88 protein-coding genes and 1 pseudogene are annotated in these 83,604 nt (G+C 74.0%); 49 read left to right on the top strand and 40 right to left on the bottom strand.

Going from position 1 to position 83,604, the window contains the following annotated elements; genetic code table 11:
• Positions 1–345: 345 nt before the first annotated feature.
• The 3 genes from ACIGZJ_RS31720 to ACIGZJ_RS31710 all read right to left on the bottom strand — a co-directional run bounded on the left by ACIGZJ_RS31720 (position 346) and on the right by ACIGZJ_RS31710 (position 3,748).
• The gene (locus ACIGZJ_RS31720; protein ID WP_396460522.1) at positions 346–1,158 is read right to left on the bottom strand and encodes a maleylpyruvate isomerase N-terminal domain-containing protein; all 813 of its coding nucleotides are present in this window, start codon (positions 1,156–1,158) and stop codon (positions 346–348) included.
• Between the two features lie 373 nt (positions 1,159–1,531).
• Complete coding sequence (gene gap / locus ACIGZJ_RS31715; protein WP_396460521.1) at positions 1,532–2,530, bottom strand: type I glyceraldehyde-3-phosphate dehydrogenase; 999 nt, start codon at positions 2,528–2,530, stop codon at positions 1,532–1,534.
• A gap of 270 nt (positions 2,531–2,800) precedes the next feature.
• Positions 2,801–3,748, bottom strand: a complete 948-nt coding sequence (locus ACIGZJ_RS31710) for a GlxA family transcriptional regulator (RefSeq protein WP_396460527.1) — start codon at positions 3,746–3,748, stop codon at positions 2,801–2,803.
• A gap of 1,306 nt (positions 3,749–5,054) precedes the next feature.
• On the opposite strand from ACIGZJ_RS31710, the gene ACIGZJ_RS31705 reads away from it, so the two are divergent.
• Complete coding sequence (locus ACIGZJ_RS31705; protein ID WP_396460520.1) at positions 5,055–5,405, top strand: hypothetical protein; 351 nt, start codon at positions 5,055–5,057, stop codon at positions 5,403–5,405.
• Between the two features lie 144 nt (positions 5,406–5,549).
• Here ACIGZJ_RS31705 and ACIGZJ_RS31700 read toward each other — a convergent pair whose 3' ends face one another.
• Positions 5,550–6,044: a DUF1772 domain-containing protein gene (locus ACIGZJ_RS31700; RefSeq protein WP_396460519.1), complete on the bottom strand. Its 495-nt coding sequence runs from the start codon at positions 6,042–6,044 to the stop codon at positions 5,550–5,552.
• Between the two features lie 139 nt (positions 6,045–6,183).
• Between ACIGZJ_RS31700 and ACIGZJ_RS31695 the strand changes: the two genes are divergently transcribed.
• A complete protein-coding gene (locus ACIGZJ_RS31695; RefSeq protein ID WP_396460518.1) occupies positions 6,184–7,191 on the top strand; it encodes an AraC family transcriptional regulator in 1,008 nt (335 codons plus the stop codon).
• A gap of 168 nt (positions 7,192–7,359) precedes the next feature.
• Here the strand turns inward: ACIGZJ_RS31695 and ACIGZJ_RS31690 are convergent, their stop codons facing one another.
• The 6 genes from ACIGZJ_RS31690 to ACIGZJ_RS31665 form a co-directional block, all read right to left on the bottom strand.
• Positions 7,360–8,139 carry a 4'-phosphopantetheinyl transferase gene (locus ACIGZJ_RS31690; protein WP_396460517.1) on the bottom strand — a complete coding sequence of 260 codons (780 nt, stop codon included), beginning with the start codon at positions 8,137–8,139 and terminating at the stop codon, positions 7,360–7,362.
• A complete protein-coding gene (locus ACIGZJ_RS31685) occupies positions 8,139–9,134 on the bottom strand; it encodes an alpha/beta fold hydrolase (protein ID WP_396460516.1) in 996 nt (331 codons plus the stop codon). Before ACIGZJ_RS31685 ends, ACIGZJ_RS31690 begins: the two co-directional genes overlap by 1 nt.
• Positions 9,131–9,613: an SRPBCC family protein gene (locus ACIGZJ_RS31680; RefSeq protein WP_392934883.1), complete on the bottom strand. Its 483-nt coding sequence runs from the start codon at positions 9,611–9,613 to the stop codon at positions 9,131–9,133. The genes ACIGZJ_RS31685 and ACIGZJ_RS31680 overlap by 4 nt, the downstream gene beginning before the upstream one ends.
• Positions 9,614–9,763: 150 nt before the next feature.
• Complete coding sequence (locus tag ACIGZJ_RS31675) at positions 9,764–11,254, bottom strand: FAD-binding protein (RefSeq protein WP_396460515.1); 1,491 nt, start codon at positions 11,252–11,254, stop codon at positions 9,764–9,766.
• A gap of 148 nt (positions 11,255–11,402) precedes the next feature.
• Positions 11,403–12,953 (bottom strand): flavin-containing monooxygenase, encoded by a 1,551-nt coding sequence (locus ACIGZJ_RS31670; RefSeq protein WP_396460514.1) that lies wholly within the window; start codon positions 12,951–12,953, stop codon positions 11,403–11,405.
• Between the two features lie 14 nt (positions 12,954–12,967).
• Positions 12,968–13,855 carry a class I SAM-dependent methyltransferase gene (locus ACIGZJ_RS31665; protein WP_392934891.1) on the bottom strand — a complete coding sequence of 296 codons (888 nt, stop codon included), beginning with the start codon at positions 13,853–13,855 and terminating at the stop codon, positions 12,968–12,970.
• A gap of 236 nt (positions 13,856–14,091) precedes the next feature.
• Between ACIGZJ_RS31665 and ACIGZJ_RS31660 the strand changes: the two genes are divergently transcribed.
• From ACIGZJ_RS31660 to ACIGZJ_RS31650, 3 genes are read left to right on the top strand one after another with little or no spacing between them, the layout of a single operon-like run.
• Positions 14,092–14,352, top strand: coding sequence for a hypothetical protein (locus tag ACIGZJ_RS31660; RefSeq protein ID WP_387944172.1), 261 nt, complete (start codon positions 14,092–14,094; stop codon positions 14,350–14,352).
• Between the two features lie 12 nt (positions 14,353–14,364).
• Positions 14,365–15,348, top strand: coding sequence for a 3-oxoacyl-ACP synthase III family protein (locus tag ACIGZJ_RS31655; protein ID WP_396460513.1), 984 nt, complete (start codon positions 14,365–14,367; stop codon positions 15,346–15,348).
• Complete coding sequence (locus tag ACIGZJ_RS31650; protein ID WP_396460512.1) at positions 15,345–16,097, top strand: SDR family oxidoreductase; 753 nt, start codon at positions 15,345–15,347, stop codon at positions 16,095–16,097. The genes ACIGZJ_RS31655 and ACIGZJ_RS31650 overlap by 4 nt, the downstream gene beginning before the upstream one ends.
• 104 nt (positions 16,098–16,201) lie before the next feature.
• Here ACIGZJ_RS31650 and ACIGZJ_RS31645 read toward each other — a convergent pair whose 3' ends face one another.
• Positions 16,202–17,227 carry a 2-dehydropantoate 2-reductase gene (locus tag ACIGZJ_RS31645; protein WP_396460511.1) on the bottom strand — a complete coding sequence of 342 codons (1,026 nt, stop codon included), beginning with the start codon at positions 17,225–17,227 and terminating at the stop codon, positions 16,202–16,204.
• A gap of 64 nt (positions 17,228–17,291) precedes the next feature.
• Complete coding sequence (locus tag ACIGZJ_RS31640; RefSeq protein ID WP_396460510.1) at positions 17,292–18,113, bottom strand: class II aldolase/adducin family protein; 822 nt, start codon at positions 18,111–18,113, stop codon at positions 17,292–17,294.
• A gap of 136 nt (positions 18,114–18,249) precedes the next feature.
• Between ACIGZJ_RS31640 and ACIGZJ_RS31635 the strand changes: the two genes are divergently transcribed.
• Together ACIGZJ_RS31635 and ACIGZJ_RS31630 are read left to right on the top strand one after the other, a co-directional pair.
• Complete coding sequence (locus ACIGZJ_RS31635; RefSeq protein WP_396460509.1) at positions 18,250–18,486, top strand: hypothetical protein; 237 nt, start codon at positions 18,250–18,252, stop codon at positions 18,484–18,486.
• 87 nt (positions 18,487–18,573) lie between these two features.
• Positions 18,574–19,701: a tryptophan dimethylallyltransferase family protein gene (locus ACIGZJ_RS31630; protein ID WP_396460508.1), complete on the top strand. Its 1,128-nt coding sequence runs from the start codon at positions 18,574–18,576 to the stop codon at positions 19,699–19,701.
• 81 nt (positions 19,702–19,782) lie between these two features.
• On the opposite strand, the gene ACIGZJ_RS31625 is transcribed toward ACIGZJ_RS31630, so the two are convergent.
• Together ACIGZJ_RS31625 and ACIGZJ_RS31620 are read right to left on the bottom strand one after the other, a co-directional pair.
• Positions 19,783–21,093, bottom strand: a complete 1,311-nt coding sequence (locus tag ACIGZJ_RS31625) for an MFS transporter (RefSeq protein WP_396460507.1) — start codon at positions 21,091–21,093, stop codon at positions 19,783–19,785.
• On the bottom strand, positions 21,090–22,325 hold the full coding sequence (locus ACIGZJ_RS31620; RefSeq protein WP_396460506.1) for an aminotransferase class V-fold PLP-dependent enzyme: 1,236 nt from the start codon (positions 22,323–22,325) through the stop codon (positions 21,090–21,092). Before ACIGZJ_RS31620 ends, ACIGZJ_RS31625 begins: the two co-directional genes overlap by 4 nt.
• Between ACIGZJ_RS31620 and ACIGZJ_RS31615 the strand changes: the two genes are divergently transcribed.
• A complete protein-coding gene (locus ACIGZJ_RS31615) occupies positions 22,324–23,754 on the top strand; it encodes a PLP-dependent aminotransferase family protein (RefSeq protein WP_396460505.1) in 1,431 nt (476 codons plus the stop codon). The genes ACIGZJ_RS31620 and ACIGZJ_RS31615 overlap by 2 nt on opposite strands.
• A 66-nt stretch (positions 23,755–23,820) precedes the next feature.
• On the opposite strand, the gene ACIGZJ_RS31610 is transcribed toward ACIGZJ_RS31615, so the two are convergent.
• The 3 genes from ACIGZJ_RS31610 to ACIGZJ_RS31600 all read right to left on the bottom strand — a co-directional run bounded on the left by ACIGZJ_RS31610 (position 23,821) and on the right by ACIGZJ_RS31600 (position 26,147).
• Complete coding sequence (locus tag ACIGZJ_RS31610; protein WP_396460504.1) at positions 23,821–24,756, bottom strand: MerR family transcriptional regulator; 936 nt, start codon at positions 24,754–24,756, stop codon at positions 23,821–23,823.
• Positions 24,757–24,987: 231 nt separating this feature from the next.
• Positions 24,988–25,200 (bottom strand): DUF397 domain-containing protein, encoded by a 213-nt coding sequence (locus tag ACIGZJ_RS31605; RefSeq protein ID WP_396460526.1) that lies wholly within the window; start codon positions 25,198–25,200, stop codon positions 24,988–24,990.
• A gap of 92 nt (positions 25,201–25,292) precedes the next feature.
• A complete protein-coding gene (locus ACIGZJ_RS31600; protein ID WP_396460503.1) occupies positions 25,293–26,147 on the bottom strand; it encodes a helix-turn-helix domain-containing protein in 855 nt (284 codons plus the stop codon).
• A gap of 227 nt (positions 26,148–26,374) precedes the next feature.
• On the opposite strand from ACIGZJ_RS31600, the gene ACIGZJ_RS31595 reads away from it, so the two are divergent.
• Both ACIGZJ_RS31595 and ACIGZJ_RS31590 read left to right on the top strand, forming a co-directional pair.
• Positions 26,375–26,803 (top strand): ATP-binding protein, encoded by a 429-nt coding sequence (locus tag ACIGZJ_RS31595; RefSeq protein WP_396460502.1) that lies wholly within the window; start codon positions 26,375–26,377, stop codon positions 26,801–26,803.
• The gene (locus ACIGZJ_RS31590) at positions 26,800–27,069 is read left to right on the top strand and encodes a hypothetical protein (protein ID WP_396460501.1); all 270 of its coding nucleotides are present in this window, start codon (positions 26,800–26,802) and stop codon (positions 27,067–27,069) included. Before ACIGZJ_RS31595 ends, ACIGZJ_RS31590 begins: the two co-directional genes overlap by 4 nt.
• Positions 27,070–27,141: 72 nt before the next feature.
• Here the strand turns inward: ACIGZJ_RS31590 and ACIGZJ_RS31585 are convergent, their stop codons facing one another.
• Positions 27,142–27,351 (bottom strand): DUF397 domain-containing protein, encoded by a 210-nt coding sequence (locus tag ACIGZJ_RS31585; protein WP_396460525.1) that lies wholly within the window; start codon positions 27,349–27,351, stop codon positions 27,142–27,144.
• 353 nt (positions 27,352–27,704) lie between these two features.
• On the opposite strand from ACIGZJ_RS31585, the gene ACIGZJ_RS31580 reads away from it, so the two are divergent.
• Positions 27,705–28,163, top strand: a complete 459-nt coding sequence (locus ACIGZJ_RS31580; RefSeq protein WP_392934920.1) for a carboxymuconolactone decarboxylase family protein — start codon at positions 27,705–27,707, stop codon at positions 28,161–28,163.
• 156 nt (positions 28,164–28,319) lie between these two features.
• A complete protein-coding gene (locus tag ACIGZJ_RS31575) occupies positions 28,320–29,315 on the top strand; it encodes a zinc-dependent alcohol dehydrogenase family protein (RefSeq protein WP_396460500.1) in 996 nt (331 codons plus the stop codon).
• A gap of 57 nt (positions 29,316–29,372) precedes the next feature.
• Here the strand turns inward: ACIGZJ_RS31575 and ACIGZJ_RS31570 are convergent, their stop codons facing one another.
• Both ACIGZJ_RS31570 and ACIGZJ_RS31565 read right to left on the bottom strand, forming a co-directional pair.
• Complete coding sequence (locus tag ACIGZJ_RS31570) at positions 29,373–29,690, bottom strand: ArsR/SmtB family transcription factor (protein WP_396460499.1); 318 nt, start codon at positions 29,688–29,690, stop codon at positions 29,373–29,375.
• Between the two features lie 248 nt (positions 29,691–29,938).
• Entirely contained in the window at positions 29,939–30,790 is an 852-nt protein-coding gene (locus tag ACIGZJ_RS31565; RefSeq protein WP_396460498.1) for a BTAD domain-containing putative transcriptional regulator, read from the bottom strand.
• A gap of 516 nt (positions 30,791–31,306) precedes the next feature.
• Between ACIGZJ_RS31565 and ACIGZJ_RS31560 the strand changes: the two genes are divergently transcribed.
• The 12 genes from ACIGZJ_RS31560 (at position 31,307) to ACIGZJ_RS31505 (ending at position 42,527) form a co-directional block, all read left to right on the top strand.
• Complete coding sequence (locus tag ACIGZJ_RS31560; RefSeq protein ID WP_396460497.1) at positions 31,307–32,518, top strand: aminotransferase class I/II-fold pyridoxal phosphate-dependent enzyme; 1,212 nt, start codon at positions 31,307–31,309, stop codon at positions 32,516–32,518.
• Positions 32,519–32,656: 138 nt separating this feature from the next.
• Positions 32,657–33,910 (top strand): beta-ketoacyl-[acyl-carrier-protein] synthase family protein, encoded by a 1,254-nt coding sequence (locus ACIGZJ_RS31555; RefSeq protein WP_396460496.1) that lies wholly within the window; start codon positions 32,657–32,659, stop codon positions 33,908–33,910.
• Positions 33,907–34,803 (top strand): MaoC/PaaZ C-terminal domain-containing protein, encoded by an 897-nt coding sequence (locus tag ACIGZJ_RS31550; protein ID WP_396460494.1) that lies wholly within the window; start codon positions 33,907–33,909, stop codon positions 34,801–34,803. Before ACIGZJ_RS31555 ends, ACIGZJ_RS31550 begins: the two co-directional genes overlap by 4 nt.
• On the top strand, positions 34,800–36,278 hold the full coding sequence (locus ACIGZJ_RS31545) for an AMP-binding protein (RefSeq protein WP_396460492.1): 1,479 nt from the start codon (positions 34,800–34,802) through the stop codon (positions 36,276–36,278). Before ACIGZJ_RS31550 ends, ACIGZJ_RS31545 begins: the two co-directional genes overlap by 4 nt.
• A gap of 95 nt (positions 36,279–36,373) precedes the next feature.
• Positions 36,374–36,637: an acyl carrier protein gene (locus tag ACIGZJ_RS31540; protein WP_387944146.1), complete on the top strand. Its 264-nt coding sequence runs from the start codon at positions 36,374–36,376 to the stop codon at positions 36,635–36,637.
• A gap of 5 nt (positions 36,638–36,642) precedes the next feature.
• Entirely contained in the window at positions 36,643–37,686 is a 1,044-nt protein-coding gene (locus ACIGZJ_RS31535) for a hypothetical protein (protein WP_396460490.1), read from the top strand.
• Positions 37,679–38,512 carry a tryptophan synthase subunit alpha gene (gene trpA, locus ACIGZJ_RS31530; RefSeq protein ID WP_396460488.1) on the top strand — a complete coding sequence of 278 codons (834 nt, stop codon included), beginning with the start codon at positions 37,679–37,681 and terminating at the stop codon, positions 38,510–38,512. Before ACIGZJ_RS31535 ends, trpA begins: the two co-directional genes overlap by 8 nt.
• 173 nt (positions 38,513–38,685) lie before the next feature.
• Positions 38,686–39,060 carry an ectoine synthase gene (locus tag ACIGZJ_RS31525; protein ID WP_392934947.1) on the top strand — a complete coding sequence of 125 codons (375 nt, stop codon included), beginning with the start codon at positions 38,686–38,688 and terminating at the stop codon, positions 39,058–39,060.
• Positions 39,061–39,113: 53 nt separating this feature from the next.
• Entirely contained in the window at positions 39,114–40,259 is a 1,146-nt protein-coding gene (locus ACIGZJ_RS31520) for an acyl-CoA dehydrogenase family protein (RefSeq protein ID WP_392934950.1), read from the top strand.
• Positions 40,256–40,978, top strand: a complete 723-nt coding sequence (locus ACIGZJ_RS31515; RefSeq protein WP_396460487.1) for an N-(5'-phosphoribosyl)anthranilate isomerase — start codon at positions 40,256–40,258, stop codon at positions 40,976–40,978. The genes ACIGZJ_RS31520 and ACIGZJ_RS31515 overlap by 4 nt, the downstream gene beginning before the upstream one ends.
• On the top strand, positions 40,975–41,688 hold the full coding sequence (locus tag ACIGZJ_RS31510; protein WP_396460486.1) for an indole-3-glycerol-phosphate synthase: 714 nt from the start codon (positions 40,975–40,977) through the stop codon (positions 41,686–41,688). Before ACIGZJ_RS31515 ends, ACIGZJ_RS31510 begins: the two co-directional genes overlap by 4 nt.
• Positions 41,685–42,527: an alpha/beta hydrolase gene (locus tag ACIGZJ_RS31505; RefSeq protein WP_396460484.1), complete on the top strand. Its 843-nt coding sequence runs from the start codon at positions 41,685–41,687 to the stop codon at positions 42,525–42,527. Before ACIGZJ_RS31510 ends, ACIGZJ_RS31505 begins: the two co-directional genes overlap by 4 nt.
• Positions 42,528–42,664: 137 nt before the next feature.
• Here the strand turns inward: ACIGZJ_RS31505 and ACIGZJ_RS31500 are convergent, their stop codons facing one another.
• Both ACIGZJ_RS31500 and ACIGZJ_RS31495 read right to left on the bottom strand, forming a co-directional pair.
• Complete coding sequence (locus tag ACIGZJ_RS31500; RefSeq protein WP_396460482.1) at positions 42,665–42,868, bottom strand: DUF397 domain-containing protein; 204 nt, start codon at positions 42,866–42,868, stop codon at positions 42,665–42,667.
• Between the two features lie 29 nt (positions 42,869–42,897).
• Positions 42,898–43,743, bottom strand: a complete 846-nt coding sequence (locus tag ACIGZJ_RS31495) for a helix-turn-helix domain-containing protein (protein ID WP_396460481.1) — start codon at positions 43,741–43,743, stop codon at positions 42,898–42,900.
• Between the two features lie 253 nt (positions 43,744–43,996).
• Here ACIGZJ_RS31495 and ACIGZJ_RS31490 point away from each other — a divergent pair, with 253 nt between their 5' ends.
• Together ACIGZJ_RS31490 and ACIGZJ_RS31485 are read left to right on the top strand one after the other, a co-directional pair.
• Positions 43,997–44,314, top strand: coding sequence for a recombinase family protein (locus ACIGZJ_RS31490; RefSeq protein WP_396460479.1), 318 nt, complete (start codon positions 43,997–43,999; stop codon positions 44,312–44,314).
• On the top strand, positions 44,311–44,772 hold the full coding sequence (locus ACIGZJ_RS31485) for an ATP-binding protein (protein ID WP_396460478.1): 462 nt from the start codon (positions 44,311–44,313) through the stop codon (positions 44,770–44,772). Before ACIGZJ_RS31490 ends, ACIGZJ_RS31485 begins: the two co-directional genes overlap by 4 nt.
• Positions 44,773–44,900: 128 nt before the next feature.
• Here the strand turns inward: ACIGZJ_RS31485 and ACIGZJ_RS31480 are convergent.
• The 5 genes and pseudogenes from ACIGZJ_RS31480 to ACIGZJ_RS31460 form a co-directional block, all read right to left on the bottom strand.
• Positions 44,901–45,086, bottom strand: a pseudogene (locus tag ACIGZJ_RS31480) (nucleotidyl transferase AbiEii/AbiGii toxin family protein); the annotation flags it as partial.
• Positions 45,083–45,430, bottom strand: a complete 348-nt coding sequence (locus tag ACIGZJ_RS31475; protein WP_396460476.1) for a transcriptional regulator — start codon at positions 45,428–45,430, stop codon at positions 45,083–45,085. The gene ACIGZJ_RS31475 and the pseudogene ACIGZJ_RS31480, both read right to left, overlap by 4 nt.
• Positions 45,431–45,641: 211 nt before the next feature.
• Positions 45,642–46,322 carry a DUF6875 domain-containing protein gene (locus tag ACIGZJ_RS31470; RefSeq protein ID WP_396460475.1) on the bottom strand — a complete coding sequence of 227 codons (681 nt, stop codon included), beginning with the start codon at positions 46,320–46,322 and terminating at the stop codon, positions 45,642–45,644.
• Positions 46,319–47,023 carry a hypothetical protein gene (locus ACIGZJ_RS31465; protein WP_396460473.1) on the bottom strand — a complete coding sequence of 235 codons (705 nt, stop codon included), beginning with the start codon at positions 47,021–47,023 and terminating at the stop codon, positions 46,319–46,321. The genes ACIGZJ_RS31470 and ACIGZJ_RS31465 overlap by 4 nt, the downstream gene beginning before the upstream one ends.
• Before the next feature lie 49 nt (positions 47,024–47,072).
• Positions 47,073–48,533: a pyridoxal phosphate-dependent decarboxylase family protein gene (locus ACIGZJ_RS31460; protein ID WP_396460472.1), complete on the bottom strand. Its 1,461-nt coding sequence runs from the start codon at positions 48,531–48,533 to the stop codon at positions 47,073–47,075.
• Between the two features lie 249 nt (positions 48,534–48,782).
• On the opposite strand from ACIGZJ_RS31460, the gene ACIGZJ_RS31455 reads away from it, so the two are divergent.
• Both ACIGZJ_RS31455 and ACIGZJ_RS31450 read left to right on the top strand, forming a co-directional pair.
• Complete coding sequence (locus ACIGZJ_RS31455) at positions 48,783–50,300, top strand: multicopper oxidase family protein (RefSeq protein WP_396460471.1); 1,518 nt, start codon at positions 48,783–48,785, stop codon at positions 50,298–50,300.
• A 171-nt stretch (positions 50,301–50,471) separates the two neighbouring features.
• Complete coding sequence (locus ACIGZJ_RS31450; RefSeq protein ID WP_396460469.1) at positions 50,472–50,891, top strand: GNAT family N-acetyltransferase; 420 nt, start codon at positions 50,472–50,474, stop codon at positions 50,889–50,891.
• 151 nt (positions 50,892–51,042) lie between these two features.
• Here ACIGZJ_RS31450 and ACIGZJ_RS31445 read toward each other — a convergent pair whose 3' ends face one another.
• From ACIGZJ_RS31445 to ACIGZJ_RS31435, 3 genes are all read right to left on the bottom strand, one after another.
• Positions 51,043–52,611, bottom strand: a complete 1,569-nt coding sequence (locus tag ACIGZJ_RS31445) for an FAD-binding protein (protein WP_396460468.1) — start codon at positions 52,609–52,611, stop codon at positions 51,043–51,045.
• Positions 52,612–52,708: 97 nt separating this feature from the next.
• On the bottom strand, positions 52,709–53,023 hold the full coding sequence (locus tag ACIGZJ_RS31440; RefSeq protein WP_396460466.1) for a hypothetical protein: 315 nt from the start codon (positions 53,021–53,023) through the stop codon (positions 52,709–52,711).
• 242 nt (positions 53,024–53,265) lie between these two features.
• A complete protein-coding gene (locus ACIGZJ_RS31435; protein ID WP_396460465.1) occupies positions 53,266–53,571 on the bottom strand; it encodes a cupin domain-containing protein in 306 nt (101 codons plus the stop codon).
• Between the two features lie 192 nt (positions 53,572–53,763).
• Here ACIGZJ_RS31435 and ACIGZJ_RS31430 point away from each other — a divergent pair, with 192 nt between their 5' ends.
• The 3 genes from ACIGZJ_RS31430 (at position 53,764) to ACIGZJ_RS31420 (ending at position 55,172) form a co-directional block, all read left to right on the top strand.
• Entirely contained in the window at positions 53,764–54,063 is a 300-nt protein-coding gene (locus tag ACIGZJ_RS31430; protein ID WP_396460464.1) for a YciI family protein, read from the top strand.
• A gap of 92 nt (positions 54,064–54,155) precedes the next feature.
• Positions 54,156–54,692: a kinase gene (locus ACIGZJ_RS31425; protein WP_396460463.1), complete on the top strand. Its 537-nt coding sequence runs from the start codon at positions 54,156–54,158 to the stop codon at positions 54,690–54,692.
• Positions 54,693–54,845: 153 nt separating this feature from the next.
• The gene (locus ACIGZJ_RS31420; RefSeq protein ID WP_396460462.1) at positions 54,846–55,172 is read left to right on the top strand and encodes a hypothetical protein; all 327 of its coding nucleotides are present in this window, start codon (positions 54,846–54,848) and stop codon (positions 55,170–55,172) included.
• 73 nt (positions 55,173–55,245) lie between these two features.
• On the opposite strand, the gene ACIGZJ_RS31415 is transcribed toward ACIGZJ_RS31420, so the two are convergent.
• Entirely contained in the window at positions 55,246–56,163 is a 918-nt protein-coding gene (locus tag ACIGZJ_RS31415; RefSeq protein WP_396460461.1) for an MBL fold metallo-hydrolase, read from the bottom strand.
• Positions 56,164–56,296: 133 nt separating this feature from the next.
• Between ACIGZJ_RS31415 and ACIGZJ_RS31410 the strand changes: the two genes are divergently transcribed.
• Entirely contained in the window at positions 56,297–57,307 is a 1,011-nt protein-coding gene (locus tag ACIGZJ_RS31410) for a cupin domain-containing protein (RefSeq protein WP_396460460.1), read from the top strand.
• A gap of 94 nt (positions 57,308–57,401) precedes the next feature.
• Here ACIGZJ_RS31410 and ACIGZJ_RS31405 read toward each other — a convergent pair whose 3' ends face one another.
• Entirely contained in the window at positions 57,402–57,788 is a 387-nt protein-coding gene (locus ACIGZJ_RS31405) for a MerR family transcriptional regulator (protein WP_396460459.1), read from the bottom strand.
• Positions 57,789–57,849: 61 nt separating this feature from the next.
• Between ACIGZJ_RS31405 and ACIGZJ_RS31400 the strand changes: the two genes are divergently transcribed.
• The gene (locus ACIGZJ_RS31400) at positions 57,850–59,133 is read left to right on the top strand and encodes an MFS transporter (RefSeq protein ID WP_396460457.1); all 1,284 of its coding nucleotides are present in this window, start codon (positions 57,850–57,852) and stop codon (positions 59,131–59,133) included.
• Here the strand turns inward: ACIGZJ_RS31400 and ACIGZJ_RS31395 are convergent.
• Together ACIGZJ_RS31395 and ACIGZJ_RS31390 are read right to left on the bottom strand one after the other, a co-directional pair.
• Positions 59,130–59,507, bottom strand: a complete 378-nt coding sequence (locus tag ACIGZJ_RS31395; protein WP_396460456.1) for an ASCH domain-containing protein — start codon at positions 59,505–59,507, stop codon at positions 59,130–59,132. The two genes, ACIGZJ_RS31400 and ACIGZJ_RS31395, sit on opposite strands and share 4 nt — an antisense overlap.
• A 119-nt stretch (positions 59,508–59,626) precedes the next feature.
• The gene (locus tag ACIGZJ_RS31390; RefSeq protein ID WP_396460455.1) at positions 59,627–60,421 is read right to left on the bottom strand and encodes a GNAT family N-acetyltransferase; all 795 of its coding nucleotides are present in this window, start codon (positions 60,419–60,421) and stop codon (positions 59,627–59,629) included.
• A gap of 203 nt (positions 60,422–60,624) precedes the next feature.
• Between ACIGZJ_RS31390 and ACIGZJ_RS31385 the strand changes: the two genes are divergently transcribed.
• The gene (locus tag ACIGZJ_RS31385) at positions 60,625–61,017 is read left to right on the top strand and encodes a ribonuclease (protein WP_392935007.1); all 393 of its coding nucleotides are present in this window, start codon (positions 60,625–60,627) and stop codon (positions 61,015–61,017) included.
• A gap of 457 nt (positions 61,018–61,474) precedes the next feature.
• On the opposite strand, the gene ACIGZJ_RS31380 is transcribed toward ACIGZJ_RS31385, so the two are convergent.
• Positions 61,475–61,681 carry a hypothetical protein gene (locus ACIGZJ_RS31380; protein WP_396460454.1) on the bottom strand — a complete coding sequence of 69 codons (207 nt, stop codon included), beginning with the start codon at positions 61,679–61,681 and terminating at the stop codon, positions 61,475–61,477.
• A 468-nt stretch (positions 61,682–62,149) separates the two neighbouring features.
• Between ACIGZJ_RS31380 and ACIGZJ_RS31375 the strand changes: the two genes are divergently transcribed.
• Positions 62,150–63,226: a DUF397 domain-containing protein gene (locus ACIGZJ_RS31375; RefSeq protein ID WP_396460453.1), complete on the top strand. Its 1,077-nt coding sequence runs from the start codon at positions 62,150–62,152 to the stop codon at positions 63,224–63,226.
• A 172-nt stretch (positions 63,227–63,398) separates the two neighbouring features.
• Here ACIGZJ_RS31375 and ACIGZJ_RS31370 read toward each other — a convergent pair whose 3' ends face one another.
• Both ACIGZJ_RS31370 and ACIGZJ_RS31365 read right to left on the bottom strand, forming a co-directional pair.
• Positions 63,399–63,995: a hypothetical protein gene (locus tag ACIGZJ_RS31370; protein WP_396460452.1), complete on the bottom strand. Its 597-nt coding sequence runs from the start codon at positions 63,993–63,995 to the stop codon at positions 63,399–63,401.
• Positions 63,992–64,291, bottom strand: coding sequence for a hypothetical protein (locus ACIGZJ_RS31365; protein WP_396460450.1), 300 nt, complete (start codon positions 64,289–64,291; stop codon positions 63,992–63,994). The genes ACIGZJ_RS31370 and ACIGZJ_RS31365 overlap by 4 nt, the downstream gene beginning before the upstream one ends.
• 192 nt (positions 64,292–64,483) lie before the next feature.
• Here ACIGZJ_RS31365 and ACIGZJ_RS31360 point away from each other — a divergent pair, with 192 nt between their 5' ends.
• From ACIGZJ_RS31360 to ACIGZJ_RS31335, 6 genes are all read left to right on the top strand, one after another.
• On the top strand, positions 64,484–64,846 hold the full coding sequence (locus ACIGZJ_RS31360; protein WP_392935014.1) for a hypothetical protein: 363 nt from the start codon (positions 64,484–64,486) through the stop codon (positions 64,844–64,846).
• A gap of 402 nt (positions 64,847–65,248) precedes the next feature.
• Positions 65,249–66,394 carry an aminotransferase class V-fold PLP-dependent enzyme gene (locus tag ACIGZJ_RS31355; protein ID WP_396460449.1) on the top strand — a complete coding sequence of 382 codons (1,146 nt, stop codon included), beginning with the start codon at positions 65,249–65,251 and terminating at the stop codon, positions 66,392–66,394.
• A gap of 151 nt (positions 66,395–66,545) precedes the next feature.
• Positions 66,546–67,889 (top strand): ABC transporter substrate-binding protein, encoded by a 1,344-nt coding sequence (locus ACIGZJ_RS31350; protein WP_396460447.1) that lies wholly within the window; start codon positions 66,546–66,548, stop codon positions 67,887–67,889.
• Positions 67,886–68,821, top strand: coding sequence for a carbohydrate ABC transporter permease (locus ACIGZJ_RS31345; RefSeq protein ID WP_396460446.1), 936 nt, complete (start codon positions 67,886–67,888; stop codon positions 68,819–68,821). Before ACIGZJ_RS31350 ends, ACIGZJ_RS31345 begins: the two co-directional genes overlap by 4 nt.
• Positions 68,818–69,717, top strand: a complete 900-nt coding sequence (locus ACIGZJ_RS31340; RefSeq protein WP_396460445.1) for a carbohydrate ABC transporter permease — start codon at positions 68,818–68,820, stop codon at positions 69,715–69,717. Before ACIGZJ_RS31345 ends, ACIGZJ_RS31340 begins: the two co-directional genes overlap by 4 nt.
• Positions 69,718–69,873: 156 nt before the next feature.
• Positions 69,874–70,920, top strand: coding sequence for a LacI family DNA-binding transcriptional regulator (locus ACIGZJ_RS31335; protein ID WP_396460444.1), 1,047 nt, complete (start codon positions 69,874–69,876; stop codon positions 70,918–70,920).
• A gap of 69 nt (positions 70,921–70,989) precedes the next feature.
• Here the strand turns inward: ACIGZJ_RS31335 and ACIGZJ_RS31330 are convergent, their stop codons facing one another.
• Entirely contained in the window at positions 70,990–71,586 is a 597-nt protein-coding gene (locus tag ACIGZJ_RS31330) for a GNAT family N-acetyltransferase (RefSeq protein ID WP_396460443.1), read from the bottom strand.
• A gap of 361 nt (positions 71,587–71,947) precedes the next feature.
• Here ACIGZJ_RS31330 and ACIGZJ_RS31325 point away from each other — a divergent pair, with 361 nt between their 5' ends.
• The 5 genes from ACIGZJ_RS31325 to ACIGZJ_RS31305 all read left to right on the top strand — a co-directional run bounded on the left by ACIGZJ_RS31325 (position 71,948) and on the right by ACIGZJ_RS31305 (position 78,098).
• The gene (locus ACIGZJ_RS31325) at positions 71,948–73,042 is read left to right on the top strand and encodes a sugar ABC transporter substrate-binding protein (protein ID WP_396460442.1); all 1,095 of its coding nucleotides are present in this window, start codon (positions 71,948–71,950) and stop codon (positions 73,040–73,042) included.
• 164 nt (positions 73,043–73,206) lie between these two features.
• Positions 73,207–73,995 carry an ATP-binding cassette domain-containing protein gene (locus ACIGZJ_RS31320; protein ID WP_387944059.1) on the top strand — a complete coding sequence of 263 codons (789 nt, stop codon included), beginning with the start codon at positions 73,207–73,209 and terminating at the stop codon, positions 73,993–73,995.
• Positions 73,992–75,269 carry a sugar ABC transporter permease gene (locus tag ACIGZJ_RS31315; RefSeq protein ID WP_396460441.1) on the top strand — a complete coding sequence of 426 codons (1,278 nt, stop codon included), beginning with the start codon at positions 73,992–73,994 and terminating at the stop codon, positions 75,267–75,269. Before ACIGZJ_RS31320 ends, ACIGZJ_RS31315 begins: the two co-directional genes overlap by 4 nt.
• Positions 75,270–75,592: 323 nt before the next feature.
• Positions 75,593–77,449: a DEAD/DEAH box helicase gene (locus ACIGZJ_RS31310; RefSeq protein WP_396460440.1), complete on the top strand. Its 1,857-nt coding sequence runs from the start codon at positions 75,593–75,595 to the stop codon at positions 77,447–77,449.
• On the top strand, positions 77,439–78,098 hold the full coding sequence (locus ACIGZJ_RS31305; RefSeq protein ID WP_396460438.1) for a hypothetical protein: 660 nt from the start codon (positions 77,439–77,441) through the stop codon (positions 78,096–78,098). The genes ACIGZJ_RS31310 and ACIGZJ_RS31305 overlap by 11 nt, the downstream gene beginning before the upstream one ends.
• 95 nt (positions 78,099–78,193) lie before the next feature.
• Here ACIGZJ_RS31305 and ACIGZJ_RS31300 read toward each other — a convergent pair whose 3' ends face one another.
• The gene (locus ACIGZJ_RS31300) at positions 78,194–78,928 is read right to left on the bottom strand and encodes a hypothetical protein (RefSeq protein WP_396460437.1); all 735 of its coding nucleotides are present in this window, start codon (positions 78,926–78,928) and stop codon (positions 78,194–78,196) included.
• 252 nt (positions 78,929–79,180) lie between these two features.
• Here ACIGZJ_RS31300 and pgm point away from each other — a divergent pair, with 252 nt between their 5' ends.
• From pgm to ACIGZJ_RS31285, 3 genes are all read left to right on the top strand, one after another.
• A complete protein-coding gene (gene pgm / locus ACIGZJ_RS31295) occupies positions 79,181–80,827 on the top strand; it encodes a phosphoglucomutase (alpha-D-glucose-1,6-bisphosphate-dependent) (protein WP_396460436.1) in 1,647 nt (548 codons plus the stop codon).
• Between the two features lie 258 nt (positions 80,828–81,085).
• Entirely contained in the window at positions 81,086–81,223 is a 138-nt protein-coding gene (locus ACIGZJ_RS31290; protein WP_396460435.1) for a hypothetical protein, read from the top strand.
• Between the two features lie 125 nt (positions 81,224–81,348).
• Positions 81,349–81,765: a GNAT family N-acetyltransferase gene (locus ACIGZJ_RS31285; RefSeq protein ID WP_396460434.1), complete on the top strand. Its 417-nt coding sequence runs from the start codon at positions 81,349–81,351 to the stop codon at positions 81,763–81,765.
• A 231-nt stretch (positions 81,766–81,996) separates the two neighbouring features.
• Here the strand turns inward: ACIGZJ_RS31285 and ACIGZJ_RS31280 are convergent, their stop codons facing one another.
• Positions 81,997–83,400: an erythromycin esterase family protein gene (locus ACIGZJ_RS31280; RefSeq protein WP_396460433.1), complete on the bottom strand. Its 1,404-nt coding sequence runs from the start codon at positions 83,398–83,400 to the stop codon at positions 81,997–81,999.
• Positions 83,401–83,604: the final 204 nt, after the last annotated feature.

Genomic DNA, 83,604 nt, shown 5'->3' with positions numbered 1-83,604 from the left:
CCTTTCGCCGTACCGGTGGCCTTTCGCCGTACCGGTGGCCTTTCGCCGTACCGGTGGCCTTTCGCCGTACCGGTGGCCTTTCGCCGTACCGGTGGCCTTTCGCCGTACCGGTGGCCGTCCGCCGCTCCGGGGCGACCGGTCGCACCGGTTGGACTGGTCGCACTGGTTGCACGGGCACGGGAGCGCAGGCGGCTCGCCGCGCCCGGCCGGTCCGCCCGGCCGCTACGGCGCCCACCCGCTCCCGCGGCAGGACCCGGCCAGGGGCCGGGTCCGGCCGGCCCGGGGCGCGGCCGCCCGCGCTCCGCCCGAGCCCGGCCCGAGCCCGGCCCGCGCCCCGCCTGTGTCCTACTCCTCCGGCTCCCACGCGCGGAGCAGGTCGAGCAGCCCTGCGTCCCCGTCCACGCGCAGGGATGCGGCAGGGATGCGGTCGTACAGGTAGACGACCAGTTCACCGGCCGTGCCGTGGACGCTGACACCGGCCGCGTCCGCGTCCTCGCCGGTCGGGGCGCCGGGCGCGGGGATGCGGGCGGAGCGTGCGCCGTCGCCGTCGACGGTCAGGCGCCAGGAGCGGCCCTCGGCGGCGTGGAAGTCGAAGGTCGCGGGCTTGTGCGGCCAGGCGACGGGCGAGGCGACGCAGGTGAACAGGAACTCCTCCACCCCGTCGAGCGCCACCCCGTCGAGTGCCGCCTCGAGGGGCGGCGGCTGCGCGGCGCCCGAGGCGAGCAGCGCGTCGTAGGTGTGCACCGCGCTCTCCTGGACCCGGTGGCGGGCCACTCCTCCGGAGGTCCGCGGTGTCTGCAGGCCGCTCCACCACGCCCAGCAGCCGGCGTCCGGGCCCGCCTCGCGCAGGGCGTCCAGCAGGAGCCGCGTCGATGCGGCCAGCCAGGCCGCCATGGCCTCGCGCTCGCGCGGCACCTCCAGCGCGGCGCGCGCGGCGGCGGCCCCGGCCGGGGGGCCGTCGGCCGGCCCCGCGCCCACGATCGCGGCCCAGAAGCGGTCCCCTCCGCCCAGGTGCCTCACCAGGTCGAACAGCGTCCACCCGGGGCAGGTCGGCACCGGCGCGTCGAGGTCGGGCGCGGCGGCGACCGCGGCGCGGAAAGCGCTCGACCGCTCGTCGATCAGGCGCAGCAGGTCGGGGAACTCAAGATTCTTTTCCACGCCGGATGTCTACCACCGCGCTCCGGTCATCGGACAGCGGTTTTCACCGCCGCCCGCCCGGCCCGGACCGCCGCCCGCCCGGCCCGGACCGCCGCCCGCCCGGCCCGGACCGCCGCCCGCCCGGCCCGGACCGCCGCCCGGCCCGGCCCGGACCGGCGCCCGCCGGGAGGCGGGCCGCGGACAGGGCCGGCGGACCCGCACAACCCGCCCGCCCCGCCCGGCAGTCGCCGATCAGCCCCGCCCCCGCCCCGCCCGCCCGCGCCCCGCCCGGCTGAGCCCGGCTCCCGCCCGCTGCGGGGGCGCCCCGTGCGGGGCGGTCCGTGCGGGGCGGTCCGGGCTCCGGGCGCAGCCGGGCGGGCGGGTTGCGCGGGGGTCAGTGGGCGGCGAGGAGGTGGAGGGTGTCCACGACGCGGTTGGAGAAGCCCCACTCGTTGTCGTACCAGGCGACGACCTTGATGTGCCGGCCGTCGACGCGGGTGAGGGCGGAGTCGAAGACGGCGGAGGCGGGGTTGCCGGTGATGTCGGAGGACACCAGCGGGTCCTCGGAGTACTCCAGGATCCCGGCGAGCGCCCCGTCGGCGGCCTCGCGGTAGGCGGCGAGGACCTGCTCGCGGGTCACGTCGCGGGCGACGGTGGTGTTGAGCTCGACGATCGACCCGACGGGCACGGGCACCCGGATGGAGTCGCCGGAGAGCCGGCCCTCGAGGTTCGGCAGGACCAGGCCGATGGCCTTGGCCGCGCCGGTGGTGGTGGGCACGATGTTGACCGCCGCGGCGCGGGCGCGCCGCGGGTCGCGGTGCGGGCCGTCCTGGAGGTTCTGCTCCTGGGTGTAGGCGTGGACGGTGGTCATGAAGCCGTGCTCGATGCCGGCGAGGGTGTCCAGGACGGCGGCCAGCGGCGCGAGGGCGTTGGTGGTGCAGGAGGCGTTGGAGACGACGGTGTGCGCCTGCGGGTCCCAGGCGCCGGTGTTGACGCCGTAGGCGAGGGTGACGTCGGCGCCGTCGGCCGGCGCGCTGACCAGGACCTTGCGGGCGCCGGCCTCGAGGTGGGCGCGGGCGCCGGCGGCGGAGGTGAAGCGGCCGGTCGCCTCCAGGACGATGTCGACGCCGAGTTCGGCCCAGGGCAGCTTGGCCGGCTCGCGCTCGGCGAGCACGGCGATGCGCCGCCCGTCGACCACCAGGGCGTCGTCCTCGGCGCGCACCGGGCGCCCCAGCCGCCCGGCGGCCGTGTCGTAGGCGAGCAGGCGGGCGAGGGCGACGGGCTCGGTGAGGTCGTTGACCGCGGCCACCTCCAGGGCGCTGTCGCGCTCCAGCAGCGCGCGCAGCACGTTGCGTCCGATGCGGCCGAATCCGTTGATGGCGATGCGGGTCATGGGGGCGGGTCCTTTCCGGTCCTTGCGGGTTTGCCACCAGGCTCGCGCACCGCCCCCGGGCGCTGACAGCGCCGTGATCGCCACGCTCCGAAAGGATCGCGCCAACACCGCGCACCCCGCCCGCGCACCCCGCCCGCGCAGGCCCCCGGACCGGCCCGGACCGGCCCGCGCAGGCCCCCGGACCGGCCCGGACCGGCGGAGGGGAGCGGGGGGGGCGGGGGAGGGGGCGGGGGAGGGGCGGGGCCGGCGGCCCCGCCAGGCCCGGGCGGGCTACTCGCCGCGGGCGAAGGTGCGCCGGTACTCGGTGGGCGTGGTGCCAAGGACCCGCTGGAAGTGCTGGCGCAGGTTCGCCCCCGTGCCCAGCCCCGTGTCGGCGGCGATCTGCTCGACCGCCAGCTGGGAGCGCTCCAGCAGCTCGCGGGCCGCGTCGACGCGCGCCCGCATCACCCACTGCATCGGCGTGTACCCGGTGTCCTCGGCGAAGCGCCGCGAGAACGTCCGCGCGGAGACCGCCGCATGACGCGCCAGGACCTGCAGCGTCAGCGCCTCCCCCAGGCGCCCCAGCGCCCACTGCCGGGTCGCCGCGAACCGCTCGCCCAGCGGCTCGGGCACACTGCGCGGCACGTACTGGGCCTGGCCGCCGCTGCGGTAGGGCGCGGCCACCAGCCGCCGGGCCGCATGGTTGGAGGCCGCCACCCCCAGGTCGCCGCGCAGGATGTGCAGGCACAGGTCGATCCCCGAGGCGGCCCCCGCGGACGTCAGCACCCCGCCCTCGTCCACGAACAGGACGTTCTCGTCGACCCGCACGAGCGGGTGCCCGGCCGCCAGCGCCCGCGTGTAGTGCCAGTGCGTGGTGGCCCGCCGCCCGTCCAGCAGACCGGTCGCCGCCAGCGCGAACGCACCCGTGGAGATCGCCGCCAGCCGCGCACCGCGCGCATGCGCGACCACCAGCGCCTCCAGCACCGCCCGCGGCGGCTCCTCGCGGTCCGGGCGCCGGTAGCCGGGAACGAACACGATGTCCGCCCACGCCAGCGCCTCCAGACCGTGCGCGACCGCGTACGACAGGCCGTCGCCCCCCGCCACCAGCCCCCGCTGCGCACCGCACACCCGCACCTCGTAGGGCATGCTCGCCCGGGTCGTGAACACCTGCGCGGGAATCCCGACATCCAGCGGCTTGGCGCCCTCCAGGACCAGGACGGCAACCCGGTGCAGGCGCACGGGCGCAGGCGGGGGCGAGGGCGACGGGGGCGAGGGCGGGGACGGCGGGGACGCGGACACGGGCACGAGGGTACGCCGACACCCCCGCCCACCGCCGAGACCGCCCCCGCCCGGACCCCGCCCGCACCCGGCGCGGGGCGGGCCGGAAGGCCGGCCGGGGGGCCGGACGCTGCCGAACCCGCCCGCGCGCACCGCGGCGGCGAAGGACCGCCAGGCGTCGCGGGGGAGGATCGGGGCGGGCCCGCCGGGATCCTTGACCGCGCGGACAAGCGGCGCGGGCACGCGCTCAAGGCACTGCCGGCGGGTCATCAGGAACCTCACGCCCCCCTGCGCCTGCTCCCGGGCGGCACCGCCGCTCCTGGCGATTCCCGCCTCCAGCGCGCTCGCGCACTCCCCGGCCTGGAGCGGTCCCGGGACGGCACCGGCCTCGAAGAGCCCGGCCTCGGCGGCCCGGGACTCGCAGGCGGCGCTCCGGGAACCCGGGCACCAGGACGGTGTGCCGGTGCTGCCAGTACATCAACGACAGCCTCCCGCCCGACTCCAGGACCTGGCCCGCCGCGAGGGCGAACCCCTCACCCGGAGGCCGCTGCGCAAGTCCGACGAACGAGACGCAGGACGGGTCGTCCTTGCACCTGCGCCGCCGGCTGCGCCCGCGTGAGGCCGCGACCCTCGCGTGACCTGCGAAGCTGCACACCGAACGGGGCCCAGGGCGATGACGTCGGGTCAAGGGGCCCCTTGGTCAGGGCCGTTCCCCCACCTCGCGCCGACGCGGCGGTCAAGCAGACCCCCGCTCCCGATGGCAGCCACCGCCGGGACACCACGGACACAGCCCGTCGAACTCCGGCCACGGAGAGCCCCTGTCAAGCCCGTTCGAGTCCAGACCCCCGGGACTCCACGGCTACGGCGCGCGCGGGGACCTTGGCACACGCCTGTACCGGGTGCGCAACGAGCGGGCGGGGGAGCGGCCCCACGACAGCGGCGGGGCGCTCGCGGGCCTCTCCTCCTACCGCGCCGCCCGGCGCCGCCCGGCGCGGCCTCGAACCGCGCCGGCACGGCGCACTGACAACCCCCGCCCCCGCACCCCGGCGCGGGGCGCGCGGGGCGGGCGGGGCGGGCGGGGCGGCGTGCGCCCCGCGCGCCCCCGCGTGCCGCCACCCAAACCCCCCACCGGGCAGGCGACTTGGACACCGGGCACCCCGCAGGCGCATCATGGCGGGCACCGCGCGCCACACACCCCCTCGCCGGCGCCCGGGCGCCCCGGTGCCACCGGGCACCAGGGACCCCGAAGGGAAGGACGGCAGCCACCGTGAGTCCCGCACTGCGACCCTTTCGCATCGAGGGAAAGGCCATCCAGCTCGCCAGACACCTCGCGGACGCCCAGATCGCCGACCTCGTGCGCTGCTCCTGCATCGGCAACGAGGTCGCCATCGACCTGTCCGACACCCACGTCCTGATCACCCTCGTCGACCTGGACGGCGCCCTGCGCCTGACCTTCCACATGACCCACGACGGCCCCGCCCGCGCCCGCTCCTGGAGCCGGCGCCTGCCCCCCGGCGCCTCGGCCGGCGACATCGCCCACCGCATCGCCGCCGACCTCCACGCCCTGGAACGCGAACTCGCCCCGCTGCGCCGCAACCCGCCCGCGCCCGCGAGCTGACCCCCCGGCACGGGCACACGGGCACACGGGCAGACGGGCACACGAGCGCACGGGCACACGAGCGCACGGGCGCACGGGCGCAGGGGCGCCGGCACGCGCCGCCGTTCGGACCCCGACCGGGGTCCGAACGGCGGCGCGCGGGGGTCAGCCGCGGCCGTGCAGCACCAGCGCCCAGCACAGGCACCCCAGCGCCGCCGTGCACAGCAGCGCCCGCGCCACGTTCCACCGCACCCACCGCGCCTCGAACCGCGCCCGCACCGCCGCCGGGTCCGCGATCCGCCCCGGCTGGCCCGCCGCCGCCAGCGCGTCGTTGAGCGGGATGTTCACCTTGCGCGTCACCGCCAGCGCCGCCACGTAGAACACCAGCGCCGCCACCACCGCCGGCAGCACATCGCGCCCCGCCGCCGGCAGGTGCAGCGCCACCGCCGCCCCCGTCGACAGCAGCGCCCCCACGAACCCCAGCACGAACCAGCCGTTCAGGATCGCCACGTTGATCCGCTGCATCACCTCCACGAACGTCCGGTCGTCCACCCCCCGCAGACCCGGCATCACCGAGCACGCGTAGGCGTAGAACAGGCCGGCCGTCAGGCCGGTCGTGATCGTGGCGGCCACAAGCGCGATCACACGCGACAGTTCCATCGTGGGCTTCCCTCCGGTGAGTTGCGCAACACATACCCTGCGATCATCCAACGGATCGCGGCCGGGACCCACCCCGACCACTCAAGACCCTCTCAAATGACGCGACGTCAATCCATGTCCCGGCGTCTACACTTCGGCCATGGACACTCTCACGGGCCTGCTGGACGGCCCCAAGGCGCGCGGAGCGTTCCTGCTGCGCTCGATCCTCAGCCCCCCGTGGTCCCTGCGGATCGAGGACCGCGCCCCCCTCTCCGTCGTCACCATGATCCGCGGCGACGCCTGGATCCTGCCCGAACGCGGTACCCCGCTGCTCCTGCGCCCCGGCGACGTGGCCATCGTGCGCGGCCCCGAGCCCTACACCGTCTCCGACGACCCCGACACCCCCGTCCAGGTCCTCATCGGCCCCGGCCAGAGCTGCTCGCGCGAGGGCGCCGACGTCTCCGAGTCGATGGCGCTGGGCGTGCGCACCTGGGGCGAGAGCCGCCCCGACGACACCACCTCCTGCGTCATGCTCTCCGGCACCTACCAGGCCGAGCACGAGATCGGCCAGCGCCTGCTGGCCTGCCTGCCCGCCCTGCTGGTGCGCCCCGCCGGCACCGGCGCCGACGACACCCTCGTCAAACTCCTCTCCGCCGAGATCGGCCGCAGCGAACCCGGCCAGGAACTCGTCCTGGACCGCATCCTGGACCTCCTGGTCGTCAGCGTCCTGCGCAGCTGGCTCGCCGCCCCCCACTCCGGCGCCCCCGCCTGGTACCGCGCCCAGCACGACGTCGTCGTCGGACCCGCCCTGCGCCTGATCCACGACGACCCCGCCCGCCCGTGGACGGTCGCCGACCTCGCCCAGAAGGTCGGCGTCTCCCGCGCGGGCCTGGCCCGGCGCTTCACCGCCCTGGTCGGCGAGCCCCCGATGGCCTACCTCGCGGGCTGGCGCCTGGCGGTGGCCGCGGACCTGCTGCGCGAACCCGAGTGCACCGTCGCCTTCGCCGCCCGCAAGGTCGGCTACAGCAACGCCTTCGCGCTCAGCGCCGCCTTCAAACGGGTGCGCGGCATCAGCCCCCAGGAGCACCGCCGCCTGGCCGCCGCCGGCGTCCCCGCCCGGCCCGCCCCCTTCAGCGGCCCCGCCGAGACCGTCGTCCTGGCCGGCTGACCCCCCCGGAACCCCGGAACCCCGAAACCCCGAAACCCCGGAACCCCGGAACCCCGGAACCCCGAAACCCCGGAAGCACCGAAGCCCCGGGCCCCCGCCGTGTGCGGCCGGGGGCCCGGGGCTTTCGAAGCGGCACAGCAACGGGGGACCGGGGAGCGGGCGGCGTCCTCAGCAGGCCCGCGCGACGGGCACGACGGCCACGCCGCCCGCGCCGGGCGCCGCGGCGGGCACGGCGACCGCGGCCAGCAGCAGCCCCTGCCCGGCCGTCCAGCGCCCGCGGTAGCGCCAGGGCACCCCCGCGGGCACCGCGCCCGCCCGCAGCACGGCGCTGAACGTGCCCGCCGCATCCAGACGCACCTCGGCGTCGCGCAGGCCCAGCCAGCGCCGCCCCAGCGGGTACCAGGCCTTGTACACGGCCTCCTTGGCGCAGAACAGCAGCCGGTCCCACGGCACTTCGCCCTGCGGCAGCGACGCCAGGTGGCGCTGCTCGCCGGGGCCGGCGGCCAGCGACAGCACGCCGGCGGGCAGGGCGTGGGCGGGCTCGGCGTCGATGCCCAGCGACAGGAACGCGCCGGTGCGCACCGCGGCGGCCGCCCGGTAGCCCTCGCAGTGGGTGATGCTGCCGGTGGTCCCGGCGGGCCACCCGGGGGCGCCGCCGGGGCCGGGCAGCAGGGCCGCGCCGCCTTGGCCGAGCTGGGCCAGCGCCCGGCGCGCGCAGGTGCGGGCGGTGGCGAACTGGCGGCGCCGGCGCTCGCCGCGCCCGGCCATCAGGGCCTGCTCGGCGGCGAACAGCGGTGCCGGCGCGAGGTCGTCGAACGCCTCGGCCACCGCCACCGACGCGGGCAGCACCCGCGCCAGCAGCACCCCGCGCCCACCCCCGCCACCGGCACCGGCACCGGCGCGGGCACCGGCGAGGGCAGTACCGGCGGCGGGCGCGGCGGCGCGCATCAGCGCCCGGCCAGCGCGGCGACCACCGCGGCCAGGCGGTGCGGGGCCTCCAGCGGCAGCATGTGCCCGGTGGCGGGAAGCGACTCGAAGCGCCCGTGCGCCAGCGCCCGGGCCAGGGCCCGGCCGTCCTTCGGATCGACGACCCGGTCCGCCTCGCCGGCGATCACCACGGCCGGTACCGTCACCGCCGCCAGCGCCGCCCGCAGGTCCATCCCGCGGGTGGAGGCGAAGCACGCCGCCCGCACCCCGCGGTCGGTGGCCGCGAACAGCCGCCGGTTGGCCTCCTGCACCCCGCGCGGGGCCTTCGGCCCCAGGGTCTGCGCCAGCAGCCGCCGCCCCAGCCACGGAACCCCAAGGGCCCGGCTGAACAGCGCACTGCCCATCATCCGCACCTCGCCGGCGGGGGTGTCCTGGCCGTGCGCGGCACTGGCGGCCAGCACCAGGGCGTGCAGGCGCCCGCCCGCGGCCCGCGGGTCCTCGGCGAACCAGCGCGCCGCCAGCGACAGCGCGGCGAACCCGCCGCCGGAGTGCCCGGCCACCACCACCGCCTCGCCGGCCGGCACCAGGTGCTCGATGACCGCCTCCAGGTCCCGGCCCAGGCGCTCCACCCCGACCCTCTCGCCGCCCGCCGTGGAGGAGCCGTGCCCGCGCTGGTCGAAGGACACCACCCGGTGCCCGCCGGCCGCCAGCACCCGCGCCGTCCCCTCCCACACGGTGCGCCCCGCGGCCCACCCGTGCGCCAGGACCACCGTGCGCCCGCGCGCACCGCCCGCCGGGGCGTGCACGGTCGCCACCAGGTGCGCCCCGTCGTCGGTGCGCACCGTGGCGTCCGCCACCACCACCGCCCCCGCAGCGCCCGCAGCGCCCGCAGCGCCCGCAGCGCCCGCAGCGGCCGGATCGGCCGGATCGGCGGCGGGGACGGCCAGCACGGCCGCACCCGCACCCGCGCCCGCGCCCGCGCCCGCGCCCGCGCCCGCGCCCGCGCCCGGGCTCACCGCGCACCCCCCGCACCCGCGAGCAGCGCGTCCAGGTGCGCGAAGGCGTTGCGGGTGGCCCGCGAGTGCTCCGCGCCGATGTCGGCGACCTTCGCCAGCAGGCGCAGCCACCCCTGCGGGGCGGCCTGGAAGGCCATCGACAGCCGGGTGCGGGCCCCGCCGTCCACCGCGGTCAGCCGGAACTCGCTGCTGCCGCGAAACGCCCCCGCCACGTAGTCCGCCGCCAGGCGCCGCCCCGGCTCCACCGCCGTCGTGCGCGCGGTGAACCGCAGTTTGGGGCCGCCCTTGTCGACGCCCTTGGTGTGCACCGTCACCACGGTGCTCCCGCCCTCGCGCTCCGGGCCCACCGCCCCCGGCTCGAACGTGTTGTGCGGCACCCACCAGTGCGCCGCGCCGCCCAGTTCGGCGACCAGCGCCTCCCAGACCCGCTCCACCGGCGCGTCGATGATCGCCTCGTCGACGATGTCGTAGCTGTTCACGAAAGACCTCCCAGCGGGCCCGGGGCCCGGGGCAGGGCGCGCACCGCGGGGCACGCGCCGGCGAAACGATGAAGGGAACGAACAGATCGGGGCAAGCAGGCAGACAGTGCCGGGGGGCGGGGCGCGCACCCCGCCCCCCGGGCCCGCCGCTCAGCCGAAGAACCCCTGGCCGGGCGTCAGGACCCGCGCCGGGTCCCACGTGCGCTTGGCCGCCACCAGGGCCTCCCACCGGGTGCCGAAGTGCCGCTGCCAGTCGCCGCGCGTCATCCGCGGCACCGCACCCACCAGGTACCGCTTCGCGCCCAGCGCCACCGCCCGGTCGTACAGCCGGCGGTTGCGCTCCAGCATCGCCGCCGAATCCGAGCCCGGCGCCGGGAACGCCAGCAGGTCGAACAGCCAGCCCACCGGCTCCTCGGGGATCACCGCGAACGGCCGGGTGAACTTCGCCGACGCGTACGGGTAGAACAGCAGGAACCCCGCCCCGATGTCACCGGGCGTCAGCTCCCGCACCACCTCGCGCATGAACACGCCCGCCGTGGACGCCGGCAGGAACAGGCTCAGCCACGGCTTCGGCTCGTGCCAGTACCCGCCCTCCTTCAGCGCGTCCGCGAAGGCGTCCACCCGGAACGTGTACTCCCGGTAGGACTGGTCCGCCACCGTGGTCTGCGCCGCCACCGGCGACAGCCCCCGCAGCAGCGCCTCGCGCTGCGGCACGGACGACCCGCTGTAGTACGCCACCGCCTCGATCTTGTACCGCCACCCGCTGTCGGAGGCGTTGCGCACCACCTCCCCGACCTGCGAGCCGAACCGCCCGTCCGCCAGCAGCCGCTCCTGGTCGGCCAGGTACACCGACAGGTCGTCGTAGAACAGGTTGAACACCACCGCCCGCTGCGGCGCCGGCACGAGCTTCACCGTCGCCCGCACGATGATGCCCACCTGCCCGCCGCCCGCCAGCGCCGCCTGGAACAGGTCCCGGTTGCGCGTCGCGCTGGCCGTCACCAGCTGCCCGGTCCCGGTCACGATGTCGATCGACTCCACCGTGTCCGCCTGCAGCCCGTACTTCTGCACCGTCCCGCCGATCCCGCCGATGCTGATCGTCCCGCCCACCGACAGGTGCAGGTAGTCCGTCAGGCACGGCGGGGTCCTGCCCTGCGCCAGCGCCGCCTCCGTCAGCTGCGCCCACGTCACCCCCGGCTCCACCACCGCGCTGCCCGCGCCGATCGACAGGATCCGGTTCAGCGAGCGGGCGTCGACGCAGATCCCGCCGGGCGCGGTGGCCTGCCCGTAGCTGGAGTGCGACTCCAGGTCCTCGCCGGTGCCGCTGCGCCCGTTCATGGCGACCTTGAGGCCGTTGCAGCGGGCGTAGTTGACGATTTTGACGATGTCCTGGACGGATCCGGGCCTCAGGACGGCGCGGGGGGCCGCGCTGACCAGGTGGCCGAAGTCGCCGGCGTAGCCGGCGAGGGTGGCGGGGGCCGTGACCAGGGTCCCGTCCAGGGCGGGTACGGCGGAGACGGTGGCGGCGTTCAGGGGGGTGGTGTCGGCGGTGGTGGCCCAGGAGCGGGTGGCGGTGTTCCAGCCCACCACGGCCGCGGCCGTGCCGGTGATCAGGCCGCGGCGCGACAGTGCTGCCTTGCTCATCTCAGATTCTCCCGATCGTCGTGTCAGCGGGTGTGCGCTGTCGGTCGCCCGGACGGCGGTGGTGCCGGGGCGTGGCGCCGCGGTGCCTCGGGCCGCGGAGCCCCGGTGCGGGCGGTGCCCGGTGCTGCAAGTGGTGCGGGTGGTGGGGTCAGGCGGCGGTGCGGGCGGCGGTGAGGCGGTCGGCGCCGGTGAGGGTGGCGACCTGGTAGGACTCCAGGTCGAAGCGGCGCGTCTGGCGGCGGAAGCGCCAGGTGTAGGTGGGCCAGATGGAGCTGTTGCGCCCGCCGGCGTCGATGTACCAGCTCTTGCAGTCGCCGGCGTTCCACACGGTGCCGTCGAGTTTCGCGGCGAGGGCGGTGTTGTAGTCCTGCTGGGCCCGGGGGCGGACCTCGACGCTGGCCAGTTGGCGCTTGTCCATGGCCTTCAGGGCGTCCATGACGTAGGCGATCTGGGCCTCGATCATGACGACCTGGGAGGAGTGTCCGAGGGTGGTGTTGGGGCCGAGCAGCATGAACAGGTTGGGGAAGCCGGCGACGGTGGTGCCGCGGTGGGCGGACATGCCGTCCTTCCAGGCCTCGCGCAGCGAGGTGCCGCCGCGTCCGAAGACGCGCCTGGCCACGGGGCGGTCGGTGGCGTGGAAGCCGGTGCCCAGGATGATGGTGTCGACCTCGCGGACGGTGCCGTCGGCGGTGGTGAGCGAGGTGGGGCCGATCGCGGTGATGGCGTCGGAGACGATGTCGACGTTGGGCTGCTGGATCGCCGGGTACCAGGTGTTGGAGAACAGCAGGCGCTTGCAGCCCAGGACGAAGTCCGGGGTCAGGCGGGCGCGCAGGGCGGTGTCGGCGACGGACTTGCGCAGGTGGTCGCTGGCCATCTTCTGCATCTTGGCGGCGAGTTTGGGGCGGGACAGGACGAAGGCGAGGACCTCGCGCCCGTGCATGTTGAAGTTGCGCCGAAGGCGCTGGTAGCCGGGTAGGTGGCGCAGCATCCAGCGCTGGCGGGCGCTGGTGGGCTTGTCGTTCTTGGGGCCCACCCAGGGCGGGGTGCGCTGGTAGAGGTCCAGGCGCCCGACGCGGGGCTGGATCTTGGGGACGAACTGGATGGCGGAGGCGCCGGTGCCGATGACGGCGACGTTGCGTCCGGTGAGGTCGTGGCCGTGCTCCCAGCGCGCGGAGTGGAAGACGGTGCCCTGGAAGGTCTCCAGGCCCGGCAGGTCGGGCACGGACGGCTCGGAGAGGTAGCCGGTGCCGGTGACCAGGACCTGGGCGGTGTAGCGGCCCTGGGAGGTCTCGATGTGCCAGCGGCGCAGGTCCTCGTCCCAGCGGGCGGCGAGCAGTTCGTGGCCCAGGCGCAGGTAGGGGCGCACGCCGAAGCGCTCGGCGGTGTCCTTGAGGTAGGCCAGCAGCTCGCCCTGGCCGCCGAAGGTGCTGTTCCACTCGGGGTTGCGGGCGAAGGAGAAGGAGTACAGGTGCGACATGACGTCGCAGGCGCAGCCGGGGTAGGTGTTGTCGCGCCAGGTGCCGCCGACCTCGTCGGCGCGCTCGAACACCAGGAAGTCGTCGATGCCCTGCTGGAGCAGGCGCACGGCGGTGCCAAGGCCCGAGAAGCCGGAGCCGATGACGGCGACGCGCAGGTCGCGCACCGGGCGCCCGCCCTCCTGGGGGCGGGCGGTGGCGGGGGGTTCGGTGGTGGTGGTCATGGTGCGCGCTCCCCTCAGGCCCGCCGGGTCAGGGTGACGCGGAAGTTGTTGAAGACGTGGTCCTCGAGGGTGTAGGCGAAGATGTCGAGGTAGCGCTCGAAGCGGGCGACGGTCTCCTCGCTCTCCAGGGCGACGGCCTCCTCGCGGCGGGCGGCGAGCAGCTCCAGCCAGGCGCGGCAGGCGCGGGCGAAGGACTCCGGCTCGTTGCGGATCTCGGTGACCTCGAAGAGGCCGTCGAGGCCGGCGGCGAGCTCGGGCAGGCGCGGGATGTGGCAGCCCTCGAACTCCTCGCGCTGCAGGAACTTCAGGTCGTCCAGGAGCTGGCGGCGCAGCGGCGGGTTCTCCACCGTCATGGTGTGCAGGACGAACCGGGCGCCGGGCCTGAGCAGGGAGTGGACCTGCTTGAAGAAGACGCGGTAGCGCTGGGTGCGCTCCTTGGGGGTGAGGCTGGACAGGACGAAGTGCTCCAGGGCGTTGATGCAGAACGCGGCGTCGTAGGGCTCGCCGTCGGCCTTGTGGTCCTCCCAGCTCTCCACCTTCGCCTCGATGGCGGGGTTGTTGATGGCGGCGACGAAGTCGGCCTGGGTGCGCGAGAGGGTGACGCCGACGGCCTGCTGGACGCCGTGGACGGTGGTGAGGCGGTTGAGCATGGTGCCCCAGCCGCAGCCGATGTCCAGGACCTTGGCGGCCCCGGCGGCGCCGGCGAGGTCGACGAAGGCGTCGAGCTTGCGCTCCTGGGCCTCGTCGAGGGTGGCGACGAGGTCCTCGCCGTCCTCCCAGTAGCCGCCGGAGTACATCATGGTGGGGCCCAGGATGAGCCGGTAGAGGTCGTTGCCGACCTCGTAGTGGTGGCGGATCGCCTCGACGTCCGGGTTGATGGACTTGGCCTCGACGGTGGTCATGCGGGGCTCCTTGTGATGGGTGGCGGGGTGCGCGCACGGGCTGGGGGCAGGGGCGGGATTCGGGTTTGAGGAAAGCGCGCGCCTCGCAAGGCGGGCGCAAGGCGCCCGCGGCCGCCGGGCTTGCTCAGCGGTTGCGCCGCGACCGGTTCCATGCGTGGCAAGGCCCGGGACGACGAGATGGCCCGGCGGCATCGACGCAGGCATGGTTGCCGGCGCTGACGGAAGGAATCACGCTCATGTCCGACATCCCCACCATCGAGGACCTGGCCGGCCAGCTGCAGGCGGTCTCGGGCGCACAGGAGATCGACGCGGACGCCGCGCTCCAGCACATCGCGGACGTCGACTCCCTGGACCTGATGGAGTGGCTCTACGGCTTCCAGAACCAGTACCCGCACATCCCCGCGGACGAGTCGCTGTTCGCGGACATCGACGACACCACCACCCTGCGGGTCGTCCACGAGCGGATCCTGGCGCTCGTGCCGCAGCAGAGCGCCTAGGAGGGCGCCCGGATGAGCGGCTTCGACATCACCGGGTGGGGGATCTCCGTGCCCGAGCGCGTGGTCACCAGCGCGCAGCTCGCCAAGCGCTTCGGCGTCGACGAGCACTGGATCGTCTCCCGGTGCGGCATCCGTGAGCGCCGGGCGGTCGGGCCCGGCCAGAGCACCGCCTCGATGGCCGTCGAGGCCGGGCGCCGGGCCCTGGAGCGGGCGGGGCTGACGGGGGCGGACATCGCGCACCTGATCGTGGCCACCGCCACCCCCGAGCAGCCCTCGCCGGCGACGTCGGCGTTCGTCCACGAGGCCCTGGGCATCGCGGGCAGCGCACACGACGTCAACTCCGAGTGCGCCGGGTTCGTGTACGGGCTGGTGACGGCGGCGGGTCTGATGCACCTGGACCCGCGCCCGATCCTGCTGATCGGCTCCGACACGCACACCCTGACCGCCAACCCCGCCGACCGGGACCTGTCGATCCTGGTCGGCGACGGGGCGGGCGCGATCGTCCTCGTGCCGGGCCCGGAGAACCGGATGCTGGCCTGGAACCTGGGCGCCGACGGCACCTGCAAGGACAGCCTCAAGGTACTCGCCGGCGGCAGCCGGATGCCCACCACCGAGGACACCGTCCGACGCGGCCTGCACTACGCGCAGATCAACGGCAACGAGATCTACCTCAACGCGGTGCGCTACACGGTGCGCACGGTGCGCGAGACGCTGGAGTCGGCGAAGCTGGCCCCCGGGGACGTGGACCACATCGTGCCGCACCAGGCGAACATCCGGATCATCAACTCGGTGCTGAACCACACCGGCATCCCCGCCGACCGGCTGGTCACCAACCTGGAGAAGTACGGCAACACCGCCTCGGGGTCGATTCCCATCGCCCTGTCGGAGGCGCTGGACGCCGGGCGCATCCGGGCCGGCCAGCACGTGCTGCTCGCCGGGTTCGGCGCGGGGATGACGTGGGGCTCGGTCCTGCTGAAGTGGGGAGGGGCGCGATGAGCACCAGGGCCCAGGGCGTACGCCCCGAACACCCGGTGGCCCTGGTCACCGGCGCCTCCGGCGGCCTGGGCCAGGCGCTGGCGGTGGAACTGGACGCGCTGGGCTGCCGGGTGGCGGTGCACTACAACAGCTCCCGCGCCCAGGCCGAGGCCGTCGCGGACAAGCTCGTCAACGACTGCGCCGTCGTCACCGGCGACGTCGGCGACTGGGCGCAGACCAGCGCCCTGTACGAGCAGGTCGCCGAGCGGCTGGGCCCGGTGGACGTGCTGGTCAACAACGGGGCGATCCGCAAGGACTCCCTGATGGCGATGCAGAACCCCGAGCAGTGGCGCAGCGTCATCGACACCAACCTCGTCGGCGCGTTCCACACCGCCCGGGCGTGCGTGCCGGCGATGCTGCGCTCGCGCTGGGGGCGGATCGTCAACATCGTCTCCCCCTCCGGGCTGATCGCCACCGCCGGGCAGACCGCCTACTCCGCCTCCAAGGCGGGGCTGATCGGCCTGACCCGCACCCTGGCCGCGGAGTGCGGGCGCCGCGGGGTGACCGTCAACGCCCTCTCACCGGGCTTCATGATCACCCCGATGACGGACACCCTGCCCGCCCACGTCATCGACGCGATGCGCGACAAGGCCCCGGTGCCGCGCTTCGTCACCCCCGAGGAGGTGGCCCGCGCGATCGGCCTCTTCCTCGACCAGGACTGCATGACCGGCCAGGTCCTGAGCATCGACAGCGGGGTGTCGATCACCTGAGCGGGCGCCGCCCCCCGCCCGGGTCCGGCCGGGCCGGTGCACTCCGGAGTGCACCGGCCCGCCCGCACACCCGCCCCCGGCCGTCGGCCATACCGCGCCGTCGGCTACGCCGGGGCGAGCGCGGCGAGCAGCGCCTCACCCGTCCAGCCCGGCGAGCCGCCCGCCGCCTCGGCCTCGCGCACCAGCGCCATCAGCCGCGCGTTGACCGGCGCACCCAGGCCGTGGCGCCCGGCCAGCGCCAGCACCTCGCCCTGCAGCGAGTCGATCTCGGTGGGGCGCCCGCGCTGCAGGTCCTCCCACATCGAGGAGCGCGCGGTGGCGTCGATCTGCAGACCCGCCCCCGCCAGCTCGTGGAACCGCTCGTCCGACAGCTCCAGCACCTGCGGCATCACCTCCGGCGCCACCGCACCCAGCTGCGCCACCGCCACCCCCGCCGCCCCGAACGCCTCCAGCGCCTCGCGCTGGCACAGCGCCACACACCGCCGGTAGGCCAGCTGCCCGACCTGCTCGCGCAACGGCAGCCCCGAGAGCGCGTTGACCGCGTTGTTGAGGTTCATCAGCAGCTTCGCCGCCTGCACGGCCCCCATGTCGAAGCGCAGCTCCAGCGCCAGACCGCTGCGCCGGGCCGCCTCCGCCAGCGCGCCGGCGCCCTCCTCATCGGCCAGCATCAGCGTGCCGCCGCTGCCCTGGTGGAACGCGCCCGGCCCGGTGCGCACCACGTTGTACGGGACCATCCCGGCCAGCACCCGGTGGCCGGGCAGCGCCGCGGCGAGCACCGCGGTGTTGCGCAGGCCGTTCTGGAAGCTCACCACCACCGTGTCGGGGCCCAGGTGCGGGGCCAGCTCCCGGGCGGCGCCCGCGGTGTCGGCGGACTTCACCGTCACCAGGACGTAGTGCGCGCCGGCCGCGGCCGACGGGTCGGCGCCGGCGCCCGGATCCCGCACCTCGCGCCGCGCCCCGCCCGGCCCCGTCAGCACCAGTCCATCGGCCGCGATCCGCGCCATCGCCGCCGGCCGGCCGATCAGGGCGATCTCGGCGCTCGAGGCGAGCATGCCGCCGAGGTGGCAGCCGATGGACCCGGCGCCGAACACGGCGATCCGGAGCCTGCGCGCAAGGGGGGCGGTGGACACGGGGCTGCTCCAGAACGGGGGAAGGGACGGCGGCGGCGGGAGGGGGGCGCAGGCGGCGGGCGGGTCAGTCGAACAGGTCGGGGTCGGAGACGGTGATCTGGTCCCACAGCGGCCGCGCCTGGAACCAGCCCGCCAGCGGCGTCCCGATCTGGTCCCGGGTCAGCAGCGCCGTCTCCCGGTCGATCAGCCGGGGGGTGCCGGCCGCCATCGCGAGCAGCTGCGCCTGGCAGGAGCGCTCCATGGTGACGAACCACCACACCGCCTCGGCCACCGACTGGCCGACCGTCAGCAGGCCGTGGTTCTGCAGGATCACGGCCTTGTGGCCGGCCAGGGCCGCGGCCACCCGCTTGCCCTCCTCGTTCTCCGTCACCACGCCCCGGTAGTCGCTGTACAGCCCGTGGTCCTCGAAGAAGACGCAGGCGTCCTGGGTGATCGGGTCCAGCGGTATGCCCAGGCTGGAGAAGGCCTTGCCGTGCAGGGAGTGGGAGTGCGCGGCGGCGACCGCGTCGGGGCGGGCCGCGTGCACCTGGGAGTGGATCGCGAACGCGGCGCGGTTCACCGGCCGGCTGCCGTGCACCAGGGTGCCGTCGTGGTCGACCAGGATCAGGTCGGAGGCCTTGATCTGACTGAAGCTCATGCCGAACGGGTTCACCCAGAACCGGTCCTGGTGCTGCGGGTCGCGCACGGTGATGTGCCCGGCGACCCCCTCGGAGAACCCGAACCGGCCGAACAGGCGGAACGCCGCCGCCAGTTGCTCCTTGCGGTAGCGGCGCTCCTCCTCCACCGACTCGAAGACCGGCGGCAGCGCCAGCGTCACCCCGTCCGGGGACGGGCCCACCACGCCGGTCGCCGCGTACGGGTCGTCGGTCGGGTGCGGTGCGGACATGGCGGCTCCTGAGGATGTGTCAACGGGGCAAGTGGGGAACGTCTCAGCGGGTTTCGAAAAAACATACACGCAGCTGACGGCGCGTCTGTGGTTTTATGATCATCAATCTGATCATCGATCTTGGGGGAGAGCAATGATGCGCAAGGCACTGAAGGCCTGGGCGGTCGCCATCGCCGCGGGAGCGGCCCTGCTCGGATCCGGCGCCACCACCGTGCAGGCCAACGAGCCGAACCAGTCCGTCGTCGGCCGGTTCAACGAGCCGAACCAGTCCGTCGTCGGCCGGTTCAACGAGCCGAACCAGTCCGTCGTCGGCCGGTTCAACGAGCCGAACCAGTCCGTCATCGGCGGGCTCAACGAGCCGAACCAGGACTAGCAGGCAGCCGCCGCATCCGCCTCGCCCCCGGCGCAGAGTCCTTCTGCGCCGGCGGTTCGGCATGCTTCCAAGGAGAGTGCCAGAGCAGTGACCAGCCCCCGGCTTCGCGAACTCATACCCGCGCTGGGCCCCTTCCAGGACCCGCAGAACACCTTCGGGCGGTTCCTGGAGGAGAAGTGGACGGCCGTCTGCGAGGGCCTGGGGATCGCCGGGCCGCAGACGGCACCCGTCCTGGAGGAACTGCGGGAGGTGCTGCGCCCGTGGGGCGAGCGGGCGGTGGGCACCGGGTGCGAGCCGGCGTCGTTCGTCTCGGCCGACGGCTTCCCCGCCGAGCTGTCCGTCAGCTGGAAGGCGGGCCGCCCGGAGGTGCGGATCCTGTTCGAGTCGCTCGGCGCCGAGCGCACGCCGCTGGGCTGCCAGGAGGCCGGCCGTGAGCTGACGCGGCGCCTGGCCGGGCGGCCGGGGGCGAGCATCGGGCGCTACCTCGACGTCGAGGACCTGTTCGTCACGCCGGACCCCGCCCCGGGCCGGCCCACCGTGTGGCACTCGCTGGCCTGGCAGCCGGGCGAGCGCCCCCACTACAAGGTGTACCTCAACCCGCAGGCGCACGGCGCGCAGCACACGCACGAGGTGATGGAGCAGGCCATGCACCGCCTGGGCCTGGCGCAGGCCTGGGAGCCGGTGGGGCGGCGCACGGCCGAACTCGCCCGCCGCGGGCACGAACTGGAGTTCTTCGCGCTCGACCTGGACGGCGCGAGCGCCTCCCGGGTGAAGGTCTACTTCCGCCACCACCCGATGGAGATGGCGGAGTTGGACGCGGTGGCGGCGCTGTCGCACCGCCACGACCCGGCGCGGGCGGCCCGGGCGCGGGCCGTCCTCTACGGGCGCGAGCGCGGGGCGGTGGCGAACGAGCCGATGACCTGCCTGGCGTTTCGCCAGGGCGCGGCCGGCCCCGAGGAGGCCAACCTCTACCTGCGGCTGCCGGGCAACGCCGCGAACGACGCCGAGGCCCGCGCGCGCATCGCGCAGCTGATGCGGCTGGAGGGCATCGACCCGCGCCCGCACGCCGAGGTGGTGCAGCGGCTGACCGCGGGCCTGGCACCGGGGGAGAGCGCGGTGCAGGAGCTGTGCAGCTACCGCACCCTCGCGCCGGGCCGCGCGGCCGACATCGGGCTCTACCTGCGCTTCAACGCCTACGCCGCCCAGCCGGCCTGACCCGCCCCGCAGCCCCCGTACCCCGCGCCCCGTACCCCGCTGCGCCCGCGCCCCGGTGCGGGCCGCGGGCGCCCCGGGGGCTCACGAAGGGCCGTCGACGGCCTCGGGCAGGGCCTTCAGGCGGCTGACGGGGGAGGCGATCAGGGCGGGCACGACCGCGGCCGAGGCCACGGCGGCCACCACCAGCGCGTGGGCGGCGCCGATGCGCCCGGCGAGCAGCCCCGCGCACAGCCCGCCCAGCGCGCCGCCGCCGAACAGCAGGGTGCGGAACGCCGCCGTCATCCGCCCCATCATCGCCTGCGGGGTCAGGCTCTGGCGCAGGCTCACGATGACGACCCCGGCCACCCCCAGGCCCAGGTAGGTGGTGAAGAAGGACACCACGTACAGCGCGAGCACCACCGGGCGGGGCCCGGCGGCCGCGGCGATCAGCACCGGTCCCAGCAGCAGGGCCGACTGGGCGGTGGCGTAGACCCGCCCCAGCGCGAAGCGCGCGATGATCCGGCGCGAGAGCAGCGCGCCCGCCAGCCCGCCCAGCGAGGCGGTGGCCAAAACCGCGCCCAGCGCCGCCGCGGACAGGTGCAGGTCGTTGGCGGCGTGCAGCAGGAACATCGTCCACACGGTGACCATGGAGAAGTTGCAGCAGAACCCCACCAGCGCCAGCGCCCGCAGCACGCGCTCGCCCATCACCCAGCCCAGCCCCTCGCGCAGCTCGCGCCCCAGGCGGCGCCGGGCGACCGGTGCGGGCGCCGGCTCCGGGGCGCGGATCAGCAGCAGCGTCAGCAGCGACAGCGCGTAGGAGCAGGCGTCCGCCACCAGGGCCACCGGCGCGCCGAGCGCCGAGACCAGCAGGCCCGCCAGCCCCGGCCCGGCCACGTCGGCGCCCGAGGAGCTCGCGCTCATCTTGGCGCCGGCCTCCACGTAGTGCACCCGGCTGCGCACCAGGACCGGCACGTAGGACATCCAGCTGACGTCGTAGGCCACCGAGGCGGTGCCGACGGCGCAGGCGATCACCAGCAGCAGGCCCAGGTCCAGGGCGTGCAGCCAGTACAGCACCGGCACGAGGGAGACCAGCAGCAGCCGGGCGAGGTTGGCGCCGATCATCAGCGGGCGCCGGCGCATCCGGTCGCTCCAGACGCCGATCGGCAGGGCCAGCAGCAGGTAGGGGGCGAGCTGCAGGAAGCGCAGCAGCCCGACCTGTTCGTCGTCGGCGCCGAACGCGCGGATCGCGGTCAGCGGCAGCGCCAGGGCGGTGACCTGGGAGCCGAGCAGGGAGAGCGTCTCGCCGAGCCAGAAGACCAGGAAGTCGCGGTTGTGCCACAGGCCCGGCTCCGGCGCCGGCGCCCGGTCCGCGGCGCCGCCGGTTGGGCCCGCGGCGGCGGGGGAGCGGGTCACCGGGCGGCGCCCGCGAGTTCGGCGACGGCGCCGGCGACGGTGTCGACCTCGTCCTCGGTGTTGTAGTAGTGCGGCGACAGCCTCAGGCACCACTGGACGTCCTTGTCGGCGAAGTCGAACTGCGCGAACTCCCGGAAGCTGAGCGCGGAGTTGATGCCGCGCGCGTCCAGCGCGGCCTTGAACGGCCGCGGCTGCGCCCGCTCGACGGCGAGGGTGACCAGCGCGGCGGGCGCCGGACCGCCGTCCAGCAGCCGCACCCCGGGCACCTCGGCCAGCCGGGTGCGCAGGAGCGTCGCCAGCGCCGGGGTGCGCCGGGCCACCGGCTCCACGCCCAGGCGCAGCGCGTAGCGCACGGCCGCCGCGCAGCCCAGCACGGTGGCGTAGGGGAACTCCCACTCCTCGAAGCGGGCCGCGCCCTCCAGCGGGCGGTAGGTGTCGGGCCCGGTCCAGCGCGCGCCGTGCATGTCGATGAACAGCGGCTCGTAGCCCGCCGCGAGGACGCGGTCGGAGGCGTACAGGAAGCCCGAGCCGCGCGGCCCGCGCAGGAACTTGCGGCAGGTGGCGGTGAGCAGGTCGCAGCCGATCTCCTCGACGTCGACGGGCAGCTGGCCCACCGACTGGCAGGCGTCGACCAGGTACAGCAGGTCCAGCGCGCGGCAGTGGCGGCCGATCTCGGCCACCGGCTGGACGAGGCCGGAGTTGGTGGGCACGTGGGTGGCGGCGACCAGGCGCGGGCGGTAGCGGCGCATCAGCGCGGCCATCGCCGCCACGTCGACGCCGGACCCGTCGGGCAGGTCGGGGGCGTGCACGATGCGCACCCCGTGGCGCCGGCGCAGCGCGAGGAAGGCGATCTGGTTGGAGACGAAGTCGTTGCGGGTGGTCAGGACGGTGTCGCCGGGCCGGAAGTCGATCGCCGACAGGGCCTTGGCGTAGGCGTGGGTGGCGCTGGCGGCGAAGGCGATGTTGGCGGGGCGGGTGCCCAGCAGCTCGGCCACCGAGGCGTGGAAGTCGGCGATGTTCGCGGCGCGCGCGGCGGCGGCCTCGTAGCCGCCGACGGCGGCCTCCAGCTCCAGGTGGTCCAGGACCGCCCGCAGCACCGGACGGGCCATCAGCCCGCAGCCCGCGTTGTTGAAGTGGACCACCGAGGCGCAGCCGGGGGTGTCGGCGCGAAGGGCCCCGACATCGAGGAGCGGTTCCCGCACCGACGCGAAAGCGCTATCATGTATCTTCATGTCCGACAGTAGCAGTACTGAAAGCCTGGTCGCGATCCTGCGCGCGGAGGTCGCCGCACTCGCCCCCGGCGACCGGCTGCCCAGCAGCCGCGACATGATCGCCCGGCACGGCGTCGGCCCGGTCACCGTCTCCCGCGCGATCGCCCAACTCGCCGCCGAGGGACTGGTGGTGACCCGCCCCGGCAGCGGCACCTACGCCGCCCCGCGCCGCCCGGACCGCGGCCGCGGCGCACCGGACACCTCCTGGCAGGCCCTGGCCCTGTCCGCCTCCCCCCACGACCCCTCCCGCGGCCAGGGCGGGCCCTGGCCACAGGAGGACACCCCCCCGGCCCCGCCCCCCGCCGGAGCACTGGCCCTGTGCGGCGGCTACCTCCACGAGAACCTCCAACCCACCCGGGCACTGGGCGCGGCACTGGCCCGCGCCGCCCGCCGCCCCGACGCCTGGCACCGCGCCCCCGCCGCCGGACTCGCCCCGCTGCGCGCCCTGTTCGCCCGCCTGAGCGCCACCGGCGCCGGCCCCGAGGACGTCCTGGTCACCGGCGGCGGCCAGGGCGCGCTGTCGATGCTCTTCCGCGCCGTCGCCGCACCCGGCGCCCCGGTCCTGGTGGAATCGCCCACCTACCCCGGCGCCCTGGCCGCCGCCCGCGCCGCCGGCCTGCGCCCGGTACCCGTCCCCGTCGACGCCGAGGGCCTGCGCCCCGACCTGCTCGCCGAGGCCTTCGCCATGACCGGAGCCCGGCTGCTCTACTGCCAGCCCACCGTCCACAACCCCACCGGCGCCGCCCTCGCCCCCGGGCGCCGGCGCCAGGTCGTCGACGTGGCCCGCGCCGCGGGGGCGTTCCTCATCGAGGACGACTTCGCCCGCCACCTCGGCCACGGCCGCCCGCTGGCGCCCCCGCTGGCCGCCGAGGACCGCGACGGCACCGTCATCCACCTGACCTCGCTGACCAAACCCGCCTCGCCCAGCCTGCGCATCGGCGCCCTGATCGCCCGCGGCCCGGTCATGCACCGCCTGCAGGCCATGCGCCGCGTCGACGACTTCTTCATCGCCCGCCCCCTGCAGGAGGCCGCCGTCGAACTCCTCAGCACCCCCGCCTGGGAACGCCACCTGCGCGCACTCGCCACCGCACTGCGCGAGCGCTGCACCGCCCTGAGCGGGGCACTGGCCCGCGAACTGCCCGACCTCGCCCCCGCCCACCCCCCGGCCGGCGGCCTGCACCTGTGGCTGCGCCTGGCGCCCGCCCTGACCGACACCGCTCTCGCCGAGGCCGCCCGCGCCCACGGGGTGTGCGTGGATGCCGGCACCGGCTACTTCCCCGCCGAGGCCCCCGCCGCCCACCTGCGCCTGGCCTTCGCCGCCACCGCCGAGCCCGGCGACCTCGCCGAGGCCGCCCACCGCCTGGCCCTCGCCGTCCGCTCCCTGACCTGACCGCCGCCCTGGGGCCCGCCCGGCGTGAACGCCGGGCGGGCCACGCCGCGTCGCCCGACCGACCCGCTACGCCGGTATCCGGGTACCCAGGGCCTGGATGAACCAGTCGAACGCCGGCGCCGGGCTTTCCTGCGCCGACCAGCCGTTGATCACTGCGAGCAGCTGAAGGTACCGCTCCCTGCGCGAGTCGTTCGCGGTCTCCAGCCGGGTCAGCAATCGGCGCCGAACGTCGACGTCGTCGGGGCGGCCCAAGGCGTGCGCGTACTGGGCCATGACCGCCGCGATGACCCGTTCGGCCCGGGGTGAGCCCGGGGCGATGCCGGCCACCAGGGCGGGGCCGACCTGGTCAAGGACCGCTGCGGCGGGGTCGCGGCGCAGGCGTATGGTGCCGCCCTGGGCGCGGTCGGCCACATAGTGCTCGGCCATGCGCCGCATGCAGGCGCGGAAGTCCGGGTCCTGGGCCAGCTCGGCCAGCTCGATCCACGCCTCGACCTGCTCGACCTCGGGGTTGTCGGGCAGTTCGGGAGTCATCGAGCGCGTGATCCCCGCGAATTCGGGGTAGGTGTCCAGGCCGCCGAAGGCGGTGTCGAGGAAATCGTCGACCAGACGTCGGCGTTCGTCCTCGGAGAGCTTGGCCAGCTTGTGCATGAGATCCATCTCCTCGGGGGTGGACCCGCGCCTGGCCACCGCCGTCAGCACCGCGCGCCGCAGGCGCAGCATCCGGATCTGCACCGCCAGTGCTTCGGCGTGCGCCGCGGCGACCTCGGGAAGCGAGATCTCGCGGTCCACGACCTTCCGGATGGTGGGGAGGTCCAGTCCCAGGCCGCGCAGTGTCCGCACGAGGTCCAAACGTGCGACGGCGTCGATGTCGTAAAGACGGTGACCGGCCGGGCTACGGTCAGTCGGCGGCACGATCCCGCAGTCGGAGTAGAACCGAATGGCCTTGACCGTCAGACCGGTCCGTCGGGCCAGATCACCGATCGAGTAGAGCGCGCCGTCCATGCCCTCACCCTCGCACCTCCCCCTACCGGAGACTCAAGCCCACCCGCCTGCCGGCAGCAAGCCATCCCTCATCCACAGGTCTTGACAATTCCTCCATCACGAACGATTCCATCAATCCGGTATGGGCACCGGCTCGGTCCGGCAGGTCCTGCGCCTCGCCGCGTGGAGCGGCGAGGCGGAGTTGGCCAACAGTGTCGGCGCGAGCGCCGGGCGGGGTGCGGCCGTGTTGGTTCAGGAGGCCGGGAGGTCGCCGGACTTGACCCCTGCGAGGAACGACGACCACGCCTCGGCGGCGAACAGCAGCGCGGGCCCATCCGGGTCCTTGGAGTCCCGGACAGCCATCCCGCGTGACGCCAGACGGCCAGTCTCTACGCACTCGTTCGCCTGAGCGCTGTAGCTGCTCTTTTGCCACTCAAGTGCCACGACAGAATCAACCTCGGCCATCTCGACACAGTCGCTCTGAGCACCCGAGTAAGGGGACTTGCGCCACTCAAGTCCAGCGGCGGAGGCAGACGGCAGGAACATGCTCACCATTTCTAGATCTTGTCCTTCAGGCGCTCGATGAGTGCGAGCGATTCGGTACGCGGCAGCGACTCCGCCAGGGCGCGGCGGAACAGGTTGGTGTACTTGAACACTTCCTCCGGCTCCTCGATGTAGAGCGTGCTGAGAAGGCTGTCGACATAGACCACGTCCGTTTCCGTCGGCTCGGGAAAGCTCAGGATGGCGACGGGCCCGAAGAGCGCGGCATGGACATCCGACTCCTCCGGCAAGACCTGGATGTTGATGTTGGGTTGCCCGGCACTCGACGCCAGGAATTCGAGCTGTTCCCTCATGACCAACCGCCCGCCGATCCGATGCTTCAGCACCGACTCGGAGAGGACGACCCACATGCGAAGCGGAGCATCCCGGGTCAGCACCGCGCGCCGCTCCTGACGGACCTTCGTCAGCCGTTCGACCTGCTCCGACGTCGCGCCTTCTATCTGGGCACGGACCACCACGCGCGTGTAGTCCTCCGTCTGCAGCAATCCCGGCACCAGCAGCGTTTGGATGCTGTACATGTCCGACGCGTCGGACTCCAGTGCGATGAAGTCGGCATAGAGCGGCGACAGCGTGTCCGAGTAGCGGTCCCACCATCCACGCTGACGACCTTCGCGCGACAAGGCCTCCAAGCGACTTCGCGTCTCGCCCGTCACCCCGTACAGGTCGAGCAGCAGCCGGAGATCCACCAGTCGAATACCCGACTGCGCAGCCTCGATCCGACTGATCTTGCTCTCGGCGCAGACGAGTTGACGTGCCGACTGGGCGATCGTCAGGTTCGCCTCCGTCCGCAGTTCCTTGAGCGTTCGGGCCAGTCGGCGCTGCCGAACTGTCGGATTCCTGTTCACCGGCACCGTTGCGACCTCCCCACTTCTGTGAGCTGTCAGTCTGCCCTCCCCAGGCGCCGACAACAATCTTGACCACTTTCAAAGTGGGGACTTGCACCGTAGAAGCTTCCAGGAGCATGCTACTTGGCGTAGTCCACCGTGCGACACAGAGTGATCATGGCGGGCTCATCACCCGGGCATTCCCATGCCTTCTTCAGCTGCTCTCACCCTGATCAACCAGAGGTGGCCCCGCCATGCCTGAAACCGTCTCCACCACCCCCACCGAGCATGCCTGCTGGCTTCCCCGGCACCGGAAGTCCCCGAACGCCGCCCGCCGGGAGCTGCGCCGCTTCCTCGCCGGCCACCCGGACGGCGAAAACCTGCTCCCCACCGGCGAGTTGCTGCTCTCCGAGCTGGTCACCAACGCCGTCCAGCACGCCCGGACGGCCCGGGGGCGCCTCATCCAGATCCGCTTCGGGCTCGCCCGCGACCACCTGCGCATCGAGGTGCACGACGCCGACAGCGAGCGGCCGGCACTGCGCGACGCCCTGGAGTGCGACGAGGCCGGCCGGGGGCTGCTCCTCGTCCACGAGTTGGCGCAGAGCTGGGGCTGCTGCCCGCGCCGGGGCGGCATCGGCAAGTTCGTCTGGTGCCACATCGCCCCCGAGGCGGCCGCCGCGTGACCACCGTCCGGGCCGGGATCGCGGGCATCATGGCGCCCGCCCTCTTCCCCGGCCTCGACCACGCGCTCCCCGTCCTGTGGGGGCACGTGCGCGAACTGCCCGTGCGCGAGGCCCACCGCGACTTCATCCGCTCCTGCATCGGCCCCGGCGGCGAGGGCGTCGCCCGCTGCCTCGCCCGCGGCGGCCACTGGAGCACCACCCTCTACATCGGCGAGCTCACCCGCTGGACCGCCCACCCGATCACCATCACCACCCTCCGGCCCTGAACGCCCCCGCCCCCGAACGGAGTTCGCCGACTATGTCGCCGCGAACTCCGGGCGGGGTGCCTCCGTGTTGGTTCAGGAGGCCGGGAGGTCGCCGGACCTGACCCCTGCGAGGAACGAGGACCACGCCTCAGCGGCGAACAGCAGCGCGGGCCCATCCGGGTCCTTGGAATCCCTAACAGCCATCCCACGTGACGCCAGACGGCAAGTCTCCACGCAGTCGTTCGCCTGAGCGCTGTAGCTGCTCTTGTACCAATCCCGAACAGCGATACCCGGTACGGTCATTGCGGTCACACCTCTCTCTGTCCTCGTACTCACATCTCCGCCGCGATGGCGGTGATCATATCCAGCGAGCTCGCACGGTTCAGGGCTGCCGGCCGAAGGTACTCGAAGACCAGCCCACAGCCGTCCAGCTCTGCCTCCTCGGGCACCCCGCCAACACCCGTATCCCGAACCGGCACCGAACCCTCCCCGGCGACGCGAACCCCCGGTCCGGGCGCCTGGCGAGGGGGCCGGACCGGGGGAGGGGGCCAGGCCGGGGGAGGGGGCCGGAAAACTTTTCCGCGCCCCCTGTCACACTCGCGCGCCGCGTTCCGTCAAAGAGGGGACAGCACGAACGCGAACCAGGGAGCGAGACCATGAACACCGACGCCCGTATGGCCAACCCCGCCGTCGTCATCCCCGAGGCGATGCCGGCGATCCTCGCCGTGGCGAAGGCCGCCCGCAAGGGCGGGGTGGCGGAGTCGACCCTGGAGCTGGTGCACCTGCGCGCCAGCCAGGTCAACGGCTGCAGCTACTGCGTGATCGGCGGGGTGGCCAGCGCGAAGAAGAACGGCGAGAGCGACGAGCGGCTGCACGCGGTCGCCGCCTGGCGCGAGGCCCCCTACTTCACCGACGCCGAGCGCGCCGCGCTCGAACTCGCCGAGCACGTCACCCGCCTGGCGGACCGGGCCGTGGTGCCCGACGAGGTGTGGGACGCCGCCGCCGCGCACTACGACGAGAAGCAGCTCGCGAGCCTGGTGCTGTGGATCAGCCTGACCAACTTCTTCAACCGCATCAACGCCACCACCCGCCAGCCCGGCGGCGCCACCTGGTAGCAGCCCCACCCCGTCCGTGACGGTGCGTCAACACCCGGGCCCCGCACCTTGTTCCGAGAACCATCGAAGTTTGACAGTTCTCGGAACAAGGGGTTTGGTGGGTTCCCGACCGGCGCGCGACACGGCCGGCACGCGACACACCAGGGGAGCGCCACCATGGCCAGGGCCGTACTGTTCGAGCGCACCGGCGGACCGGAGGTCCTCACCGTCCGCGACGTCGAGACCCCCGCCCCCGGCCCGGGGGAGCTGCGGATCAGGGTCGAGGCGATCGGCCTCAACCGCGCCGAGGTGCTCTTCCGCACCGGCGCCTACCTCACCAGCCCCCGACTGCCCTCGGGCCTGGGCTGCGAGGCCGTCGGCACCGTCGACGCGCTCGGCCCGGGCGTCGAGGGCTTCGCCCCGGGCGAGCGGGTCGACGTCCTGCCGGTCTTCTCCCAGAACGACTACCCCACCTACGGCGACCTCGTGCTCGTCCCCGCCGCCGCCACCGTCCACCGCCCCCGCGGCCTGGACCCGGTCCAGGCCGCCGCCCTGTGGATGCCCTACCTCACCGCCTACGGCGCCCTGGCCGCCGACGGGCACCTGCGCCCCGGCGACCACGCCCTGATCACCGCCGCCTCCTCCAGCGTCGGCCTCGCCGCCATCCGCACCGCCCGCCACCTGGGCGCCGTCCCCATCGCCACCACCCGCACCCGCGCCAAGCGCCAACAGCTCCTGGACGCCGGCGCCGCCCACGTCATCGTCACCGGCGAACAGGACCTGCCCGCCGAGGTCGCCGCCATCACCGCCGGACGCGGCGCCCGCACCGCCTTCGACCCCGTCAGCGGACCGGGCGTCGAGGACCTCGCCCGCGCCCTGGCCCCCGGCGGCGCCCTCATCGTCTACGGACGCCTGGACCCCCGCCCCACCCCGCTGCCCGGCGCCGACACCTTCGCCCCGATCACCAGCCGCTTCTACACCGTCTTCGAGGTCGCCACCGACCCCGAACGGCTGCGCCGCGCCGTCGCGTTCATCACCGCGGGCCTGGACGCGGGCACCCTGGCCCCGCTGGTCGACAGGGTCTTCGACGGCCTCGACGACATCGCCGACGCCCACCGCTACCTGGAGTCCAACGCCCAGGTCGGCAAGATCGTCGTCACCGTCCGGCACTGACCCCGCCGCAACCGCCCCCCGCCAGACCCCCCCCGCCGGGCCTTGCCGGACCCCCCGTCAGGCCCCCGCGCCCGGCCCGCCCGGCGCGGGCGCCTGCCGCCCGGCCTCGGCGTCCGCCGCCGCGACCACCGCCGCCAGCAGGCCCGGAAAGCGCCCCTCCAACTCCTCGGAGCGCAACGCGTTCATCTTCATCGTCCCCACGTAGTACTGGCGCACCAGCCCCGCCTCGCGCAGCACGTTGAAATGGTGCGTCGACGTCGAACGCGACACCGGCAGGTCGAACGACCCGCAGCTCAGATCGCACCCGGCATGCGCCAGCCGGCGCACCACCGAGCGCCGCGCCGGGTCCGCCAGCGCCTCCAGCACCTGCTGCACCCCCACCTGCTCCACCCCCGGATGCGCCAGCACCCGCACACCGCCCCGGGCCCGCACCACGCCCCACCACCCCTCTCCCGACGACCCGCACCGCCCTGCCGGGCGACGACGCTACTACGGCAACGCCCCTTCGTGCCGCCGCCCCGGGCGGCCCGCAACAGGTCCGCAACAACGGCCGGGCGCCCGGACCCCCACCCAAGGGGACCCGGACGCCCGGCCGCTGTCGGACCGTCAGGGCGCGCAGGCCCTCAGGCCGCCCGGCCCACCCGCCCCGGAGCGGGCGCCGGCGCCGGACGCGTCACCAGCGGCTCGAAGATCCCCATCAGCACCGGATCCACCGCCCGCACCGCCGCCGGCGCCTCCGCCACCGGCGCCGGCGTGCGCAGCAGCCCCAGATACAGCTCCTGCGTCTCGGGCGCCGGATCGATCCCCAGCTCCTCCACCAGCACCCGCCGCAACTGCTGGTAGCAGCGCAGCGCCTCCGCCCGGTTCCCGGCCGCCGCCAGCGCCGCCATCCGGCACCGGTAGGCGCTCTCCCGGAACGGCGCCCGGCGCACCGCCTCGTCCGCGAAGCGCAGCGCGTGGTGCTCCTCGCCCAGCGCCGACGCCGACAGGCTCGCCGTCTCCAGCGCCGACATCCGCAACTCGTCCACGTGCTCGCGCACCCCGTTCACCCACTCGCCCTCGTGATCGGGCAGGAACGAACCGCGCAGATTCGCGATCGCCCCCGACGCCAGCTGCTGCGCCACCGCGAACGCGCCCGCGCCCAGCGCCTCGCCGGCCTCCCCGACCGCCGACTCCGCGGCCTCCAGGTCCACCGCCGCGTCCTCGGGCAGCCGCAGCACGTACCGGCCGCCCTGCGCGATCAGCGGGGTGACCCCCGGCGCCTGCCCCGGCGCGGCCACGAACGCCCGCACCCGCGACACCACACTGCGCAGCGCCGACGCCCACGTGTCGGGCAGGCCGTCCGGCCACACCGTGTCCGCGAGGTGGTCGCGGCTGGTGCCCGCGGCCCGCTCCAGCACCAGGCGCGCGAACGCCACCTGCGCCTGCGCACTCGACAGGTGCTGCGGAGCGCACCCGGGGTGCTCGATCGTCACGAGACCCGCAAGCCTGATCAGCACGACACCGCCCCCGCTCTGCCGTCCACGCCATCTCTCCGGAAACCGTTCACGTGCCCCAACCCCCAACTGAGAGCTCTGGAAACCCTGGACCGGAAACGTCGATAAACCCGCTCGGTTTCGACGGATTTCGACCATACATTCGCCCGCTTGCGCGATGTCAACACCGGGCGCCCAACATTCCCAACCGGCCCCGCGATGTGTCGTACCCGTCCGGTTTCCGCACGTCAGAGCCCCACCAGGGCGGTATTGCGCACGCCTTGCGCGCCCTGCCGTAGAAATGTAGCCATCCTTGAGCGACCCCGGTGAAGGCCTCAAGAAGAAACCGCCGAAACACCCCGGCACCCGCAACACCCCGGCACCCGAAACGCACCGGCACCGCCCGGTGAAACACCCCGGGCGCCGCCCGCCGGACAAAAGCACCGCCCCCGGAACACCCCGCACCACCGCCGAAGACAATTCCGCCGCGCCGCGACGTCGATGAGGAGAAGGCACGTGAACGCAACCGGAGGATGGGACCGACTCGAGCCGAAACTGGCCGCCACCCGCAACCGTGTGAGCGCACTGGAGTCCGACCCCTCCCGCCGCAACAGCTTCGTCGCCTACACCGTCGAACGCGACAGCGCCTACGCCGACCTCGACGGCGAGCGCCTGCTGATGATGTCCGGCTACAGCTACCTCGGCCTGGCCGGCGACGAACGCGTCGTCGCCGCCGCCAAGGCCGCCGTCGACCTCTACGGCACCGGCAACCACGGCGTGCGCGCCCTGGCCGGCACCATCCCCCTGCACGAGGAGCTCGAAGCCGAGGTCGCCAGCTTCGCCCGCCGCGAGCAGGCCCTGGTCTTCGGCTCCGGCTACGCCGCCAACGTCGGCACCATCGGCGGCATCGTCGGCCCCGGCGACACCGTCCTGATCGACAAGTACGACCACGCCAGCATCGTCGACGGCTGCCGCCTCAGCGGCGCCACCGTCACCCGCTTCCGCCACAACGACGTCGAGCACCTGGAACGCCGCCTCAAGGCCGCCGACCCGCGCGGCGTGCGCCTGGTCGTCGTCGACAGCGTCTACTCCATGGACGGCGACATCGCCCCCCTGCCCGAGCTGCGCGCCGTCTGCGACGCCCACAACGCCCTCCTGATGGTCGACGAGGCCCACGCCCTGGGCGTCATCGGCGAGGCCGGCGGCGGCATCGAGGAGCACTTCGGCCACCGCCACCGCGTCGACATCAAACTCGGCACCCTCTCCAAGGCCATCCCCTCCATGGGCGGCTGGATCGCCGGCAGCGCCGACCTCATCGGCCACCTCAAGTACGCCGCCCGCCCCTTCCTCTTCTCCGCCGCCCTCGCCCCCGCCCAGGCCGCCGCCGCACTGGAGTCCCTGCGCGTCCTGCGCCGCGAACCCGAGCGCGTCACCCACATCCAGACCCAGGCCCAGCGCCTGCGCACCGCCCTCAACCAGGCCGGCATCCGCACCATGGCCAGCGAGACCGCCGTCATCCCCGTCATCGCCGGCTCCGACGACGCCGCCTACGACTACGCCACCGCCTGCCGCAAGGCCGGCGTCATCGGCCTGCCCGTCGTCACCCCCGCCGTGCCCAACGACCTCGCCCGGCTGCGCATCGCCGTCACCGCCCGCCACACCCCCGCCGACATCGACTTCGCCGCCGAGGCGTTCCTCACCGCCGCCCGCCAGACCGGCCTGATCTGACCCGCCGCCCGCCACCGCGGCCCGGCCCCGCCGCCACCGCCCGCGACCCGCGCAGGCCCGGCCCCGGTGGCCCCGGCCCGCTCCGCCCGGCTCGATCCGATCGGCCGCCACCACCCGCGCGCCGGAAGGGAGACACCCATGGCACCCCGCCCAGCCAGGCCCGAGATCGCCATCACCGGCCTCGGCGTGGTCAGCCCCGCCGGATCCACCCCCGGCGACTTCTGGAGCGCCCTGCGCGCCGGCACCTCCACCGCCGCCGCCCTCGACCACCTCGACCTCGAACGCCACCGCGTGCGCATCGGCTGCCGCGTGCGCGGCCTGGACCAGGCCGCCCTCGCCGAGGCCGAGCGGCTGCCCGCCAAGGACGCCCGCCGCCTGGACCCCTTCGCCCACTACGGCACCCTCGCCGCCCTCGCCGCCCACCGCGACGCCGGCCACCCCCAGGCCCCGCCCGGGCGCACCGCCATCATCGTCGGCAACGCGGTCGGCGGACGCACCACCAGCGACCGCGAGTCCGCCCACTACACCAGCCACGGCCCCGCCAAGGTCAACCCCCTGATGCCGCTGGTCACCATGCCCAACGCCGCCGCCGCCCAGATCGCCATGCGCCTGGACTGGCACGGCCCCGCCCTGACCATCGCCACCACCTGCGCCAGCAGCGCCGACGCCATCGGCCACGCCCTGCTGCTCCTGCAGACCCACCGCGCCGACGTCGTCCTGGCCGGCGGCTGCGAGGCCACCCTCACCCCCGTCACCCTCGCCGGGTTCGGCAACCTCAACGCCGTCTCCCTGCGCAACGACGACCCCGCCCGCGCCAGCCGCCCCTTCGACACCGACCGCGACGGCTTCGTGATGGGCGAGGGCGCCGGCTTCCTCGTCCTGGAACGCCTGGAGGACGCCCGCGCCCGCCGCGCCCGCCCCTACGCCCTGCTCGCCGGCTACGCGGCCACCGCCGACGCCCACCACCTGTCGATGCCCCGCCCCGACGGCTCGGGGGCCGCCGACGCCATGCGCGCCGCGATCGCCGACGCGGGCCTGACCCCCGGCGACATCGCCCACGTCAACGCCCACGGCACCTCCACCGTCCACAACGACCGCGCCGAAGCGGCCGCCCTGCGCACCGTCTTCGGCCCCCACCGGGTCCCGGTCACCTCCACCAAGGGCGTCACCGGCCACCTGATCGGCGCCGCCGGCGCCGTCGAACTCATCGCCGCCGTCCAGGCCATGCGCCACGGCGAAGTCCCCCCGACCGCCAACCACGAGCACACCGAGCCGGGCCTGGACATCGACGTCGTCCACCGCGCCCCGCGCCCCGTGCCCACCGGCGCGGCCCTGTCCAACTCCTTCGGCTTCGGCGGCCACAACTCCTCCCTGGTGGTGACCCCAGCATGACCACGACGACGACCCCGCACACCCAGCCCGCCCCGGCCCCGGCCACCGCGGCGGCCACCGCGCCAGCCCCGGACACCGGGCCGCGCACCGCCCGGCGCACCGCCACGGCCGGCGAAATCGCCGAGTACCGCGCCTGCGCCCGCACCGGCCTGCCCCCCGCCCGCGACGACGCCCCCTCACCGGTCCACCCCTTCGTCCTCGCCCACACCCTCGCCGAACACACCGTCACCGCCCTCACCGCCCACGAGAGCACCCCCGTCGCCGTCGTCCACCTCGGCCAGGAGATCCGCACCACCCGCCCCGTCCGGGCCGGCGAACACGTCACCGCCCACCTCACCGTCCTCGGCGCCCGCCGCGAGGCCCGCGGCACCCGCCTGGCCCTGCGCACCCGCCTCAGCGCCGACGACACCGTCTTCGCCGAACTCCTCACCTCCGCCCTGCTGCTGGGCGCCCGCACCATCGAACCCTTCGGCGACATCCCGCCCGCCCCCGTCCCCGGCACCACCCCCGGCGAACCCGCCACCACCGGGCGCACCCTCGACACCGCCGCCGTCCACCGCTACGCCCACGCCTCCGGCGACCTCAACCCCATCCACCTCGACGACCAGGCCGCCCGCGCCGCCGGATTCCCCGCCGCCATCGCCCACGGCATGAGCCTGCTCGCCCTCGCGGCCGAGGAGATCGCCGACCGCTACGCCGACGGCGACGCCACCCGCATCAGCGGCCTCGGCGCCCGCTTCGCCGCCCCCGTCACCCCGGGCACCGCCCTGCAGCTGCGCCTGCACCCCCACGACGACGCCGCCGTCGTGCGCTTCACCCTCACCACCGACACCGGCGCCGCCGTCAAGGCCGGCTGGGCCACCCTCACCCCGCCCCGCAAGGACGCCCGATGACCACCACACCGCCGCCCCTCGCCCTCCCGGACGCCTTCACCGCCCAGGCCCGCCAGCAGCCCGACGCCCCCGCCCTGTCCTGGCACGGCCACACCACCACCTACCGCGAACTGGCCGCCGCAGCCGAGAGCGAACGCGCCCGCCTCCATACCCTCGACCTCGCCCCCGGCGAACCGCTGGGCGTCCTCGCCCCCAAGTCCCCCGGCGCCGTCGCCCTCGTCCTGGCCTGCCTGCTGGAGCGCCGCCCCTTCCTGCTGCCCTCCCCGGCCCTGGCCCCCGCCCTGCTCACCGCCCTCTTCGAACAGGCCGGCGCCCGCCACGTCCTCGCCCCCCGCGACCAGCCGCAGCCCGAGGCCCCCGCCGGCGCCCGACCCGCCCCCACCCTCGCCGCCGGCACCTCCTTCCTGCTCACCACCTCCGGCTCCACCGACCTGCCCAAGACCGTCCCCCTCGCCCAGAGCGGCATCGACCGCTTCACCGCCTGGGCCCACGACACCTTCGACCTGGGACCGGGGCGCACCGTCCTCAACTACGCCCCCCTCAACTTCGACCTGTGCCTGCTCGACGTGTGGGCCACCCTCGCCCACGGCGGCCACGTCGTCCTCGTCGACCCCGACCACGCCGCCAACGGCCGCCACCTGCTCGCCCTGCTCCACAACCACCGCCCCCACGTCGTCCAGGCCGTCCCCATGTTCTACGCCCTGCTCGCCGAGGCCGCCCGCCCCACCGCCGCCGTCCTCGACAGCGTCGAACACGCCGCCTTCACCGGCGACGCCATCGACCGGCGCACCCTCGCCGCGCTGCCCGCCCTGCTCCCCGCAGCCCGCCTCTACAACATCTACGGCTGCACCGAGACCAACGACAGCTTCCTGCACCCCCTGGACACCCTGGACGCCACCGCCGCCCTGCCCGTGCCCATCGGCCGCCCCCTGCCCGGCGTCCACACCCTGCTCGTCGACGACCAGGGCCGGCCCCTGGAGGGCCCCGGCAGCGGCGAACTCTACGTCTCCACCCCCTTCCAGGCCGCCGGCTACCTCGACCGCGCCCGCGACGCCGGCCGCTTCACCACCCACCCGCCCGGCGCCGGCGAAGGACGCCGCTGGTTTCGCACCGGCGACCTCGTCACCCGCGACGAGGCCGGCCGCCTGCTGCTCACCGGCCGCAGCGACCACCAGGTCAAGGTCCGCGGCGTCGCCGTCAACACCGCCGAGATCGAACGCGTCCTGCTGGAACACCCCGAGGTCCGCGAGGCCGCCGTCGCCGCCCGCCCCGACCCGCTCACCGGCAAACGCCTGCTCGCCGCCGTCCACCGCACCCCCGGCAGCACCCTCAACAGCCTGGTCCTGCGCGAACACCTGGCCCGGCGCCTGCCGCGCGCCGCCGTCCCCGCCCAGCTGACCATCACCGACACCCCGCTGCCCAGGACCCCCACCGGCAAGGTCGACCGCAAGGCCGTCGACCCCGCCCCCGCCTGACCACCCCGCACCGCACCACCCCGCACCGCACCGCGCCCGGACCGCCCGGTCCGCGCCGTCCCACCCGCCCCACCAGCCGAGGAGAACCGGACACCATGAGCAACACCGCCACCATCAAGCGCTTCCTCATCGAGGAGTTCCTGCCCGACGTCAGCGCCGACCAGCTCGCCGACGACCACGACCTGCTCTCCGACGGCGTCATCGACAGCCTCGGCGTCCTCAAGCTCATCGCCTGGGTCGAGGACCGCTTCGAGCTGCCCGTCGACGACACCGACCTCGACCCCAACAACTTCCGCTCCGTCGCCGCCATCGACGCCTTCATCACCCAGCGCCGCACCCCCGCCCCGGTCGCGGGCTGATCCCCATGCACCCGGCCCTCACCACACTCCTGCGCCACGAACCGGTCGACGCCGACACCTGGCGCTCGTGGTGGGACCAGCTGGACGCACGCCGCCCGGGCCCAGGCCGCGACAGCGACCGGGCCCAGGCGGCGGCCCTGCTGGCCTCCCTCACCACCCGCCTGCCCGACCCGGACACCCTGCACGCCCTGACCACCTCCCTGACCGAACGCGCCCCCCGCCCCGGCCCCGCCCACCCCCACGCCGTCAACGTCGTCGGCACCGGCGGCGGCCCCGCCACCTTCAACATCTCCACCGCCGCCGCCCTCACCGCCGCCACCCTGGGCGTACGGGTCGTCAAAACCGGCTCCCGCGCCTACACCAGCGCCGCCGGCTCCATCGACCTGCTGGACCGCCTGCGCATCCCCCTCACCACCTCCCACCGCCACACCGCCGACCACCTCGAACGCCACCACATCGCCTTCGCCGGCCCCCACGTCTACCCCGCCCCCCTCACCCGCCTGGCCCGCCTGCTCCACCCCCTGCCCCTCAAGCCCTTCGGCCGCTTCCTCAACGCCCTGGGCCCCTTCCTCGCCGCCGTCCCCGTCAGCGCCCAACTCACCGGCGTCTCCCACACCGCACCCCTGGAGACCCTGCGCGCCCTGGCCCGCCACACCACCGACCGCACCCTGTGGCTGGCCGCCAACACCGCCGGCGCCGACGAACTCCTGCCCTTCGCCGACAACACCCTGCACACCCACACCCCCGGCGCCCCCCACACCACCCTCCACCTGCCCGCCCACGCCCTGGACGACGCCGCCGGCACCCTCGCCGACCTCGCCCCCGCCCCCGAGCACCTCACCACCCACTTCCTCGACACCCTCACCCACCGCGCCCACCCCACCGCCACCCGCACCATCGCCCTCAACGCCGCCGCCCTCGCCGTCGCCTGCGGCCACACCCCCCACTGGCCCACCGCCTACCGCGCCGCCCTCGACGCCCTCGCCGACGGCGCCCCCCGCGCCCTGGCCGAACGCCTCTCCCGCACCCCGGCGGCCACCCATGCCTGACACCACCACCACACCCGCCACCACCACCGCGCCCGCCCGCGCCTTCTTCCCGCCCCGCCCCGACGGACAACCCGGCCTCGCCCTGTTCCTCAACGCCGGCGACCCGCCCGCCCCCGCCCTCACCGACCTCATCCTGATGCTCGACGAGGAACGCCTCGACGTCCTCGAACTCGCCGTCCCCTTCCCCAACTCCGCCACCGACGGCCCCGTCATCCGCCGCTCCGCCGCCCGCGCCCTCGCCCACGCCACCACCCTCGACACCGTCCTGGCCCACCTCGCCGACCTGCGCCCGCACCTGCGCCACCTGCGCATCGCCCTGCTCGCCGACTGGAGCCACAGCCTCAAGCACCACGACCCCGCCGCCGCCACCACCGCCATCGCCCAATCCGGCGCCGACGCCCTGCTCGTCCACGCCCTGCCGCCCCGGCTGCGCCCCGCCTACCGCGAGGCCGCCCGCGCCGCCGGCCTGCCCCAGGTCACCACCTGCTACCACGGCTCCGCCGACCACGTGGTCGCCGACGCCGCCGAGCACGCCGGCGCCTACGTCTACCTGGTCGCCCACTACGGCCGCTCCGGCACCGCCCCGGCCGCCGGCCACGGCGCCCTGTCCGACACCGTCGCCGCCCTGCGCGCGCGCACCGGCGCGCCGGTCGCGGTCGGCTTCGGGGTCCGCGACGGCGCCGACGTCGCCGCCGTCGCCCGCACCGGCGCCCACGCCGCCATCGTCGGCTCCGCGGCCGTCGCCCGCGTCGAGCAGGCCCTGGAGCAGCGCCGCGACACCGTCGCCGACCTGCGGGCCTTCGTGCGCACCCTGCGCACCCCCTGAGACCTCCGGCCCCCCGCGGACCGGAACCGCACCACCGCACCGCCCGCACCGCCCGCAGTACCCGCAGTACCCGCACCGCCCGCAGTACCCGCAGTGCCCGCACCGCCCGCAGTACCCGGCACTCCCGCCACCCTCAGCACCCCCCGCACCCTGCGAGTGAAAGGCAGACCACCATGCTCATCCGCGACCTCGAAGACGTGAAGACCGTCGAGTGGGGCAACGGCCTGTCCCGGCGCTTCCTGCTGGCCGGCGACGGCCTCGGCTACAGCCTCACCGACACCCTGGTGCGGGCCGGCACCAAGTCCCGCCTGGAGTACCGCAACCACATGGAGGCCTGCTACTGCATCGCGGGCTCCGGGGAGGTCATCGACCTGGACGGCAACGCCCACCCCATCACCCCCGGGCGCATGTACGCCCTCGACCAGCACGACGCCCACTACCTGGTCGCCTCCCCCCACGAGGACCTGCGCCTGGTGTGCGTCTTCGCCCCCGCCCTGCAGGGCGACGAGGTCCACCAGCTCGACGCCCACTCCTCCTCCGCCTACTAGAGCCGGTCCCCGTACCCCGGGCCCCACCGGGCCCGGAGGAAGGCGGTAGTCCCGTGATCCGCTGGAACGCCGACCAGGCGGCCCTGCGCGAGGGCCTGGCCCGGTGGAGCGACGACCTGAGCGCCGGCCACATCGACCAGGACGAGGAGGGCACCTTCTCCTTCGACAAGTGGCGCATGATCCAGAAGACCGGCATCCTCTCCCTGCCCTTCGACGAGCAGTACGGAGGACTCGGCCAGTCGCTGCTGACCACCATGTACGTCCTGGAGGGCCTGGGGGAGGGCTGCCGCGACGGAGGCCTCAACTTCTCCGTCACCACCAGCCTCGCCTCCACCGGCGTCCCCCTGCAGGCCTTCGGCTCCACCGCCCTCAAGGAGGCCTACCTGCCGCGCATCGCCTCCGGCGAGGCGATCGGCGCCCACGCCATCACCGAGGCCGAGGGCGGCTCCGACGCCATGCAGATGCGCACCCGCGCCGAACGCGACGGCGACGGCTTCGTCCTGACGGGCAGCAAGACCTTCGTCAGCAACGGGCCCGTCGCCGACGTGGTCGTCGTCTACGCCCGCACCCACCCCCAGGGCGGCGCGCTCGGGGTCACCGCCTTCCTCCTGGACCGCGACACCCCCGGCATCACCGTCGGGCGCCCGATGAAGAAGATGGGCCTGCGCACCTCGCCCCTCAGCGAGCTCTACCTCGACGAGGTCCGCGTCCCCGCCACCCGCGTCATCGGCCGCGTCGGCGGCGGCTTCCTGGTCCTGGACCACGTCATGAAACGCGAGATCCTCTACTCCTTCATCGTCAACGTCGGCGAGATGCAGCACCGCCTGGACCGCTGCATCGAGTACGCCAAGACCAGGATGTCCTTCGGCAAGCCGATCGGCTCCTACCAGTCCGTCGCCAACAAGATCGTCGACACCAAGATCCGCCTGGAGACCGCCCGCAAGTGGCTCTACGACACCGCCCAGCGTCTGGAGGCGGGCGAGAACGTCACCGTCGACATGGCCATCTCCAAACTCCTCACCAGCGAGAGCAACCTCGCCACCAGCCTCGCCGCCGTCCAGGTCTTCGGCGGCCACGGCTACATGTCCGAGTACGGCCTGGAGAAGGACGTCCGCAACGCGGTCGCCGGCACCATCTACTCCGGCAGCAACGAGATCCAGTACAACCGCATCGCCTCCATGCTGGGCCTGGGCAAATGACCACGACCACGCCCCCGGCCCCGCACACCGGCACCGCCGGGCCCCGCCACCTCAAGGTGTGCGGGGCCCGCACCCGGGCCGACGTCGCCCTGCTCGCCGACCACGGCGCCACCCTGGCAGGCCTGTGGTACGGCATCCCCGGCGGCCCCGCCGACCTCACCCTCGCCCAACTCGCCCACCTGGCCGCCGCCGCCCGCGACCAGGGCATCGAACCCACCCTCGTCACCTTCCTCGACGACCCCGCCCGCCTGGCCGCCGCCGCCGCCTCCACCGGCATCCGCTGGATCCAGCTGCACGCCTACCAGAGCCCCGCCGTGGTCCGCGCCCTGCGCGCCGCCCTGCCCGACGCCGTCCTGCTCAAAGTCCTCCACCTCCAGGGCGCCACCTGCCTGGAACGCCCCCTCATCGGCGCCTACCAGCGCGCCGGCACCGACCTGTTCCTCCTCGACACCGCCACCGCCGACGGCCGCGTCGGCTCCACCGGCCAACGCCTGGACCCCGCCCACGTCCTGGCCCTGCTGCCCCGCCTGGAACGCCCCTTCCTCCTGGCCGGCGGCCTCACCCCCGACAACCACCACGCCTACCGCGCCGTCACCGCCCACCCCCTCTACCGCGGCGCCGACATCGACACCGCCGCCCGCGACGCCACCGGCCGCTTCACCGCCGCCGCCGTCACCGCCCTCGCCCGCACCTGGCACCGTGAGGAACTCCACGCATGACCTTCACCGACGCCCTCCTCGCCGCCCGGCGCCCGCTGATCATGGAGATCAAACTCCGCGACCCCCACGGCCGCGACCTCCTCGCCCACCGCACCGTCGACGACCTCGTCACCCGCTACGAACAGGCCGGCGCCCCCTGCCTGTCCGTCGTCACCGGCCGCTGGTTCGGCGGCACCCCCGACCTGCTGCGCCAGGTCACCGAACGCACCGAACTACCCGTCCTGCAGAAGGACTTCCTCACCCGCCCCGCCCAACTCGCCACCGCCCGGCGCCTGGGCGCCAGCGCCGTGCTGCTCACCGCGGCCCTGCTCTCCCAGGCCCAGCTCCACAAACTCGTCAACGCCGCCCTCGACGAGGGCCTGACCCCCTTCGTCGAGGTCACCGGCGAAGCCGAGATCGCGGCCCTTCCCCACGCCGGCGACTGCGTCATCGCCGTCAACAACAAGGACATCCGCACCCGCGAACGCGACCCGGGCGACCTCACCCGCAGCGAGCTCCTGCTGCCCGCCCTCAAGGCCACCGCCACCCGCGCCCCCGTCAGCGCCAGCGCCATCACCGACCCGCGCGACGGCGCCCGCCTCCTGGACGCCGGCTACGCGGGCCTGCTGATCGGCACCTCCCTGATGCACAGCACCGACCTGCCCGGCTGGCTCGCCGCCCTCGACGCCGCCCGCACCGCCCCCGCCCGCACCGCGGCGGCGGGCCGATGAGCGTGCGCCCGCTCACCCTCGACGCCGACGGCCTGCCGCTGTCCGCCCTGGCCGCCGAACCCGCCGGCGCACCCCGCGCGCTGGTCCTGGCCGTGCACGGGCGCGGCATGCGCGCCGCCTACTTCGCCGGCCCCGCCGACCCGGCCACCAGCCTGCTCGCCCACGGCGCCCGCCACGGCCACACCGTCCTGGCCGTGGACCGCCCCGGCCACGGCGCCAGCGCCGCCGCACTGCCCGCCGGCGCCCCGATCGCCGACCAGGGCGCCGCGCTCGCCGCCGCCCTCGCCGACTACGCCCGCACCCGCCCGGTCGGCGACGGCGTCCTGCTGCTGGCCCACTCCTTCGGCGGCAAGATCGCCCTGCACCTGGCCGCCCACTGGCCCGACCACCTGCCGCCGCTGCTGGGCGTGGACGTCTCCGGCCTGGCCCAGCACTACGCCCCCGGCGTCTGGGACCGCCCCGACACCCTCGCCGCCGGCACCGCCCGCCTCACCTGGGGCCCCCTCCACCTCTACCCGCCGGGCACCTTCCACGCCGCCCGCCGCCTGCTCACCCCCGTGCCGGCCCTGGAGAACCGCGAACTGGCCACCTGGCCCGCCCGCTTCACCCGCCTCGCCGCCCGCATCCGCGTCCCCGTGCGGCTGACCTTCGCCGACCACGAGGCCTGGTGGCAGCTCGGCGACGACCGGACCCTGGCCGCCGCCTTCCCCTCCGCCACCGTCCACCACCACCCGCACGCCGGCCACAACCTCTCCCTGGCCCGCACCGCCCCCGCCTACCACCACGCGGCCCTCACCTTCGCCGACCGGCACCTGCCCACCGCCCCCCAACCCGCCTGAACACCCCCGCCCGGGGCAGCGGGAAGCCGGCCCCGCCGACTTCCCGCTGCGGCCCGCCTGAAGAACGAGGGCGCGCGGCTCACTTGCGGCCGCGCGCCCTCGGGGACTTCCGTGGTGGTGCCGCTGAAGAGTGCGGCTCAGAACTCGCCGGCGATGACACCTTCGACGAAGGCGTGCCACTCCTGCGGGGCGAAGGCCAGGACGGGGCCTCGGCTCTCGGCCTTCGAGTCCCGGACTCCGACGGCGCCCTGGTGAAAGGCCACTTCTACGCACTGGCCGCCGTTGTCACCGCTGAAGGTGCTCTTGTGCCACGCAGCGCCGGTGAAGTCTGGGATGTTCATGGACGTAGCTCTCTGTCGGACGGCCTGTGCTAGTCGGCGCCTGCCAGGCCAAGGATCATGTTCCTCGACTCTACTTGCCCCAGGGCCGCAGATTGCAGGCGATTCCACAGCGCGCTGTAGGACTGAACCCCATCCGGCCTGTCCAGGTACGTCGCATCGGTGTAGTCCTCCAGGTAGACGACATCGGAGGCGGCGTCGTGGTCGAAGCGCATGATCGTAAAGCCCACCCATGCGGCGCCGAACGTCTGAGCGTTGAACGGAAGTACCTGAAGCTCGATGTCGGGACGCTCTGCCGCCTCGGCCAGGTGAAGCAGCTGTTCCCGCATGACGGCCTCGCCGCCGATGTTCCGACGGATCACCGACTCGCTCAAGATGAAGTGCAGTACGGGGGCGTGCGGCCCGTCGAGGATCGCCTGCCTTTCCAGCCGCACCTTGAGCTGCTGGTCCCTTTCCTCGTCCGAGAGCCCGGGGCGCGCCTTGAGGTTCATCGCCCGGATGTAGCTCTCGACCTGGAGGATCCCCGGTACCACCTCGGGCTGGTACCAGCGCAGCTCGGAGGCGTCCGCCTCAAGATCCACGTAGGTGCGGAACCAGTCGGGGATGGCGCCCAGGAAGCCGGTCCAGCGGCCCCATTGGCGCCCTGCGCGGGCCAGTTCCTTCATCCACTCGGCTTCGTGACCGACCACGCCGTAGTAGTCGAGCAGGATCGTGAGATCGGTCAGTTTGATCCCGCTCTGGCCCAGCTCCAGTCGGCTGATCTTGCTTGCTGCGGCATCGATCCGCTCGGCGGCCTCGTCTTGCGTTCTGGCCGCTTGCTCGCGTGCCCGCTTCAGCGCGTTGCCCAGCCGGCGCCTCTGGATCGTTGGGGTAGCCACGCTGCTGGACCTCCACCTGGTCGACCGAGTGCTTCATTATGCCCTTGTGCCGCAGGCCGCATCGGACGGTCCCCCACACGAGTGATTTCCTAAAATAGGAGTCCAATCTACCGTGTGGGAGCCTATTCTGGGAGTCCATGACGGGTCGTCAGCCGAGCCTCCACCGGCGGCTGGCGGGCTCCGGACCGGTCGGATCGAGGTTGGACTCACAGCACCCTCCGGTCCGGTATCCACTCCCAGAGGAGGCCCGGCCATGAGGCCGCTGATCTTCGGCTACATGCGAGTCCCGGACGACATGCCCGACGAGGAGGTGAAGCTGGTGGAGGATCAGATGCTCGCCTACGCCGAAGCACAGGGGGGCGCACTGGGTGCGGTGTTCCACGAGTTCGTCCACGGCAGCCTGTCGGCCTTCGAGGAACTGGTCCGGGCCGTCGAGCAGTCCGGGGCACCGCACGCGGTGGTCCCCTCCTACCGGGACCTGGCGCTCACCCGCGCCCTCCAGGACGTCATGATCCTGCGCATCGAGTACGCGACCGGCGCCCAGGTCGCAGCCCTGGACGAGGACCGTTGACCGGGCCCCACGGCGGGGCGCCGTTCTACCTCTCCTTGCGCCCGCGGTTCACCGACCAGCTCCACCTGGCCGCCGCCCGCTCCGCAGCTTCCCTGGCCCGCAGGTTCACCGTCCTCGCCCTCGACAAGTGGAAGGCCGGCGCCCTTGAGGACGACGCCGCCCTCGTCGTCTGCGAACTGGTCAGCAACGCTGTCAAAGCGACCGCCACCTCGAACCAGGCGGACACCACCGGCCTCATCACCGTGCGCGTGCTCGGCCTGCGCGACAGCATCGTCATCGAGGTCCGCGACACCTCACCCGAGACACCCGTGCTCACCCGCCCCGACCACGACAGCGAGGGCGGCCGGGGCCTCCTCCTCGTCCAGGCCCTGTCCAGACGATGGGGCACCCACCACGAAACCCACCACAAGACGATCTGGGCACAACTGCCCGCCCACCTGCCCACGGACCGGCCGTGACCCGGGCCGGAAGCACGCGTGGAGTGGGAAGTCGGCAGGTCCGACTTCCCACTCCACGCGCGCCGGGGCGGTGCCCGGCGTCACCCACGACGGGTCACACCCCCGCCCGGGTCGCAGTGGGAAGCCGGCCGCAGCGTGTCGGTGATCTCCCGCATGGCGGCCGGGTGCTCGGTGGCCACGTCCAGATCCCGGCTGAGGCGGTCGGCCAGCCCGTGGGCCTGGACCGCGTAGCCGCCGGTCAGCACCAGCGCATACGGGGCGCCGACCGCGAGAACGTCCGCCAGGAGTGCGCGGTGCAGCCGGGTGAGCCTCACGCCGCTGCGGGCCGGGCGGCCGCCGCGAGCTCGGTGAAGGCGCCCTCCCAGACCATCCGGACCGCCGGGCCCACCAGGGTGCGCAGCACCGGCCACAGCTCCACCAGCAGCCCCGCGTCCAGGAAGCGGACCAGGTCCTCGCGCATGCCCTCGGTCAGGACCACCCGGTAGAGGCCCATCCTCAGCCTGGGGCGCTCCAGATCGAAGCGGTTCAGCCCCGACCACACGAGGTGCACCGGCAGCTCGACCGTGCCGCACACCGGTCCGGCGAGGTCCTCCAGCCGTTGCGGCAGCCGTGCGGCCAACTGGTCGCAGCGGCCGTCCGGCATCACGGGGAAACTCATGCCCCGATTATCCCCTCATCCCGCCGGCCCGCGTCCACCACCGCCACTGCGGCCGTCGGCCCGGGACCCGGGGGAAGGCCGCCGGGCCCCGCCGAACCGTGAGCACACCGGACAGCCGTCTACGCGGCCCGCCCCCGAAAGGCGGCGGCCCCGTCCGGCGGGTGCCGGACGGGGCCGTGCCGGGGCGGTGCCCGGCGTCACCTGCGACGGGTCACACCCCCGCCGTCGCCACCACGCGCGCGCCCATGCCCGTGTCCACGCCCATCATCCCGGAGACCAGCTGGTCCCGGATGCGGGCCGGCACCTCGGGGGCGAAGCGGCGCAGGTAGTGGTCCAGGTGCGTCTCGTCGCCCACCAGGAACGGCAGGTCGAACACCAGCAGCTTGCGCACCGCCAGCAGCGGCACCGGCGAGCGCAGCGGACGGAACGCGGCGTTCCACAGGCCCCCCTCCGCACACACCGGATGGAACTGGCCGATCATCAGGCCCTGCGAGACGAACTCGTCCTTGGCCTTGCGCTGCAGCTCGTCCAGCACCGTGGAGTCCGCGCGGTCCAGCTGCGGCAGCACCAGCAGCACCGTCAGCAGCTCCCGGTCCGACTCCTCCGACAGCCGCTGCGACAACCGGTCGTACCAGGACCGCAGCCGCCCCACCACCGCCGGCAGGTCACCGCCGCCGGGCCCGTCCCCGCCCTCCACCACCGCCACGTGGAACAGCCCCCGGCGCAGCGAGGGCTGCGTGTACGGGCAGACCGGGCCGCTGCGCCCGAGGTCGGGGTGGGCGGTGGTGAGGAAGTGCCGGCTCCAGTGGAGGATCTCGCCGACCTCGGGGTGGGCGGCGGCCTCGCCGCGTTCGATCTGCTCGGCGGAGAACAGCCGCAGGTCGCCGCTCACCGCGGGCCCCGCCACATCGGGCGCAGCTGCGGGCCGCCGCCGGGCAGGGCGATGGCCTCGCCGAAGGGGGTGAAGCCGCCGCGCCGGGCGGCCGCCGCCCCGCCGGGGGAGCTGGCCTCGGTGTAGACGGCGCGGCCCTCGGCGTCGACGCGCTCCAGCAGGTGGTGCAGCAGGACGGAGACGGCGCCGGTGCGCCGGCGCCCGGGGGCGGCGGCGGCGAAGGAGACGTAGTAGTGCGGGCGGTGGCGGGGGTGGCGTTCGGCCTGCAGGCGGGTGATGGCCTCCAGCCTCCGCACGGCGGCCCGGTCCTGGACGGCCTCGGCGAGGCGGGCGGCGAACGCCTCGCCGTCGGCCTCGCCCTGCTCCCAGGCGCCGGGCGGCAGGAACAGCAGGACCGTGTCGAGGGCGTCGGTGGTCAGCACGCCCTCCCAGGCCAGGGCCTGGTCGAGGAAGACGCGGAAGAAGGCGGGCAGGATCCGGCGCCGGTGCTCCTCGTCGGGGAACGCCCACAGGGTCAGGGGGTCCTCCTGGAAGGCGGCGGCGAGCAGGGCGGCCAGCGCGGCGCCCTCCTGCGGGCGGGCGGCCCGGGCGGGCGGCGCCGGAGCCCGCCCGACCGGAGCGCGGTCAAGCGGTGCGGGGGCGGCCGGTGCGCGGTCGAGCGGGGCGAGGGCGGTGGCGGGGGCGGGGGTGGCGGTGGTCAACGGGACTCTCCTCGGTGGCGGCGCGGTGACGGCTCAGTGAGGTGACGGCTCAGTGCAGGGAGGGCTGGGGCAGGCTCTCGGCGGCCAGCCGCGTGACGCGCTCGTGCAGCAGGTCGAGGTGGTCCTCGGCCTCGGGCTTGATCAGGACGCTGCGCAGGATCCGCGCGGTGGCGGCGTCGGGCACCGCGTCGGGGTGGCGGCGGGTGAACGCGGCGGCGTCGGTGCGCAGCAGGCTCAGGTAGAGCGGGTCGTCCGGGCTGTCCATGCCGGCGCGCAGCATCCGCTCGCTCGCCGCGTCGACCTCCGACAGGTGCCCGGCGGCGCGGCTGCCGGGGCCGGTGGCGGGGCAGCCGGTCGGGCCGGCGACGGGCACCCCGTGCGGGCCGGTGGCGGGGAAGTAGGTGACGATGTCCAGCTGCGGGCTCTGGTAGAGCTTCAGCTCGGGGGAGCGCTTGATCAGCTCGGCCCAGCGCAGCGCGGCGCGGCGCCCGCCGGCCAGGACGGCGCCGAAGCCGTCCGCGGTGAGCGGCAGCAGCTGCAGGGTCAGCCACAGCGCGGCCGCCGAGGCGCCGGCCCGCGAGCACTCCAGGCTGATCTCGCCCAGGTGCAGCTCGGCGTCGGTGAAGTAGGTGTAGGGGGAGTCGTGCGCGAAGTGGCGCCCGATCCCGGGGTCGGCGAACAGCACCGCCCCGCAGCCGTAGGGCTGCAGGCCGTGCTTGTGCGGGTCGACGACCACCGAGTCGCAGCCGGCGATGGCCCGCCACGGGCGCGGGTCGATGCCCAGGCGCCGGGCGGGGTCCTCGGCCAGGGCCAGCAGCGCGAAGAACCCGCCGTAGGCGGCGTCCACATGGACCCGGGCGCCGTGGCGGCGGGCCAGGGCCACCACCTCGTGCACCGGGTCCACCGCGCCCAGGCCGGTGGTGCCGGCGGTGACGACGACGGTGCCGATCCGCCCGGTGGCCAGCAGCCGCTCCAGCGCGCCCGGATCCATCCGCCCGGCGCCGTCCACGGGCACGGCGTGGCCCTCGACGCCCAGCACGTGGCACATCCGGCTGTGCGTGTAGTGGCTCTCCGCGCTGTAGGCGATGCCGCGCCCGGGGTGGCACTGGCGGGCCACGTACAGGGCCTCCAGGTTGGCGATGGTGCCGCTGCTGGTCAGGTGGCCCACGTGCGCGGGCAGCCGGAACATCGCGGCCAGCGCGGCCACGCACTCGCGTTCCATGTCGTTGGTGGCGGGCCCGCCCTCGTAGGCGTGGTTGTTGGGGTTGAACTGCATCGCCGTCACATAGCCCACCTGCGCGGCCGGGTGCGGCGGTTTGACCATCTGTCCGACGTAACGGGGATGGAAGAACGGGTAGTTGTGCTCCATCCGCTTGGCGAACCGCTCGAAGACGGGGGCGAACTCCTCATCGCCCACCTGGTGCGAGGGGTGCGCCCGCCAGGGGCCGAACCGCTCGCCCCACCGCTCGGCGACCTCGACCGCGCGGGGCAGCCAGTACCGCAGGTCCACGTTTCGACCCTTCCTCGAGGGCTCTTCGACTCCTTCCCGAGTACCGTGACGCGCCCACCGCAACCCCCGCGCAACACGCCCAGCTCACCCGCGCCGCCCAGGGGCCCGCCCCCGGGGCCTCGGGCGCGGCCGGTGCCGGCCTCAGCGGGACTCAAGCGGCGCGCAGGCGCCCGCTGTTGCAATCGCCTCGGAGCGGGCCGCAGCCGGGCGGCCGGCGCACGCCCACGCGCACCGCGTGCAGGAGGACCGATGGTGACCAGACGCAGGATGATCGGCGCCGCCCTGGCGAGCGGGGCGGGGGTGCTGGTCATGCGCTCCACCCTGCACCCGGCGGCCACCGCCACCGCCGCCGACGGCACGGCCGGCGCCGACGCCATGGCCGGCATGGGCGGCATGGACGGGGCCGGCGGCATGGACGGGGCCGGCGCGGGCACGGCCGCCCCGGTGCTCCCGTTCACCACCGCGATGCCGATCCCCCCGGTGCTCAGCCCCGCCTCCACCGACGGCGGCGCCGACACCTACACCGTCACCATGCTCAAGGTCCGCACCCGCATCCTGCCCGGACGCCTGACCGAGGTCCTCACCTACAACGGCAGCTTCCCCGGCCCCACCATCCGGGCCCGCTCCGGACGCAGGGTGGTCATCAAACAGGTCAACCGCCTCGACGAGCCCGTCTCCGTCCACCTGCACGGCGCCCGCGTACCCGTCGACAGCGACGGCGGCCCGATGAACCTCATCAACCCCGGCGCCGCCAAGACCTACACCTACCCCAACGACCAGCCCCACGCCCCCCTGTGGTTCCACGACCACGCCCACCACCTGGAGTCCGAACACGTCTACCGCGGCCTGTCCGGCTTCTACCTGCTCACCGACGAGACCGAACGCGCCCTGCCGCTGCCCGCCGGCCAGTACGAACTGCCCATCGCCCTGCGCGACGCCCGCTTCGACGACGCCGGCCGCCTCGTCTACCAGATGGACGACCCCTTCAACCGCACCACCATCCTCGCCAACGGCCGCCCCTGGCCCTACGTCGAGGTCGCCGCCCGCAAGTACCGCCTGCGCCTGCTCAACTCCTCCAACCTGCGCTTCTTCTCCCTGCGCCTGGCCGACGGCGGCCCGATGACCCTGATCGGCACCGACGGCGGCCTACTGGAACGCCCCTTCACCACCGACACCGTCGACCTCTCACCGGGCGAACGCGCCGACGTCGTCATCGACTTCTCCCGCTACCCCATCGGCACCCGCCTCGTCCTGCAGAACACCCTGCCCCCCGGCCCCGCCGAACTCACCGGCCAGGTCCTGCGCTTCGACGTCGTCCGCGCCGCCTACGACGCCAGCTCCGTACCCGCGCGGCTGCGCACCCTGCCCCCGCTCGCCGCGCCCACCGCACAGCGCACCGTCGTCCTGCGGATGGACGAGGACGGACGGGCCAACCCGCAGGCCACCATCGACGGCCGCGTCTACGACGAGAACCGGGTGGACACCCGCATCGCGTTCGGCGCCAGCGAGGTGTGGACGGTCACCAACGCCAACCAGCTGGTGCCGCACAACTTCCACCTGCACCTGGTGCAGTTCCGCGTCCTGGAGCGCAACGGCGCCCCCGCCGGCCCGGCCGAGGCGGGCCTGAAGGACACCGTGCGCCTGCTGCCGGGGGAGACGGTCCGCCTCCAGGCCACCTTCGACTCCTACCGCGGCCGCTACCCCTACCACTGCCACCTCCTCGACCACTCCGCGATGGGGATGATGGCCCAGATGGAAATCACCTGACGAATCCGGCGAACCGTCAACACCCCTGCCCCGAAAGGCCGGGCGGCCGGGCGCGCTCAGGCCCCGGTCGCCCGGTCGCCCGGCGCGCCGGCCAGGTTCGCGTCCAGCAGCCCACCGGCACCCCCTCCCCGGCCTCCCTGCCAATCGCGCCCCACCCGTACCATGTAACCTATGAACACCATCAGCAACCCTTACGAGCTGCGTTCCGGCGTGCCCGACGTCGACACCTTCCGCCGCCTGCGCACCGGCGCCGGCATGAGCGACCGGCCCGCCGCGGCGGTGGCGGCCGGACTGCCCAACACCTGGTACGGCGTCACCGTGCACCACGAGGGGCGCACCGTCGGGATGGGGCGGGTGGTCGGCGACGGCGGGTCGGTCTTCCAGATCGTCGACGTGTGCGTCCTGCCCGAGCACCAGGGCCGGGGGCTGGGCCGGCGGATCATGGCCCGGCTGACCGCGGAGCTGGAGAGCCGCGCGCCCGCCGGGGCGTACGTGTCGCTGATCGCCGACGGACCGGCCCACCACCTGTACGCGCAGTACGGGTTCACCCCGACCGCCCCCCGCTCGGCGGGCATGCACCGGCTGGTCTGAACCCGGTCCGCCGAAGAATCCGGCACCGGCGGCCGCCCTCACCGGCGGCGCCCTGCGGGTCCCGGCACGCGCCAGGCCACCGGCCGGCCCCGGGCCGACCGGCACCCGGGCCCCACCGCACCGCCCGGTGACCGGGCAGAGCCCCGCCCGCTCAGGCGTGGATGCGCTGGCCCGGCGTGAGGATCCCCGCCGGGTCCCAGCGCCGCTTGGCCGCCACCAGCGCCGGCCAGCGCCGCCCGTAGTGGCGCCGCCAGTCCTCGCGGCCCATCCGCGGAACCGCACCCACCAGGTACCGCTTGCCGCCCAGCGCCACCGCCCGCTCGTACAGGCGCCGGTTGCGCTCCAGCATCGCGGCCACGTCCGCACCCGGCGCGGGGAAGGCCAACAGGTCGAAGTGGAAGCCGACCGGCTCCTCGGGCACCATCGCGAACGGACGGGTGAACCGCTCGGCCGCGTACGGGTAGAACAGCAGGATCCCCGCCCCCAGATGCTCCGGCGTCAGCTCCCGCGCCGCCTCCCGCATGAACGCCCCCGCCGTGGACGCCGGCAGGAACAGGCTCAGCCACGGCTTGGGCAGCCCCCAGAACCCCGCCGCCTTCAGGTACCCGGCGAACGCGTCCACCCGGAACGCGTACGCGCGGAACTCCTGGTCCACCACCACCGTCTCCCCGGCCACGTGCCGAAGCCCCTGCAGCAGCGCCTCGCGGTCCGGCACCGCGCCCCCGTCGTACAGGGCCACCGCCTCGATCCGGTACCGCCACGCGCTCCCCGCCGCACCGCGCAGCGCCTCCCCGACCTGCAGGTCGAACCGGCCCTCGGCCATCAGCCGCTCCTGGTCGCCCAGATACGCCGCCAGATCGTCGTAGAACAGGCTGAACACCAGCGCCCGCTCCCGCGCCGGCACCAGCCGCAGCGTCGCCCGCACGATGATCCCCACCTGCCCGCCGCCCGCCAGCGCCGCCTCGAACAGCTCCCGCTCGCAGTTGGCCGAGGCGGTGACCAGCCGCCCGGTGCCGGTCACGATGTCGATCGACTCCACCGTGTCCGCCTGCAGCCCGTAGCGCTGCACACCGCCGCCGATCCCGCCCACGCTCAGCGTCCCGCCCACCGACAGGTGCAGATAGTCCGTCAGACACGGCGGCATCCACCCCTGCGCCAGCGCGGCGTCGGTCAGCCGCGCCCAGGTGACGCCCGCCTCCACCACGGCCCGCCCCGGGGCGATGGACACGATCCGGTCCAGGCCGCGCGCGTCGACGGCGACGCCCCCGGGCGCGGTGGCCTGGCCGTAGCTGGAGTGCGACTCCAGGCCCTCCCCGCCGGCGCCCGCCTCCCCGCTCTGGCCGTTCATCGCGACCGGGATCCGGTGGCGGCGCGCGAAGTCCACCATCGCCACCACGTCCCGGACCGAACCCGGCCGCAGCACGGCCCGCGGCGCGGCGGCCACCAGGTGTCCGAAGTCCCCGGCGAAGCCCTCCAGGACGGCGGGGTCGACGACCACGCTCCCATCCAGCGCCGGCAGCGCGGCCACCGACCCCGCGCCCCCGCCGTCCGCGGCTGCGCCCCCGCTCCCGTCCCCGCCCGCGCTCCCGTCCCCGCCCGCGCTCCCGTCCCCGCCCGCGCCGCCGGTGACCGCCCAGGACCGGCCGACGGTGTTCCAGCCCACCACGGCCGCCGCCAGGCCGGTGATCAGACCGCGGCGCGAAACTGCCGACGTACTCATCCAGAATCTCCCGATCAATCGTCAAATAGCCAAAGTTCTACCGCAATCGGCACGTGTACGGGCAGCCCCCGCGCCCGGACCGGGCCCGCAGCCGGGCTCACAGCCCGGCCCGCTCCGCCCGCAGGGCCTCCACCGCCCGGCCGAGCACCCTCGCCCGGAACGGGTTGCCCTCCTCCAGCGCCCCCGCCACCGCGACCGCCTCCTCCAGCAGCGCCAGCCGCGCCTGCGGCAGGTCCCGCACCTGCGCCGAGCGGGCCGCCTCCAGCAGCACGTAGGCGAGCTTGGACCCGTACACCGCCGCATCGGCCTGCGCCAGCAGCCGGTACGCCGCCAGCCCCCGCGCTCCGCGCACCACCCGCCGGTCCGCGCTCAGCAGCAGCACCCGCGCCCGCAGCACCATGTCCTGATCCACCGGTCGACCCATCGCCGTTCCCCCTGCCTCGTCCGCACCCTCCCCGGCGGCCGGACAGCACGACGCACGCGCCGCCACCCGCACAGGGGTGACGGCACGCGGGCCGGGGGAGTGGATGACGAGAAGTCTGCGGCCGCCGCCCCGCCCGGACAAGGCCGCACCGGCGTGCGCTACGTCCTACCGCCGACACCCCTGAGCTGGCATGATGGTGCCTGACACGCTGCCAGGGGAGCGAAAAACGCTCAGCCGGCCGGCGCCTCCACGATCACCAGCGTGCCCCGGCTGCCCGGCCCGACGGCGTGGCGCACCCCCGCCTCCACCACGTACAGGCCGCCCGGGCCCACCGGCACCACCGCGCCCTCCACGACCAGCTCCAGGCGGCCGTCGAGCACCAGCAGCACCTCCGCCTGCTCGTGCCACTCCTCCTCCACCGGCATCGCGTCCATCCGCAGGACCTTCACCTCCGCCGACCCCACCCGCGCCAGCACCTGCGAGCACCACGCCCGCGCCAACCCCGCCGCAGCCTCCGACACCCCGACCGCACCCATGGCACACCCCTCCGGCGGACCCCCGCCACCGGGGACCCGCACCGCTCGAACCGACGAATGGACCGGACGCTACCGAAGCCGCCGGCCCGGTTGGTCGACCGTTTGGCAAAACCTCCCGGCAGCCGTTCCCGGCCCGACCCGTTCCCCGCCCCCGCCCCGCCGTGGGCCGGGCCCGGCCGCTAGCCTGACGCCATGTTCGTCCTGGAACTCACCTACACCGCGCCGCTGGACCGCATCGAAGCCGTCCTCGGCGAGCACATCGCCTGGCTGCGCGAGCACTACGAGGCCGGCACCTTCCTCGCCTCCGGCCGCAAGGTCCCCCGCGACGGCGGCATCATCCTCGCCACCGGCCAGGACCGCGCCGCGATCGAGGAGATCACCCGCACCGACCCCTTCACCCGCGCCGGCCTCGCCGACTACACCGTCACCGAGTTCCTCGCCACCACCACCGCCCCCGCCCTGGACGCCTACCGCCAGCAGCCGCCGTCCTGACCAACCGCCACCCCGGGCAACGGCCGTCCTGACCAACGGCCGTCCCGGGCAACCGCCACCGGCCCCAGGGCGCCCCCGCTACCGTGGAGGGCGTGACAGGAAGCCCCCACACCGTCCTGGTGGTGCTGCGCGGCAACAGCGGCTCCGGCAAGTCCAGCATCGCGGCCGCCCTGCGCCAACGCCACGGCCGCGGCCTCGCACTCGTCGCCCAGGACACCCTGCGCCGCACCGTCCTTCGCGAACGCGACACCCCCGGCGCGGCCAACATCGGCCTGATCGACACCGTCGCCCGCTACGCCCTCGACCACGGCTACCACACCGTCGTCGAGGGCATCCTGACCACCGGCCACTACGCCGACATGCTCACCCGCCTCGCCGCCGACCACCGCGGCCGCACCCGCCTGTACTACCTCGACATCCCCTTCGAGGAGACGCTGCGCCGCCACGCCACCCGCCCGCAGGCCGCCGACTTCACCCCCGAGGAGATGGCCGCCTGGTACCGCGAACGCGACCTGCTGCCCGGCGGCGCCGAACACGTCTTCACAGCGGACAGCACCCTGCAGGACACCGTGCAGCGGATCCTCGACGACACCGCCCTCGCCCCGCCCGGCCACCGGCCCCTGCCTTAGCGCCCGACCACCCCGCCCCTGCCCTGCCCTGACCGACCGTCACGGCCGCGGCCGCCGAACCGCCGGGTACGGCGGCCCCCGGGCGGGTAGAACCCGCAGGTGACAGGGGCGGGCCGACCGGCCCCGCCCGGCGCACCACGAGGGGAAGTGGACATGGCCACCGAGGAACAGCACCCCGTCACCGAGGCGATGGGGGAGAGCGGCAAGCCGCTGAACGAGGCCCTGGAACGCCTCACCGCCCTGCCCCGCGACCGCCGCCCCCGCCCGGCCGAGGAGCCCGCCCTGCTGGCCTCCTTCGCCGAGCCCGTCGAAACCCTGCGCCGGCTCACCGCCGCCCTGTCCGACCTGGCCCACCGCCCCGACACCCGGACCGCCTTCCACTTGGCCGCCGAGGACCTGGCCCGCGCGGTGGCCCGGCTGCGCGAGGCGGAGCGCAAGGCCGCCGAGGACAACCGCCGGGACCTCCCCGACTCGCCCTGACCCACCGCAGGCGGGCGCAACACCCCAGGCCGGCCCGGCCCGGGCCACCCCACCCGGCCCGGACCGCCCCTCCTCACACGGCCCACCGCGCGATCTCGAACCCCGCACCGCGCCGCCGCACCTGCGCCGCCCCCGCACCACCGAAGTGCGCCGGAACCACCAACTCCCGCTCGTCCGCAGCCCGTTCCAGCACCCGGCGCCGACTGGCCGCCGCCCCCGCCTGGTCCTCGCAGAAGCAGCTGTTGCACCCCGGCTCCAGAATCTGCACCGGACTGTGCAGCAGATCCCCCACGAACACCGCCCGCTCCCCGCCCGAGGACACCCGCAGCACCGACGACCCCGGCGTATGCCCCGGCGCCGACTCCAACACCAGGTTCCCGTCGATCCGGTGGCCCCCCTCCCACAACCGCGCCTGCCCGGCCCGGTGCACCGGCTCGATGCTGTCGGCGTACATCAACCGCCGCTCCTCCCAGTGCAGCCGCCCCTGCCCGTCCGCCGGCGCCTGCCGCTCGCCGTAGCGCCCCTGCGGCCCGTAGGCCGCGTCGTCCGCCGCCGGGAACAGGTACGTCGCGTTCGGGAACGCCGGCACCCACTCACCACCCGCGTCCACGGTGTTCCACCCCACATGGTCGGCGTGGAAGTGCGTGTTCACCACCACGTCCACATCCCCCGGCGCGATACCCGCCCGCGCCAGACGCCCCAGGAAGTCCCCCTGCCGGTCGTGGAAGTGCGGACTGGCCGGCCGGCTGCGCCCGTTGCCCACCCCCGTGTCCACCAGCACCGTGCGCCCCTCGCTGCGCACCACCCAGGTCTGCATCGCGGCGACGTAGCCGTCGCTCTGCGGCTCCCAGTGCCCGGGCGCCAGCCACTCCTCGTTGTCCCGCCACACCTGCGCCCCGACATCCGGCACGATCCTGGAGACCGGGCCGAACGTCCCCTGCCACTCCACGACCCTGACGATCTCCACGTCCCCGAGCACGATCGGTTCCACGGCCCCTCCGGCTTTCCCTGGTTTCGGCAACTGCCCCCACCCTAGGAGCGGGCTGGTGAGCCGATCAATGCCTGTCAGGCTCTTGCCGATACGAGAGCGGCTCACCACGGCGGCGAACGGCTACCATCGGCGCATGGACGTGGTCAGCGACGCGATAGCGGCCGTGCGGATCGGCCGGCCCTCCTCCAACCGCCTGCGGGTGCACGGCGCCTGGCGCGCCCGCATCCCCGCCTACGACGGCGCGGGCTTCCACGTCGTGCTGGCGGGCGGCTGCTGGCTGCTGCCCGACGGCGGCGCCCCCCTCGTCCTGGGCCCGGGCGACGCCGTCCTTCTGCCGCACGGCACCGGCCACGTCCTGGCCGACGCCGCGCTCGACGCCGAGGCGGCCGCGAACGCCACCCCGATCGACCAACTGCTCACCCCCGCCCGCCCGCAGGCCCCCGCCGACGGGGATGCGCCCGCCGACGCCGATCCCGACGATCCCGACGTCGGGGCGGCCGAGCTGCTGTGCGGCAAGTACCGCCTGGACCACAGCCGCACCCACCCGCTGATGGCCGAACTGCCCGACGTCGTCCACCTGCCCAACCGCCTCGGCCGCCACCCCGAACTGCGCGCCGCCGTCGACCTGTTGGGCGGCGAACTGGCCGCCGACCGGCCCGGCGGGGCGCTCGCCGTCCCCGGCCTGATCGACCTGCTGCTGGTCTACATGGTCCGCGCCTGGCTCACCCGCGAACCCGCCACCCGGCCCGCCCAACCGCCCACCGCCCAACCATCCACCGCCCAACCCGCCGGGGCCCGTTGGCCCGCCGCGCTGCACGACCCCGTGGTGGCCGCCGCCCTGCGCGCCGTGCACGAGGACCCGGCCCACCCGTGGACCACCGACCGCCTCGCCGAGCGGGCCGGCGTCTCCCGCGCCACCCTCACCCGCCGCTTCACCGCCCTGGTCGGCAGCCCCCCGATGGCCTACCTCACCTGGTGGCGCCTGACCCGCGCCGCCGCCCTGCTACGCGACACCGCCCACCCCCTGGAGGCCGTCGCCCGCCGCGTCGGCTACAGCACCCCCTACGCCCTCTCCCACGCCTTCACCCGCCTCTTCGGCACCACCCCCGGCCGCTACCGCACCGGCGCCACCCGCCCGGCGTGACCCGAAAGAGAGGACGCCTAGGAGCGTGGGTCGGTAACGGGCAACCCGCCGAGTGGTCGGGATCGGTGGGAAGCGGTTGCCTCGGAGGAGCCGATCAGGTATCCGTGGCGGGTGAGCTGGCCAGGAGTCCGCAGTCGGTGAAGTTCATGCAGCCGCAGGCGAGGCAGGCCGCGACCGCTTCGCGCAGCTGCTGGGTCTGCTGGACGACGCGGTCGAGTTCGGGGAGCTTGCGCTCGGCCAGAGCCCGCCACTGGCGGGTGGCGCCCTGGCTGGTGTCACTGTCCAGCAGCCGGCGGATCTCAGCCAGGGTGAACCCCGCGCGCTGCGACATCCGGATCAGCGCGATCCGCCGCAGGGTGGCGGCAGGCCACACCCTGCGTCCGCCTTCGCGGCGCGCGGCGGGCAGGAGCCCCAGGCTCTCGTAGTAGCGCAGGGCCGAGGCCCGCATGCCCGACTGGCGCGCCAGCTCCCCTATGCCCACGTATCGCACCGCATCGCCCGTCGTTTGACTTCAAGCGCGCTTGAACCGCTTGCCTGGCCACATGATCTCAGCACGCCTGCTCCGTCGGCTGCCCCAAGCGTACCGACCGCTCTTCGCCCACCGCCCGTTCCGGCGCCTGCTGCCCGCACTAGCGATATCCGACCTCGGCGACGGGATGAGCATGGTCGCGGTGGCATGGCTGGCGGTACAGATCTCCCCGCCCGGCGCGCGCGGCCCGCTGATCGGAGCCGCAGTCGCCGCCTACATCCTGCCGGGCGCCATCGGCGCACTGCCGCTGGGCCGATGGCTGCGCTCCCTTCCCGCACCGCGGCTGATCCGCGCGAACGCCTGGACACGCGCTCTCTTCCTCGGCTGCATCCCCCTCGCGTGGGCGCTCGGCATACTCCACCCCGCCCTCTACCTCACGCTGCTCGCGGGCTCATCCCTCCTGCACGCCTGGGGCGGCGGTGCCAAGTACGCTTTGGCCGCCCAAGTCCTCCCCGCCGAGCAGCACCTGGCGGCCAACGCACTGCTCAGCACCAGCACCTGTGCGTCCACGATCGTCGGCCCAGCACTCGCCGGAGTCCTCGCGGCGGCAATCGCCCCGGCCTGGATCATCGGCCTGGACGCCCTGTCCTTCGCCGCACTGGCCCTCCAGAGCGCGCGCCTGGGCGAGCCGGATACTCCGGCGCCCGCCGGGCCGGCCCCCGACATCCGACCGGGCGAAGGCCTGCGCCTCCTACGCGCCCGGCCCGAACTGCTCGGCCTACTCGCGGTGACCTGGCTGTTCAACCTGTTCTACGGCCCCGTCGAAGTTGCCCTGCCCCTGTTCGTCGCCCAAGACCTCCACGCCGGCGCGGGGGCCCTCGGCCTGTACTGGGCCGCATTCGGCATCGGAGCGGTCACCGGCACCCTGGCCGTCGGCACCCTGCGAAACCTGCCGCTGTGGCCGGTCCTGCTGTGCATCATCGCCGGTCACGGCCTGGCCATGCTGCCCTTCGGACTCCACGCACCAGCAGTGTTCTCCCTCGGGGGGTTCGCCCTGGGCGGTGTGATCTACGGCCCCTACAGCGCCCTGGCCTTCAAACTGTTCCAGGACCACACCCCGGCAACCCTCCTCACCACCGTCCTCGCCCTGCGCGCGTCCGTCCTACTGACAGCGTCACCCGTCGGCGCGGCACTGGGCGGACCCCTCACCACCGCCCTGGGGGCCCGCCAAGTGCTGACCGGCACAGGCATCGCCATGATCTTCGTCGCCGCCTGCGTTGCAGCACTACGGATCCGCAGCACGAAACGGCACCGGATCCGCACCCGCGCACTCCCAGTTAGCGACCCACGCTCCTAGGGCTTGTCGACCAGCCGGAAGGCCAGGCAGGCCACGGCGGTGTCGTCCTCGACCCTGCTGCCCAGGCGCTGCCAGTAGCCGCGGTGGCCCGCGCGCCACTCCTCCAGGGACGCGTCACCCTCGCCCTCGGCCGCGGCGTGCTCCCAGCCCACCTCGCCGAAGGGCCGCACCTCCACCGCGGTGATCTCGACGGTGGCGACCGGGCGGCCGAGCCCGTCCAGCAGAACCAGCCGCTCGCCGACGTGCTCCAGCTCCTCGCCCTGCTCGGCGTACTCCCGGAACAGACCGGTGGTCGTGGTCTTCGCCCCGCTCAGCACCAGGGAGTTCAACCAGGTCCGCATCCCGTCCGGGGTGCCCAGCTCAAGGGAGCGCATGCCGTCGATCCGTGGCCACACCGCCGTACCGCCCTTACCCGGCGCCCGCCGGCTCGAAAGGGGCCTGCTGCGCCCGAGCGTAGCGGCCCGCCCCCGTGGCCGCCGCTCGGTGCGCGTGCTCAGCGTGCGCTGAACACGGCCTCCTCGAAGGCCTCGGAGACGGCGAAGCCCAGCCGCTCGTACAGCCCGCGGGCGGTGGCGTGGTGGGCGTGCACGTTGAGCCCGATCCGGTCGACGCCGTCCTCGCGCAGCAGGCGGCACAGCTGCGCGACGCACGCCCCCGCCGCGCCGCGCCCGCGCGCCGACGGGAGGGTGGCCACGTTGCCGACCACGGCCACCCGGTGGGCGGGGGAGTACACGTGCACCCCGGCGACGGCCGTCAGCACGCCGTCCGCGTCGCGCACCCCGGTGTACCGCCCGGTGGCGAGCATCCGCTCGTCGAACCAGTTGCCCGGATAGGCGGCCGCGAACAGCGCCAGCACCTCCGCCAGATCGCCGCTGTCCAGGGTCCGCGGCAGCCACCCGCCGTGCGGGTGCGCCGACGCGGCGTCCGGGTCGGTCAGCGCCATCCGCACCAGCGCGTCGCGGTGCTCCACCGTGTACGCCGCCGACAGCACCCCGCCCGCGCCGCCGGTCAGATGGGCTGTGAACCGCCGCGGCAGCACCGGCAGCATCGCCCGCAGCAGCTCCTCCAGCGCCCCCGCCTGCCGCGGCCGCGCGAACCCCAGCACGGTCGGGATCTCTCCGACCCCGTACACCAGGGCCACCGGCCCCTCGCCGCCGGCCAGCGCGTACCACGTGGTGTGCGGCCACAGCAGGTCGTCGAGGTCGCCGAGCTCCATCATGTGCAGCGCCGGATCGCGCTCGAACCGTGCGGCCAGGACGGCTTTGTCATGCAGGGTGATCAGGGACATCCGGTCACCCTACGACCCGGGCCTACGACCTCGCCCACCCGGATCCGCACCGGCCCGCACCGGTCCTCCCCGCCCGCCCGGCCCCCGGTCCGCGGACCGCCGTGCGTACGGATCAAGTCGCCCGGCCGTGCTGCCGGTTACCCCCGGGTGAAGACTCGCGACGCCCCTTCCGACCAGCCCCGACAGCTGGCCACACTGTTGTCATGACCAGAACTCTACGCGCGTGGAAGACGCGCGCCGCCGCCGTTGCCGCCGTCACCCTGCTGACCCTGGCGCCCGCCGCGGTCGCCACCGAGGCCCACGCCGCCGTCAGCGGCACGGTGTGCCTGTCGGCGCTGCCGTCCCAGGCCGACCACACCCTCGACCTGATCGCCGCCGGGGGCCCGTTCCCCTACTCCCAGGACGGCATCGTCTTCCAGAACCGCGAGCGCGTCCTGCCCGCGAAGTCCTCCGGCTACTACCACGAGTACACCGTCGTCACCCCCGGGTCCCCCACCCGCGGCGCCCGCCGCATCGTCACCGGCCAGGCGTACCACGAGGACTACTACACCGCCGACCACTACGCGACGTTCCGCCGGGTCGACTTCGCCTGCTGACCCGCCCCTGCGCCGCGGTTCCGGCCCCTGCGGTACCCGTCCCCCGGACCGTCCTGCCCGGACCGTCCTGCCCGGACCGTCCTGCCGGGACCGGCCCGCGATGCCTGGCGCCGGTTCGTCCGGCGGTCGTCCGAGGCGGGGCGCAACCTGCCTTCCGGCTGGAGCCGTTGGCCGGGTCCGGCCCCGTCCGTCTCGCCGGGGGTGTGCGTGGCGGACGGGGCCCGACTGCACGTCCTCGGACGGTCGTTGCGGCCGGGACGGGGGCCGACGGCGCCGACGGTCCAGTCGTCGGCGCAGTCTTTTTATGCGGCGCGCACGGCAGCGCCGACAGGTGCCGAACGCGGCCACGGGCCAGGACCATTGGAGACAGGCCCCCAGACGACGTGGACGGCCGTGATCGGCCGCGTGAGAACCGGCCGCAGCCGTCGGCCGGTTCGCGCCGCCCGTCCGTACGGGTTCACGCGGCCACCGGCAGGGTTGCCCGCCTCTTCCGTCCGCAGACCATGACCGGCGGTTCGTCGGGGTGCCGTTCCCGGTAGCCGGGCGGGAGCACGATGCCGAACCTGCCGCAGCGGCACACCCAGTCGGGTACGTCGCTGTCCGTCACCGTGCCGGTCAGGGTGACCGGCCTGCCGCACTCGCACGTGGGGGGATCCTTGCTCACTTCTGCGCCTTTCGCCTGAGAGGTGCTGTTGCGCCTTCGACGAGTGCTGCGGTGCTCGCCACTCCGCCGCCGAAGACGGAGCCGAACGCCATGACGAACACCGGCATCAGGGCGCCGGCCTCGGAGGCGCCCCGCTCGGATTCGCCGGCTCAGGCTTCGAGACGGCCGTCAGGGGCTCGACCCGGTCCGGGTCGGTGGTCCACTCGCACCCGCCCCCGACCGGCCGCAGATGGACCAATCCGCCGTACGTGCCCATGTACTCGCCGACACGTCCGGACCGCCGGTCGCGCACCTGTTCCCGCCGCTTCGGGGTGTAGATCGTTCCCACCACCGCCGCCCTTCGTCGTCGCTGTGCGCTATCCAGCTTCGACTCCGGGTAGCCGAAGGGGTATACCTGACCGCACGACAGAAGTGCTGTCCTGAATTGATCGAGACAGCCCCAACTGTCCTGAATGACAGGAGGATTACGTGGCAGGACGACCGGCGTCGAAGCGGACGCTCACCCCTGAGGCCTGGGCTTGGCTGCTTCAGAACACCCGGCTGCGCGCCGGCTACAACTCCGGCGCCGCGCTCTCCCGGGCGCTGACCCTTGATGACAGCTACGTGCGCAAGTTCGAGTCGCTGGAGAGGCAGCCGCCCAGGGACTTCGCCGAACGGTGTGACGTCCTGCTTCGGACCGACGGGCAACTTGTCGCCGCGTGGGATGACGTCGACTGGACGACCGCCCCGGATCACCCCGACTGGTTCAAGTTCTTCGCGGGGCTCGAAGCGCGGGCCTCCCAGGTCCGCGAGTACAGCAGCCGCCGGGTTCCGGGACTGCTTCAGAGTCCGGCGTACGCGCGCTCGCTGTTTAGGTTCGCCCAACCCCATGCCGACCACGACACCATTGAGCGAGGTGTTCGCGCTCGAATCAGCCGACAGGCCAGGTTCCTGGCCGCGTCGGGCCCGCTGCTGATTGTCGTCTTGGATGAGGGCGTCATCCGGCAACACGTGGGCGGCAGGGTAGTGATGCGTGACCAACTGCAACGGTTGATCGACCTTCCGGCCCAGAATCCGAATATCGTCGTTCAGGTCGCCCCCTTCGAGCTGGGCGAACGAACCGGGGCCGTCGGAGGCTTCACTCTGCTTGAGCTGCCGGACGGCGAACGCTGGGCCTACTCGGAGAGCATGAGCCGCGGCCACGCTGTCAACGATCCGGCGACGATAGAGCGGCACACCCGGGCCTATGATCGGCTTCGGGCAGTCGCGTTGTCGGCACCGGACTCCGCCCGCTTGATCACAAGTGCCTTGAGGGAGCTGGTCAACGTGACTCCAACCGGACCCATCGCCGTCAACTGGCACCCGCCGCGCAGTTGGAAGACGAGCACATACAGCGAGGGCGACGGCGGTCAGTGCATCGAAGTCGCTACCAACGTCGCCCAGGTCGAAGACGCGGTTCCCGTGCGGGACAGCAAGGACCGCAGTGGCCCGGAGCTGGGGTTCTCCCCTGCCGGGTGGTCGGCCTTCGTCTCCGCAGTGCAGGCCGGGGAGTTCGGCACCGTCTGACCCGGCGATGCGCGAGGCCGCCGCCCCGACCGCCCGCTGGGGGAGGACAGGACGGGGGCCGTCGTGGTGCCGCCGAGGGATCGGCCGGAGAGAACGTTCGCCCGTTCCGCTGTTCCATCTGCCGCACGGGGATGCCGGTCGACGCCCGGACCCGACGCGATGTGACGTGCCGTCAGCTCTTCGCTGGGCTGAGCGGGCGCTTGTAGTAGCGCCACGGGAACCAGCCGGCGCCGACCGGGATCCAGCCCTCGGCCTCCATCCGGCGCTGGCGCCCGGCGGAGGCGAGGGTCACCCGGCAGTGCTCCCAGGGCCGGTCGGACAGCTCCACCTCGTGGTGGAGCGCGCCGTAGCCGATCAGGTGCCAGCCCATCCGGCCGGCCTCCGCCAGCGCGGCCATCTCGTTGACGGCCGACAGCGGGCTGAGGATGCGGCGCTCCGGGGCGCCCGGCAGGTAGGGGGAGGCCGCGCTCGGGAGGGCGTCCGCGGGCTTGTCCGCGAAGCGCTGCTGGGCCGCCTGGCGGCTCACCCCGAGGACGCGGCCCACCGCGTCCCAGCTGTGGCCCGAGGCCCGGGCCCCCTGGACGGCCTCGCGCAGCAGGCGCCCGGCCTCCTCGGCGCCGACCCGGGAGGCGTCGACCAGCCGCAGGTAGCCGTCGGAGTCGTGCTCCAGGGACTCGGCCAGGCCCTCGGGGGCGCCGAGGACGGCCGCCGCGATGCCCTCGCGGATGCGGGCGGCCTCCTGCGGGCCGAGGAACGCCTCGCCGCTCATCGCCGCACCCCGTCGGCGGCAACGGCGGTGGCGGGCAGGGGGAGGAGGGCGTCGAGCACGGCCTCGTCGCGGCGGGCGCGCTCGGCGCCGGCGTTCGCCCGGGCGGCCAGCGCGCCGACGGCGGCGATGAGCGCGAGGTCCACGGCGGCCAGCGCGGCCGTGGCGGGGGTGCCGAGCCGGTCGGCGAACACCGCGGTCAGGGCGGGCAGGCCCACCGCGAGCGGGAGAGCCGCGGCCAGCGGCGTGACGGCGGGGGGCGTGGTCCCGGGAAGGCCCTGGGGCTTCGTGATCAGCATGTGTCAAGGAAACCTTGACGCAGGCTCACTTGTCAAGGATTCCTTGACGCCCCGTCGGCGCCCCCGTCGGCGCCTCCGTCAACGCCCTGGCTGGCGCCCCGCACCCTGTCATCCGTCAGGTACGACGGGCCGCCGCCGCCCTCCTACAGTGCTGACAACCGGCCAAAACGGCCGCAACGGAGGGAAACACCCATGCGCAGGACGATTCGGGGCGTTGCCGCCCTCGCCATCGCGGCGGCCGCCGTGCTGAGCGTCGACACCACCGGGGCCCAGGCCGCCGACGGCAGCTGGGACGGCTGTCCGTACGGGGCGGTCTGCATCTACCCGCAGGACTCGCCCACCGGCTCGCCGACCGACGTCTTCTGGAGCTACGGCGCCCACAACCTCAGCAACCAGAACGGCTGGCACTGGGTGCTCAACAACCAGTCCGGCGGCGCCCACGCCCACCTGTGCACCGGCTACAACGGTGCCGGCTGCAACTACGACATGGCCGCCCAGAACGGCGTCTACGCCGACCTCACGCCCATCAACTCGATCACCCTCGACCGCCCCTGACCGGGCGCCCGCCGGGCCCGGTCCACGGTCGCGGGGGAGTGGACCGGGCCCGGCGGGGCCCCCTGGGCGCCCCGCGCACCCGCCCTTCCCGCACCCGCCCCGCCCGGCGCCATCCGGCACCGCCCCGCGCCGCCCGGCCCCGCCCGGCACCGCCCCGCACCGCACGCAGCCGCCGTGGACCCGCCCACGGCGGCTGCGCGACCATGCACCATAGCAATGTGAAATGGCACTGACAAGACGTTCGTCGCGCACGGTAACGGAAGGATCTCGAAGGCCCGCGCCGCCGTGCGCGGCCCTTGACGACGCCGCGAGGGCGGGCGTTTGCTGTGACCCACTCGTTCGGGACTGTTCGGTTCTGCTGGGTTTTGTGTGTTTGAACGTTCAAATCGAAGGAATGGCGCCATGTCGGAACGGACCGTCCAGGAGTACCTGCAGCAGTTCGACGAACCCTCCGGCTACCTGGACTTCGCCCGGTTCGGACCGGTCTCCGCCCGGGTGCGCGAGGTGCTGGTCGGCGCGGCCTCGGCGATCCACCACCGGGGCTGGGACGCGCTGGCCGCCCTGGACGCGGCGACGGGGGAGTGCGCCCGCACGGCCGCCGGGCTGCTCGGCTGCGCACCCCACGAGATCGCCTTCGTCGGCTCCACCTCGCACGGCATGTTCGCCGCCGCCCACGCCTTCGGCGCCCCCGCCCCCGCCCCCGCCCCCGCCGCAGGCCCGGGCCCGGGCACGGTGCTGGCGAGCCGGGCGGACTTCCCCGGCGCCCTCTACCCCTGGCTGCGCGCGGCCGGCAACGGGGGCCTGGCGGTGCGCCTGATGGACGGTCCGATGACGGCGGACGCGGTACGGGCCCAACTGGACGAGGGGGTGCGCGCGGTGTCGGTGTGCGCGGTGGACGCCGCGACCGGGTTCCGGGCGCCGCTGGCGGCCATCAAGGAGGTGATCGGCCCGCGCCGGGTGCTGGTGGTGGACGCGGTCCAGGCGCTCGGCGCGGTGGACCTCGAATCCGACGCCGCGGACGTCCTCGCCTCGGGCGGCCAGAAGTGGCTGCGGGCCGGCTGGGGCGCGGCGCTGCTGCTGGTGCGCGACCGGGTGGCCGATCTGCTCGAACCCGGACTCGGCGGCTGGTCGGGCGTCCTGGACCCGATCGACGCGCCCGACCACCCGCGCCCCGCCCGCCCCGGCGCGATCGCGCACACCCTCACCAACCCCGACGGCCCGGCCGTCGCCGCGCTGGGCGCGGGACTGGCCCTGGTCCGCGACACCGGGATCGAGCGGATCGCCGCCCTGATCGACGGGGCCCTCGACGCGCTGCTCGACGCCGCCCGCGCCGCCGGCGCCCGCACGCCCGGCGCCACGGGCAGCGGCATCGCCCGCTTCCGCCTGCCCGGCGCCGACCCGCAGGCCGTCCACGACGTGCTGACCCGGGCGGGGCTCGCCACCACCCTGCGCGGCGGCTGGATCCGGCTGTCGCCGCACGCGAGCACCGACCCGAAGAGCGCCGCCGCCCGGCTCTCCGAGGCCCTGCACGCCGCCCGCGCCGCCTGACCCGCCGCCACCCTCCGTCACCACCCCCGCGCCCGACCCCGGCGCCCCGGCGCGACCCCCCCCGCCACAGCCACCCCCGCCACAGCCACCCCGCCCCCGGCGGCCCCCCGCCCGGCGAACCGACCCGCACCACCCCTCAGGAAGGAATGCCATGTCACACCTTTCCCGCCGCGACCTCCTGCGCGCCTCCGGAGCAGGACTGTTGGCCCTGACCGCGGGCGGCGCCCTGTCCGCCTGCTCCGGCTCCGACTCCGCGGGCACCGCCGGCGGTGACGGCGCCACCGGCACCGTCACCGTCTGGTCCTGGACCTCCGCCGCCACCGCGCTGCGCGCCGTCGTCCCGGCCTTCGAGAAGGACAACCCCGGGATCAAGGTCGACGTCCAGGACGTCGGCGAACCCGCCATCTGGGACAAGATCACCGTCGGGCTCGCCGCCGGCGGCCAGGGCCTGGCCGACGTCCTGCACATCGGCTGCGACTACCTGCCCGGCTACCTGGAGAAGTTCCCCGGCGGCCTCGCCGACCTCTCCGCCCTGGGCGCCGACGCCCACAAGGACAAGTTCGTCCAGGGCCTGTGGCCCACCGTCAGCGGCAAGGACGGCCACGCCTACGCCCTGCCCTGGGAGGTCAACCCCCTCGGCTTCTTCTACCGCAAGGACCTCTTCGACAAGGCCGGCCTCGACCCGGAGTCCATAGCCACCTGGGACGACCTGATCGCCGTCGCCGACCGCTTCAAGGCCGCCAACCCCGGCGTCGCCCTGCTCGGCATCAACAAGCCCGGCACCCCCGACGTCGACGTCAACTTCCTCCAGGCGCTGATGCAGCTGCAGGGCGGCTTCTACTTCAACCTCAAGGGCGACATCACCCTCTCCTCCCCGCAGGCCGTCAAGGCGATGACCGTCCTCAAGCGCCTGGACGAGGCCGGACTGGTCGCCGACTCCGCCGGCGACCACGGCTGGTCCAACCTGGTGAAGGACAACAAGGTCGCCGTCGCCCCCCTGGCCGCCTGGGCCGCGCACTACCTGGAGACCAAGTTCCCCGACCAGAGCGGCAACTGGCGCCTGGCCCGGCCCCCGGCGGTCACCCCCGGCGGCAAGCGCGCCGCCATCGTCAACTCCACCAACCTGGCCGTCGCCGCCTCCAGCCCCCGCCGCGTCGCCGCCTGGAAGTTCGTCGAGTACGCCCTGACCCGCCCCGCCCCGATGAACGCCATGTTCGCCGCCGGCGGCGTCTTCCCCGCCCTCAGCGCCGCCTACAGCGACCCCGTCTTCGCCGCGCCCAGCGCCTTCTACGGCGGCCAGCCCGTCCTGAAGACCTTCGCCGACCTGCTCACCGAAGGCGCCGACGCCACCAACTACTCCGGCGACTACGCCCGGGCCCTCAAGCTCGCCGGCGACGTCCAGGTCAAGGTCCTCGTCAAGGGCACCGACCCCGCCACCGCACTCCAGGACGCCGCTAAGCAGCTCGCCCAGCAGACCGGACGCCCCCTCGCATGACCACCACCACCGCCCCGCCCGCCCCCGCACCCGGCGCCACCCGCACCCCCCTCCCGGCCGCCCACCGCCGCGCCCGACTGCGCCGCAAGGCCCTGCCCTACCTCCTGCTCGCACCCGCCCTCGCCACCTTCGCCGCCTTCAAGGCCTACCCGATCGTCTCCTCCTTCCTGCTGTCCCTGACCACCGGATCCGGCGCCGCCACCCACGGCGCCGGAGCGGCCAACTACCGCCGCCTGCTGCACGACCCGCTGTTCTGGACCGCCCTGCGCAACACCGCCCGCATCCTCGCCGTCCAGGTCCCGCTGATGCTCGCCCTCGCGCTCGGCATGGCCGTCGCCCTCAACTCCGCCCTGGTGCGCTGGCGCACCGTGTGGCGCCTGGGCGTCTTCATGCCCGCCGTCACCGGACTCGTCGCCACCGGCGTCATGTTCGCCTTCCTCCTCAACACCAAGGACGGCGCGGTCAACCACCTCCTGAAGACGCTCGGCCTGCCCGCCGTGGACTGGCTCGGCAGCCCCTTCTGGGCCCAGATGGCCGTCGTCCTCGTCCTCACCTGGCACTACACCGGCTACAACGCCGTCATCTACCTGGCCGGCCTGCAGGGCATCCCCAAAGAGCTCTACGAGGCCGCCATGATGGACGGCGCCGGAGCGCTGCGCCGCTTTCGCTCCGTCACCGTGCCCGCACTGCGCCCCGTCCTGCTGTTCACGGTCGTGCTCTCCACCATCGGCACCCTCCAACTCTTCGACGAGCCCTACGTCCTGACCCACGGCGGCCCGGACAACGCCACCCTCACCGTCTCGATGTACCTGTACATGAACGGCTTCCGCTACTTCGACTTCGGCTACGCCTCCGCCATCGCCTACGCGCTCACCCTGCTCGTGTCGGTGCTCGGCGCGGTCCAGATGCGCCTGATGGGAGAACGCCGTTGAGCGCCACCGCCGCGCCCCCGACCCCCGCACCCCCCGCCCCCGAACCCCCCACCGCCACCGCCCCCGCACCCCTGCGCCGGCGACTGCGCGGCTGGCCGCTGACCATGGTCCTGGCGGCCGCCACCGGCCTGTCCGTCGGCCCCTTCTCCTGGCTGGTGCTGGCCGCCACCCGCCAGGGCGTCGAGATCTTCGCCTGGCCGCCCAAACTGCTGCCCGGCGGCCACCTCGGCGACAACCTCGACCGCCTCCAGGCCAAGATCGGCCTGGGCCGCGTGGTCTTCAACTCCCTGGCCATCTCCGCACTCCAGACCGCCGGCGCGCTGGTCGTCGCCCTGCTCGCCGGCTACGCCTTCGCCAAGTTCCGCTTCCGCGGGCGCACCGTGCTGTTCGCCCTCCTGCTCTCCACCCTGGTGGTGCCGGAACAGGTCATGCTGGTACCGCTGTTCAAGATGATGATGTCCTTCGGCCTGCTCGACAGCTACCAGGCCGTCGTCCTGCCGGGCCTGTGCGTGCCCTTCGCGATCTTCCTGATGCGCCAGGCACTGGACGGCATGCCCGACGAACTCCTGGACGCCGCCCGGGTGGACGGCGCAGGGGAGTTGCGGGTGCTGTGGAGCGTGGTCGTCCCGGTCATGCGACCCGTCCTGGCCGCCCTGGCGATCTTCCTCTTCCTCGGCTCCTGGAACCAGTTCGTCTGGCCGCTGATCGCCCTGCGCAGCCCCGAGATGCACACCCTGCCGGTCGCCCTGGCCACCCTCCACGGCAACGAGAGCACCACCGACTACGGCGCGATCCTCACCGGCACCGCCCTGTCGACCCTGCCCATGATGGTCCTCTTCCTGGTCCTCCAGCGGCAGTTCATCTCCGGCCTGCTGGCCGGCGCCACGAAGGGCTGACCCCGCCGACCCCCGCCGACCCCGCACCCCACCCGCACCCGCACCCGACCCCGCAGCCCACCCGCACCCGACACCCCGCCCCGCAACGGGCCCCGGCACCCCGGGCCAGGCAGGATGCACACCACACGCCCAGCCCAGCCACCCACCGGAGCACCGATGACCCAGGGACCGCGCCCGCCGCGCCGCGCCGCCACCACCATCGAGGAGGTCGCCCGCGCGGCCGGCGTGTCCCGCCAGACCGTCTCCAACACCCTCAACGCCCCCCACCGCGTCCGCCCCGACACCCTCGCCCGGGTCACCGCCGCCATCGACCGCCTCGGCTACCGCCCCGACCAGTCCGCCCGCTCGCTGCGCACCGGCGAGCGGCGCACCATCGGCTACCTCGCCCCGGTGGACGACCCCTTCGACCCCAACCCGCTGATGGCCGGCTTCCTGGAGGCCCTGGTGGACGCGGCGGGCGCCGAGGGCCACCGGGTGCTGCTCTTCCGCCCGCCGCCGGGCGCCCGCGACGCCCGGGCGGCGATCGACGACCTGGTGGCGGCCCGCCAGGTGGACGGGCTGGTCCTGGCGGACGTGCTGGAGGAGGACGCCCGGATCGCCCACGTCGCCCGGGCGGGCGTGCCCTTCGCCGCCTTCGGCCGCACCGGGGCGCAGCAGCCGCAGCACTGGGTGGACATCGACAACGGCGCCGCGATGGCCGAGGTGGCCCGGCACCTGGCGGCGCTCGGCCACCGGCGGGTCGCCTTCGCCTCCCCGGCGGCGGACCTGCCGTGGCTGGCGGCGCGCCGCGAGGGCTTCCTCGCCGAGGCGCGCCGGCTGGGCCTGGAGGTGCTCTCGCCCCCGCCCGCGGCGCCGGGCGCGCCGGCCGTCGCCGCGCTGCGGGCACTGCTGCGCGGTGCGCAGCGGCCCACGGCGGTGGCGGCCGGATCCGACCTGCCGGCCCTGGACGTCTACGAGGCCGTGCGCGCGGAGGGCCTGACGGTGGGGGGAGCGGCGCTCGGCGGCGACGTCGCGGTCACCGGCTTCCACGACACCCCGCTGTGCCGTCACCTGCACCCCGCGCTGACCTCGGTGCGCCTGCCGCTGCGGGCGATCGCCGCGGCGCTGGTGCGGGTGCTGCTGGCGCAGGTGCGCGGGCGGGCGGCGGCGGACGCCGGGCTGGTGCTGGCGGCCGAGCTCGTGGTGCGCGACAGCTCGCGGTGAACCCGGGGCCGGGCCGCCCGCCGGCCGGCCCGGTCCCGGTCCCGCGGCAGCGCGAGAGCGCCGCCGCCGTTACTGCGCCTGCCCGGCCTGCCCGGTCTGCCCGGCCGGCTGTCCGCCGGTCCACACGTCCGCGGGCCGGTCGGCGCGCCACTCCTCGGCGAGCAGCCCGAGGACCACCTCGTCCTCGAAGGCGCCGCAGACCCAGGCGGAGCGGCGCAGCGTCCCCTCCAGGGCGAAGCCGGCGCGCCTCGCGGCGGCGACCATCGCCAGGTTGTCGGCCAGGGTGTCGACCTGGAGGCGGTTGAGGCCGCGCACGGTGAAGCCGTAGCGGCACAGGACGGTGAGCGCCTCGCCGGCCAGCCCCCGGCCCCGGAAGGCGGGCCGCAGCGCCAGGCCGAGGTGGGCGGTGCGGTTGTGGGTGTCGACGCCCCACAGCAGCGCCTCGCCCGCCAGCTCCCCGGTGGCGGTGTCGACCACGGAGAAGAACGCGACGTCGGCGGGGGCGTCGGCCACCGCGTAGGGGGAGGGCGCCCCCGGCGGGATCGGCAGCCAGGGGCGGGTGTCCGCGCGCGAGCGGGTGGCGATGTCGTTGTACAACTCGGCCTGCAGGACGGGGATGTCCTCGTCGTGGCGGGCGCGCAGCGCGACTCTCTCAGTTTGAAGCATGTGACATTTTATATGGCACCGAAGATCGCCCGGCAAAGGGTTTTCCGCCCCCGCCGTCCTGCCCCGTGCGGGCCGGGCCTAAACCTGATGAAGTGTCATGCTCCAGCAAAGGCAGGGCAGATCGCCGCGTCCGCGCCCCCGCACCGCCATGACTTGCGGCCGAGACCGCCGCCGCCTGCGGGGTTGTCGCCGGGCCCCCGCCGCCCAGACAGCCCCAGGGGCATCATGCGTTCAGGAAGATAACGAAATCGTCCACATTTTGCAGGTCTTGGTTTTACTTATTGACGACAGCTGACGCATCCGGGTTAACTCCTCCCACCCCGCCGCACCGCTGCGGCAACGTCAGGGAGGCACCCCCCACATGAACGCAACGATGCGTCGCGCCCTCATCGGCACCGCCGCGGTCTCGATGGCCCTGTCCATGGCCGCCTGCGGCAAGGCCGGCGGCGACAAGAAGGAGAGCGCGGGCTCCGGGGACACCAAGTCCATCGGCCTGCTGCTTCCGGAGAACGCATCCTCCACCCGCTACGAGTCCTTCGACCGGCCGTTCATCCAGGCCAAGGTCGCCGCGCTCTGCCCCGACTGCAAGGTGCAGTACAGCAACGCCGAGGGCAGCGCCGCCAAGCAGAAGCAGCAGTTCGACACCCTCATCACGCAGGGCGTGAAGGTGATCATCCTGGACGCCTTCGACGCCAAGTCGACCCAGTCCTGGGTCAAGGAGGCCGCCGCCAAGGGCGTCAAGGTCGTCGCCTACGACCGCCTGGCCTCCGGCCCCGTCTCCGCCTACGTCTCCTTCGACAACCAGAAGGTCGGCGAGCTCCAGGGCCAGGCCCTGCTCGACGCGCTCGGCGCCAAGGCCGCCGACGCCAACATCGTCATGATCAACGGCGACGAGGCCGACCCGAACGCCGCCCAGTTCAAGGCCGGCGCGCACAAGGTCCTCGACGGCAAGGTCAAGAAGGTCGTCTACGAGCAGTCCGGTGAGTGGAAGCCCACCGTCGCCGGCCAGAAGACCGGCGCCGCCATCACCCAGCTCGGCAAGGACGGCTTCCAGGCCGTCTACTCCGCCAACGACGGCATGGCCGGCGCGATCATCACCCAGCTCAAGGCCGCGGGCATCACCGTGCCGGTCGGCGGCCAGGACGCCGGCCTCGACGCCGTCCAGCGCATCGTCTCCGGCGACCAGGCCTACAGCATCTACAAGGCCTACAAGCCGCTCGCCGACAGCGCCGCCGAGCTGGCCGTCAACCTCCTGCAGGGCAAGGACGTCAAGGCCGTCGCCACCGCCTCCATCGACAGCGACACCGACAAGGGCGTGCCCGCCAAGCTGCTGGAGCCCAAGGTCGTCACCAAGGCCAACATCAACGACACCGTGATCGCCGACGGCCTCTACAAGGCCGCCGACATCTGCACCGCCGACTACGCCGCCGCCTGCACCGCCGCCGGCATCAAGTAACCGGCACCGAAGCAGCCGGCCCCAGGCACCGCGCCCGGCGCTCCCCCCACCCGGGGAGCGCCGGGCGGAGCCCCGCCCTGCCCCGCCCCCGCCTTGCCCCCGACACCCCTTCACCGCCCGGCCGCGGACCGAACCGTCCGCCGCCCGTCCTACCCCCGCAGGAGATGGTTCACGTGACAGGCGCACCCGTACTGGCGCTGCGCGCGGTCTCCAAGCGCTTCGGCGCCGTCCAGGCCCTGACCGACGTCCACCTGGAGGTCGGCGCCGGAGAGGTCGTCGCCCTCGTCGGCGACAACGGCGCCGGCAAGTCCACCCTCGTCAAGACGATCGCCGGCGTGCACCCCATCGACGAGGGCGTCATCGAGTGGGACGGCCGCCCCGTCCGCCTGACCCGCCCCCAGGACGCCCAGGCCCTCGGCATCGCGACCGTCTACCAGGACCTCGCCCTGTGCGACAACCTCGACGTCGTCGCCAACCTCTTCCTCGGCCGCGAGCTGCGCCGCTTCGGCACCCTCGACGAGGTCGCCATGGAGCGGCGCGCCAAGGAGCTCCTGGACACCCTGTCCATCCGCATCCCCAGCGTGCGAATCCCCATCGCCGCCCTGTCCGGCGGCCAGCGCCAGGTCGTCGCGATCGCCCGCGCCCTGGTCGGCGACCCGCGGATCGTCATCCTCGACGAGCCCACCGCCGCCCTCGGCGTCGAGCAGACCGCCCAGGTCCTCGACCTGGTCGAGCGGCTGCGCGAACGCGGCCTCGGCGTCATCCTCATCAGCCACAACATGGCCGACGTCAAGGCCGTCGCCGACACCGTCGCGGTCCTGCGCCTGGGCCGCAACAACGGCGTCTTCCCCGTCGCCGGCACCACCCACGAGGAGATCGTCTCCGCCATCACCGGCGCCACCGACAACGCCGTCACCCGGCGTCAGGCACGTATCGCGGAGGACGCGAAGTGAGCACCAGCCAGACCACCCCCGCCACCCCCGGCACCCCCGCCCCCGCGGCCCCCGCCGCGGACCCGCGCCTGCTGGTGCGCTCCGGCGGAGTCGCCGGCTACGTCGAGGAGTTCAGCCGCCGGATCAGGAGCGGCGACCTCGGCTCGCTGCCCGTCGTCATCGGCCTGGTCCTGATCGCCGTCATCTTCCAGAGCGTCACCGGCCACTTCCTCCAGGCCGACAACCTCACCAACATCACCAAGTGGATCGCGGGCGCCGGCCTGATCTCGGTGGGCGTCGTCTTCGTCCTGCTGCTGGGCGAGATCGACCTCTCGCTGGGCTCCGTCGCCGGCGTCTGCGCCGCCGTCACCTCCGTCCTCGCGGTACGCCAGGGCCTGCCCGAATGGCTGGCGATCCTCATCGCCCTGGCCACCGCCGTCGCGATGGGCGCCCTGCACGGCTTCTTCTTCGCCCGCATCGGCGTGCCCGCCTTCGTCGTCACCCTGGCCGGCATGCTCGCCTGGAGCGGCCTGCAGGACTACGTCCTCGGCAAGCTCGGCACCGTCAACAACCTCAACGACGGCGTCGTCGCCAACCTGGACACCTACTTCCTCGGCGACGGCGACGTCCTCTACGCCTGGCTGCTCGCGGTCCTGGCCATCGGCCTCTTCCTGGCCGGCCAGCTGCTGGACGCCCGCCGCCGCACCGCCGCCGGCCTGCCCGCCCGCCCGACGGGCGAGATCGCGCTGCGCACCGGCGCCCTCGCCGTCCTGGCCCTGGTCGGCGCCTACACCCTCAACCAGGACAGCGGCCTGCCGCTGCCGCTGGTCGTCCTGCTGGGCGTCGTCGTCCTGACCGACTTCGTCCTGCGCCGCACCTCCTACGGCCGCCAGATCTTCGCCGTCGGCGGCGGCATCGAGGCCGCCCGCCGGGCCGGCATCAACGTCGCCTGGGTGCGCATCTCGGTGTTCATGATCTCCGCCGGCCTGGCCGGCCTGGGCGGCCTGTTCATCGCCTCCCAGCAGGGCTCCGCCGACAAGACCCTCGGCGGCGGCAACGTCCTGATGAGCGCCATCGCCGCCGCCGTCATCGGCGGCACCAGCCTCTTCGGCGGCCGCGGCAAGACCTGGTCGGCGCTGCTCGGCATCCTGGTCATCCAGTCGATCACCACCGGCCTGGACATGGTCCACGCCGCCCAGGCCATCCAGTACATGATCACCGGCGCGGTCCTGCTCGCCGCGGTCGTCCTGGACTCCGTCTCCCGCCGCACCCAGAAGAGCGCCGGCCGCGGCTGACCCCACCCGCCCCCACCGGCCGAGCGCGACGCGGCGGCCTCCACCCCACCGGTGGAGGCCGCCGCGCCGCGTTCACCGCCCGCCTCGGCAGCCGTGAACTCGGGGATCGGTCGCTCGCTCGAAAGTGTGGATCTATCGGCGCGGCGTAGAGGAGCACCGGCACCTCGGCCGAGGATGTTCGAGACCGATCCATCTGGTGACCGTGCAGCGCGGCTTGGCCGCCGCCGGCGCACGGGGATCGCACACCGTGGTCGGCCGGGGGCGGCATCGTCGACGGGCCGACGACACGCTCTCGTTGAAAACTGCTGAAAGGAGCGCGGGTCGTGCCACTGCCAGAGCTGAGGAACTGCCAGCGTGAGGCGTTCGACCAGTACATGGCCGATCGCAAGCGTACGTGGCTGGCCATGCTCACTCCCGGTGCGGGAAAGACCATCTTCGCCTTGGCCGTGGCCTCGAGGCTGAAGGAGATGGGTGTCGTCGACAAGATCTCCGTGTTCGTTCCTTCGGACAACCTGCGGCAGCAGTGGGCCGCGGCTGCGGCTGACTTCGGCCTGGACCTCATTCCGGTCAAGGAGTCGGCCGATTACGAGGACTGGGAGTTCGACGGCTTCGTTGCCACCTACTCGCAGATGGCCGCCGGAGACGGCGCGGAGTGGGCACGGAAGGCGATCACCGCGAACCGCACGATCGTCATCCATGACGAGGTGCACCACCTCGGGGACAAGAAGGCGTGGGGAGCGGGCACCTTCAGTGCCACGGATGGTGCCGAACGCATCCTCATGCTCACCGGCACGCCGTGGCGCTCAGACGACGCCAGAATCCCCTGGTGCACCTACGACCCCATCACCGGCGAGGTCGAGGTCGACGTCGCCTACGAGTACGGTTACGCGGTCGCTGACGGTGTCTGCCGCGCGGCGGAATTCCACTCCTACGACGCCGAGCTGCGGTATCGGGACGTCATGACCGAAGTCACCGTGAGCCTCCGTGACAAGGGCAAAGGCCCGAAGCTGGGCAAGATGTTCGACGTGGTCTTCGATCCGGACCAGCCCTGGACCCCGGGCCTGCTCGCCCGTGCGCATGAACTGCTGATGGAACGCCGCCGGGATGTGCCGGACGCCGGAGGCCTGGTCGTTACCGACCGGCACGAAACGGCCGAGGCCATCGGCAGGATCCTGGAGCGCATCAGCGGCCAGAAGCCCACACTCGTGACCAGCGAGCGGGACGATCCCGTGGAACTGCTCGACGCGTTCCGCCAGGACGGCTCCAGGATGTGGCTCGTGGCGATCCGGATGGTTTCCGAAGGCGTCGACGTTCCGCGCCTGATGGTCGGCTGCTACCTGAGCCGCTGGAAGACCCCGCTCTACTTCCGCCAGTTCGTGGGGAGGTTCGTGAGGGTCCGAAAGGGGTGCGGAACGGAATTCGATGCGCATGTCATCATTCCGGCTGTCTCCGTGTTCATGGAGAACGCTGCCGACATCGAGCAACAGCTTCGAGACTTTTCCATGGCCGTGGACCTGGAGGACGACGAACTCGACGGGCATGGATTCCACGGAGGCGCCCCGGGAGGAGAAACCGCAGCCGTAGAAGGCGCGATGCTGCCTGCGCAGGCCGGGCCCGTCGAGCCGTGCCCTGATACGGCTGCCCGCGGCCCTCTCCACGATGGTGCTGCCCTGATCGGTGACCAGGGCACACTGCCGTTCGAGCAGACCGTCGAGGTGGGGTCCGCCGAGTTCTACCAGTCAGACCGGCGGGGCGTGGGAGTGTCGTCGGCGGTCTACCTGCCAGGGGAGCAACTGTGCCGGGACGGAGGTGTCCCCACAACCTGGACGCGACAGATCCTCTCCGTCCTGGAGTCCAAGGGTGTACTCGCCCAGGCGCTGGGCGTCACAGTGCCCGCCGCGCCACCCGAACCGCCGAAGTTCCGCAAGAAGCAGATGCTTCGCGACGAGGTGAAGAGGCGCGTCTACCGGCTCGCGCAAATGCAGGCGCGGGCGGCAGGTCAGGACACCGCGGAGTACAGGGGCAAGCGGCAGAAGGCCATCAACAGCGAGCTCGCCGAGCGCTTCGACTACCGGGCGCAGTGCTCCATCCCCACCCTGAAAAAGATCGTTCAGTTCCTGACGTCGGCCATTGAGCAGGAGGCCGCCGCCGACCGCAGGAGGACCCGCCATGTCCGATGACAGGCGAGAGAGCGGCCAGCTGGTCGCTTCGCTCGGATCGTCCCTGCGTTCGGGAGCGGCTTCGCTGGGCACTGTGCCCAAACTGCTGGAGGAGCTTCTCGTCAGCGGAGGGTGGCAGGATTTCACCACTCAGCTGGGGGACCATGTCACCTACACCGAAGACGAGTTCGAGGAGTTCATCCGCGCACTTCCCCTCAAGGGTCTGGGGGCCGACCTCGATCTGGTCGAACGGCTCATCCACGAACGGATCGACCTGCTCACCCGCTTCTACGAGCTGACACCGCGAAAGCGGGGAAACCCGCAGTTCGTCGCAATCACGCGTGATACGCGTGATTGCGACGAACCCGACGGGTCATTGGCCGAGGGCAGGAGGAAGGCCGGGAACAATGTCGAGGCCATCGTCAGAAGGCTCGAACGGGAGAGGCCGGATCTCCACGCCATGGTGAAGGCGGGAGAGATCCGTCCGTACTCCGCGGCAGTCCAAGCAGGGTGGCGCAAAGCCCAGACGACCATCCCGCTCCAGGACCCGCAGGGTATCGCGCGCAAGCTTCTCGAAAAGCTCGGCCGGGAGCAGGCCGCCGAGGTCGAGTACGCCTTGGCCTGTCTCCTGCGCGTTGCCCCGTCGCAGGCAGGGGATGGCGACGGCTGACCGTGACCCTGCGACAGCGCACACGAGCCGGCAGCGGTCGACGATCCCCGCCACCGGACGCGTGGGGCCGGGCGGTGTCGGATCGCCGACCACCCCTACGCGGCGGACCCGTCAGGGCCGAGCGCCTGCCGGGCCAGGCGCTCGCGCGCGGCGTGGAGCGAACTGCGCTCTGTGTAGGAGCCGTCGTCATAGCCTTGTGCACTTCGTTCGGTGGCCGCCCGGTCGAGGCGTGCGCTGTAGCGGCTCACTGCGGCCTTCAGCGCCTCGGCGGGCGGCAGGTGGTCCTCTGCCGCCCGCAGTGCGACGAACAGGTCCTTGGTCAGCTGCATCAGGCGGGACAGCTCCTCCCTGACCGTCCCGCTGAGCAGTACGTGGTGCCCTTGCTGCTCGGCACCCCTACGAGCCTGTTCCTCGATTGCCAGGCACAGCGCAGCCCGCTTGCGTTCCAAGGCCCTGAACGTGGTGTTCTCCGGGTTCGCCACAACGGCCTCGGCAGCCTTCACGGCTCGCGCGAGCGGAGCGGAGAACCGAGTCGCAGCCAGGGCCGCAGCCTCCCGCTCCTTGCGTTCGGCCGCCAGCCTCCGCTGCTGAAGACCCGGCCACGACGGGAACTCCTCCCGGCCCGCCAACTGGGCCCGGGTCCGCGGCTGCGCGTTCTCGCTTCGGGTCAGACGCTCATCCCAGTCCCCGTGCAGGGTGAAGCTGTAGGAGCGGCACCCCCGCGAACCCCACTCTCCGAAACCGTGGCGCCCGTGTGCCCACCGCTGATCGTCGAGCCGGGCAATCGGCTCGCCGCAATGGCGGCACAGCTCGCCCCCCTCCACCGTCATTCGACACTCCCCACAGTCCAACCGGTATATACCGCAGCCAATCTACGGGGCCGGCCGGATCCCCGGCCCTACCGGGGATCCGGCGGTGGCCTTCAGGCCTGCAGCCTCGCCGCCGGCCTGCCCCCCGGAGGGCTGCTGCGTCGCGAGGCCCGCGTCGAACCCGCGGTCGCGTTCTGGTTACGATCTGCGAGCACGCGCAGGGGCCGGCGGACCGCGGGGACGGGCCGCGGCAGCGAGAACGGTGGAGGACCAATGGCACACGCACGGGCCGGGCAGCCGGCGCAGCCCGACGATCTGGTGGACGTGGCACGGCTGGTGACGGCCTACTACACGCTGCACCCGGACCCGCAGGAGCCGGGCCAGCGGGTGGCGTTCGGCACCTCCGGCCACCGCGGCTCCTCCCTGGACTCCGCGTTCAACGAGGACCACATCGCCGCCACCACCCAGGCGATCTGCGAGTACCGCGCCGCCCAGGGCATCGGCGGCCCGCTGTTCCTGGGTGCCGACACCCACGCCCTGTCCGAGCCCGCCAAGGCCACCGCGGTGGAGGTGCTGGCCGCCAACGGCGTCACCGTGCTGCTCGACGCCGCCGACGGCTACACCCCGACCCCGGCGGTCTCCCACGCGATCCTCGCCCACAACCGCCGCAACCCGCAGGCCCCCGCCGACGGCATCGTGGTGACCCCCTCCCACAACCCGCCGCGCGACGGCGGCTTCAAGTACAACCCGCCCAACGGCGGCCCGGCCGGCTCCGAGGCCACCGGCTGGATCCAGGACCGCGCCAACGCCCTCATCCGCGAAGGCCTGCGCGGCGTGCGGCGGGTGCCCTACGCCCGCGCCCTGGCCGCCCCCACCACCGGGCGCCACGACTACCTCACCGCCTACGTCGAGGACCTGCCCTCCGTCCTGGACCTCGACGCCGTGCGCAGCGCGGGCCTGCGCATCGGCGCGGACCCGCTGGGCGGCGCGTCGGTCGCCTACTGGGGCCGGATCGCCGAGACCCACCGCCTCGACCTGACCGTGGTCAACCCGCAGACCGACCCCACCTGGCGCTTCATGACGCTGGACTGGGACGGGCGGATCCGCATGGACTGCTCCTCGCCCGCCGCGATGGCCTCCCTCATCGGGCGCCGCGACCAGTACGCGATCGCCACCGGCAACGACGCCGACGCCGACCGCCACGGCATCGTCACCCCGGACGGGGGGCTGATGAACCCCAACCACTACCTCGCCGTCGCCGTCGACTACCTCTACCGCCACCGCGACCAGTGGCCCGCCGACGCGGCCGTCGGCAAGACCCTGGTGTCCTCCTCGATGCTCGACCGCGTCGCCGCCGACCTCAAGCGCGAACTGCTGGAGGTCCCGGTCGGCTTCAAGTGGTTCGTCGACGGCCTGCTCGACGGCTCGATCGCCTTCGGCGGCGAGGAGTCGGCCGGCGCCTCCTTCCTGCGCCGCGACGGCGGGGTGTGGACCACCGACAAGGACGGCATCCTGCTGGCCCTGCTCGCCTCCGAGATCACCGCCGTCACCGGCCGCACCCCCAGCCAGTACTACCGGGACCTCACCGAGCGCTTCGGCACCCCCGCCTACGCCCGCGTCGACGCCCCCGCCGACCGCGAGCAGAAGGCCCTGCTCGCCCGGCTGTCCCCGCAGCAGGTCCGCGCCGACGAACTCGCCGGCGAGCCCGTCACCGCCGTCCTGACCGAGGCCCCCGGCAACGGCGCCGCGATCGGCGGCATCAAGGTCTGCACCGCCAACGCCTGGTTCGCCGCCCGCCCCTCCGGCACCGAGGACGTCTACAAGATCTACGCCGAGTCCTTCCACGGCCCCGACCACCTCGCCCGCGTCCAGGACGAGGCCCGCCAACTGGTCGGCGAGGTCCTCACCGGCACGGCCTGACCCCCGCCCGGCCGTCCCCGGTCCCGTCCGGGGGCGGCCGGCGCGCGGAGCCCTGGCGCCGACGTCTCAACCTGGGGCCGCCCTCCCGTCCCAAAGCGCTGGTCAGCGCCGTGGGACGGGCCGGGCCGGCAAGTTGACGCGGCAACCCGATTGCCTCCCCCCGGGCGCCCCGGTGATGCTGGGTTGCGCGCCACCAAGATCATCGGCCCGTGCGGGCAGGCGTCTCAGCGACCGCACCGCACCCAGGGGGAACCCCGCATGACCGCCCTCCCGCACCCGGCCCTCCCGTGCCGCGCCCTCCCGCGGCCCTGCTCCCCGGCCCCCGCGCCCGCCGCGCCCGCGCCGGACACCGCACCCGACGGCGTGGACTCCTGCTGGGACGTACGGGGCGACTAGGGTCTCCCTTTTCGGATCGCGTCGGAGCGGTGGGCGGCGGTGGACCGAACAGAGAGACCGGGGCCGGAAGGGCTCCAGTGAGGGAACCCGGTGCCCTCCGTGCCGAGACCTGTCAGGATCCCCGCATGGAGATCCGCCGCGTCACCCGCGTCGAGGCCGTCAAGGACGCCGGGCACTTGTTCGACTCGCTTCCTCGGCCGGGGGCGACCGAGCGGTTCCTCGCGGACGAGCGCCATCACCTCCTGATCGCCTACGTGGACGGCGTCCCGGCGGGGATGGTCACCGGAGTCGAGATGACACACCCGGACAAGGGCACCGAGATGTTCCTGTACGAGCTGGGCGTGGACGAGTCGTTCCGTGGGTGCGGTGTCGGCCGGGCCCTGACGTCGGCGCTTGCAGACCTGGCGCGCGAACGCGACTGCTACGGCATGTGGGTGATCACGGACGAGGACAACGCGGCGGCACTGGCGACGTACGGCCGCGCCGGGGGCGCACCGGAAGACGGGCAGGTGGTGCTCGTCTGGACTTTCGACCCGGCATAGATCCGCAGGGCGCAGCCGCGCGCCGCGTCAGGCGGTCGTGCCGCGCGCCGCCCGGGTCCTGCGCTCAGCGCGCATCCCCCGCCGACCTGTGCGGTCGGCGGAACGCGTACGCCTCCGTGGGATCGGTGACCGGGTCCGGGGCCCTGGGCCTGACCGGGCCGGCGTAGCCCTCCTGCGGCGACGTCACCGCCCGCAGCCTCTAGAACGTGTCTCCCGCCGCCCGGCGCCGGGTCAGAGTCCGACGGCCTCGCGGACCTGGTGCAGGTGGACCAGGACGTCGTAGGCCCGGCCGACGGCGAGGGTCGGCAGCGGGTCGCTCCTGAAGCTGGAGCCGGCCTCGTAGACGGGGCGGGGGGTGTCGAGCCAGGTGCGGCCCGCGGCCGGCAGGGTGCGCAGGTCGAGGTAGAAGTCGCGGTGGCGGACCCGGTCCAGGGTGTACTCCTGCATGTCGGGCGTGGCCGCGGGGACGGTGACCTTGTTCCAGGCGCTGCCGAGGCTGGTCGCGGTGAGGAAGGACCCCTGGTTGAAGGTGAAGCCGACGGCGGTGTAGCCCCGGCCGAGGGCGTTGCGCAGGTAGGCGCCCTGCGTGGTCGGGTACATCACGGGGTCGCTGGACAGGTAGCCCACATGGCCGTTGTGCGCCGACAGCAGCATCCGGTCGCCGGTGCGCTGCTGCCACCAGACGGTGTTCGCGGCCATGGCCTGGTCGCGCAGGTGCTCCGCGGCGGAGACCGACTCCGGGTCGGAGAGGTCGAGGGAGGCGAAGGCGAAGGTCTGGGCGATGTTGCGGGCGTGCTGCTCGGCCCACTCGTAGGCGTCGCCGCCGGCGCCCTTGTTCGCGGTGACCAGGTCGAGCGCCTGCTGGGCGAGGACGGCGTTGCGGCGCCGCTCGGCCACGGGCTTGCCCAGGTAGGCGAAGACGTCGTCGAGGGGGCGCAGGCCCGCGTACAGCTCCTCCAGGCGCGCGAGGTCCCGGGGGTGGGTCGCGCGGACGTGGGAGGCGACCTTGTCGAAGACGGCGTCGCCGAGCCTGGGCGCCCCGATGTCGTTGCCCATGAAGTGGACGCCCCGCCCGGGGTGGCGGTCGTTGTACTGCCGCATCCAGGTGATGAGGCTGACGAACTCCTCGCGTTCCCAAGGGGATCCGGCGAGCGTCTCCTCGGCCACCCGGCGGGCGTCGCCGGCGCCGCCCTGGACGTACTCGTCGATCCGCAGGCCGGCCGTCCAGCTCATCTCCAGGGCGAAGGTGGTGAAGCCCTTCTCCTCGACGAGGTAGCGGAAGACGCGCTCCTTCATGGCGAAGAACTCGTGCGAGCCGTGGGTGGCCTCGCCGAGGCCGACCACCCGGGCGTCGGCGACCATCGCGCCCAGCGGCCGGAGGTCGGTGGTGCGGCCGCCGGGCTCCGTCGAGCGCAGCGGGTAGGCGGCGCGTTCCAACGCACGTATCGCGGCGGCCTGCCGGCCGTCGACCGCCGTGGCGCCGTCGACCGCCGTGGCGCCGGGGGCTGCGGACCCGGAGCCCGCTCCGGCGGCGGGCGCGGCGGCGGCCGCCGGGGCGAGCAGGGCGGTGGCGACGAGCGCCGTCGTCACGGCGAGCAGCCCCCGTCGGCCGATCGGCTTCGTGTGGGTGGTCATGCTGGTCACTCCTCGGTTCGGTGTTCCGCAGGCGGTGGAATGATCATGACCCGGATCGCGCCGGGTGGCCCTGGGGCCCGCCTCCGACCTGACCGGGGGAAAACCCCCGGTCAGGGCCGGGGGCGGGGCCCCCCCCCCCCCCCCCCCGGGGGCCCCCCCCCCCCCCCCCCCCCCCCCCCCCCCCCGCCCGCGCGCCCCCCCCAA

It is taken from the genome of Kitasatospora sp. NPDC052868, from assembly GCF_044547105.1.
Lineage (GTDB): Bacteria > Actinomycetota > Actinomycetes > Streptomycetales > Streptomycetaceae > Kitasatospora.
This window is presented reverse-complemented; position numbering and strand designations above follow the sequence as displayed.

What these genes read in the sequence shown, in the direction of transcription:
- pgm (WP_396460436.1), top strand. Translation starts at nt 79,181, where the DNA reads ATGGCACACGCACGGGCCGGGCAGCCGGCGCAGCCCGACGATCTGGTG.
- ACIGZJ_RS31690 (WP_396460517.1), bottom strand. Translation starts at nt 8,139, where the DNA reads ATGCGCGCCGCCGCGCCCGCCGCCGGTACTGCCCTCGCCGGTGCCCGC.
- ACIGZJ_RS31700 (WP_396460519.1), bottom strand. Translation starts at nt 6,044, where the DNA reads ATGGAACTGTCGCGTGTGATCGCGCTTGTGGCCGCCACGATCACGACC.
- ACIGZJ_RS31620 (WP_396460506.1), bottom strand. Translation starts at nt 22,325, where the DNA reads ATGAAGATACATGATAGCGCTTTCGCGTCGGTGCGGGAACCGCTCCTC.
- ACIGZJ_RS31355 (WP_396460449.1), top strand. Translation starts at nt 65,249, where the DNA reads ATGTCGGAACGGACCGTCCAGGAGTACCTGCAGCAGTTCGACGAACCC.
- ACIGZJ_RS31420 (WP_396460462.1), top strand. Translation starts at nt 54,846, where the DNA reads ATGGCCACCGAGGAACAGCACCCCGTCACCGAGGCGATGGGGGAGAGC.
- ACIGZJ_RS31550 (WP_396460494.1), top strand. Translation starts at nt 33,907, where the DNA reads ATGACCACGACGACGACCCCGCACACCCAGCCCGCCCCGGCCCCGGCC.
- ACIGZJ_RS31450 (WP_396460469.1), top strand. Translation starts at nt 50,472, where the DNA reads ATGAACACCATCAGCAACCCTTACGAGCTGCGTTCCGGCGTGCCCGAC.
- trpA (WP_396460488.1), top strand. Translation starts at nt 37,679, where the DNA reads ATGCCTGACACCACCACCACACCCGCCACCACCACCGCGCCCGCCCGC.
- ACIGZJ_RS31510 (WP_396460486.1), top strand. Translation starts at nt 40,975, where the DNA reads ATGACCTTCACCGACGCCCTCCTCGCCGCCCGGCGCCCGCTGATCATG.
- ACIGZJ_RS31505 (WP_396460484.1), top strand. Translation starts at nt 41,685, where the DNA reads ATGAGCGTGCGCCCGCTCACCCTCGACGCCGACGGCCTGCCGCTGTCC.
- ACIGZJ_RS31535 (WP_396460490.1), top strand. Translation starts at nt 36,643, where the DNA reads ATGCACCCGGCCCTCACCACACTCCTGCGCCACGAACCGGTCGACGCC.
- ACIGZJ_RS31390 (WP_396460455.1), bottom strand. Translation starts at nt 60,421, where the DNA reads ATGTCCCTGATCACCCTGCATGACAAAGCCGTCCTGGCCGCACGGTTC.
- ACIGZJ_RS31325 (WP_396460442.1), top strand. Translation starts at nt 71,948, where the DNA reads ATGAACGCAACGATGCGTCGCGCCCTCATCGGCACCGCCGCGGTCTCG.
- ACIGZJ_RS31365 (WP_396460450.1), bottom strand. Translation starts at nt 64,291, where the DNA reads ATGCTGATCACGAAGCCCCAGGGCCTTCCCGGGACCACGCCCCCCGCC.
- ACIGZJ_RS31345 (WP_396460446.1), top strand. Translation starts at nt 67,886, where the DNA reads ATGACCACCACCACCGCCCCGCCCGCCCCCGCACCCGGCGCCACCCGC.
- ACIGZJ_RS31410 (WP_396460460.1), top strand. Translation starts at nt 56,297, where the DNA reads ATGGACGTGGTCAGCGACGCGATAGCGGCCGTGCGGATCGGCCGGCCC.
- ACIGZJ_RS31370 (WP_396460452.1), bottom strand. Translation starts at nt 63,995, where the DNA reads ATGAGCGGCGAGGCGTTCCTCGGCCCGCAGGAGGCCGCCCGCATCCGC.
- ACIGZJ_RS31475 (WP_396460476.1), bottom strand. Translation starts at nt 45,430, where the DNA reads ATGAGTTTCCCCGTGATGCCGGACGGCCGCTGCGACCAGTTGGCCGCA.
- ACIGZJ_RS31490 (WP_396460479.1), top strand. Translation starts at nt 43,997, where the DNA reads ATGAGGCCGCTGATCTTCGGCTACATGCGAGTCCCGGACGACATGCCC.
- ACIGZJ_RS31540 (WP_387944146.1), top strand. Translation starts at nt 36,374, where the DNA reads ATGAGCAACACCGCCACCATCAAGCGCTTCCTCATCGAGGAGTTCCTG.
- ACIGZJ_RS31385 (WP_392935007.1), top strand. Translation starts at nt 60,625, where the DNA reads ATGACCAGAACTCTACGCGCGTGGAAGACGCGCGCCGCCGCCGTTGCC.
- ACIGZJ_RS31675 (WP_396460515.1), bottom strand. Translation starts at nt 11,254, where the DNA reads ATGAGCAAGGCAGCACTGTCGCGCCGCGGCCTGATCACCGGCACGGCC.
- ACIGZJ_RS31605 (WP_396460526.1), bottom strand. Translation starts at nt 25,200, where the DNA reads ATGGCCGAGGTTGATTCTGTCGTGGCACTTGAGTGGCAAAAGAGCAGC.
- ACIGZJ_RS31665 (WP_392934891.1), bottom strand. Translation starts at nt 13,855, where the DNA reads ATGACCACCGTCGAGGCCAAGTCCATCAACCCGGACGTCGAGGCGATC.
- ACIGZJ_RS31655 (WP_396460513.1), top strand. Translation starts at nt 14,365, where the DNA reads ATGAGCGGCTTCGACATCACCGGGTGGGGGATCTCCGTGCCCGAGCGC.
- ACIGZJ_RS31400 (WP_396460457.1), top strand. Translation starts at nt 57,850, where the DNA reads ATGATCTCAGCACGCCTGCTCCGTCGGCTGCCCCAAGCGTACCGACCG.
- ACIGZJ_RS31305 (WP_396460438.1), top strand. Translation starts at nt 77,439, where the DNA reads ATGTCCGATGACAGGCGAGAGAGCGGCCAGCTGGTCGCTTCGCTCGGA.
- ACIGZJ_RS31285 (WP_396460434.1), top strand. Translation starts at nt 81,349, where the DNA reads ATGGAGATCCGCCGCGTCACCCGCGTCGAGGCCGTCAAGGACGCCGGG.
- ACIGZJ_RS31670 (WP_396460514.1), bottom strand. Translation starts at nt 12,953, where the DNA reads ATGACCACCACCACCGAACCCCCCGCCACCGCCCGCCCCCAGGAGGGC.
- ACIGZJ_RS31335 (WP_396460444.1), top strand. Translation starts at nt 69,874, where the DNA reads ATGACCCAGGGACCGCGCCCGCCGCGCCGCGCCGCCACCACCATCGAG.
- ACIGZJ_RS31635 (WP_396460509.1), top strand. Translation starts at nt 18,250, where the DNA reads ATGCGCAAGGCACTGAAGGCCTGGGCGGTCGCCATCGCCGCGGGAGCG.
- ACIGZJ_RS31300 (WP_396460437.1), bottom strand. Translation starts at nt 78,928, where the DNA reads ATGACGGTGGAGGGGGGCGAGCTGTGCCGCCATTGCGGCGAGCCGATT.
- ACIGZJ_RS31445 (WP_396460468.1), bottom strand. Translation starts at nt 52,611, where the DNA reads ATGAGTACGTCGGCAGTTTCGCGCCGCGGTCTGATCACCGGCCTGGCG.
- ACIGZJ_RS31515 (WP_396460487.1), top strand. Translation starts at nt 40,256, where the DNA reads ATGACCACGACCACGCCCCCGGCCCCGCACACCGGCACCGCCGGGCCC.
- ACIGZJ_RS31360 (WP_392935014.1), top strand. Translation starts at nt 64,484, where the DNA reads ATGCGCAGGACGATTCGGGGCGTTGCCGCCCTCGCCATCGCGGCGGCC.
- ACIGZJ_RS31695 (WP_396460518.1), top strand. Translation starts at nt 6,184, where the DNA reads ATGGACACTCTCACGGGCCTGCTGGACGGCCCCAAGGCGCGCGGAGCG.
- ACIGZJ_RS31595 (WP_396460502.1), top strand. Translation starts at nt 26,375, where the DNA reads ATGCCTGAAACCGTCTCCACCACCCCCACCGAGCATGCCTGCTGGCTT.
- ACIGZJ_RS31580 (WP_392934920.1), top strand. Translation starts at nt 27,705, where the DNA reads ATGAACACCGACGCCCGTATGGCCAACCCCGCCGTCGTCATCCCCGAG.
- ACIGZJ_RS31330 (WP_396460443.1), bottom strand. Translation starts at nt 71,586, where the DNA reads ATGCTTCAAACTGAGAGAGTCGCGCTGCGCGCCCGCCACGACGAGGAC.
- ACIGZJ_RS31545 (WP_396460492.1), top strand. Translation starts at nt 34,800, where the DNA reads ATGACCACCACACCGCCGCCCCTCGCCCTCCCGGACGCCTTCACCGCC.
- ACIGZJ_RS31615 (WP_396460505.1), top strand. Translation starts at nt 22,324, where the DNA reads ATGTCCGACAGTAGCAGTACTGAAAGCCTGGTCGCGATCCTGCGCGCG.
- ACIGZJ_RS31610 (WP_396460504.1), bottom strand. Translation starts at nt 24,756, where the DNA reads ATGGACGGCGCGCTCTACTCGATCGGTGATCTGGCCCGACGGACCGGT.
- ACIGZJ_RS31575 (WP_396460500.1), top strand. Translation starts at nt 28,320, where the DNA reads ATGGCCAGGGCCGTACTGTTCGAGCGCACCGGCGGACCGGAGGTCCTC.
- ACIGZJ_RS31395 (WP_396460456.1), bottom strand. Translation starts at nt 59,507, where the DNA reads ATGCGCTCCCTTGAGCTGGGCACCCCGGACGGGATGCGGACCTGGTTG.
- ACIGZJ_RS31660 (WP_387944172.1), top strand. Translation starts at nt 14,092, where the DNA reads ATGTCCGACATCCCCACCATCGAGGACCTGGCCGGCCAGCTGCAGGCG.
- ACIGZJ_RS31525 (WP_392934947.1), top strand. Translation starts at nt 38,686, where the DNA reads ATGCTCATCCGCGACCTCGAAGACGTGAAGACCGTCGAGTGGGGCAAC.
- ACIGZJ_RS31555 (WP_396460496.1), top strand. Translation starts at nt 32,657, where the DNA reads ATGGCACCCCGCCCAGCCAGGCCCGAGATCGCCATCACCGGCCTCGGC.
- ACIGZJ_RS31320 (WP_387944059.1), top strand. Translation starts at nt 73,207, where the DNA reads ATGGTTCACGTGACAGGCGCACCCGTACTGGCGCTGCGCGCGGTCTCC.
- ACIGZJ_RS31455 (WP_396460471.1), top strand. Translation starts at nt 48,783, where the DNA reads ATGGTGACCAGACGCAGGATGATCGGCGCCGCCCTGGCGAGCGGGGCG.
- ACIGZJ_RS31640 (WP_396460510.1), bottom strand. Translation starts at nt 18,113, where the DNA reads ATGTCCGCACCGCACCCGACCGACGACCCGTACGCGGCGACCGGCGTG.
- ACIGZJ_RS31350 (WP_396460447.1), top strand. Translation starts at nt 66,546, where the DNA reads ATGTCACACCTTTCCCGCCGCGACCTCCTGCGCGCCTCCGGAGCAGGA.
- ACIGZJ_RS31435 (WP_396460465.1), bottom strand. Translation starts at nt 53,571, where the DNA reads ATGGGTGCGGTCGGGGTGTCGGAGGCTGCGGCGGGGTTGGCGCGGGCG.
- ACIGZJ_RS31280 (WP_396460433.1), bottom strand. Translation starts at nt 83,400, where the DNA reads ATGACCACCCACACGAAGCCGATCGGCCGACGGGGGCTGCTCGCCGTG.
- ACIGZJ_RS31585 (WP_396460525.1), bottom strand. Translation starts at nt 27,351, where the DNA reads ATGACCGTACCGGGTATCGCTGTTCGGGATTGGTACAAGAGCAGCTAC.
- ACIGZJ_RS31290 (WP_396460435.1), top strand. Translation starts at nt 81,086, where the DNA reads ATGACCGCCCTCCCGCACCCGGCCCTCCCGTGCCGCGCCCTCCCGCGG.
- gap (WP_396460521.1), bottom strand. Translation starts at nt 2,530, where the DNA reads ATGACCCGCATCGCCATCAACGGATTCGGCCGCATCGGACGCAACGTG.
- ACIGZJ_RS31500 (WP_396460482.1), bottom strand. Translation starts at nt 42,868, where the DNA reads ATGAACATCCCAGACTTCACCGGCGCTGCGTGGCACAAGAGCACCTTC.
- ACIGZJ_RS31650 (WP_396460512.1), top strand. Translation starts at nt 15,345, where the DNA reads ATGAGCACCAGGGCCCAGGGCGTACGCCCCGAACACCCGGTGGCCCTG.
- ACIGZJ_RS31430 (WP_396460464.1), top strand. Translation starts at nt 53,764, where the DNA reads ATGTTCGTCCTGGAACTCACCTACACCGCGCCGCTGGACCGCATCGAA.